The organism is Paenibacillus sp. Y280, from assembly GCF_056786335.1.
The window spans coordinates 173,015-288,357 of sequence record NZ_JBXCIW010000004.1; the positions used below are offsets into that span (position 1 = coordinate 173,015).

Consider the following 115,343-nt stretch of genomic DNA (forward strand, 5'->3'; position numbering starts at 1 on the left):
GCAACATCCGCAGTTTTATCCTTAGCACTAGCCGCAACTTTGGCGATTCCAGCAGTAGTTAGCGCTAATAGCGTCCCGCTAAATCCGCCAGATGAGAGAACAACACCACCAATTATTATGCCGCTGACTATGGGTAACCAACAGCCTCTCACAACTGTGAGCGCTACTACTTCTGGCACCACCGCTGGTTTCGTAGTTCCAGGTGGTTATGGACATGGTAAATTCTACTTCCTAAACAATGGTACAAGCACGCTAACTGTTACGATGAAACACTCATCAGGATTAGAGTATATTGCAGCAAGTGTTAAGCCGGGAGCAGCATATACGTGGAGAAGCACTACGCTTTATCCGCAAGGTATGCGCGCTGGTGATTATAACATCTCATTCCATTGTTCCACTGGTGTAAATGCAAAGTGGTCTGCATTCGCTTCCGATAGCGTTACTGAAGCTAACGGATAAAACATCAAAATCGGTTACGACTGATTATCATAAAAAGGATCCGTGGCCATTATCGGCAACTCGGATCCTTTTTTTTGTTTGTATTCGAGATTCCCTGGAAGCGTATCTGGCCACCGGGGGAGTCGGGGGATCCAGCCCACGACAAGCGATCCGAGAATTTTAAAATTTTTTTTGAAATTCGAGGGAGGACTTTCAGATCTTCTTGTAAATCTATTGTCTCCACCTTCTCGAACCGGGGAGGATGAGACTTAATCTTAGCTACGACCTCGTTACGCCGCATTCAAACAGCTTCTCTACGATATCAATTCCCTCTTTGGGGTCCCGCCAGCAAAACTCACCTTACCGTTGTAAATCCGCGTTTTGCTGGCGGGACCCCTCTTTGGATTTTTTGATCTGCTTGCTTCTCAGCTGCCCGCAAGCCGCGTCGATATCGGTACCGTGCTCTAGGCGCACGCTGCAGCTGACGCCTTGCTTCTTCAACGTATCATAAAATGCGCGTATCGTTTCGCGATCGGTTCTTTGATACTGGCTATGCTCATCAACCGGATTGTATGGGATGAGGTTGACGTTAGCTAGACTGCGCCGGTCGCCAATCAGCTCTGCAAGCTCCAGCGCATGCTCTCGCTGATCGTTAACATCCTTCAGCAAAATATATTCGAGCGTAATTCTCCGATTGGTTTTTTCCAAATAATAATCAATCGATTCCATTAATTTCTCAATCGGAATCGCACGGTTGATCTTCATAATCCGCGTTCTCAGCTCATTGTTAGGCGCATGAAGGGAAACCGCAAGGTTAACCTGCAGATCGGAATCGGCGAACTCTTCGATTTTTTTTGCGAGGCCGCTTGTCGATACCGTAATATGCCTAGCCGCTATAGCAAGACCCTTCTGGCTCTTAATAATGCTGATAAAATCGGACAGGTTCTCGAAATTATCGAACGGCTCGCCGATCCCCATGACGACAACGTGGCTCACATGCTCATCCTGCTGCTCCTGATCCAGATGAATCTGCACCTTCATAATCTGCTCGACAATCTCGCCGCCTGTTAAATCACGGCTCTTGGCAAGCAAGCCGCTGGCGCAGAAGCTGCAGCCAATGTTACAGCCAACCTGGGTGGTGACGCAAACCGACAAACCAAATTTATGTCTCATCAATACCGTCTCAATCAAATTGCCATCACTTAGCTTGAACAAAAACTTATTCGTTCCGTCCGCTGACTGCTGCCTAGTATGCTCGCTAAGCGTTTGAATGACAAAATGGTCGGACAGCAATTGAATGCACTCTTCCTTCACATCGATCATATCTGCAAATGCCGTTACCCGCTTCCGGTACAGCCAATCCCATACCTGCGATGCCCGAAATTTCGTATAGCCATGTCCAATCAGCCATTCCGTCAGCTGTTCAAACGTTAATCCATATATGGATGCTTTATTCATGTCTTACCCTCTTTTCAAAACTTCAATATGTTAAGCCGCTCTGCCTAACCAGCCGAAACAAACAATCTGCTTATTATTGTCCCAAAATTGCCTCATTAAAACAAGGGGAGATAGGCAGTTATTTAGCCAATACGCTCATGATTAGGTGTTATCCAAGCAAAAAGCCTTCAAAACCGCCTAGATGAGCGGCTTTGAAGGCTATGTATTTCTACAGGCTCTGCTTCTCCAAGTTCAGCTCGAGCCGTACCGTTAAATCGTTTTCAGTCTCCAATACGACCGTATGCGGATTACCCCGTCATGTATGGTACGAAAATGATTGGCCAGGTCATCACCCTCCAGTCCCAGAAGGCTTTGGCCTTTACTGCTAAGGAATATACGATGCTGGCCGCACTGCCAAACTAGAAAAAAAATAGCGGCGCTTCTCTCCAGCAGGAGAGGAGCGCCGCTCAACATTCGATGCGGTTATTGCAGGTCTCGGATACCTGTGTTCGCTTTTACTAAAATCTCATCGTATTTCGCATCATCCCGCTTGGAGGACAATAGCGTTCCAATTATCGCGCCCAGGAAGCCTAGTGGGATCGAGATAATGCCTGGATTGGCCAGATCGAAAAGCGGGTCGCCTACAAAGATCGCTTTCCCAGCTACTGGGTTCCATACGTTCGGGCTGACCGCCACCAAAATAATCGCACTGAGCAGTCCTGTCAACATACCGGTAACCGCACCCGCTGTGTTGAATCTTCTCCAGAAGACGGTGAAGATAAGGACCGGCAGGTTCGCGCTCGCTGCAACGGCAAACGCTAATGCCACAAGGAACGCTACGTTCATTTTCTGAGCAAACAATGCGAGAATAATGGATAGGACAGCAACGCCAACGGATGCCAGTCTTGCCATGCGCACCTGTTCTTTCTCCTTTACATTACCCTTTTTAATAATGTGGCTGTAAAAGTCATGTGCAAACGCAGATGCCGCAGAGAGCACCAAGCCGGCAACGACAGCCAGGATGGTCGCGAAAGCAACCGCGGAAATAAAGGCAAACAGGAATTCGCCGCCTAGTGCTTTAGCAAGCAGCGGAGCAGCCATGTTGCCTGCTGCATTTACTTCAACAATTGCAGCCTCACCAACGAATGCTGCCGCGCCAAAGCCGAGGAACAATGTCATCACGTAGAACGCTCCGATAATCCATGTCGCTACGACAACCGATTTTCTGGCAGTAGGAGCATCTTTTACAGTGAAGAATCGAATCAAGATATGCGGCAATCCCGCAGTACCCAACACAAGCGCTATATTTAATGATATTGTATCCAAGCTGTTTTTGAATTTATTGCCTGGATTCAAGAACGCTTCCTTGAGCGGAGTAGCGGTTTTCATTTCATTAAACATATGGGCGATATTGAAATCAAATTTGGAGAAAACAATCATGGAAATGATAAACGTACCACCTACGAGCAGCACGCATTTTATAATTTGCACCCAGCTTGTTGCGGTCATACCGCCAAACACGACGTAAATCGTCATCAGCACGCCTACGATAAGCACAGCCGCTGTGTAGCTAAGGCCTGGAATCAGAAGCTTGATGAGAGCGCCCGCTCCGACCAGTTGGGCAATCATGTAGAAAATGGATATGACAATCGAGTTTAGAGCCGCGACCCCGCGAATTTTCTTGTTATTGAATCGCTCAGCTATCATGTCAGCCATTGTATACTTGCCCAAATTCCGCAGCGGCTCAGCTACGAGATATAGGACGACCAAATAAGCGACGAGAAACCCGATGCTATAAAAAAATCCATCAAATCCATATAATGCGACCATCCCGGCTATTCCAAGGAAGGAAGCAGCGGACATGTAATCGCCTGCAATAGCTAGTCCATTCTGCCAGCCGGTCAAACCGCCGCCAGCCGTGTAAAACTCACTTGCTGTATTCGTTTTTTTGGAAGCAAAATAAGTGATGACCAGCGTACCAAGCACGATGACCAAAAACAACAGGAATGCTGTATTCATAGATCAGCCGCCTTCTTTCCCCTTATGATGAACTTCACTCTTGATCTGGTCACACATGTTGTCAAACTCGACCGACTTCCTGCTATAGAGAGAACATAAGACCCAAGTCATAATAAACTGGGCAAATGCGAACACCCAGGCCCAAGAAATCGGCCCCACAGCAGCATTATTCAATACTTTGGAATAAGACGTTAAGACGGGAAGGGTGATATAAAACGCGAGAAAAAAAACAGTGATTGGTACGATGAACCTTTTCTTCTTAGCCATCAGCGTAACGAACAGCTGAGATCGGGCGATGTCGCTGTAATTGATTTTGCCCTTCTGCAAAAGAATCCCTCCCTGATTAAGGAAATTATGTTTTTGTAAGCACTTTAATTATATCGCGACTCTTGAATCTGAACATTAGTTTGGCGCGAAATGTCGAAATTCATACCCTAAATACAAAAAAACAGTCCTGAAAGGACTGTTTAACCGATTTGATGTTACTTTCCCTGCAATAACAGAAGCATATCTTTGATCTCATTTCGGGAAACTGGAATTTTTATCTGCTCGGGAAGCTTAAGAACAGCGTTATATGCGCCGTTTGCCCAAGGCTCGATCTCCTGAATAAAATTCAAGTTCAACAAATAGCTGCGATGCGGTCTGAAAAATGCCGCTCCCAGCCGTTGTCCCAGCTCATGCAGTGTTTGCTTCGATGTATAACAACGACCGTCTGCTGTATAAATACGGGTGAATTTCTCCTCTTTCACTGCATAAACGATAATATCCGTATCGAGCACCATGATTCGATCATAAGCCTCAACGAGGAGCTTGCTATGTAAAAAGCGAATGCTCTCCTTCATTGGAACAGCAGCATTTTCACTTGATTCGTTCACCACTTGCTTTTTCGTACCCGATTTCCGCTCGCGGATCCGATCTAAAGTCTGCCGCAGCCGCTCTTCCCCATAAGGCTTGAGCAAATAATCCATCGCGCCGATCTCGAAAGCCTCCAGAGCATATTGATCGCTTGCTGTTGTAAAAATAACGAAAGGGCGGAAATCCAAGTCGTGGAGGAGACGTGCCGTTTGAAAGCCGTCTATACCCGGCATTTCGATATCTAGAAATAGAGCATCCGGCTTGAAGTCCCTCACGAGCTTAACCGTCTCCATCCCGCTGGATGCGTTTGGAAATAGCTCAATATCCTGCTCCTTGGAAAGTAAGTCAATGAGCTTTTCCTTTGCCAAATGCTCATCTGCCGCGATTAGGACCCGAAGCTTCATGCTGCATACCCTCCGTTATCTCATTTGACCCATTAAGGCATTCGAACTTGAGGCATTAGTCGTTAGTATTTCCGATATGGTCACAATACATGATCATTCAGATGGTGGAAGAACGAAATCTTAGGGCATCCGTTGTGGATGCCCTATCGTCTCTTGCTATTATAATTTGCGCTCGAAGGTAAACTTAGCACGATCGCCCCTAAAAATTTCATGCGAATATTCTACCGGTTTATTGCCCGTCGAGTAAGTGACTGTATTCAGAAGAAGGCTTGGAGCCCCAATAGGAGCGCTCAAATGCTTGCTAATGGCTTCATCAATCAAGATGGGCTCAATTGATTCCACGCAATGGGACAGCTGAATAGAAAATTTCTCTCTCATTAGCGCGTACAATGAACCAGAACATTCTTCCTTCGTAAGTCCCGGTGTCACCTTCCAAGGAATATAGGTGATTGAGAATAATAAGGGGAGCCCATCTGCATATCGTATTCTTTCCAGCCGAAACACAGGATCATTTTCCGCAATTTCCAATTTTTTCGTTAATCGCTTGTCTGCAGAAACAACGGTAAGATCAACAACTTCCGTATCGATTTGTTGACCGCGTCCCTTCAAATGCTCATTGAAGCTGCGGTAGGGGGCAACGGACTGCTCTATTTTGGGCAAAGAAACAAAAGTTCCCTTCCCTTGAATTTGATAAATATGACCTTCTAATTTAAGCTGGCTTAATGCCTGCCTTATAGTTGTGCGACTTACGCCGAACTTCTCGCATAAATCAGATTCTGTAGGAAACTGCTCCCCAGGTGTATACTTCCCCTCGTCAATCATATCAAGCAGTTTTTCCTTAACTATATAATAAAGCGCAATGCCGTCCTTCTTCATGATTACTATTAACCTCCGGAAGTAAAATTACATCTATCATCATACCATGTCATTTGTCATTACAACAATATAAGGCCTTATAGAATGCAAAGGTACCGTTTTCATTTTCACTAAAATTATAAATGTTATGATAGTTGACACATTTTTTGAATCATACTATACTCGGTTTATGAAAGCGGTAAATATTCAAACATTTGTATTCAAATTTGTTACTATAACAATATGAATTACAGAAATTGATATCTAAACGTCCATTCTTCTCTTAGGTAAAACCGAGGTAAATACAGGAAATTGAAACTACTCTCATCAAATTTGTTACTACAACCAAATGAATTAATATAATTCGTATTCTATTGAGAGGGGGGATACTTGCAGTTAAGCCATAATCTTTAGTTCATCTTTATCTATTTAGGGGACTCATAACTTGCGGAGGTGTACGAATGAAGAAGAAATGGAAAGCGTTGATGGTTGCTACATTGTGTTTGGTACTGCTGGCTGGCTGCAGCGGCGCACCTAAAACGTCGACAAATGCTGAAAGCGGCAACAAAGGCAATAACGGAGAGACTGCGGCAGCAAACGAATTGGATTGGAGCAAAACAGACGATCCCTCGTTGAAAGGCCAAGAAATCAATGTGCTTTGGGCTGTATCTAAAGGTGCTGACAGCCCGCGCGTCGGCATGGTAAAGAAATTCACAGATAAAACAGGCATCAAAGTCAATATTATCGGCGTAGATTACAACTCCTTGTACTCCAAAATTACCGTTTCCGCAATGTCGAACTCAGCCGATCTCGATGTTGTGGAAATGGACACCATCTGGGCTGGTCAATTTCTAGAAGGGAACTTGGCTGAAGACTTAACGGATATTATCCCACAAGATGTACAAAGCCAATTCACGCCATCGTCCCTAAGCTCCGTAACCTATAATGGACGGCTAGCTGCGATCCCTTGGTATTCAGGAACAAAGCATTTCTACTGGAACAAAGAGCTTTTGGCTAACGCCGGCATTACTCAAGCTCCAAAAACGTATGATGAATTCCGCGAAGCTTCGAAGAAGCTTACAGGCAACGGCATCTATGCATCCGGTTGGTCTTGGAAGCAATCCGAATCTCTCATTACCGATTATGTGAGCTTGACCTACGCATTTGGCGGCAAGTTCTTTGATGAAAACGGCAAGCCCTCCTTCAATAAAGGCGGTGCACTTGATGCGCTTCAATATATGGTCGATATTCTTAACACAGACAAGACCGTAGATCCTGCAAGCTTGCAATGGTCGGAGGAAGATGTAACGCGTGCATTCTCAGCTGGCAAGCTCGCTATGATCAGCTCATGGGAAGGCCGTTATCCGGATTTGAACGACCCTACCAAATCCAGCGTAGTGGACAAGACGGATGTTGGTTTAATGCCTGGTCAAGGCGATGTTGTTTCCGCAGCAGTTACGGGCTCTGAGGGTCTGGCTATCATGAAGAGCAGCAAGCACAAACAAGCGGCTCTTGCTTTCCTGAAATGGATTGGAGAAAGAGAATATCAATTGGATGAATACGTAATTGAAGGCCAATACCCCGTTCTGCAAAGCTTGTACACAGATCCTGAGCTTCTAGCGGCTGATAAGACAGGCACAATCAAGAAAATTTCCGAGCAGTACAACTACGGGCATGACCGTCCGAACGCTCCTGGTTACGTTCACTGGTCCGACCTTCTGTCTGCTGAGCTTCACCAAGCGCTCTTAGGACAAAAAACACCAGAAGAAGCTTTAAACGCAGCTACAGAAAAAATCGAGAAAGCCATTGCTGAATCGACAAAATGATAAACGGAATTCGCGGGTTAGCTCTCTAAAGAGAGCTAGCCCGCAAAATTCTTTAGAGGGAGGATCTATGAATAAAACCATCGGCAGCAACAAAAGACTTCTAAACCACGACCGCAAAAATATGCTATTGGCGCTTTTATTCATTTTGCCTACTGCTTATTTATTAATAAAAACGTTTGTTGTACCTGTATACGATACGATTATCTGGAGCTTCTACCATTACAATTTAATGGATGGTTCCACTCCTTATTATGTTGGTTTTAAAAACTATTTGGACGTTCTAAAAAGCGCGGATTTCCAAATTTCGATGAACCGCACCTTTGTTTTCACTGTGCTGTCCGTTTCGCTAGAGCTGTTTTTCGGCTTTGTCAGCGCCTTGCTGCTGAACCAGACATTTAGGGGCAGATCGTTTTTCAGAGCGATCATTATTATCCCTTGGGCGCTGCTTACTCTCGTTAACGGTTTGACTTGGCAGTGGATTTTAAACCCAGGTTATGGCGGCTTGACGGTTATATTGCATAAATTGCATATTCTTGCCCCGGGTGTAAATCCGGTATGGCTGGCCGACCCAAGTCATCTCGTTTATTTCGTCGTGCTTGCGGACGCTTGGAAGATGACGCCTTTTATAACGATCATTCTACTAGCAGGCTTACAATCCATTTCCTCGGATTTATATGAAGCTTCCATGCTCGACGGGGCTAACTTTTGGAAAAAAGTATTTCATATTACGCTTCCGCAGCTCGCGCCTTCCATTATGATGGCTCTCGTCCTGCGGACAATGGGCGCTTTTAAAGTTTACGATGTTCTAACGGTCTTTACCGGAGATGCGACAACCTCCGTCTCTTATTTAACCTTTAATAACGCGTTTCGATATTTCTTTCTCGGGAAGGCATCTGCCATGGCGTGGATGACTGCAATCGTCATTCTGTTACTGGCTATCCTCTATGTTCGTTTGCTTAACAAAAAAGAATAATACTTCACGGAGGTGAAAACATGCACTCGAAAAAAAATAAATGGAATCAGATGTTCAAAGCGGCCAGCACCGATCTATTCCCGCCCTTCTATTTATGGATAGGCGTCATTTTGCTCGCGATTTTCACTTTAGTTCCTTTTATATACCTGTTCTTATCCTCATTGTCTTTAGAAGTCGAGCTCATTAACGGTCATTTGATCCCGCATTCGCCGACGTTGAAAAACTATATCGGCCTGCTCTCGGGAAGCAATGCCGTCGTGTTCCTCAGTGCATTAAAAAACAGCGTGGTCGTATCCGTACTGGTCACTGTAATCTCGATATTTGTCGGTGTATTTGCGGCGTACGCGTTCTCCCGAATTAAATTCCCATTTCGCAAAACGGGATTGTTTGTCATTCTTGCGGTGCAAATCATGCCTTCAATTAGTATTATTACACCGCTATACATCCTGATGAGGGACGGTATCACGCTCGATATTCCTTTTACAAGCATCGTATTGCTTCAAACGCCGCCCCTGCTCGATTCAGTATGGGCTCTGATCTTCTCCTATACATCTTTCAGCTTGCCCTACGTGGTTTGGCTTCTGGCTGGTTATTTCCAAACGATTCCGAAGGAGCTGGAGGAAGCCTCCTATGTGGATGGCTGCAGCCGAATTCGGACGATGTTTCGCATTATTTTGCCATTATCGATGCCCGGAATCGCGGCTACTGCTATTTTCGCCTTTTTGAACGCATGGGATGAATTTCTGTTTGCGAATGCTTTCACCCAAACCTACGCTTCCAAAACGCTTCCAGTCATGGTGGCTGAGTTTGTCGGGAAGCACAGTATCGATTGGGGCTCCATGACAGCGGGCGGGTTTTTGGCTTCATTGCCTCCGGTAATTATCTCTCTCTTCCTATATAAGTACATTATTGGAGGAGTAATGGCTGGCGGTGTAAAAGAATGACAACGAACACATATATGCTTGGTGTTGATGGCGGCGGCTCTAAAACGTATGCGGTTATCGTAAACGGCAATGGCGATAAAATCAGCAGCGGAATATCTGGAGCAAGCAACCATCAAAGCATAGGGATAGACAAAGCTATCGCCCATATTAATGAGTCGATTAATCAAGCACTCCAAGCTGCCGACCTGTCTCATTCGGATATTGCCTTTACACAATACGGTCTCGCAGGACTAGACCGGCAACAAGATTACTACATCGTCCGGCCCGCTTTATCCCTTATTCCATTCGCAAATTGGGACATGGTATCCGACACTTTCGAAGGTCTGCGGACGGGTAGCGCAAGCAACACAGGTGTTGTGCTTATCTGCGGCACCGGATCGAATGCAGCAGGCAGAAATGATGCCGGCGAAACGGTGCAGGTCGGAGGCATCGGCTATTTGTACGGAGATAATCTTGGAGCAAATTATATGGCAACAACGATGTTCCGGGCGGCAGTCAGATCCTGGGAGGGCCGTGAAATCCCTTCGATTTTGCCTGAGAAACTGCTCCAATACTTCGGATTCCCTACGATGGGTGATCTCATTAATGACTTCCTGGACCGGGACATCCAACATATTCGCGAAGGCAGATTGACCATATCTTTGCATGAAGCGGCCGCCGAGGGAGATACGCTGGCTATTCACCTGTTGAAGGAAGCAGGAAATGAGCTGGGAATTACGGCAAATACCGTTATTCGCAGGCTCGGTGGCTTTAAAGGGAAAACGGTCCCGATCGTTCTCATTGGAAGTGTCCTTCAGAAGGGCCGCAGTCCCTACCTTCTAAATGAATTGCGCAAAGTCTTGGATATGGAGAACCCAAGCGTTGAATTGATTATTCCGGAAATCGCACCGGTATACGGCTCGATATTGCTGGCTATGGACCATCTACAGATTTCGGTTACAGATGATACGCTTAACAAATTCAATGCATATGGAGGATATGAATGATGAGAGAACCACATTTAAAAATAGCGGTAATTGGCGGGGGGTCTTCATATACCCCAGAGTTAATCGAAGGCTTTATCAAGCGTTACGAAGAATTGCCTGTAAAAGATTTGTACTTGGTAGATATTGAGGCAGGCCGGGAGAAGCTCGAAATCGTTGGCAGCCTTGCCAAGCGGATGCTTGAAAAAGCGAATGTACCGATTAACCTTCACCTCACGTTTGACCGTCGCGAAGCCATTCGGGATGCCGACTTCGTAACGACTCAAATGCGGGTGGGCTTGCTGGAAGCACGCGGCCGTGATGAGCGGATTCCGCTTAGATATAATTGTATTGGCCAGGAAACGACTGGCGCAGGCGGATTCGCTAAAGGCTTGCGCACCATCCCCGTCATTCTGGATATATGCAAGGACATCGAGGAGCTTGCGCCTAATGCGCTCTTAGTCAACTTCACGAATCCAGCCGGCATGGTTACCGAAGCTGTGCTGAAGTACTCCAATGTACGAACAATGGGCCTATGCAATCTGCCGATCGAAACCAAAATGCAAATCGCCAGCTTGATGGGCGTAGATGTATCCAGCATTGATATTGAAATGGTCGGCATTAACCATCTGAACTGGACGACAAAAATTTTAGTCGATGGCGTGGACAGAACCGACGACATTTTGTTCCAAGCTTCCGGCGACTCCAAATTTACGATGCAAAATATACCTGGCTTCTCCTGGAGTCCAGAATTTATTCAATCGTTAGGCGCTCTTCCTTGCGGCTACCACCGCTATTTCTATATGAAGGAACAAATGCTTAAGAAACAGCTGGAGGAAGTCAATACGAAAGGGACTCGGGCTGAGATCGTGAAGCAAGTGGAAAACGAGCTGTTCGAGCTGTACAAAGATCCTAACCTTGCCGTGAAGCCAAAGCAATTGGAACTGCGCGGCGGCGCTTATTACTCAGATTCTGCACTTAATTTGATCTCTTCCATCTACAACAACAAGAAGGACTGCCAGATTGTAAATGTAAGAAACAACAGAACCATTCCTTGCTTGCCTGATGATGCTTCTATTGAGGTAAACTGTGTGATTGGCTCGGATGGCGCAAAACCCATTCAGCTCACTACACCGATGAATCCAAAAATACGCGGCCTTCTGCAAATCGTAAAGGCTTATGAAGAGCTTGCCATTGAGGCAGCTGTTAAAGGCGACTACAATGCAGCTTTGCAAGCATTGACTATCCATCCTTTGGTTGGGTCAGCAGATCTTGCGAAGCCTATGCTTGATGATATTCTTGCAGAGAACCGCGAATTTTTGCCGCAATTCCACAAATAATACATGAAAAGGGCGCCGCTCCTGTCGATCGTACATGACAAGAGCGTGCGCCCTTTCTAAATCATAGGTTAAGCATTACATTTGCCTCTTAAGCGATTGCTTCCTCCCAGTAGAGGATCGCACGCTCATTTGCTCTCGATACTTGGTCACGGTTCTACGTGAGATCAGCAGCCCCTCGCTTGCAAGAAGCGAGGCGAGTTGTTGGTCCGATAATGGCGAGTCCGGCTTCTCCGCTGCTATATGTTCACGAATTCGCTCCTTCATATACATTGGCGATACCAGTGTTCCGTCAGCATGCTTGATCGAGGACCCAAAAAAATACTTGAGCGCATAAAGCCCCCACGGCGTGCGAATATACTTATAGTTGATAGCTCGGCTGACCGTTGATTCATGCATGTGCAGCGCATCGGCTACTTGCTTCATGGTCATGGGCCGAATATGGGAGACGCCATGGCTGCAAAACGCTGCCTGCAGCTCAAAAATAACGGCGGCGGTTTTCAGCAGCGTAACCTTTCTGCGCTCGATGTTGCTCGTTAGCTCTCTCGCTGCCTGCCAGTTTTTTTTCAAATAGCGCTGGACATCCTTTGAGGCATTCTGCTCCATTATGCTCAAATAGGATGGATTGATGGTGATGTGCGGCAAACAGGATTGATCGAGGTACACCTCATATTTGCCTTCCAATTGCCTAAGATGTAGATCTGGATTTATATATTGCGGCTTTTCCCTACCGTACAATGCCCCTGGCTTTGGATTAAGCGAGCTGATCTTCGCTATGGCTGCCTTAATGTCCGAAAGCTCTGTTCCGTATTTCTCCGCCAGCTGCCGCAGCTTCCCTTGCGCGATGGTCGGCAAGTCATGCAAGACAAGGTTAATCACTAACGAATCTCGCTCCTGCTGATGCTGTAATTGGAGAATCAGGCACTCCGCTAACGTCGATGCTCCCACACCGTGCGGCTCAAAGCTTTGAATGATGCCGACAGCCTCGCTTACCTGCTTGAAAGCAGCGCCATTTAGCGCAGCAATCTCCTCTTTGGCATACAGGAGATAGCCCTTGTCATCCAAATTTCCGATAATCCATTTGCACAACGTCATTGTTGCGCGATCAAGCTTCAAATAGGCGAGCTGCTCAAGCAATACCGATTCTAAGGTCGTCTCGCTTGAATGCTCGACATTTAGCCACCAATCTGGATCGGTGCTGCCTATATGGCGGTTAAGGGAGACTTCCTTCGCCGGCTGCAGCTCAATAAAGGGATTATCCAGCGCTTGCTGCTTCATGAATTCATTTAATTCCAAGGAGGACATCTGAAGGATTTCCATAGACTGCCGCATTTGCGGTGTAAGCTGCAGCTTCTGCTGCTGTTGAGCAGCCAATGAGATTTCCATGCACATTCCCCCTTAGATCTTATGTAAACGTTTACTTAATATTATATTCGTTTTTTCTTCTCTATTTCCATCATAAAATAAACCCTGCTCTCTACTAGAAGAAAGCAGGGGTGGATTATAGTGAATAATTGCTTTAAAGCCCCAGCACGCCCCGCTCCTCTTCGGTGAACATCCTCGAGCGAGTCAGAAACCGCCGGCCTTCCGGCCCTTCCAGCGAGAACATCCCGCCTCTGCCGGGCACCACGTCAATAATGAGCTGCGTGTTCTTCCAATAATCGTATTGCGAATTGCTCATATAGAATGGGGCATCGCCTATGTCCCCAAGCCATACATCGCTGTCGCCAATCAGAAACTCCCCTCGCGCGTAGCACATCGGAGAGCTGCCGTCGCAGCAGCCGCCTGATTGATGGAACATGACCGGGCCATGCTTGGCCTTTACCCATTCAATGAGCGCAAGGGCGGCATCGGTAGCGACAACCTTGCTCACTTCTGTCGTCATCGCAGCACACGCTTAGAAGAAGCCCAACGCGTCGGGGCTGTAGCTGACGAGCAAATTTTTGGTTTGCTGATAATGGGAAAGCATCATCTTGTGATTCTCGCGCCCGATGCCCGACGTCTTATAGCCGCCGAACGCCGCATGGGCAGGATATGCATGGTAGCAGTTCGTCCATACGCGTCCGGCTTGAATGCCGCGCCCCATCCGGTAGGCCGTATTCATGTCGCGCGTCCATACGCCGGAGCCAAGTCCATAGAGCGTGTCATTGGCAATGGCGAGCGCCTCCTCCTGATCCTTGAACGTCGTGACGGAGAGGACCGGTCCAAAGATCTCCTCTTGGAAAATTCTCATCTGATTATGCCCCTTCAGCACGGTTGGCTGAATATAGTTGCCCTCGGAAATATCCCCTTCGAGCGCAGCGCGGTTTCCGCCAATGAGGCATTCAGCGCCTTCCTGTGCGCCGATGTTGATATAGCTCATAATTTTCTCCACCTGCTCGGTAGAGGCCTGCGCTCCAATCATCGTGTCCGTATCGAGAGGATTGCCTTGCTTAATGGATGCAACCCGCTTCAAGGCTCTTTCCATAAACTGATCATAGATCGATTCCTGAATGAGCGCGCGGGATGGACTGGTACAGACCTCTCCTTGATTGAGCGCGAACATCGCGAAACCCTCGAGCGTTTTATTGAAGAAGGCGTCATCACGAGCGACTACATCCTCGAAGAAAATGTTAGGCGACTTGCCGCCCAGCTCCAAGGTAACCGGAATCAGGTTCTGCGAAGCATACTGCATAATTAAGCGGCCCGTCGTCGTCTCGCCGGTAAAGGCGATTTTGGAAATACGGCTGCTCGAGGCAAGCGGCTTCCCTGCTTCAAGCCCAAAGCCGTTTACGATGTTCAGCACGCCCGGCGGCAGCAAATCTTGGATAAGCTCTATCAGCACCAAGATGGATGCCGGTGTCTGCTCAGCAGGCTTCAGGACGATCGCATTGCCTGCCGCAAGCGCCGGAGCGAGCTTCCATGTCGCCATGAGCAGCGGAAAGTTCCACGGTATAATCAGGCCGACGACGCCCAGCGGCTCATTGAAATGGTAAGCAACCATATTGTCATCCAATTGGCTGAGCGAGCCCTCCTGCGCGCGAATGCTTCCCGCAAAATAGCGGAAATGATCGATAACCAGCGGCAGATCTGCTGCCAGCGTCTCCCGAACCGGCTTGCCGTTATCCCAGGTATCGGCAACCGCCAGCATCTCTAAATTGGCTTCTATCCGGTCAGCAATTTTGTTCAAAATAACGGCACGCTCCGCAACTGACATGCGTCCCCATGCATCCTTGGCAGCATGCGCTGCATCTAGTGCCAGCTCGATATCCTCTGACGTCGAGCGCGGCACCTCGCAAAAAACACGGTTATTTACAGGCGACGGATTTTCGAAGTACTGGCCTTTAACAGGCGCAGTCCACTGTCCGCCGATAAAGTTTTCATACCGTTTTTTAAATGTAAGCTTTGATCCGTTTTGTCCAGGTTGTGCATAAATCATGTAGCTCAGCCTCCTTAAAATGGATTACATTAATTATATAAGCAAGAATCGTGCCAACTTACGGAATGGCGGCAAATCAGTCTTTTGTGTAAGCGCTTCACCAATGCTGTTCCGCTTTGATACATGAGAAGTGTTTCATTTCGGAACATTCTGTCTTCTTGCTCTCCATTAATAAAAGCAACTATGGTATGATCGGGTTAGGATACCGATTGCGCCTGGAGGTGTATATTTTGCTATCAGTGGAAAATAAATTTTTATCCGAAGCGGCGGCGCTGTCTTGGAAGCGCTGTCACGAATTAGGTTTAAAGCCTACCGACCCCATTGACGATGACATCTTAACCGGAAGCCGCATACAGCCCATACTCAAGCAAAACGAGCAAACGATTCATTACACGGAGCAAGTATTCGAGCATTTGCATGCAGGCATCAAGCAATCCGGCCAAATGGCGCTGCTTATCGATCCGCAGGGAACGATCATTCATACGGCTGGAGATGCCGATTTCTCTCGCCGGGCGGTAGCCGTTCAACTGCAGGTAGGAGCCAATTGGGCGGAGAGACGAAAAGGCACCAACGCAATCGGCGTCGCCATCGCGGAGAAGAAGCCGGTGCGCATACATGCCGAAGAGCATTTTTTCAGCTCCAATCACTTCTTGACCTGCGCTTCTGCTCCCATCTTCAACGCAATCGGCGAGCTGATCGGCATCATTAATATTAGCGGCAAGCAGGAGCATTACCATGTCTATACGTTCTCTCTTGCCTGTATGGCCGCCTTCTCCATCCAAAACAAAATATTGCTGGAGGAGTCGAAGAAGGAGCAACTCCTTACATTAAGAGAGCTGGACTACTCCTCACAAAATCATCCTTTGCCGCTGCTCTCCATCAGCCGGGATAACCGTATTCTGCGCACTAATCAAGCAGCCCTCCGCATTGTAGGAAGCGGCGCAATCGGCCAAGAGCTAGGGAAGCTGGACGGCTTCTCGGTGGAAACCGTTCATAATGAGCATCAGAGGCTGTGGCAGTCCGTCTCTATTCGGAAGCAGGAGGATGGCGAGCGGCGTTTGTATACGTTTAGAGATATTGTCGGTACATGTCCGGCGATCATACAGAAAAAGGAGCTCGCCCAGAAGGCGGCGGCAACCGATTTCCCTGTCCTATTGCTCGGCGAGAGCGGAGCCGGGAAGGAATTGTTCGCGCAATCGATTCATACCGCAAGCAATCGATCGTCGGAGCCGTTCATTGCCCTTAATTGCAGCGCGATCCCGGACAGCCTCATTGAGAGCGAATTATTCGGCTATGCTCGCGGCGCTTTCACGGGCGCGAACAAGGATGGCAACGCCGGGAAGTTCGAGGCCGCGCATAAAGGCACAATATTTCTAGATGAGATAGGCGACATGCCTCTTCGCGCACAGGCTGCTTTGCTTAGAGTGCTTCAGGAGAGCATGATTACGCCGGTAGGCAGCACGAAGAGCAAAAGGGTCGATATTAGAGTCATTGCGGCGACGAATAAGGACTTGGCTGCGGAGGTAAAGGCCGGCCGGTTCCGCACCGATCTCTATTATCGGCTGAAGGGGATACACATTACGCTGCCGGCATTGCGGGAAAGAAGCGATATTTTGACATTGGCCGCACATTTGCTCCAGAAGCATGCTTCGCCATGCCCCTTCCTAACGGAAGCAGCGCAGCAGAAGCTGTCAGCCTATAGCTGGCCAGGCAACATCAGAGAGCTTAACGGCATTCTTATGCAGGCGGTCTTCCTAGCGGACGGACAGGCGATTGACGCTGTGCATTTATCGTTCGATGAGCAGGGCGAAGCTTCACAGGCCGGAGCTGGCAAGGATCAACCGCTCACCCTAAAAGATGCAGAAATAACAGCAATCAAGCAGGCGCTAAAGGCCTCGGAGTGGAATCTAAGCAAGGCGGCGGGGCAATTGAAGATCGGAAGAACAACTTTATATCGCAAAATCGAGGAGTACGGCATCACGATGTTTTAGCGCGAAAGCGCTTCGCTTTCCATGATGAATCTGAAATTCAAATAGAGGGATACGCTCTCTGGTGTCCCTCTTACTCCGAATGCTTAGCTTGACGTCAACTGTCAGCCTTTAATCAATCCTTTATTTTTTAGCTTGTACTCAACCCGAACCTTTATCTTGAGATCAGGATAAGCTCGCTTCCACACTTTCCATTCCCCGAGGTTGTCGACACTTCGAGAGCGGAAGCGCAGTCCGAAGCCAGCCGGGTCCAGATTGGCCCTGCGCATCTTATTTAGGAAAGCCTCCACTTTTTTCGTTATCACTTTCGAAACAGCAGCTTCGTATTTTTTGTCTGGTTCCTCCCCAAGTTTATTCAACTCCTCAATGATCCCTTCCATTTTAATATTCATATGGATTTCCTTAGGCATTCCATTTTTTTTCAAAATGGTGAATTTGCTGGATAAGCTAATCAAGTCCGTAACAAAATCCATACCTTCGGCTTGTATATGCAAAATCTGATTCGTAAAGTTATAGGAAACCATATTATTGATCATCGTCTCTTCAGGAGACAACACCAATTTGGCTCTCAAAGACTGCCCCTTCTCGATTACAGCGGCATTTTGAATAAAAAAATCATTGTCCTTTGGGCTGATAATAGGTAAAACAGGGTCCAGTCCTTTTTCCGTTGTTTTACGGTAAAAGTCAGCGAGCTTGACCGTAGTGATGAAGCTGGAATTCGTACCCGTTCTATCGAATGCCAGAAAAATATTGTTGGCAGGAAACCGCTCTGAAGGGGGCTGAAGGTCTAGAATGGTTTTCGCGTCGGGATGGCCAATCGTAACGTATGCTATTTTTTGAATGTCGCGCCTGCGAATGGTCCAATCTACGATGGGCTTAAGATTGCTTCTGGCTAATGACTCACCGAATACGATCGCCTTTGCCTGCCCGAACTCCAGCTCCAAGCCGACGTTCGCCTTGATTTTAGAAACAGCAATGGCAATCGTATCCGCCTCGGCGGATTTGACGACGACCCCTTTTTGCTTTTTCTGTGACTCCGGGCTTGGATCGGATAATTTCAGTGAAACGACAAATTTATTTCCCTCCTTAGCCTTATCAATCCCTATGGCCACGACAAAGAAACGTTTATCGATATCCCGAAATCCGCAGCCTGACAATACGAAGCAAAGACAAGACAGACAGAGCAGCAAACGACACTTAGCCGACTTCAATGCTTTTTTTCTCCTTTTTCTTCAGTATGACGGCGAGGAGCATGATGGACACCAGCAGTACTTCCAGAAAGACACGGCTGCTTAACCAGTAAACGCCTATTTGATATACAGCTTGATCGTTCGTGAACATGCGCAGAACGAATGGCATAGAGGCAAACACTAGACAAATCATCACTTTGTGCTTAACGCCTACCTTTTTTCCAAGCTGCTCTTTTAACATGCTGCCAATCAAGTCAAACGTAACTTTCCAGTGCACAATGACGTTGATTACGCCAGTCATAATATAAATAAACAAAAAGATAAAAAAGACACGCTCGATAACGCCCATTTGCATGCTTAACGAATCGGTCGACGAAATGAATGGATGGTTAAAGCTCGCAACCCCTTCCGTCCCCAGAAGGCCAATCGGTATAAAAAAAGCAAGCAGCATCAGCAGCAACATGCCAAACGGCACCAGCCATAGATGCTTCCCCTTAAAAGGGGGGTTGAAGTCTTTGTTGAAAATAGTCATGTCGGTATATCCGGTGAAGCAATACGTCGTAACGCCAAAGGATAGTAGAGTTGGCATGGTTACCTTCTGCATACAAATCTCAATCACGCCATCCCAATTGAATTGGGTGTCCATGATGGAACGAACGAATACAAACAGCAGCATCGCTACAATAAAATAAAAAAATATTTCTAAACCATAAAGAACGGCAACACTTTCAAATAGAATGACAATGATAAATACAGAAATATATAGAAGCAGCAGCAGAAAATAAGGGAAATTCGGATTTATGAATATTTGGGTGATATCCGCTATTCCGGATAGCATTAAGACCCCTGATGAATACCAAGCCGGAATATATAGGAGCAAAACGGCATACTGTGCCCACTTGGGGAAATACGATTTCAAAATTTCGGCCAAGTTGAGTTGAGGGAAGTGCCGAAGCGTACGGCTAAACAAATAAAACATCGTGAAGCCGAATGGCAATGCGAGCAAAATCGCGAATATAGCTCCATGATACCTGTCCTCCGTCAAAATGCCTGGCAGGAACAAGATGACGTTCGATATGGCATTAATGAATAGCAAATAATAAAAATACCGATTCATTTGCACTTCCCCCTTCTTCGCTATTTCTTTCCGGTGAGTACCTGCATATAGGGATTGCCTTGCGTGCGGAGATGGGCGAGATAAAATACGAGCACGACAATGCCAGCCACTATTCCGCTCAGCCCAAACAAGACAGCGAGTACAACAAACGGATATTTCAATACCCTCACAGCCATTGACATGCTGGTATTAGGTATAATGTAATTTCCAATCGCAACCGCCGCTACGATAATGACCATAATATTGCTGACCAAACGGGCTTCAGCAGAAGCTTGACCAAGGATCAGACCGCCAACCGTCGTGCCGGCCGGTCCAATAACTTTCGGCAAACGAATGCTCGCTTGCGATAGCATCTCCATCATCAGCATCATAATAAGCACCTCGATAAACGTCGGATAAGGTACCATTAATCGGCTTCCGGCAATCGTCAAGGCAAGCTCAATTCGTAAAAACTCGGGATTAAAGGACGTAATGGCAATATATAGCCCTGGCAAAAGAACGCTGATCGCCATTCCAAAATAACGGATCAGCAGCAGAAAATAACGGATGGGACGCATGTAATATAAATCATCCATAGCTGACATGAAATCAAAGAAAGAAATAGGAGCGATGAAAGCCAGAGGTGTACCTTGAACGAGCAAGACCACTTTTCCTTCCAGCAGGCTTTTGACTACTCGATCTGGACGCTCGCTCATCAGCACTGCAGGGAACACGGTCCACTTTTCTTCTGTCAGCATTTTTTGGAATTGGTCGATCCGCTCGATTCCATTGCTAATCCGCTGCAGCCTGTTGCGAAATTTAAGCAGTTGCTCCTCGTTTACACTTTGCTCGTCAAAGAGAAGGGCAACAGGAATCTTCATCCGCTTTCCGACCTGTGTCTCTTCGGATACAAGCGAGTTTTGGAGATAGCGCTGCCGGATCATGTCGATATTAATCGAGATGTTCTCGGTGAACGAGCTTGTTGGGCCGAGCAGGACAGTCTCCAGCTCAGATTCCGATACCGAAACTTTATCGAAACGTTTGGCATCATACAGAAATAATGCACCCTCCATGCAAATGGCAACGGAGCCGTTCCACATTTCTACCACTGCCTGCTGGGCGCTCTCTGACTCCGTGCAGTTCGGAATAGATTTAAGAAAAGCTTGATATTGCAAGATCCCTTCCAATCGAAAAAAAGGATCAATCACGTTTTGATTCATATCTTGCGGATCGCACAAGCCGTCAAAATATAACAAAATAGCCTTTCGCCCATCCACTAGCAGCTCTTTGGAGATGAAGCTATTCGTTTGACCGATTGCTTCTTCTATTTTTTTGGCCATTTCGTCCGCAGTATAACCCGCTATGCCTGTACCCATATAAACTCTCCTTTTATTGGTATTAGCGGATAGATTTCTGAATAAGTTGCCCGAATAAGCTGTCGATTATTCCCTTCTTGCCATATTTGCTCTATTCCATAGCAAAAAAACAGGGCTGTCCCCAAAATCCATAAAAGGATTTGAGAACAGCCCCGCAATCTATTTGATTCAACAGCCAAAATTCCGTTATGTACACCAAGATAAAAAAAGGAGTGACTAATCCCATTTCGGCTTCGTTTTTATTTTTGCCCTGAATATACGTTTTGACTTTTTTTTGTTCCCCAAAATTCGTTTAATCCCGTAGATCATCAGCTTATATCGCATCTCATCATCGTAGCCTAATTTTCTAAGCTCTCTAAAGAAAAAACCATTCAGTATGGTCATCATCTCCCTCAAAGCCTGCGAACGAGCCTACCCGGCTATGTTCAATCGAAAGTGCCCAGTACATGGTTGAACAGCAAGGAAAATAATTCCCGTACCGATCGAATGCCCATCTTTCACCATTCAAGCCTTCAAAATCCGGACGATCGGAAAATATAAACTCAAACCGAGAAGAATGCAACCTAATACGTTCCATAAAATTAGAAACATTGTACACGTCTCCTTTGAAATCTTATTTTCATCTGTAGAGGAATAGACAGTCTATTATTATAGTCTTTTATACCTATTCAACATGATACCGTTAGACTTATCCTCATTATATATGATTCTAAAGTCCTGCGATAGATGAATAAGTTCACTAGAAAAGAAGATTTATGGTCATTTTGTGACATTATTTTCAAGTTTATATGACTTTAGTCACACATATGATAGAATAGATTATAAATATATTTACCCATGCGAGGGACAACTAGTGGATACTCAATTACTCAAAAAAATAAATCTAGTCTCGACTATGTTCGTCGTCATAGCAACCGCCGCAACCTTGCTCCATACGGCTGTGTTTTCGATTGGACTGTGCTTGATCGCATGCGCCTATATTGCCGTTCTCCTGATTCGTGACTACATCTTGAAGCTTGACTTGCAAAGCGTGAAAGGCACTCTATTTTTATTTTTTCAACTCGCATTAGCATTCCTTATAGCGATTATGTCGGAAGACTTTTTTGCACAAGTCTATATCTTAATTCTCATAGGCGAATTCACCTTTCATCACTCTAGAAACCATTCGATTCTCTTTACGACTTTGAGCTATTTTTCCTTCGTGCTAAGCCTTAGGATTTTTCAGCAGCCCCCACTCTATGAAAAAATTTTCGATTTTATGCCTCGGGTCATCGAATACTATGCCATTTTCGGGATAAGCTTACTCGCCAAAATTGCTTTTCAACAAAAAAACCAATTAGCGAAAGACAATGAACAGCTGCGGATCGCTTCGATTGAATTGGAGCGGAAAGCAAAGCTGCAAGAACGAACGAGAATTGCACGCGAGATTCATGACTCGGTAGGACATACGCTAACCTCAGCCTTCGCGGGGCTGCAAACAGCATCACATGCGATCCAAAAAAATCGTTATGACATTGCGCAAGAGATGATCGACCGAACCAAAGAAAATATTCTCAGCGGCCTGGATGATGTTCGAAGCTCCGTCCATCTGCTGCGCGAAAACATTCCTGGTCATCAGTTCTTACCTGAGCTCACGGGGCTGATCGAGGAAACGAACAATCAAGCCAACGTGCAAATTACATATGAAATAGATGCGTCGATGCCTGAACTGTCACCCTTGATAGAGTTAACCATTTATCGTGCCTTGCAAGAGGGCCTTACCAATGGCATTCGGCATGGTGCAAGCACCAAATTCCACTTCTCATTGACCCAGCATAGGGAGCATATCGAATTTAGGCTGACTGATAATGGCAAGCCGCCTCTTCAAATCGTTCCCGGTTTTGGCCTGAACGCCATGCTGGAGAGAGTAAAGGATGTTCGAGGCGAGCTGTCGATTACGAAGAATCGTCCAGCCAGCGGTGTAACCTTGGCGATCACGATACCTATGCAAGTGAAAACAAACGAAAGGAGTGAGTAGATTGTCGAAAACAACCATTCTAGTTGCAGACGATCAGCCCTTAATCCGCGATGGTTTGGCAGCTATTCTAAATATGGAAGACAACTATAGCGTAGTAGCTAAATCAGGTGACGGCTTGGATACGATAGCGCAGGTACGATTGCATCGCCCTCAGCTTGTGTTGATGGACATCCATATGCCAAAGCAGGACGGCTTGGAAACCACCAAACAAATCCGAACGGAATTTCCGGATACGAAGGTGCTGATTTTGACAACCTTCGAGCAGGAAGAGTACATCTGGGAAGCGATACGTCATGGGGCTAGTGGATTTTTGGTCAAAGGGATTGAGACCGGGAAGCTTCTTTCTACGATACAGGACTGTCTAGATGGGCGGATCAATTATCCGCTCAGTATTCAGCTGCGGCTTGCTCAGGCGATCCAATCATCAGAGCAGCATGAAAAATCATCACAAGAAATAAGGGAGCTGCCACTGCTTGATCAACCACAGGAGCAAAAGCTGGATCTTCTGACCGTACAGGAACGAAACATTGTAAAAATGCTGAAGCAAGGGAAGTCTAACCAGACGATTGCCTCTGAGCTTTTCTTGACCAAGGGTACCGTAAAAAATTATCTTAGTACCATTTACAAGAAGCTGAACGTCTCCAGTCGAGCAAAAACTATCGCTTATCTTCACGAAAATGATCACTAATTTCTCAAATAACCCCTATTATCTCATGCAAAGTATGCGAGTGCTTGCGATTGCAACGAACAGGGGCTGTCCTGGAATCCATTAAAGATTCCGAGAGCAGCCCCAATGTTAAACCTATTCAATGATTTTCTTGGATACGAGTGTGAAATAAAGAAAAAACACACCGCAAACGATTCCTATAAAGCCATACCCGCCAAAAACATCATATTGGGATGAGAAATATCCGAAGCCCAATCCAGTAATGATGAGAACCGCATTTTCCCCTAAAGATTGAAAGGAGCCCATCGTCGCCCTCATGGAGGAATCGATCCGGTGATGCAAGTAACCTGCAGCCAGCGGCTCGATCATCCCGGCAAGCAAGCAGATGATGAACATGGCAGAAAGTCCGCTGAAATCTTTTATTACCGACAAGTAGATGAAGCTTACAGCTAAAACCGCAGTTACTCCTGCCAATAAAAAACGGTAATTAAATTTATTCTTCAGCCTATATGCCAGCATACTGCCCGGAAGTCTGACAACAAATAGCGCTGCCGAGAACAAGCCGAAATAAATAACCGGAATTCCCAATCTGTCCAAATAAGTCTGCCAGAACTCATCGATGAAATTGATCGCCGCGCCTGTCACCATGCCCGATAGAACAACGAGCAGCACGCCTTTGTTATCTCTAAAGAAGCGCAAAGATGCTGTCATATACACCTTTATCGGAATCTGCTCATCCTCATCCTCCTGCTTGCCTCCAGCTCCAGCAGGCTCAATGAGCATAAGGGTGAAGCACAGGGAAACAAGCATACTGACGAAGGATATCCAATAATTAAACGAATACCCAAAGCGGCCTGCCAAGAAACTCCCGCACAGAGCAGCAATCATGATCGAGGAAATATCGAGCGCATTCATGCGGCCCACATATTTTTCGAACGATTGCGCCTTCCCCTCGGACGCCAAAGAATCGTAGAGCAGCGCGCTCTCCGCACCGCTGCTTGCAGAGCTGCCAATCGCCGCCAGAAAAACAACAAGCGCGAAATGCCAAAACTCCGTTGCATACACCAAGATAAGAAATTCAAAGCAGCCTAATAGGGCTGACAATACGATCATATGCTTCCGACCCCACTTGTCGGCCATAATTCCTGTGGGGATCTCGAGCAATACAATCGTCACTGCAAAAATAATTTCCGTGAAGACGACCATTTGAATGGTCATGCCTCTCTCTTCCCAAAACAATCTCTCGATGACATAAGCAGGAATCAAATTGTAAAAAAACCGGATCGCGTAAAGCTTCCAAACATTCGGCATATAGCCCATGGTGCTGCTGCTCCTCTCATTTATGGTTGAAGGCTTCTCAACCGACAAATGGAGGGGCACGTGATCGATTTGGGGTTAAGGCTTAGCTGGGAGCCCTTGCATTGGCATGTGTCATTGCTTCTTCCCCTTTGACCGTTTAGTTTTTCACTCATTCTTGGTTATAATTAACCCTATTATATCGCAATTCGAGGAAATCATCTCTTATTTCATGCGCATGAACGAGTTGTTCAGCGTCATTGCTCCAGCTTGTTCAAAAAAGCAAGAACGGCTGTTTTCAACTGCTCCAGTCCTGGCTGTTTTTTGGATGCTGCCTCTTTTTTGTATTATACTTTGTACTATAACTAATTGTACTGGAGTTGAGAAAAACAATGAAAACGGAGATTATATCCCGATTTATCACTTATGCACAGGTTGAAACTCAGTCTGATGAGAGCGTCGATACCTGCCCCTCTACGCCCGGACAGCTGGAGCTAGGCCGTATGCTGGTAGAAGAATTGAAAGCAATCGGCATGCAGGAGGTTGCGATGGATGCGAATGGCTATGTCATGGCAACTCTTCCGGCCAATACGGATAAGGAAATCCCGACCATTGGCTTCCTTGCCCATGTCGATACCGCTACCGATTTCACCGGTGCTGGGGTAAAGCCTCAAATTATTGAGCAATACGACGGGCAGGACATCATCTTGAACGTAGCGCAGCATATCGTGCTGTCGCCGAGCGATTTTCCGGAGCTGGCCGGCTATAAAGGCCATACGCTAATTACAACAGACGGCACGACTCTGCTTGGCGCAGACGATAAAGCCGGCATTGCCGAGATCATGACAGCTATGGCCTATCTCATTCAACACCCCGAGCTGAAGCACGGCAGACTGAGAGTTGCCTTCACTCCGGATGAAGAGATCGGCCGAGGCCCGCATAAGTTTGATGTCGCCGCCTTTGACGCTGTTTATGCTTATACGATGGACGGAGGTCCGCTTGGCGAGCTGCAGTACGAGAGCTTTAACGCGGCAGGCGCCGTCATTACGTGCAAAGGCAAAAACGTTCACCCCGGCACAGCCAAAGGCAAAATGGTCAACTCCGCCAAAATCGCTATGGAGCTTCAAGCGAAGCTGCCCGTGAATGAGGCGCCTGAGCATACCGAGGGCTACGAAGGCTTCTACCACCTGAGCTCCATTCAAGGCGACGTTGAGCAGACGCAGCTTCGTTATTTGATTCGCGACCATGATCGCAGCAAATTTGCCGAGAGAAAGCAAGAGCTGACTCGCATCGTCGATGAGCTGAAGGCGAAATACGGGGAAGAGCGCTTGGAGCTTGTCATCAAAGACCAATATTTCAATATGGGCGAGAAAATCGAGCCTGTGAAAGAAGTCGTCGACATTGCCGAGCAAGCGATGAAAAATCTCGGCATCAATCCGATTATTCAACCGATTCGCGGCGGTACGGACGGCTCCCAGCTATCCTATATGGGACTTCCGACACCAAATATATTTACAGGCGGAGAAAATTATCATGGCCGCTATGAATATGTTTCGGTTGATAATATGGTACTCGCGGTTAAGACGATCATCGAAATCGTCAAGCTTTATGAGCAAAAAGCTTAAGCGCAAATAAGGCATTCAGTATGCCCATATTTAACAGCTCAGGCTGCCGCATTCGATTGCGGCAGCCTTTTTTGCCATCGCGCTCCCTCCCTTCTCACCTTGGCGAAAATGTCGATGTCACAAATTAATCGGCTTCCTCGTTATATGTGCAAATCGCTGCAAGGAGCTGGTTCATATGAAAACATTGACATGCATTGTTGTCGGAGGCGGCTATGCTGGAATCAATACTGTCAAAGCTATACGTGAAGCTTTAGGGGAAAGCGCGCATGCGCAAAACCTCCGCATCATCCTCATCGACAAGCAGACCTACCATCTGCGCAAAGTATTGCTATTCAAGCCCGCTGCTGCCGAGGCTGACATCACCATGCCGCTGGCGAGCCTATTTAATGAAGGCGTTCAATTTGTTCAAGGTACCGTAACGGCTGTTAAAGGCAAAGAGCAGCTGCTGCTGTACCTAGACGAAGCAGGCAATGAGGCCATCTTGAGCTATGACCTTCTCGTCATGGCGGCAGGCAGCATCGTTAGACAGACCGCTCCCGAGCAAGGCGGCATCGCTTTGACTGGCCTGGAAGCAGCAGCGTTGATCCGTGCAGCTTGGCTCACGAACCTGCGGCAAGCCGCACATGAGACAAATGCGGAAGAGAGGCAGCGATTGCTTACTGTTGCCGTTGCGGGGGCGGGAATTAGCGGCATTGAAACCTCCGCCGAGCTGGCTCATGCCGTCCGTGCAGAAGCCGCAAGGCTCGCCATGGATGCCAATGACGTAAAGATCTACCTGTTGAACGCACAATCTCGGCTATTCCAGGAAGGACCATCCAAGATGGGACGCAAGCTGGAGCATGCTTTAAGAGACCTTGGCGTTACGGTCGTTCACGGGCAGAAGGTTCTGCGCGAGAATGAGGGGCAGCTAGCTATGTCCGGTGGCGGTGTAATTCCAGTCGGGCTATGTGTATGGGCGCTTGGACTGCAGCCGAACCCGATGCTTCGCAGCATGGGCCTGCCGATTACTGAGGAGGGCCAGATTATTGTGGATGCTTCCTACCGCGTGGCGGGTGCGCCAGGCGTATACAGCATCGGAGATTGCGCGCGTATCGGAGATCGGGCCAGCGGCCAAGCGGATCGAATGACATGCAAGGAAGCGTCCGCTCAAGCTGCAAGGCTAGGCAAAATCATACTCGCAGATTTGGAAGGAAAGCCTGCTCCCGCACATAAGAGCTATATGGATGTTTATTGTATTGGACTGGGGCCTGAGCAAGGCATGGTATGGACTAGACAATGGGGACTGGATATTATTTTGACTGGTAAGCTAGGCTGGAAAATCCGAAAATTCACTTGGGATATAGCGAGTCTGTTAAAATAGGGGTATCGGCAAGCTAAAGGGAGAGGAGTGGGCGCTATGATAGAAGATCTCTATGAAAAACATAAGGGGCTATTGTTCCGGCTTGCCTACCAGCTGACTGGATCAGCCGCCGATGCGGAGGATATCGTGCAGGACGTGTTCGTGAAGGCGCATGGCGCCGGTCTCGATCAAATGGCGCATCCGAAAGCGTACCTGTGCAAAATGACGACCAACCGCTGCCTCGATATGCTCAGATCCGCCCGCAAAAGGCGAGAGCTCTATATCGGGCCATGGCTTCCGGAGCCCATTCCGACCCCAAGCGAGGATATTCTCGAATTAGTCGTACACAGAGACTTGCTGTCGTATGCCATGCTCGTGCTGCTGGAGCGGCTGTCTCCGGCAGAGCGGGCAGTGTTTGTTCTGCGCGAAGCTCTCTGCTTTGAATACGCCGATATTGCCGGGCTGGTTGGCAAAAGCGAAGCGAATTGCCGCAAGCTGATCAGCCGGGCTAGAGGGAAAATGGGAATGGCCGATGATGTGTCCGTGCCTGTCGAAGAGGCTTCTGAGGAGTGGATAGGCCGCTTCCTCACCGCGCTCGAGCAGGGCAATGCAGGCGCCGTGCTTTCTTTGCTCTCGGAGGATGTTATGCTCCTATCCGACGGAGGCGGCAAAGTACTCGCCGCTATTCATCCCATCACCACGCGCGAGCGCGTTGCCCGGTTCCTATTCGGCTTAATTCGCAAAGCCGCTCAAGACGAAATGGACTTCCAAGTGGAGGTTGTCTCCTTAAATGGCCAAACTGGCTTTGCGATCCGTACGGGAGGACAAATCGATACAATCGGGCTCCTGCATATCGAGCAGGAAGCCATTCGCCATATTTACTTCGTTAGAAATCCGGATAAGCTGACGTATATCAAGCCGAATACGGATAGCCCTAATCATTAGGAAAGCGTCTCCCGAAACTTCCCCGGCGGGAGCCCTTTCCATTTCTTGAAAGCATTCTGGAAGGCGCTTGGTTCTGAGAATTGAAGCAGATAGGCGATTTCGGCAACGGTAATCATAGGATTCATCAAATATCGCACAGCAAGCCAAGCAACCATAGACCTGAATAGAAAAATAGCGGTACAGGAAAAGCCCCCTGTACCGCTATTTTTTCACTTCCAACATTCCATTCAAAGCGAGCTATCTTCCCAGCTAGCATACTGCTTTTGGGACAGCCTCTGATTTATTATCGATTACCATAATGATACTGGTTTTGTGGAAAGTACTGTTGTTGATGCTGGGGCATGACATTCGGCTGGTTAGCCATATTGGGATGTACCGTGTTGGGATGTACCATATTAGGAAGCGGCATGTTGGGCAGCGGCATATTGCTCTGCTGCTTATTGCTCTGCTTCTTATGTGCTGCTTCTACCTGTGCTCCTGCCACACATTCATCTGTAGGCCCAATAATGATCGTTTGATTATTTAGCGGCTTAAGCGTTTCCCTCAATAATTCAGGATCCAAGCAATACGTATGGGCAAGGACTTCTATTGGCGTTTTGGTAAGAATATCTGAACCGAAAATATACTCTGGATATGGAGCATCAAAGATAGCGAGCAAGTGAGTGTCATCGATTAGCGCCACTTCCCAATGCCACCAGCCCTGCGGAATATTGGCCACTTGTCCTGGCGTGATCGTAATATTGGTGAGTTGGTTGTTAAAAGGATTGATTAAGGTGACCGTCGCTTTTCCCGAAATACAATAAACGAGCTCTGCTGCATTTTGATGATAATGCGGTTCAACGACACGTCCTTTACTCAAATAAATATCAAGCATAGAAACGTTGCCCAGCGTATTTAGATTGTCACGGCCCAAACGGTTAATAAAATTTTCATTGTTTCTAGTCATTAAACGGTTCTGATTGATATCAAAAAAATACTGTAGACCTGGTTTCGTATACTCCACGTAAGGATCAGTCAATTGTAACAACTCCAATTCCATCGTAATCAATACTTTAAGGTATGCGATGGAAGCTGATGCGTGACAGATGACTATTTTTTACGCCCTATTCCGTGTGAAATTCACTCTAATGAGACTGCTCAACCTTGGCATAGGCCTCACGATCAACAAACAGATGTGAGTTCGAATGAAGCTGAAGAACGCTCGCAGGCAGCGTGTTCACGACTGGTCCTTTGACGGCTTCAAACACAGCATCCGCCTTTTTCGATCCGTTCGCAATCAATGTCGCGTTTTTCGCGTCTAGAATATGCTTGATCCCAAGCGTAATCCCTTTCGACAACACACGCTGTTCTTTAAAATATTTTTGTCCGACCGTGCTGGTCACAGCGTCCAGCTCCGATACATGGGAGTATGACTCAAAGGATACACCTGGCTCATTAAATCCAAGATGCCCGTTCACTCCTATACCTAGCAATATGTAGTCGAGGCCCCCATGCTGCTTAATGACCGCATCGATTTTGTCGCACTCGGCTTGAAGGTCTTCTTCCTTGGCATTGAACGCATGCACCTGCGAATCTTGAATGCCTGCCGGGCTATAAAATTGATTGTAGAGGAAATGAATGCAGCTGCCTTCATCCTCGCGGCCAAGCCCTGCCCATTCATCGAGTCCGACGAAGGTAGCTTTGCTAAAGTCCACTCGTTTGTCCTTTGCCGCTTGCACAAGCAATCGAAATATTTCTCTTGGCGTATCGCCGCCAGGGAAGCAGAGGAGGGAATCCGGCTTAGCATGGACGGCTTGGATAATCTGTTCGGCAGCCTGCTGAGACATTTCCTCGTAATCTTTGGACACAACAATATTCATGTTTCATCCGCTCCTTATCCGCTTTAAAATGAAGCAAAAAGTGATTAATTCACTTCTTGCAGCTTTTGAAAAGCAAAGGCGACAGCGCCGAGCCCGCCAGCATCCGTGCCAAGAACCGCCAGCTCGATATCCGCATGATTAGGCGTAAAGTTTAATACGTTCTTTTTAATTTCGCCCATTACGATAGGCATCGATTCCGAAACTCCGCCGCCAATGATGATCTTCTCGGGATTGATTAAGCTGCATACATTGGCGATGGCAACCGATACTTGTCGGATAAATTTTTCAATAATAGCTGCTGCTTTAGGATCCTGGTTGGCGTACTGCTTAAACAGCTCTTCAGGAGCAATCCCATGCCTCGAGAGACCTGTGCCGGAGTTCTTATTCTCGAACGTCCCGAACTGTCCAGGCTGATTGGTTAATCCGTTCTCGACATCTTCCATGTCTATGAAATATCCGATCTCGCCCGAGGAGAAGTTATGCCCTTCGAGCAGCTGCCCGTTATAAATAATGGCCGAGCCAACCCCCGTACCAAAGGCGATAAAGAACATATTTTGGGACATGACCCCTGATCCTAGCCACCGCTCCCCAAGTGCTGCGCACCGAACATCGTTATTGATAAATACAGGGAAGCTGAATTGCTGCTGCATGATGTCCTTCAGCGGTACATTCTGCCACCCTAAAGCCGGGGCATCAATCACTTCACCCGTTGTCGTGTTCGTCATCCCAGGGACACCGACGCCCATTGCAATGATTAATTGCTGATTCACGCCTGATTTTAAAATCGCCAGATTAATGGTAGCTATAATTTCATCGATATCCGCTATCGTCTTAATCTTTTCTTTAAATACGACTTCTCCATCCAAATCCGTAATGACGATAAAAATCTTCGTTCCTCCAATGTCCACCCCAACGCCGTATGCCGATTTCGGGTTAAAGCCGAGTTGAATGCCTCGACGTCCACCCTCTTTTGTGGAGCTGCCAAAGCCTTTTTCAATCACGACTTCTTTATTTAATAGATCATCGACGATAGCTGATACAGTAGAACGTGCAATACCTAGTTTTTTCGAAATTTCAGCTCTGCTGATGGGCTGCTCGGCACGAATCAGCTGCACGACCTGCAGAAAATTAGAGCTCATTGTTAGTTGGGAAATTGTATTGTTATCCATATGACATTCCTTTCAAATACAGGCTTGTTTGTTCGTGTAAAAAACAAACTACTTTTTAATGATAATGCAAACGATTTCATATTTCAACCTCGTTTTTGATATAGATTTCGCGGGGGGAGGGGTATGCAGATTAGGCGTTGAATATAAAAAAAGCCCGCAACGGCCTATGTTGTAAGCGCCATTCGAGCTTGATTTATCTACGGGTCATCTTCATTTGCACCATGAAGATTTATATTTTTTTAACAAACTCGGATTTTAGTTTCATAGCTCCAAAGGTATCGATTTTGCAATCAATATCATGATCGCCATCAATTAATCGGATATTTTTTACTTTCGTGCCTATTTTGATAACCAATGAGCTGCCCTTTACTTTAAGGTCTTTAATGACGGTTACCGAGTCACCATCGTTCAAAATATTTCCGTTGGCATCTTTAACGATCTTTTTGTCTACATTATTTTCACTTTCTGCTTGCAAGCTCCACTCATGGCTGCATTCCGGGCATATCAAGAGACTTCCGTCCTCGTACGTATATTCGGAGCCACATTCCGGGCAATTGGGTAAGCTAGACATGATCTCATGTCCTCCATTCATTATTGTTCATTTATAATTCAGTCACAAGTATATCACTTGTGGTCGACTCCGTCCTGCTTCCGTCCCAGTGTCTGCCCCGCTAATCCAAAGAAAAACAGGTCAATCAGCTGATCCAGGCTCCGATTGATAGGCTCTTGATTCGCCGTATCCCAGTACCGCCCCAGCTCATTTTTATACATTGTGAAGTACAGCATAGCCGTTTCTTCTGTCTGGTCTCTATGAATATACCCTTCCTGCTTCCCCATCGCGACAAACTTCATAAAAAACGGCATAACTTTCCGTTCGTTATAGCTTTCCATCATTTGCGCCAATCCACTGAGCTCTGTAGACGGAGCTTTCGAAAACTCATCGGTTAACACTTTTAAATTTTTGGCCTCCGAGAGCATGATCTTCTTTGTTTTCTCCGGAAAGGAGAGCGCTGAACCCAAAATATTCTCGTACTTCTCCAGCTGCTTGTCCATCCAATCCAAAAGCATATCGGAATATAGCTGCTCTTTCGTTCCAAAGTAGTTATAAATGGTAGCAGGCGAGACATTCGCCATTTGAGCGATCTCATTTACGCTGACCTTCTGAAATCCGTGCTTGAAAAATAGCTGCAAGGAGACGCTGTATATTTGCTCGATTTTTTTCTGTTTCCTTCGCTCGTAGCCGTTCATTTTCTCCACCTCACTTGAAGTGTAGCTTAAGTTTTAGAGTAACTCAACAAGATCAGTATAAATCTATTGAAAACGCCTTTTCGAGAAGTTATAATGATTTTGTAGTTAATTGGTCCATTCAGTACAAAACTTTAGTTTCACAGAAATTGATCTTCGCACACATTAATGGTTATGGGAGTGTAATGAAATGAATCCGATTCGAATTCCTTCGTTCTTGCATGATGTGTTTGGCGAGAAACAGTGTTTGGGTTCCATTCTAGCCATCCTGTTTTTTGGCGCTCTGCTGACTGCTGCAATTTATGTGAGCTTCCCTGAGCTTACGGACCATTTGCCGCTGTGGCGCAGCGCCCTGGCATTGTTATTGATGTTCGATATTTTCTCCGGCTGTCTCGCAAATTTCACGGCTTCAACCAGCAATTTCTACGCGGCACGGGCAAAGAATCGCATCGTGTTTATAGCGATACATGTTCATATCGTGCTTGTTGCCCTTTTATTAGATGTCGATGTTTGGTATTCAATCATGGTGTGGGCTTATACCATTATAGGAGCATTTGTCGTGAACGCTCTTATCGGCAGCCATTCACAGCTATTTGTTGCAGGCCTGCTTACTTCTGTAGGCGTTGGCTGTTTACCTTTGCTTCCTGACATTCAGCCCTATATGTTGATCACTTGTATGTTGTTTATGCTGAAGGTGCTGTTCAGCTTCGCTGTTGATCATTATGGCAAAGCCATAAACAACAAACATGAAGCAGCATGAGCATTTCTACGCACAACGTATCCAGGCTGACAAGGGCAGACAAACCTTTATTCGTAGCACTCATGAGCCGTGCTTTTGCCCATGATCCCTTATTTCTGCATCTATTTGGCGATTTAGAAGTAGATCACAAGGCTAGAGGCAGCGTGAAGGCATTTGTTTCCTTTATGTTTGATAAAAGCTTTTTGCTGAATGAAGAGGTATGGGGTTATTTTGAAGAAAAACGATTGCTTGGGGCCTACGTGGTAGAGAAGCCGCATACCAGCAAGCTTCAGCCTATCAAAGTCTTGGGACTAATCTGGCAGCTGATTCCTTTATTTTTTCAATTGTCCGGCAAAACGCTGCATCTCCTTAATTCCTATATGCGAGTGACTAGATCCGTCGCTCCATCCGTGACGCATCACTACCTCATTATGATTGGCGTTGAGCCCCAGGCTCAGGGCAAAGGAATCGGCAAAGAACTGCTGTCTCATCTGCTGAGCGCGGTAGATACGGATAAGAAATCGCAGGGTATTGCGCTGGATACGGAAAACAAACAAAATATAGATTTGTATCGAAGGTTTGGATTTATTTTAAGCAGCGAAACGCAAATTAGCGATTTACCTGTGTATGGCATGTTCTATTTGAAAAAATAGCATGATTCCAAACGACGAAAAACAGGGTATCCGGCTAGGTACCCTGTTCGAGCTTGTCGAACTTCTGAACGAGGACATTTATCATATATGTATGAAGAACGATATGAAACCCCAGCCTATTAGGCAATATCATATCTTGGTTACTTTTCTTTTAGTTACTATATAATATTTCAGCTCTTACGAAAGACTATGTTTTCAGCTATACTTTCACTTGAACGAAGTGAGATAAGACGAACCACATCCCTATATGCGACAAAACCTTCAAGCCGGATTAATCAATCACTAAGGAGGACTTATTTCAATCATGAGAACAATTAAATTAGGAACCAGCACATTAGAGGTGCCTGTCGTTGCTGTCGGCTGTATGCGAATTAATTCGCTGGACAAGACCGAGGCTGAGCAATTTGTTCAAACCGCGCTGGACGAAGGGGCGAACTTCTTCGATCATGCGGACATATACGGCGGGGGAGCTTGCGAGGAAATATTTGCAGATGCCATCTACATGAATGAGAGCATTCGCGAGAAAATCATCCTGCAATCCAAGTGCGGCATTCGTCAAGGAATGTTCGACTTTTCCAAAGAGCATATTTTAGATTCTGTAGACAAAATTTTGAAACGACTTAGAACCGACTATTTGGATATTCTGCTTTTGCATCGTCCGGATACGCTGGTAGAACCGGAAGAGGTAGCAGAAGCGTTCGATCTTCTTGAAAGCTCAGGCAAAGTGCGCCATTTCGGCGTTTCCAATCAAACTCCAATGCAGATCCAGCTGCTGAAGAAATCGGTGAAGCAGCCGCTTGTTGCAAACCAGCTGCAGCTCAGCATCACCAATGCCAACATGATTTCCAACGGCTTTAACGTAAATATGGAAAATGACTCTGCTATTAACCGCGATGGCAACATTCTCGATTATTGCAGACTGAACGACATCACGATTCAGCCATGGTCGCCATTCCAATACGGATTTTTTGAGGGCGTATTCCTCGGAAACGACAAGTTCCCGGAATTGAATCAACAAATCGATGAAATTGCAAGCAAATATGAAGTTAGCAACACTACAATTGCTATCGCTTGGCTCTTGCGCCATCCCGCGAACATGCAGCCAGTCATCGGCACGATGAATATCGACCGGTTAAAGGATTGCATCAAGGCAAGCGATGTGCATCTGACACGCGAAGAATGGTATGCGATCTTCCGCGCGGCTGGCAATGTTCTGCCTTAACACAAAAAAATGGTTGGACCGGATGCAAGATGCATTCGGACCAACCATTTCACTTTTCTGCTTATTACGCTTTATTGGAAGAACCAAACTCGCGCATTTTGCCCGCAACTGTTGCTTTGATTGCGTCACGGCCTGGTGCCAAAAATTTACGTGGATCGTATACTTCTGAATCAGAAGTCAAGATTTCACGAGCAACTTTTGTAAATGAGATTTGGTTTTCTGTGTTTACGTTGATTTTTGCAGTTCCCAGCGAGATTGATCTCTTAATATCAGCTGTAGGAATGCCTGTACCACCGTGCAATACCAATGGAAGCTTAATTGTTTGGCAAATTTCTTCCATTTCTTTGAAGCCTAGGTTTGGCTCGCCTTTGTAAGGTCCGTGAACGGAACCAAGTGCTGGAGCAAGGCAGTCAATACCAGTAAGCTCAACTAGCTGTTTACACTCTTGTGGATCTGCATAGATAACGCCATCAGCGATAACATCATCCTCTTGTCCGCCAACTGTTCCAAGCTCAGCTTCAACGGAAACGCCGCGCTCATGCGCGTATGCAACGACTTGTTGCGTCGTTTTTACGTTCTCTTCGAATGGGGAGTGGGAAGCATCTATCATAACAGAAGTGAATCCTGCATCAATGGCTGCTTTACATTTTTCGAAGCTTGAACCGTGATCAAGGTGAATAGCAACCGGAACCGTGATTTTCATTTCTTCGATAAGAGATTTCACGATTGCAGTTACAACTGTGAAGCCTCCCATGTAACGAGCTGCACCTTCAGAAACGCCAAGAATAACTGGTGATTGCTCTTCTTGAGCAGCACCCAAGATTGCTTGTGTCCACTCCAGGTTGTTGATGTTGAATTGACCAACAGCGTAACCTTCTTTTAAACCTTTGTTCAACATGTCTTTCATCGAAACCAATGCCATTTTTAAATCCTCCTTCAAAATAATTGCAAGTTAATGACTAGACCTTTCAATCATACCCAATTCATCTGCAATTTAAAATTGCGTTCATAAGCTGCAGTTGTATTGGCACGAACGGAATGGGTTTGGCCTCGTTCACGTTCCTCTTATAAGTCGTCTACATTTTATCACAAATTTCATTATAAGACACCTATAGCAGGCTGATTACTTTTTGTCACTTCTTCGATTATATCATATTCATAACCCTATTATGGCCTCCGCTTTATTTGCTATTCCATTCAAAGTCAACTTATCTATTCTTTTTTCTGAGCAGCCCTAACTCCTCTAGGTTGAATTTTTTCTGTTTTACCTTCTATTTTTCAAGTTTTTTGTCGAACTATAACTTTCGTTAGATTCCTTTTTCGAGTTTCACTATCCTAAGGAATGCAAAGGCCGATGGTTCAATACGATCTATTAAAGGGGCGAGCTTAATGTTAGTACTAGGAAGAAAACCAGGAGAATACATCGTCAACGCTCAAGCGATGCTCGCACAAGCCAACCAACAGCCGCAAGGCGTATTGCAGTTGCTCCGTTAATCGGAACAATGAGAAAGGAGACTCTAGGCACTCTAGAGTCTCCTTCTTTTTATTCTTTACTAGAGAATCAACATATGGAACACTACTGATTCATAGGGTTATCAACTTTCTTAAGTTCAACTGCAATATTCTGAACCCCGCCTTCTTCGGCTACCGTGAAATTGGTACTCACTGAATGTGGTTTTCCGGAAGCATCTCGATATCCAATGACTCGATACTGCCCAGATGGCGCATAGAGATTAAATTGGTTACCTATCACTTCTACATGGACAAGTATAGATGTTTGGGCATTATACAGCGTAATGGAGCCGCCTTCTATTGGAACCGAGTCACCGGTTAACCTGCCACTGACATTTAATTCAGGCAATTTCAGATTATCGGGTGTCGTCATCTCGCCCTGAACCGTAATCGAAAAACTTTGCGATAAAATATATGCTTTACCCTTCACGTTTACGTTAACAATCTGATATTTCCCATTCGGTACGTCCAAGTTTATTTCGCCAGCAGTCCATTGCGTATAGGTTACTGGGCTTTCGGGCTTATCCTGGGAACGAAGATTCATGTTACCTTCTTCAATTCGGCGCCCCTTGGCATCCGATAAGGTAAATAAAGGAAGTGTATCACGTTTTCCTTGTATAACCATCCAGCTGTTTATATTTTGCTGAACGCTCAATTCATAAGGCGTATAGCCGTGTTCATTCATTTTATAAGGATCAGCACCGGCTCTTAGCAGAGATTGAACAATGCTATAGTTCTGAGCGCGGACTGCTCGATACAGGGAGTTGTCGATTCCTGGATCTGCTCCATGCTTCAGCAACGTATCAACAATAGCAGGGGAAGGATATAGATTCCTTGAGGGAGTTCCCTCCGATGAAATTCCGATAATACCTGAGGCTGACTCTAGCAGCGTTCCGGTTCTATCCTTTTGATTGGGATCTAGACCCGCCGTAAGCAGCAGATCCAGCAATTCGGCATTCTGATGCAGAATCACCGTAGAGCCTAAATCCTGACCGTTCCCCTTCATTTGGGCTCCGCCATTTATCAAGGCGCGAGCAGCTTCTGTTCTGTTATTAATAATTGAGTAGTCTAATGGCGTATTAAATAAGTATTCAATGATTAATTTACCGTTCGGATCGGCCCCTCGCTTAAGCAGGTTTGCAATGGCGATTGCATCGCCCTTTCTCGCTGCCTCGAACAAGCTCCGCTGCAGAGCCTTCCTAGCATCATCGGTCAATCCGAAAATTAATTGGTTGTTTGTAGAATCGTACATCACGTCCTTGCCGAGTACAATTCCGATGAACCGCGCCGGTACATAGATACGCCCATCCCTTATAATTGGCGGCTGTGTTAATCGAAGCTCCCGATTCCCAATGTAAATTCTGGATTGATCTACTTCTGCTTTGAACGAAGTACCCCCATGATTTACCGTAATACGCTTCTTCTCAAATTTCGAACTGATATTCAGCGCATCAAATATATTTTTTGCATGCAGCATTTTGCTTCCTTTAACTTCAATCGGCTTAACAGAAAGCTTAATCTCGTCACCATCAACAATCACCTTAATGGGCGTCTTCCCAGCAGCTATGGCTGAGGCACCAAAATCGATCAACGAGAAGGACATCAATACTATCATTAGCAATAAAACATTTCTATTAAACCTTATCATTTTTCTACCCCTCCCTACTTTTACCATTATATCATCCCAATTAATTTTACCCATAAATTATCTAATCCAGAAGCTGCAGCTCCCTTACTTTGGAGATCGCTTGTACTCTTCTCTTTACTTGCAGCTTGATGAGCGCCTGTCTTTAAAAGCGCTAATGCTTGAACATATGCTGTAGAAGCTTTAGCCTTTCTTCCTGCTTTCAGGTTAAGCCGCGCCAATTGTTCCATTTCCGCCTGATCGGTTATAAACTCGCTGCCCAAATTAAGATGATGGACGACCTCAAACAGATGATCTTCCGTTTCTTCCGAATGAAAAAAATGAACCATTAATAAACCGATTTTTAAAAGGAAGCCCGCCCGTCTGTAAGCATCGATGGGGATTGATTAATAAGCTGGAATGTCTGTCGACCCGATTGGAGCTGAATGAGAATATTGTCGAGATTTACATTTTGCCGGATTAAACCTTTTAGATGCTGCTTCTGCTAATTCCAAAGAGAATGAAGTAGAAAAATAGAGGCAACTTTATTATAACTAAGCTTCAATATCAAAAAAAAAGACAGAACCCGTGGTCCCGTCTTTCTGTGATCGGTTAAAACGATTTCCTTATTAAGGATAGATTGAAAATGAGTTATCCATCGTTATCCGCGCGCCGCGGCGTCGGCATAGAAAATAACCGTAAAGAAATGTACCGCTTCGGAACCTGAATTGCGATACCAATGCGGCCTGTTCGCATGGAAATGAACAGCGCTGCCTGCCGGCACCTCGTAGGATTCCTCGTCGTGCATAAGCTCCAGTACACCCTGATGAACGAAAATATATTCCTCTACCCCGTCGTTATGCGGCTCGGAGCCGTGCACGCAGCCCGGTTCGATTGTGACCATGTAGGACTCGAGCTTCGTTCGCAAGCTATATGGGAACATCGGGTAAGCGCGGTAAGCACCGTCGTCTTCCGAGAACAGCTCCAGATTGCCGGGCGTTGCTACCGTCACCTCCGAATCCACGTCTTCGATAAGTGTCGTAAATGAGATTCCAAGCCCGTTGACGATGCGCCACAGCACCGAGATTGTCGGATTCGAATCCCCGCGTTCAATCTGCCCGATCATTGCCTTGCTCACACCGGTCATTTCGGCCATGTTATCCAGGCTTAAACCGCGCGATTTCCGAATGGCCAGCAGATTTTTCCCGACCTTTTTGTGAATCTGTTCCATCTCTCGCAGCCTCTCTCTAAACCGTCATCCAGCCAAAGTTAAGCGTATTATAACAGATTCGAACTTATCTCGCTATAAGTCGACTTTTCTTTGAGATTAGAGAGCATATCGTCGGTCATCCGATCCAAATCGTAATCAGCACGGAAATCCCATTCTTCGCGCGCAGCCGATGCGTCTATTGCATCCGGCCAACCGTCCGCGATAGATTGCCGCAGAGGGTCAATGTCGTAATCCAGCTCGAAGGCTGGCAGATGCCTGCGGATGCTGGCTGCAATCCCTTCGGGATCAACACTCATTGCCGTCACGTTAAAGGCGTTTCGATGCTTAAGCCGGGATGCATCCGCCTCCATCAGCTTAATCACCGCATTGATTGCATCTGGCATATACATGAGGTCTAGGAAAGTCCCTTTATCGATATACGAAGTGAAGCGGCCGGTCTTCACCGCGCTTACGTACATGTCGACCGCATAATCGGTCGTCCCGCCTCCCGGAGGAGCGGCGTGGGAGATCAGTCCGGGAAAGCGAAGCCCCCTCGTATCCACCTTATATTTGTGGAAATAGTAATCGCACAGCAGCTCGCCGGCCACTTTGTTGATGCCGTACATCGTCGCAGGGCGCTGCATCGTAACTTGCGGCGTACCGAATCTCGGCGTCTCCATGCCGAAGGCCGCGATTGAGCTCGGCGTGAATAGCCGGCAATTAAGCTCTCTTGCCGCCTCCAGCGCGTTCAGCAGCCCTCCCATATTCAACTGCCACGCATGCATCGGCAATGCTTCTGCCGTCGCGGACAGCAAAGCCGCTAGATGGATAACCGTATCGGCCTGATGCGATTTCACCGTATTGTAAAAGGCCTTGCCATCGGTTACGTCCAAAGTCTGGAACGGTCCGGACTGCGCCGCTTCACTGGAACACTCCCGGATGTCCGTCGTCATTACCGCATCATGGCCATAGATCTGACGCAGCCGAACCGCTAATTCGCTGCCAATCTGTCCAAACGCGCCGGTAATAAGAATACGCCTCATATCGTTTCCTCCTAAAGAATGATGCCGAACTCGCGGCCCGCCGATTCATATATAGACAACGCACGGTCCAACATTTCTTTCGTATGATCGGCAGTAGGCATATTGCGAATGCGTCCCGCTCCCTTTGGTACGGTCGGGAATACGACTGCTTTGGCGTATACGCCTTCTTCATACAGCTTCGCGCTGAAGCGCTGGGTCAGCTGCTCGTCGCCGATCATGCAAGGCGTGATTGGCGTCACCGTATGGCCAACCGTAAACCTAAGCTTCTTCAGGCCATTTTGCAAATATGCCGCGTTGTTCCAAAGCTTCTCCTGCAGCTCTTTGCTGTCTTGGATAATACCGATCGCCGCAATGCATGCCGCAATCGTGCCCGGCGGCTGCGACGTTGAGAAGAGGAATGGACGGCTGCGCGCTTTAAGCCAATCGACGACTTCCTGCGTTCCCGCCACGTAACCGCCTACCACTCCAACTGCTTTCGACAAGGTGCCGATTTGAAAATCGATATGGTCGGAAAGACCGAAATGCTTCACGGTACCCGCTCCTCCGCCGAGCACTCCCGTACCATGCGCATCGTCCACGTAGGTGATCAGATCGTAGGCTTCTGCAATCTTTACGATTTCAGGCAGGTTCGCAATATCGCCATCCATTGAGAACACACCATCCGTAATGACCATAATTTTATCAAATACACCCGACTCCCTTGCTTCCTGTGCCTTGCTCCGCAAATCGTTCATATCGGAATGACCGTACCGGATTACCTTCGCTTTCGTTAACCGGCAGCCGTCAATAATGGAAGCGTGGTTGAGCTCATCTGACAGAATGGCATCCCCTGCGCCCATGATCGCTGAAATCGCTGCCATATTGCAGTTGAAGCCAGACTGATAAGCAACAGCAGCTTCAGTTCCCTTAAACGCGGCCAGCTTTTCCTCCAGTTCGTCATGCAGCGATAATGTCCCGTTAATCGTCCGTACGGCTCCGCTTCCGACCCCGTACTGTATCGTGGCCTTGACCGCAGCGTCCACCAATCTCCCGTCAGTCGCAAGTCCCAAATAATTGTTGGACGAGAGATTCACAAGCTCCTTGCCTTTCAGCCGAATAATGGGACCGTTCGGGCCTTCCAGCGTGTCAATCGTCGGATACAACCCCCGGTGATGAAGCTCGTCAAGTTCTTGACGTAGAGTTGAAGATAATCTTTGGTTTCTCATCCGTATTCCACCTCGTATCAGTTAGGTTTAAGTTTATATAATGCCATTGTTATCATAGTGTACAAAAGTACACGATAGTGTATGTATGTTATAATATAAAAAAATACGCTATAGCGCAATACATAATTGACAAGATTTTCAGATTTTTATTCACTGGTTGTCCTTAACGTAAAAAAACCCCCTGCCGAGTCAATGGCAGGGGTATCTAAGGTATTGTATTTCAGACTTGCTGATTAGAGCGTGGTATCATCAGCAAGCGGCGTTTCCATTATTTCCTTAACCTCTTTGAGGTCATGGGTCTTGCCTAATGCCCACATCAGCTTCGGCACAATCGCTTCTGTATTCATATCCTTCGACGAAATAATCTGTTCTTTGGCAACTTTTCGCCCAACTTCATAAAGCGTCAGATCGCCGCCCTCTTTCAGACATTGTGTCGTTATTACTACAGCGACTCCAGCCTCTACAAGCTCAATGATTTTCGGAAGCAGACTCCGCCCTTCGGTAGGAACCCCGCCTAAACCAAAGCCTTCGACAATGACACCTTTATAGTGCTGCTTCAGGTAGTCGAATAGCTCAGGCTTCGTACCTGGATGCAGCTTTAACAAAAAAACATCCGGACATAGCGATGTGTCCAGCTGTATCTCTTTATTGGGCACAGGTGAAACAGATGCATGGTACTTGATTTCATCGCCAGCAAAGACAGCAACATATGGATGATTAATGCTTTCGAAGGCATCGTAGCTTCGCGTTTTCACTTTCACCGCTCTTGTCCCGTTAATCACCTTGCCATCAAAAACAACGAACACGCCTCCAATGTCCTCACACGCAAACTTGGCGGCGTTACGCATATTATCGATGGCATCCGTATGCGCATTGTGGATAGGAACCTGCGAGCCTGTAATAACAACTGGTTTACTTATATTCTGCAGCATATAGGAAAGCGCCGCCGATGTATAACTCATCGTATCCGTTCCGTGTGTAATAACAAATCCATCGTAGTCGTAATAATGGTTATACACAGCTTTCGCGATGATGACCCAAGATTCAGGCTGCATGTTGGTGCTGTCTATATCCATAAGCACTTTATTGTCGACTCTATACATGTGATTTTGTTCTGGCAAATAGCTGATCAAATCATCAGCGGTCATCCCCGGAGCCAATCCATCCTCTCCATGCACAGAAGCGATGGTTCCACCTGTAGCTAGCAACAGTATCTTTTTCATAAAATATTCCTTTCAAGTAGCTTCAGTTTCCTGAAGCCTCTGATTCTGCTACCTTTTTTACATTTTCCAAAAAATTAACAACGACCTTCTCATTTGCAAATATCATAAATAATTTCGCATACCACTTCAATGCGTTATTGGTTGCTGTGTATCTAAGCTTTGTTCTATGATCATTTACTCGCTGCAATTCATATAAAGCTGTAATCTCAAAGCAGTTTGCCAGCGTGAATCCAATCTTCACTTTCTTATCGCTTGGATGATTTGAATATTCTAAAGTATGGACATCATATTCCTCGATCCGTTTGCCTTGTTTATACTTTTGACGATATATACTGCCGACAACCTCCTTAGTAAGGCTGACTGGTTTATTCTCCACCACTTGAGGAATAATTTTTTGCATCTGCTCTAACGAACCATCTAGATACGACCACACTTGTTCAATGGGAGCGTTTATCTCGATTTCTCTGGTCCATTGCTTCATTTTAATAGCCCCCTTCTTTAATATCCTTTTTATCTATTCTACATGATTGCTGAAAAATTGTAGAATACAACATTACAATCGCGCCTTCTGTTATTAGCATTTAATCGGCATGTGTATTTTTACTTCCTATCATGGAATATTATCTCAAGAAGATCTATTGTTGAAAAGGGGATCGATGTATGGATGCAGGTTTATGGTTGGAGTATGGCTGGGTTTTATTCGTGTTGATTGCACTTGAGGGGATCCTCGCAGCCGATAATGCATTGGTCATTTCGATTATGGTCAAGCACTTACCGCCAGTAGAAAGGAAAAAAGCACTCTTTTACGGTCTCGCGGGAGCTTTCTTGTTTCGGTTCGGATCATTATTTATTATTTCATATTTGGCAGATGTATGGTACGTGCAGGCCATCGGTGCCGTTTACCTCATATTTATATCGCTAAACCATATATTAAAGCGTTTGATCGCCAAGCAAAAGGAGCATAAGAAAAGAACGGAGAAGAAGCCGGAAAATTTCTGGGTGACGGTCTTGAAGGTGGAGTTGGCTGACTTGGCATTCGCAATTGATGCCATATTGGCTGCGGTGGCTTTGGCCGTCGCATTGCCGCCAACCGGCTTGCCTCAGATCGGCGGGCTTGACGGAGGACAATTTCTACTCATTCTCGCAGGGGGCATAATAGGTTTGGTCATCATGCGTTTTGCCGCATCCTACTTCGGCAAGTTACTTACGAAGAAGCCTGGCCTTGAAACGGCTGCGTTTATGATTGTAGGCTGGGTAGGCGTGAAGCTGGCCGTCTATACGCTCTCTCATCCCGACGTCGGGGTACTGTCTGAATATTTCCCGAAGAGCGGAATCTGGAAAACGATATTCTGGAGCGTCATGATCGCTATCGCAGTTGGCGGCTGGTTCCTCTCCAAGGAACAGAAACCATCTGAATCAGACTTATGAAATCCATCCATGCTCTTGCGCTTTTTCAGTCGCTTGCTGCCTGGTCTCTACCCCCAGCTTTTGAATGGCAATAGACAAATAATTCCGAACGGTTCCATCCGTTAGAAATAATTGCTTAGCGATTTCCCTGGTCGACAGTCCCAGCTTAGACAAGCGCAATACAGCCGTTTCCCGTTCGGTCAGCGGGTTTTCTTCCTTCAGGAAAAGAACCGCTGCCAGGTCAGTGCTAATCACTCGCTCACCAGCCATTACCTTGCGTATGGAATGGATTAAAAACTCAATCGGTTCATCTTTTAACAAGTAGCCCTCTACCTTTACATCCATTGCTTTTTGCAAAAAACCGGGGCGTGCAAATGTCGTTACGATGATGATTTTCGAGGAACGTCCTTCTTGCCTGAGTCTCTCTGCAATTTCAAGTCCGGAAAGGAACGGGATCTCGATGTCGAGCAAGCACACGTCCGGCCCATATTGCGCAATAGCCTCCCATGCCGCCAGTCCATTCTCTGCTTCCGCTACAACTTCAATGTCCTCCTCCATGGATAACAAAGCCGATAACGTCCCACGAAGCAATTTTTGATCTTCTGCAATGACTACACGTATCACCTTGCTACCCCCTTCCGCTGCTCGTTAGTGGAACCTTAAACGTTATGACCGTTCCTTTGCCTTGACTTGCCGATATATGAATATCTCCCTGCAGCATAGCCATTCTTTCCTTCATCGACTGCAGACCGTTCCCTTCGCCCTGTCTCAAGCTGCCATTCCCGTTATCGCTCACTTGAATACAGTAATATTCAGACTCTATGTATGGTGTAATCGTACACTGATTGGCTTCGCTATGTTTAATAATATTGGTAATCGCTTCTCTCACAGAAAGTGCCACCATCGTTTCGGCAACGTTGGATAAGGGATTCATTGCCCCATCATCCTTCGCAACCAATGCAATGCCGGCCTTTTGTAAAATAGCTTTGGATAGTTCCATTTCCTGCTTAAGGGAAACAAATTTCATGTCGGTGACAAGCTCCCTCACTTGCTTTAACGCATATCTTGAGGTGTCCAAAATATCCTGCAGCTCATGCTTCGCCTTGTCCGGGTTATTTTCCACCAATCGCATCGTTAGCTCGCTTTTCAGTTTAATCATGGTCAGCGTCTGACCAAGCGTGTCATGAAGATCCCTGGCAATCCGGTTTCGTTCCTCCTCTTGAATATACCGTTCAAGCTGAGCATTGGCGATTGCGAGCTTTTCTTTCAAGATATTCGACTTTTCTCTCGAAAAAACAACGATCGATGCTGCCAACTGGGCAATCATAATGGGGAAATACATCGTTGTAAAAACAGCAAATGGACTGCCCTCATTTATCCAACCGTATAGAACAAACATAGCTGCGATTCCAGCCATGCCCGTGATCATAATCGCCTTCCGATTGGCTCTTCCAAGTAGATCAGCAAACACAAATCCGTACATCAGGATCCAAATGTCGGCTTTAATTGCAAGCACTACAAGCAGTGCGCACCCAACGAGACTTGCCATGAGCAGACGCCAGTCCCGATACCACAATCCTGCATAATGGGAAATGATCAACAACGGGAAGAGTATAGCCTTCAAGGCTAGATTGACGGAGCCATTTTCGATAAAGACTTGATAAATTAAAAAGGAAACCGCAAAAGCATCAATAATAAGGTATTTTTCGATCTGATCTGCGGGATACCATTTTTTTAGCATCGTTCATACACACCTTATCTATTTATCAATCAGACTATGATTTTCCTATAAGACCTGAAGTGAATCTTCGCGCTGATTCCATTGGACCGTACTTGAATCGCTTCAGCCATATGGAAGCAAAAAAGATTTGAAATAAACAAATCGACATCCAAATCAATAAAATCGTTACCGAATTCACCTTGCCGCCTAAACCGAAGCCCCAGCCATAAAAAATGACAGAAGAAATGACATTCTGCATCGCATAGCAGCTGAGTGACATTTTGCCTACCTGTTCAAGCTTGTTCCACAGCCATAGCCTCTCATTTGCTTCTACCAGCTTAGCGATTAACCCGATATATCCGAGAGATAGGATCGGCGCAAATAAATAGCGCACTGGCAAATCAAAGTAGCCGCCGGGCACAAAAATAAGCAAATTAAGCGGAATGCCAACGCATAATCCGATGTAGAGAAGCTTCTTCCGTTTCTTCTTGCCACTCTCCTCAGGAGCAAAAAATCCAGACCTCATCATTCGTATGCCTAGCAGGAATAGAAAAATGTTCATGGGGATTACAAAAAATGCCTCTAACCGCAGCGCGAAAAAATGAGTAAGCCTGAAAACAACCTGTTGAAGCCAGCTGCCGTCCTTATATAATAACACCGTTTCTTTCATATCACCTAAGGACATATGAGCGCCTATTGCGCCGAGATAGATTCCTAAACACAGAATTAGCAGCATAATAGCCCCATGCACGCCGCCGATGATCATCATCGCTCTGTGAATGGCGCGGTCTCCGCCTTTTATAATAAAAGCAGCAAGGATTGCCGTTATCCCGTAGCTCATCAAAATATCATATTCCATCACTAGAGTGAAATGAATAAATCCCTCTGCCATAAGAATAATCGACGTCCATATATAAACCCCAGGCCATGCGTTCCCTCTTCTTAATGCCTGCTGGTACTTCATCTCAAGTCCGATCCCGAACATAATCGTGAGCAAGCCAAGCAGCTTCCCATTAACCAAGAACAGGACAAAAACTCTTACAAATTCCTGGAAGGATGTCCACCACTCCATTCGGTTAAACGTGAATACATAATTCAAGTCTCCCATATGAGCAAAGATCCAAATATTCGTTCCAAGTGTCCCCAAAATAGCAAAGCCCCTTAAAATATCCAACAAACGCAATCTGCTGCCATTCTCTTTCATAACGTCCATCATCCCTTCCGCTCTGTTCTTATCTTTATTTTAGCGCTGAACGGAAACAGGCGATATTCACAGCAGTCAGTTGCTTTGTATGACAGTGTCATATGAAGAGTTGGATGAAAATGACGAAAACCCCTTCTTGTGAGAAGGGGAAAGTTGTCGGTTAAGACTTCAGGGCTGCTCCCTGTTCGCTATTTGCTCTTGGGCGAGACGGATCATTTCCCGAACCATGGAACCGCCAATTTTGCCACCGACATGACCTACTGATTCCGTAGTTAGATGGCCGTTGTTTCCTGGCTGCAGAGGTACGCCAAGCTCCTTCGCCACTTCGTATTTGACGTCGTCCGGTTGATTCGGATTAACGGCATATCCTTCGCGTTTCATTACATCTGCTTTGAAAGCTTGCATCCCCTGTTCGACCCCTGGCACCGCATATTGCCTTCTTCTTCTTCTTGCCATCATGAAGCACTCCTTCGATGTCTTTTTCCCTAACATGCCCAGAAGCACAAATTTCATTCTGGCAGCTCCTTTCTGCCGGATGTGAGGCGCACCCCAACACGCAAAATTCGCTCGGTCAAACGGGACCCTTCCTTTTGACAGATAGCAATGCCTTCAATCCGAATATTTTTGTGACGGGCGCCTTTCGCTCTTCCGATAAGCTTTCGGAGTCATGCCGCTCCATTTTTTAAATACCTTGTTGAAATAGCTCTGATCGTTAAAGTTCAACCAAGCGGCGATATCAGAAATCGGATAATCGGTCAGCGTGAGCAGCCGCTTCGCTTCCTCAATCCGTTCGCGTTGGACGTACTCGGAAATGGTAAGTCCAACCTCCTTCTTAAACAGGCTCGACAAGTAGTTTGGACTGAGATTCGTGCACTCAGCTAGCCGTTCAAGAGTAATGTCGCCGTATAAATGGTTGGCGATCTCGTGAAGACTATCCTGTATCGCGGGTGAATAGTGACCACGGCGAACCTCAGACACCCGATCGACGAAGTCGAACAGCACTTCGGTCATGATCGCGGCAATCGCTTGCAGCGTATCCTTCTCCTCCAGCTTCTGAATATAGAAATCACTCAGTGTAAACGCATCCTCCTCGTGCATGCCTCCTTCAATTGCAGCGCGGCAGACCAGTGCGATTCCCGTAATCATCAGGTTCTTCTCGCTGCGAAGCCTGCTCCTCTTAGCCAGCACGCCAAACTCGTCCTCGGCAATAATGGATTCCGTGACGAATGTTCTTATTCTCTCCCGCTCTCCGCTCCGCACATAGTGCAGCATGACACGCTCATGAGACAGGTTAGCATGCAGCATACCGCTGCGACGTCTTCGCGACAGCTCGGCATCCGGCTCTTTCTTCTCCACAACCGGTTCCGGCATCGGCATGCCATCCGCTAGAAGACTAGTCGACGAATCGAGGAGATGCCTCTGAATCACATAGAAAATCATACGGCTTAAAGCGGAGGTGCGCTCAGGAGGGAGTATCGGAATCTCATCATACAATAGGAGAAGCTGCCTCTGGTTACCCATTGGGAGGGAACTCATTGTCTCGTTCCATTCTCCCCCTTGCGGCTTTTCATGCATGTACGGTCCTACGACGAGCGTACCGGCAAGCTGGTTTTCGTCAAGCGCATTCACAAAAAAATAGTGCAGCTTGGAACGGGTAAAATGAACCGGCTGCTCCTCAGCATACAGCGCATAAGCGTAGCCCGCTACCTGCTCGCGAATGGATGCAAAATAAGGGTTGGAGTGAAGCGAACGATCGGCGTATTCCGCTTCAATTGTCCGGCCCGGATGTATGATAAATACAGGTATTCCAATAACATCATAGAGAAGACGTCCAAAGATGACCAGTTCGGGGAGCTTATTCATGGAACCTCCATAGGGTATGATTAGGGTTAAAAAGTAGATGATAAAAAAGTACTACAAATCATTGATAAATACAATTTTAAACGATGAAAGCGCACTACAATAAGTATGCAGAGATCATCTGCTATTACACTCGAAAGGGTTGAACCCATATGTTGGATAATAAAATAGCGGTCATCACTGGAGCAGGAAGCGGCATCGGCCGGGCTAGCAGCTTAAAAATGGCAGGCCACGGCGCAAAAATCGTCGTTGTCGATTTTAATCAGGAATCCGGCCAAGAGACGGTTCGACTTATTCAGGAGCAAGGCGGAGAAGCCCTCTTCGTGCAGGCCGACGTATCAAAAAGCGAGGATGTTCAGCGCTATGTAAAAGCGGCCGTTGATGCTTACGGACGTATCGATATTTTCTTCAACAATGCCGGCGTCGTACAGAAGTTCGCGAAGCTCGCGGACATTGACGAGAACGAGTTCGACCGGATTATGAACGTAAACGTCCGGGGCGTTTTTCTCGGTATGAAATATGTTTTAAAGGTGATGGAGGAGCAAGAAAGCGGAACGATCATTAATACCGCTTCGACGGCTGGGGTAAAAAGTGAGCACAGCGCTTCCGCTTATTCCGCCAGCAAGCATGCGGTTGTCGGTCTGACGAAGGGCGCGGCGATCGAGTATGTGAAGAAAGGCATCCGTATCAACGGGATTTGTCCTGGTGGCGTGGAAACAGCTCTGACGAAGAGCGTAGAACAGTCTTTCAAGTCGGGGGGATACGTGCCAGAGGAAGTCGGCAATATGCGTATGGGCCGTTATGCTAAGCCGGACGAGCTTGCGGAAATCGTTACGTTCCTCGCTTCCGATCGCTCCAGCTACATGACAGGCTCTATCGTACTAGTCGACGGCGGGCTGACGCTTTAAACGGATTAGATCGAAACGCTTCGATACTATGATGAAATTGATTTAATTTATCGCTCAATAAAAGCAGCGGCAGTCTAAGACTTTATTATCAAGTCCTAGTCCGCCGCTGTTTCACTTTCAGGGCCAAAATCCTTCATGTAAATATTGCTCAATAGTAAGCATTAACAAAGCCAATGGTCAACTTATAAGGTATCGTTATCTCAAACCTTTCCTTTACCATCACTTGTGATACGGTTCACCATAATATACCTAAACACAAAGTACAGTTTGACCATAAGGTATACTTTGTTATATAAGATAAACCCACTTCTTAATAGAAGTGGGTTTTGATTCGAGGTTACGTCGATTATGCTTCTTATGACAGCTATACTGAATTTTTCTTGATCCAACGATCAATGCAAATCATCCAATAAGATAGTTTTATCCGCCACCCGTGGACATCTTTAAACCGTCTTCACAGCTGATAGCGTCATATTTCCATACAGCTATTTAATAATCTTACCCTGATCTATATATATTCTGATTGTTTGTTCTGTCCAGCTTTGCAATTCCACTAACATTTCATCAACACTCGTTTTATTTTGGTTCACTAGCTTCAATAGTTCATCAGCTTTCATATAAAATTCAGCCCAAAATTCGACTGGAATGTTGCTCTGATCTACAATATCAAGTTTAGGCTTTAACTTATACAATGAAGAAATATCATGACCGTTAAAGGTTTCTAATGTCCTCGCAGGGAGACCCGGGAGCTGTCTAGATCTTATTTTACTTATTTCTGATCCGTTTAAATATTTGAATACCTGCATAACCATTTCTTTATTTTCTGTACTATTATTAACGGCGAAAATTTCGTTAAAACTCATCCCGCTTGCTTGATTAGGATTAGATGTAGAGATAGGTTCTGAAACCAATCCCCATTCAATGTCGGTCTGCTTCAGCTGAGTCATGAAATTAGGGCTCCTATATGCAATCGCCGCCTTGCCTGATAAGAATATATCTCCATTAACTAATTCGTTTCGAGACATTTCCAGCTTATTGTCGTCACTATTAACTTGATATATTACTCCATCTTTAAATGGTTTTGTTGCAAATTCAAAAGTAGATTTCCATTCTTTTGTATTTAAACTAATTTCTAATTTTTTTGCTTGCATTATAGAAAGATTGGAGGCTCGGCCCACAACATTAAATATAAAATCGGACTCGCTCAACCAAGGATCTAAACCATATATGTCTCTTGATTCAGAAAATCCAGAAGAAAGCTGCAAAACCTCTTGCCATGTCATGCCATCTCTCGGATAATCTATTCCTTTGTCCTCAAATAACTTTTTATTATAGAAGAGTGCCCTTGAGTTCAAAAAAGGAGCTAGTCCGTATAAGTTCCCATTCCCTATTTCCTTCAATGATTCCACTATAATGGGATTTATCTCCGAGAATTTAAAATCCTCATCAGACTCTAAATCTAACGTAGCAAGTTTTCCGTCTTCAATCAGTTTGCTAAATAAACTCAAATTATCAATAACCATTATATCAGGTTGTTTTTGGTTTATAAGCTCCTCTGTTTCATTAATATTCAATCCTTTTGTTGGTAACACCACAATATTCAAACCAGGAAACTGAGATCGAATATAATCACCATAAAATTGAAAGAACGAAGATTCATCAAAATATAAAACTGTAATAATGATATCTTCAATATTTTTTTTTGGTTCATTTTTATTACTACATGCAATTAACAAACAAAAGCAAGAAATCAAAACCACAATATTAACTAATATTCGCTTCACAATCACTGCCTCCAATATAGTTGATTCTAATCGGGTAGTAACATACAATGCCCGTTTCATATTCCCTTCACTTTTTACAAGAAATCTTATTTCCATTGTCGCATCAAAACCAGGAACCATCCCTTTTTTGCGTATATTTTGAACTTTTAAATCATCCAAGTAAAAAAGAATCTCGTTATATTCATTTAAACTTTTAAATAATCTATAGTTGAATAAACTCAAAACAAAATCATTCCAGCTAGATATTTTTGTTATTGCTGAAAATGAAAACTTTTCATAATCTTACAATTATAGCAGTTTAGAGATATAAATAGGTATAAATTTTTTTAGAGTCGAACATCAACTGTACGAAAAAAGATCCTGAGTAAAGTTACTATGGCGCAAATGAACTTCACGGTTATACACAGCAGCTGGCGTATGCTTCTGTAGAGAATGATGCGGCAAGTAGTGGTTGTGGAGATGAATATAGCTGCTGACGCCTTTTCGAGTCTCACGCGGGCTGTTATACTCGCTCAAATAGATTTCATTATACTTCAGACTACGCCAAAAACGCTCGATTGCGATGTTGTCTGTTGCACGACCTTTTCCATCCATACTGATGCGAACATTGTTCTCCCATTTCGCGCATATATCGCCGCACGGTGTTCTCATGAATCGAATCGTTCTCACGATTCATAATGGAAGCGATCGTTCGATAGCCCATGAACGGATGCTTCGTATAAAGCTCATCAATCCGGTGTTTGAGGCGTATTCCTCTGGAAATGGAGGTAGCGGCTTGTAATACAGACTGGAGCGGTTTAGGCTTAGAAGATCCGCTTGTATGAGAATGGAATGTTCAGGGCAGTCCCATTCCCATAAGTCTATTCGTTCGTCGCGAGACAGGTTAGAGGCCAGATTTTTTTTTGAGCCACGACAATTGGGTGGTCAATCTGCCAACCTCCCCGTTGAGTTCGTCGATTTGCTGCTCGTACTCCTGTTTCATTTTCGTGATGCCTTTACGATCATCGACAAACAATTGCGATAGGTTTTGGACGGCTTCTGATTTCCACCGGTTGAGGACATTTGTATGGATACCCTCCTCAGTTGCGATCTGCGATACCGTCTTTTCTTCCTTCAGAATTTCCAGCACTAAGCGTGCTTTCTCTTCAGGGCTGAACTTTCTTCTGCTTGTCGTCATACAACTAAGAAACTCCTTTTTTGCTGTCTAGATTATATGTAGCATTATAGTTGGCCCTGGCAAGGCACACCTATTTTGGAGACGCTTATTGCTCAGAGTTCCCCTAATCGAGTGTATCCTTGTTTCCACTGCTTTTATTCCATAGGTATTCGCGATACCTATCGATGGTCTCACAGCGTCCTTTATCCGTGGCAAGTCGGAAATTTAATTTTAGTCGAGTTCCTAGCGCCAAAACGTTATTATGAATATAATAACTTAATCCTTGCAAAAAATTGTCATGTTGAGACTTGTAGAATTGCGCTACATTTCCTCAATTTTACTTGCCGATCAACGCATGTTATGTCAAATGGACAGGCGTATGCTTGGATTACCGTCCGTACTTTCGCGAAAACATTGCAAGAAGAAGGGACTATCCTTTACGAGCAAGAATGAACTGGCGATTGAGATGATACAGGCTCCATGCGAGCTGCCAATTCTAAACGATTAAAATTGTTTATTTTCAGGAGGGTATGGCATGAATGTTGCAAGAAAGCGGTTCATCAACTTCATAGCGTTGTCAATCAGCATACTATTGTCTACGAATAATTTAGCCACGGCACTTCCGCACCCCGGCGGCTACTATTCAGAGCAACAAATCTCCGACTCAATAGCTAAATTGGAAAACAAAGATCCTATTATTCTGGCTGCATACAAAGACTTAATCCACTATGCAGATTCCAAACAACAGGAAATGCCCAGCGCGATTGAGGACTTTAACGTTCCCGGATTTTACGTCGATCCGGTGAGACAGTCTAAAGCCGCAGCTATCTTGAGAAACGACGGAAATGCAGCCTACTCGTCAGCATTGGCATACAAATATACAGGAAATAAAAAGTATGCAGAAAAAACAATATCCATCCTCAACAACTGGGCGTCCGTGAATGTTAGTGCCAGCGGGGTAGACGGCGAACTGGTGATGGTAAATGGTGGAGCTTCCTTCGTTCTGGCTGCAGAGTTAATTGAAGGATATCCCGGATGGACTGCTTCTTCCAAGAAAAAGTTCAGGGCGTGGGTATTAAACGCTTATCTCAATGAAGGTGCTAATAAGATAAAAACCGCTAAAAATAACTGGGGGGATTGGGGTATCTATGGTGCTTTGCTGGGGTATCACTACCTCGACGATGAAGCTAACTTCATAAAAGAGATTGAGCGACTCAAACAGAAGATCGATTCATCTATCGCGCCAAATGGTTCGATGCCAGAAGAAACAAAGCGAGGGGAAAACGGGATCTGGTATACTTATTTTGCTCTGGCGCCGATGACCGCTTCTGCTCATATCGTACAGAACGCAACGGGCTTGGACCTCTACAATTGGAAATCCCCTAGTGGCAAAACCATTAAGAGCGCCCTGGACTACTTGCTATTTTACACGAAAAACCCTTCGAAGTGGCCGCACCACAAGAATCCGAGTACACCTGCTAAGAATGATCGGTGGCCACATAATTTATTCGAAGCCATGTCCGTTAAATATTCAAATGCAAGTTACGAAAAGTTTGCCGAACAAAAGAGACCGATAAAAGTATTGGGACATATTGCATGGTCCTTTCCCACGCTTATATCCGCCACTACCGGCAATAACGTCTTGAAGCAGCACCACTTCAATCATGATCAGCTTGGCAAAGCACCGAAAGGGTGGACCGTCAAAAAAAACTGGAATGCCAGTGTGACCGTAACCGATGTGATCGATAAAGCAAACAAAAGCATTGCGATTTTGGACGCAAATTCAAAAGGCAATAGCAGAGTCGGACTTAACTTTTTAAACCAATACAATAAAGTCGAACTGCATTGGAGTATGATGTATACGAAATCCTTCGACTTTACAAGTTTCATTATTTCGGGAAATTCTATTAAGGCGATTCAGCTTGTACTGACTTCTAATGGCCTTTGCTACAGAAGCAGCGAAGGAAAGGATATTTTGCTGACGTCCCATTCCCCCAAGAAGTGGCACAAAATAAAAGTTATCGCTTATAGCGCAACTAATACATTCGATGTATATGTGGATGATGCCCAGGTTGCAAGTAAAATCCCGTTCAAAAGCCGCGTCTCATCTTTATCCAGCTTTGAGATTGCCGGCGGATGGGAAACCATCGGTACCGTATATGTAGATGACGTGCTCATACGAAACTAATACAATTCTCATGACCTTGAAATGAAGCCGCAGCAGACTTAGCTGCGGCTCTATTCTTTGTAAATACTATTTAAATCCATATAGCTTATCCTCCAGTCGCTCTACCTGTTTCTTTAGATCCTGAACCTTAAAGAGAGCAATAAAGAATAACGATGTGATAATGATGCCAAGCATCGCTCCGTATGAGTCAATTCGAACGTCAAACCATTGCGCGGCACGCCCATCTACAAACTTTTGCCTAAACTCATCCAAATAAGCAAGCACGACACATACTGGGGTTGATATTAAAAACGAAAGCCATACCTTTCGGGTAATAACATTCAACAATCCGCAGAGGAACAAGCCAACGAATAAATAGAGAATAAAATGGGCTGCTTTTCGGACTAAGTGATTAATCGTAAGTCTCCAAAAGGTATCCTCCCGATTCACAACGAAATGTGTCGACACGGTCTCTTCAATATACGACGCAATTGCTGAACTCTTATCCTGAGATTCCTTGCCGCTTTGTTCAGTAAAATAACGTGTTATACCTATGAATCCAATTAGCACGATAAACACAACACTTATAACAATCCACCGAACTTTTTTCGATTCACTCAACTCTTCCACTCCTCTCAATCCTCGTCAATATTCACTTTCAGAATTCGACATGATCTAGTATAATAGTACCAGAGTTTTATCGAAAATTATATCCCGTTTTCTCCAGAGTTGATCCAAAGTGCTTATTGCCCCGAAAATTGAAGTTAATTTTTATAGCTATTTCCATAAAAATATACTATTCTTGAAGAAGTGCATGATTGTTTCTGTTAGTCTTTAGCCACTTGAAAGGACACTTTTATGATAATGATTAAAAGTAAGATTATTTTAACTTTCATTACGTTGATTACTTCTGTAGTCATTAGTTATTTGTCTCTTAAACAACCCTTTTTATCTCTTTTAATCATACTTTTCGTGATCTACCTCCTCTCTGCGGAGTACTTCACTGATGAGTCGAAGATTAAAGCGATAATTCCAGGGTTTTTGGTTATTATTCTTTTTCAGGATACACTCTTAAGAACAATTAACATGTTTTCAACCCTTCTAGGCTCTTTAGTGTCATATGTTGATGAACTTTTTTTGCTCATATGGTTTACCTCCCTTATCCTTAATTCTCTTCGCGGTAAAATAATACGTTGCAAAAGCATATTGTATACCTTACTCGGGCTACTTGCGCTAGGCTTTATATCATGTATGATTCAGGATGTCCCTCTAAAAACCGCTTTATTTGGCGCGTTTCTGTTTATGAAAGGACTTATGTATTTGTTCGTATTTGCAAATCTTCAGTATTCGGAGAATGATATAAAACGGCTAATTAGAGTTGTCAAGCTCTTGGCCTTTACCGTATTGATTTTTGCTGTAGTGGACCTATTGTTTTGGCAAAGTTTCAGGCAACTGGTGCACAGGAGTCTTGAGCATGAATTTAGAATCGGAATTTTGTCGGTTCAATCGCTATTTATTCATCCCGGAATCTTCGGTTGGTTTACCGTCTTCATTGCAGCATACTGCGTCGCTGCTGGAAAGATTATGAAAGAAAATAAATATTATTATGTCTCAGGTCTTTTTATGTTATTTGCATTGTTGTCCTTTCGATTTAAAGCTATGTTAGCCATTCTAGTCATTTGGCTTATTATTTATTTACTTGATGGTGTAAAAAAGGCACTCGGTTTCTCAATTCCTTTAACTATACTTTTCATTATCGGATGGCTTATAGGCGGTCAATATGTCGTCGAATTAACTAAACTAACAATTGAAAGATACATCGCAGTCGACATGTACGAATCAGCTAGAGCAGCATTATATAAAGTATCCTTTATGATCGGACAAACTGAATTTCCTATTGGGGTTGGTTTTGGCAGATATGGGAGCTTTATTGCTCGTTCAGACTATTCCCCGGTTTACTATGAGTATGGTATGGATAAGATATGGGGGCTTCGCCCGGAAAACCCTGTCTTTGCAACTGATACTTACTGGCCTAGTGTTATAGGAGAAACCGGATTCCTTGGTCTGATTATTATGGCATCACTCTTTGTCATAATAACCAAAGAGCTCTTCATTGGATACAGAAGTCAAAAGTCTCCGATTTTTAAAACTTTCATCCTTTTTTCAGGATTAATTTTTGTACATGCAATTCTTGAATCCCTTGGTGAACCTATCTTTAATAGTGCACCACAAAATGTTTTTATATTTATTACAACAGGGATCGCACTTTCGGTACTGCACAAATCTAAAGAAGAAATTCTCGTCATACAATATACACCAGATCAGCGAGTTTGAGAGCGGCCAAGAGAGAAAGTTACAGCAGTTTCAACTACGCTGTTATAGTCGAGCTGGCTTTGACGCCCACAGGGCTTAGTTTCGAACATCCAACGATGAACGACTTAATAGACTTCTCACTGGAATGCACGATGATCATTCGGAGTATTTTCATTTTATCTTAGACACAAATACGCACATAACCGCTCTCAGTGTCTGCGCCCATACAATATCCAGTTTTCCATAGCTTAACACGACTGGCTCTGACCCGAGAGAGTGAGTTGCTACTCCTGCCGGTATAGCGGCTGGCTGTCTACGTATTTCTGTGACATATTTTCTAATATGTAAGCGTCAAATAGCCCTCATCTTGAAAACAAGATGAAGGCTATTGCTTTGGATGTTTATTCTTTTTTAAATACGCGTCAAGTTAGCAACAGCGATGACGACGACGACGACCATGGAAACAACTTGTTCAGCGTATCCGAATCTTTAGGATCGGCTAGCTGGGGTAGCTGTTCGAAGAGATACTGAAGAAACTTGAACGGGTTCAAACCATTCTCTTTCGCCGTTTCAATGATGCTGTAGATAGTCGCGCTTGCCTTGGCACCGCGGGGGGTGTGGTGGGGCTGGCTTATTAGCAAACAGCCAATTCTTTCGTCCTATGACGAACGGATTAATTGTGTGTTCGTTCCGATTGTTGTCTATTTCAAGCCGGCCATCATTCAAGAATGCCGTCAGCTTCTCCTACTGATTTATACTGTATTTGATCGCCTCTCCGAGCTTGCTCTTCGGCAGTATGCACGAGCGCTGCTGCTTCAGCCAAGCCAAATAAGCATCCAAGACTGGGAGACTCCGCTCCTGACGGATGGTGTTGCGCCCATCTGCTGTCGCCTTGGTCAGGTCGCGCTCAATCGCGAATAGCTGGTTGCAGAAAGCAAGTCCTTGCTGGGCAGCGGACGCCGTCTTGTCCTGCACAGGTGGTAATGCTTTTAATACCTCGTCGAACTTACGGTGTGCATAGACCCAGCATCCGACTTGGGTTATGTCCTTGACCTTGTGGTAGCCGAGATAGCCATCCACGTGCAAGTAGCCACTGATTCCTTGGAGGAAATTCCTCGGATGCTCATCGCCGCACGTCGGCCGGTAGTCGTAGAGAACGATCGGCATATCTGTGCGATGCAAACATCTGAACAAGAATGAAGGTCGTCCATTTAACTGGAGGAGCCAGAGATGACACAACTAGCTTCTTCATTTAAGCGTAAAGCTGACGATGATCGATTTGACTGGCTTTGCATCAATGGGTAGCCTTGACGCCACTTGCATGAAACGCCTTGATACGCGCTTCCCATTTCATTCAAATCTCCTCTCTGCCAATAGAAAAATCCTCCTCTGATTGGATACTGAGGAGGATTATCTCATAGCGATTGCTCAATTCGAAAGCGGGGGGAGTTTGACACTTACTCAACTTTCACTTTTCCCCTATATTCCAAGCGTTTTTTTGATATACATTGCGGGTATTTCAGCATCTCGCACTACACTTGGAATCTTCCCTTGTAGGTACTCATTTAATTTATCTCTCTTTTCCCAGCAACGTTGGCTCATTTCAATGATAACTTCAGGCGTGATTTCGTTTATATCTACTACATAGTCGCTCAAATTAAGCATTTCCATTATACCTCTGGTTTTGTGTTCGTAGTTAATCGCTACTGTAGGAATTCCAGCGGACAATGCAAAAATATTCGAATGCATGCGAGTACCGATAAACATATCTAACTTTGAGTACAGATACTTCAGTTCTCTCGGATGAAAGTCATAGTCAATTAACTCTGCAAAGTCAGCGTTTATTCCATCCAAAATCTCTCTGCTAATAATTCGATCATCATTAAAGGAGTTTGGTCCCAGGACCTGTGGCAAAAAAACTACCTTTGCATTATATTGCTTATGTAAATACTCTGAGACAGACTGCAGGCTTCGGATATATTTCATCCGATATAATTGTTTATCCACTACCTCCGGAAAATTCCAATCCCGTGCAGTAATTCCTATGAGCGGTCCGTCATGGTTAGCTCTCAGTCGACTAACAATATCACCAATAAGCGAAGTTTCTTTCATCGCCATACAAAAGGCTGAATCCGGTACTAACTCCACAATATCCTTCTTAACACCTATCTTGTCCAGCCATTTTTGAGATATAGTTTCACGTATAAATATACGCTGCACACCATTCAATACATTCTTCGTGAATACCTGCATTGCTTTGTTATAAAAAGGCCCAATGGATTGAGCGTAGATTATCAGTGGCTTGTTATTATCAGCTGCCGCCTTAATTTGAACAAGGTGTTGCAACAGTGCAACACTAAAACCATGAGATAATAAGAATCCCCCGCCACAACTAACAACCATATCCGCCCACTCATAGTCTTTGTCAACTATAGTGGCCTGTTTAGACAATAATTTTAATAGCTTTAATGCTGAACTAAGCTTTGAGATTTTCGATACCTTAGGATCAATAGAAACATTATAAACAGCCTCATTTACTATAACATCATAAGCTTTTTGATCTTCAGCTGGAAACCTGCTTTTAATTCTAATTTCTATATTAGGATTTTGCTTTCTTATTGAATCTATCATAGAAAGCAATATACCTGCATCACCCTTATTTCTTGAGGAATGAGCATTAATAATCAGGATGTTCAAATCCATCACCGTCTTTCAATCATCTTTTTTCCCGTATGAATAACCCGTATAGTAACATGCTCTCTCAGAACGATCAGAACTAAAAGGAAGACAATAGCACTTATTGAAAACCCTAAACCAAGTAATCCCATTTTACCCATATTAGAGTAATCGTCATTCCAGTACCAATGGGGAACAAGCAACTTTCCAGCCATAATTATAGATGTAATAAATGTGGCAGCTAGTATCTTTAAGAAGCTAGTCCTTATATTAGCTGACCAAAAACCATTCATTTTTTTCTGCAATTTATAAAACATGACAATTGAAACCAATGATAATGATAAGCTTGAAGCAATCCCAATCCCAGAAAGCCCTATCCATCTTACGAGTACGACAGAGAGTATCATATTTAGTATCATACCAACAATCATTATTATTGTCGGAGTTTTGGTATCTTTAAAACAGTAGAAAGTACGAGTCAGTATATCTCTAATTGCAATTCCGATTAGTCCTAATGCGTACATTCCAAATACTCCTGCTGTCATAAAAGTAGCACGATTATTAAACTTTCCTCTCTCGAATAACACTTCGATGATTTCCGTACTGTATGACAGGAAGAAAACTGTCATAGGTGCAAGAACAATGCAAAGAACAATGATGCTTTTTTGGGTGATTTTTATCAGTTCAAAATGATTTTCCTGGTTTACCAGCCTTGCTACCTTAGGGAAAGTAATAGTAATAACCACAGCTATAAAGATACCTGTTGCCAATCCCCTAAGTCTAAAAGCATACATTAATGCTGAGATACTCCCATCTTCCAATGTTGAGGCCATCGCTCGATCAACAATTGCATTTAGTTGACTAAATCCAGTACTTATGAGTAGGGGGATAAGTAGCAACAAGAATTCTTTCGTTGAGACATCGAATACTTTAATGGTTGGTCGTAGATTATACTCAAACTTTTTTAACATAAAAAGTAACAGTGCCAATTGGACAAAAAAGGAAGTTAACGTGATATACGCTACTCCAATAATGCCGAGACTATCTGCAAAAAACAACATATATACGATGACCAATATGTTGGTTGGTAATATACTGATAGCTGGTAAAACAAAACTATTAAAGCTATTAAGCATAGAAGTGTATAACTGAATGACGATACAAACAAATACTAAGGGAGTCATTATCTTTATCATTGTAATGGACAGTTCTTTGGCGTACGGGTCAATTCCCGGGGCTATTAGGTTAACCAGCAGATCCCCTTTGATAAAACTAACTAGACAGATAAGCATCGTTACCACTAAACATATAGAGATTACTCTGTTGGCAAATGCTTGCGCATCTGCTCTGTTTAATTCTAACTTTGAAACGTAAATGGGAATAAAAACTCCCGCAAAACTTAAAGCAAAGGTAATACTCAAAGTACTAGGTGTTAGTGCAACGTAAAACGCATCAGCTTCAAACGATGTTCCAAAAAAGTACGCAATCTGTGTCTCTTTAATAAAACCCAATATTTTACTAAACATACTAATGATAAATAGCGCAAGACTTGCAGTTAATAGTTTCTTCATAATACCTCTGGAGTTTAATATCTCTTCTTATTTTCAAAACCTTTATCATTAATGGTTATAAAATTATGAATTAAATTAACGATATTATCATTTCCACTTATAAACGTTTTAAAAACTCGAGAATTAATGTTTCTAATGGCATTCTCAAGCTCCTCTACAACATTTAACCCGATAATTAGATTTTGCTCAGCAAACAGCCCGATAATTTCTGTTTGATGGTCATCTACATGCTCCTTGTGCTGCTTTAATCTTGGAACAGCTATTATCTTCTTACCCTTCTTCAATCCGCCCACAATCGTTCCCGTACCGCCGTGCGTAATTAACAGATCGCACTTATCCAAAAGCTCCTCGAAGTAATCAAAGTCCGTAAATTGTTCCGTTTTAAGATGCTTTGGTTTGTAGTCGGAGTAACCAACTTGAGCAAATACTTCATCTGCGATTACACCGTTTTCAATGAGTCGATCAATTTCCTGCAACAACCGGTTAAATTGGAAATCCTGTGTCCCTAGACTTACGAGTATCAATAAATACTCCCCCCATAAATCGCTTTTGGATAGAACTTCTTCATACTCTCCCATTGCACGATAAACATATCCGAAAATCTATATAGAGCTCGTCCGGTGATTGTCGGGCTGTGCATCTTAGCGAAACTTTCAATGAAGATTAACTTTTTTCTCATCAATTTAGCGATTAAGCATACAGGGATCGAGCATAGCGCGCCGGTTGAAATCACAACATCCGGCTTTTCTTTGATCATGAAACTGAGCGATTTAAAGGTATTGATGACGAATAACGGTAAGAAACTGAGCTTCTTTCTATTATTTAGATGCAATAGGTAGCCCTTTTCCTTTTTCAACAACTCCCGAGTCATCAAAGTATTCTCAGTAATGAAGAAGTAGTCGTGCCCCTTGTACAACTTCTCCAGCTGTCTCATTTGCGTTAAGTGTCCCCCGACGGAACATGCAAGTGCAATTTTCAATTCTACGATGCCTCCCCTATAATTCGAGATACAACTTTTGTAGTTGATCGACAACAAGTTCAAGATCATGCTTTGCTACTAAACGTCTGCTATTCTGACCTAAGTTGCTTCTCAATTCTGCGTTGTTTGCCAGTTGCTCGAGCGAATTCGCTAACGCATCAACATCTCCCGGCTCCATAATGTAACCATTTGTACCTGGTTGAACAATTTCTGGAATACCTCCGACATTGGTGCTGATTATTGGCAAGGAGTATGCCATAGCTTCCAGGATGGAAATTGGTAATCCCTCAGCATATGAGGGCAATACGTAGATATCGGCATCTCTTAGAAACTGTTTCTTCTGTTCTCCATCAATCCAGCCGTGCACGAATATACAATGATTTAGCCTCCGCTCGATCACGATAGAACGCAGCTTTTCGATTTCGTTATTACCGCAAACATGTAACATCAGCCGATCTTGCGTAAATTGGGGCAATCGTGATATAGCCTCCACTAGATCGTAAATTCCTTTTCTCTGGCCAATCTCGCCAAGAAACAAAACGTTTACTTTTTCCCGAGTCGTCCCGGTTGTATCTGCCCCTGAAGAATCTGGAATTTCAATCGGATTGGGCAATACATGCACCGATACATTATCTGAATAACGGTGAACTAGATCCTTCATCTGTTCAGACAAAACTATGATAGCGTCGGCTCGGTTAAGTGTTTTTCTTACAATCCATGCGTTAATTTTATTTTTTTCTCTAAACTGTTCAAAGCTGGAGCCGTGTATGTGAAATACCAAATTCTTCCTAGAGAGCTTGGCCAAATATGTGTAAACTGTCTTTCGATAAAAGCTTCCGTGTGCCGCCGAATGGAGATGGATTATTGGATAGGGGACCGCTTTGCCAATAAAATAGATCATCGCAAATACCGAAAATAAGATTCTTAGCAGCGGACTAACCTTATCAATATAAGAAGGATACCGGGCTGTCACAATCTGCGGACACCAGCGCGCGACCCCATTCTGAAGCGAGATTATGACCGAGTTTATCCCCCCTTTAACAGACTTGGCATTTCCAACTACAAGTACCTTCATATGACACCTCATTTGCGCTATTTCATATCTATACTATCTGCCAATACACTCATAAATAATATTGTTAAGTGACTGATTGACATAGCAGTTCCTGCCATCTAAGACGATGGCCTTTCGCATAAGCTCCGCAAACCTCTCAACCTTATACTCTTTGATTTCCTTCCACTCCGTGAAAATATAACAAACATCCGCATCGGTGACCGTCTCGTCAATCGTGTTACAATACGTTAAATTGTCCACATTGCTAACACCCATTTGGTCCATAGCTTTTTTAAAGTTTTCTACCCCAACCGGGTCATAAACCTTTACGTTAGCCCCATCTTCCAAAAATATTGGAATATTAACCAGCGAGGGTGCTTCGCGCAAATCGTCAGTACCTGGTTTAAAGGTAAGCCCCAGTACGGCAACTGTCAGTCCTTCATAGTTGTCGTAGTACTTCCTAGTCTTTTTCACCAATCTTAACTTCTGTTGTTCATTTACTTCGATTGCCGCTTTTATCGTCTTTAGCTCATAATCATTCATGCTCGCCAGCCAATGTAAAGCTTTCGTATCTTTCGGGAAGCAGCTACCTCCGTAGCCGATACCCGCATTTAGAAATTTATCACCTATTCGAGGATCAAATCCCATCCCTTGTGCTACATCCGTGACATTAGCACCAACAATTTCGCATAGGTTAGCAATTTCATTGATGTATGATATTTTAAGGGCCAAAAAATCGTTTGAAGCATACTTAACCATTTCGGCGCTTCTTCGGTCGGTTACCAAGAGGGGAGCGTTAAAGTTTTGGTACAACTCTCTCATAACCTGTTCAGTCCTTTGACTGTCTGCACCAATTACAATTCTGCTTGGAAACAATGTATCTCGAACCGCTGTTCCTTGCGCCAGAAACTCCGGATTCGAGACAACTTCAATTTTGGCATCTGTATTTTTGTGCTCGTTCATCATTCTTTCGATTTTATCATTCGTACCGATAGGGACCGTTGATTTGAGAACCACAACACAATCATGCACAACAGATTGCGCAATCTCCTTTGCAACTGCGTACAAATATGATAAGTTTGCGGAGCCGTCCTTCTTCTCTGGCGTTCCTACTCCTATAAAAATCACGTCCGCGTTTACATACGCATTCTGATATTGCGTCGTATATTGAATCCTTGATGCATTTTTCCGCATTAACTCTTCCAAATCTTGCTCATAGATCGGGGAGATTCCCGATTCCAGCAAGGCCATTTTTTTCGAATCGATGTCTACGCAAATGACTTCATGTCCTTTTTCCGCCAAACAAACAGCGGTGACAAGACCTACATATCCGGTCCCCGCAACTGCTATTCTCATATCTTACTTCTCTCCTTATCCATAGAATTGATCTGCCATTCTAGCAAGCTTTTCAAAAATATCCTCATTCTCTACTTTTCTAGCAAACAATGCGGAAGTACCCAATATTGATTTAAAGCGTTCTTCACTCAGATATATAGGATGTCGGTTATTTGGCTCGAAATGAAGATACCTTAGATTGTGATTGACAACCTTACTTGCGATCGGTGAATTAATCAATATCGTTTGAAAGATCATCTCGTCCGGGATATAAGAATATTTAAAAAAAGAATAATATTCATCCCATTGGTCAAGTATATATTCTGCGGCCTCACGGTTAATGTTGATCCATTGACTGCCGCCATGTACGACAAACGGTCTATTCACATAACGCCTGTAGATGCCTAGTAACTTCTGAACATACAAAGAGCCCCTTGATAACAGAGAATCGGCCGAATTAAACAGATAATATCGATTGATTCGATTAATCCCGCCCGTTGGCCATCCTTCCCATGGAAGTTGGTTGTATTCCAAATAATTTTTTGATGGGTCCAAGATCTCCATGTACCTACGAGGCAAAATAGTAGGGACATCTTCTCCGCTAACGAACATTATGTAGTCGCAATCGGTTACGTGTACGACATGCTTGATAAGCCGATACATCGCCTGAACCATCGTACGCCCGCCCCAATGTATGCGCACTCTATCGGTAATAAATGTTACACCATCAATGAACCAGTATTCTTCCAGATTGCATTTTGCATCTAAATGAATAAATATCTCCGTAATGGGACTTCTTAAACGTTTAACAATCTTGTACAGCAACATAGGTTTCTTATGTGCTAATATACAAATCGCGTACTTCACATTCAGAATCACCATCCACTTATATGACTTCTTCTTCGCAACACATAAACCAGCGGCAAAAAGATAATTAGGTGATATTTCATGCAGTAGGATGCAAATTTTAATCGGAAAGGTAAAAAACGAATAGGGTACTGGGTTAACGCTTCAACTACAACAGAGTTAGTCGTAATCCCAATTATTCGTTTTACACGTATAAGAAGTCCGTCAGCAGAATTATCCCTGGATTCTTTAATGATGCAAACGCGAGTTCTGCCAATAAATGTTCTTATTAGCCTATCCTTAGAATTTCCCATATCTAATTCATTGAGCCTATTGTTTAAATAGAGAAAGAGTACACACTCTTTCTCAAAACGATCTTTCCTAAACGACTGCGTTAGGGAGACTCTATTAAAATAATAGTAGTAGAATGATTGATTGACTACGCTCACTCTCCCAGCAAGCAATAGGATGTCCAAATGGAAGACAATATCTTCCGAGATATATTCTCTTTCAGATAGAAATTGGATTCCGTTTTGTACGAGCAATGAGCGCCTGTACAGATTCTTCCAGACGCACATTTCTAAACATATATCCGATTTATCCTCTGCCTGGGACCCCAGCATGCTGACCAATATCTCATCGATAACCGCTTTACCTTCATACAACAGTTTACGGAGAATGATAGGGTGTTCTTCTGTACGCCCATTCTCCGTTACTCGGTAAAAACCTGACATCACAATATCGGAATCATGCGTAACAGCACTTTTATATAGTGTTTCGAACATTTCAGCTCGGACCCAATCATCCGAGTCGACAAATCCTATATAGTCCCCCGTTGCGTGCTGCAATCCTGTATTTCTTGCGCTAGATAGCCCCGCGTTTTCTTGATGGAGCACTTTTACTCGATCGTCCATTCTTCCATACTCATCTGCAAACATGCCGCTTTGATCCGTGGATCCATCATTTATCAGCAGAATCTCAATATTCTCGAGGGTTTGTCTCAGTAATGATTCCACGCAGCGGGTTAAATACGGTTGTACGTTATAGATAGGAACTATCACACTAACCAACGGTTTCATAGTATTTTCCTTACGGCAATTAATCTGCTTTACGCTTCAACTTAGCGCCACGCTGGTTGACAAATTTCTTACCATCAAGAAAATAATCGAACGCAGCAAAATACTTTTTATAATCATTCTTTCTGACCTTGTTCAGTACCACGCCCATAATATTGGCGTTTACTTTTTCCAATTGCTCCTTAGCCGGTCGCAAAGAATCTAAAGACGTTTCTCCCATCTCAACTACCAATAGTGTGGCATCTACCCGTGATGCAATTAATGACGCATCAACAACAGAGTTCAATGCCGGCGTATCAAAGATAACAAAATCATATTGACTCCGGGTTGTTCGGATAAGATCCTCAAAGCGAGCACTGCACAGAGTAGCTATCGGATTCGATCTTGATTCACCGCTATGCAGATACATTAAATTATTGATATTCGTCATACACTGAGCATCTTCAAGATTTGCGTTCCCGGTTAAATAATCCGAAAGTCCCAGCAAAGAATTATCACCCAATCTTTTACCGACACTCGGTTTGCGAGTATCTCCATCAATAAGGAGTACCTTCCAACCTGAACCCGCCATTGTAATTGCCAAGCTGATTGCAATAGAGGTTTTACCAACCTTTGGTTTGCAACTCGTAATGGCAAGCGTTTTAGTTTGGTCATCCTTACCACCACTCAAGTGAATATTCGCCGAGAGCATGGCGAACGCATCCTGAACGGCTCTATTCTCTAGATTATAGACATTGAATGTTTTAGTCTGCACGAACATCCCTACCCTCTCAACTAATGTTATGGTCAGGAATAATGCCAATTACTTTTAAATCCATATGGCCTTGGATATCGTCAGCTGATCGAATCGTGTTATCGAATAGTTCGCGCACATATATGATTCCAATCACTGCGAAAATCCCCGCAAAGAAACTACTAATTATCAGCTTCAAATGATTTGGTACTATTGGGTATGCAATTGTTGCCTCATCAAGTATGCCTACCGAGCTTGCATTCATCAAGCTGCTAATTTCGTTCGTAAAAGAACGGCTGACTGCATTTGCAATTTTTGTTGCTTGGACGGCATCTGGCCATGTAACACCGATCGACAGGATGTTAGATTCATCTTTTAAGTCAACAGAAAGCACACTTTCAATCCCCTGAGCATTAATCCCATTAGCATTAAGTTCTTCCATAGCAGGTTCAAGCACTTTTCGAGTCAGTAAAATGTGGCTATAGTCGGTTATGAGCTGACGGCTAACCGCAATATCTTGAAGATTAATCGATTCGCCCGTCAACACCGATTGACTCCGGTTCATGATATACAAGGAAGTTTCCGTATGATATACAGTCGTTGCAGTCATAAAGCTGAACACAGCAGTCAATGAGGAACTAAGAATAGCCGCAAGGACAATCCACCACATTTTCCGTTTTATAGCCTGATAGAGTCGATATATACTCATTTGTTTAACTCCTCTTCTCGCTATTTCCGCACTATTTTATCGTTTATTTTTATGCCGCCCAAAATTTCTATAACTTCTTTTGTCTCTAATCCTCTAACTACCTCTACCGTACTCACTTCATTGCCATTCATAATATCTACGAATGTTTTTCCATTCTCAACTTTAATATAGCTTTTCGGAATAACGATTGTATCTTTCTTCTCTAGCTCCAACTTGGCTTGCTCTGTCTCTCCGAATTTAAGATTTGGCATCTTACCCTTAAAAGAAAGGAATACATTACTTGCATTTGCTGCGTTGTTTCCGGGAATGTTAGCAATTACTTCAAGCTGCTCACCAGGCTTCGGCGTATGCACTTCAACATCATATTTCGTGTTACCGATTGTGAGTACGGCACTCGTAGCGCTAGTTACATACTTAGCATCTACTGCCGTAAGCTGCAATACAAGCATTTTCGGATCGGCAATCTTCGCTAGCAATTGCCCCCCGTTCACTAACTCCGTAATGGACACATTTTCTATTTGAGAGACAACCCCGTCTACCGGTGAGTATAGCTTACTGTTAGCTAAACTTTTCTCTAACTGAGCAAGCGAGAGCTCCGCGCTCTTCTTATCCAGCTCCGCCATCCTTCTCTCGAAGAAGCTGTTCTTGTTTGCCGCATCCAACTGAAGCTTAAGCTGCTCCAATCTTACCTTAGCCTGAGAGATTTCCTCGCCGAACTGATCCAGCTTTTCCACATTCGACTTTTCAATTTCATCAAGCGACAGCTGTGCTGCATCGATAGAAATTTGCACGCTGTCCATGACCTCTGCTTCGGATCCTAACTGGGTATAGGGAAACTGCGCGACTTCCAAGTCCACTTTAGCCAGCTGTTTATCTTTTTCGAGATTGCTTAAATTCAGCTTGGATTGCTCCAATCTAGTTCTTGCAGAAACGATCGCTTCCGCTTCCTCTACCGCCTTCTTGTTGGCAATGAGCTGGTCCAGTGTTTCCTGCTGCGATTGAATAGTCGCTTTGGCTGAAGCAATATTGTTATCAATCTGCTCGAGTCGGAGCTGTAGCTTTTGTACGTTTGTCTCCCTGGTTTTCTCGGTCAATTCTTTCTGTGCGATTAACTGTTCATGCGCGAGCTGTGCTTTCTTAAGTGCCATCTGGTTCTTTACCGATTGATTCCCTTGTGCCTGTAGCAAGGAAATCAGTTCCATTTGTACTAGCTCGATGCTCTTCTGAATACCTGCTTCACTCGAATCGTTGAGAAGAGATAGCCTGAGATTGACTTTCTCCACGACGATTTGTTGAAACACAATTTGATTCTCGATTTCGGCAGGCGTTATTTCAGCAAATAAATCGCCCTTCTTAACCACGTCATTCAACTTAAAATTTAGTTGCGAGAGAGGCCCGGATATATTAGTGAAATAAAGACTAGTCGTTTTTGTTGGAACAATTTGCCCAATTCCTATCAACTCCGTTTTAATACTTCCCTTACCAACCACACCATTAAACGTAGCAGCAAATTCAACTGAATCCACTGTGGTTACAACCGGTTGATTTAAATCTAACGTACAGGAGGACAACACAAGGGGCAGTACAACGGAAATAATCACCAATAAATGCCTACTTTTCTTTTCACGCTTCCGCCTTTTTTTATCCACTCTACTAATCAAGCAAATAACACCTCTCTAAAAAAATAGTATCGGGCTTACACTCACATTGCGCCGCTTCTATGATTCACAACCATACGGATTGTCTTAAGAATAATCAGAACATCCAACCACAATGACCACTTATCGATATAGTCCGTATCTAGTTTGACTACTTGATCAAAATCCGTTATGTTGCTTCGACCGCTTACTTGCCACATTCCTGTAAGACCCGGTTTAAAACTAAGCCGACGGCGATGATATGTTTCGTATTTGCCTACCTCGTCTTCCGTTGGTGGTCTTGTACCCACCAGACTCATATCACCTTTTAGCACGTTGAGGAATTGCGGCAACTCATCGAGACTTGTTTTGCGAAGGATGCGCCCCACGCGTGTAATCCTTGGATCATCTTTCATTTTGAACATAAAGCCGCCGTCCACTTGGTTCTCTTTCATTAGCTTTTGTTTGCGCTCCTCAGCATCTGCGTACATGGATCTGAACTTATAGATTTTAAACTTTCTACCGTTCAGCCCCACTCGTACTTGAGAGAACACCGCTGGTCCCTTCGACTCAAGCTTAATGAGTGGAATAATTATAGTAGATATAACTCCTGTAATGAGGAGACCAACAATTGCCCCTGCAATATCGATCAAGCGTTTAATGAATAAGTTGACACGATTAATAGTGACGGAATGGAAGGTCAGAACGGGGAAGGTTCCGATGCTTGACAGATGAGTACGCGATATTTGGAGGTTATAGAAGTCTATAACCATTCTAACCGTGATTCCCATTTGCTCGCATTTCAGTATGTATGGTTCGATTTTCCCAACATGATTTCTCGGTAAAGCGAAGATCACTTCATCGATGACTTTACTCTTCACAATCTCTTCTAGCTCTGACAAGTAACCAAGGTGATAGCCGCGCTTAAGCTGCTTTTCTGGGTATGCTTGTATGTAGCCAATAACATCTAGTTGGACATTCGTTTTGGTTAGAAACCTTCTTAGTTTTTTGGAAAGTCCTGGCGTGCTGACAATTAGAACTCTTGGTCTGTTTTGAGTACCATAACTCTTAGCGAGCCTAGTATTGATCAACCTCACAGCACCTAACAGTACAGTAGACAAACATACAAAAATAGTGATTAGAAGCCTGCTGATATGAGTTTCTTTAATAAAAAAGAATAAAGCCCCTAGTAGCATTACTGATGCAATAGAAGAAAAAATAACGCTTCTAACGATACGATCTGAATACGTAAAGGTCGTACTATCATACATTCGCTGTACATGCATAGAGAATAGCCATACAGTGGCAAAGATGTATAATATCCACACGTATTCGCCCATTGCCATCAACTTGGTAAATTGACCTGCAATGACATAAGAAATCAAAAACGAAATGACTAAAGTTGGCACGTCTGTAAAAAACTGACGCAAATTTACTGAAGCAAGCAAATTCGATCTGTGCATCTTGTCCTACCTACCCATTCTTTTTGAATAAGTCTAATGTACCATATGCCTCGTCATGTATCTACTATTTTTTTGCTAATTCGGTAATCCTTCAGCACTAGACACTTCTTCCTCATAATCTAATATTTTTTGGAAACTATTCTTGTTTATTCTTGCCAGCTCTATTATAATATCACCAAGACTATAGTCATCAAGACCTATCTAGGATACAGGTCATTTAATTGAATAGGAGGTGAAAACAAATGTCCAAGAAAACATGGGAAAAACCAGAAGTTAAAGCTCTGGAAGTCGCAAAGACTGCATATGGCAACGATCTTAAAATCAACCCTGACGCCGTCATCACGGTCGGTAAGTACACGTTCTATTCCTTCTCGTAATCTTAATTGACAGTTCAAGAATCAAGCAAAAAAGAAATCCAAACTTCGTTCGCGAATTTGCGATTTCTTTTTTGTTTGGTATAAATCCTAAGGTGGAGATCAGTGAAATGCAGCTACAATCCGTAAGACTAACCGATACCATCGCCGTCGATGAAGACATCCTTGCTACCGAAATTGACGGTGAAATCAGCATGCTCCATATCGACTCCGGCAACTACTTCACGCTTGACGGCGTGAGTTCCGATATCTGGCACCTGGCAAAGAGCCAGATCTCCGTGCAATCCATCGTGTATCGCCTGCTCGAGATGTACGACGTGGATGAGCCGACGTGCATCGCGCAGACGATCGAGTTCGTCAACACCCTGGCTCATCTTAAGCTCATTCGGATCGTTGCTTAGCGAGTTGCGCAGTATGGCAGTTCATTAAATAGATAATAGAGTGGAGAGACATGCGATGAAGAAAGTAAAAAAAGCGATTATCCCGGCCGCCGGACTTGGTACGCGCTTCCTACCAGCTACCAAGGCAATGCCCAAGGAAATGCTGCCCATTATTAACAAGCCGACCATTCAGTACATTGTAGAAGAAGCCATTGAGGCCGGCATTGAAGACATCATTATCGTGACGGGCAGAGGTAAGCGAGCCATTGAGGACCATTTCGACAACTCATTCGAGCTTGAAGGGAAACTGCTAGAGTCCGGTAAACTTAAGTTGCTAGAGGAAGTACAGCGTTCGTCCCAAGTAGATATTCACTATATCCGTCAGAAGGAAGCCCGTGGGCTAGGCCATGCAGTCTGGTGTGCAAGACGCTTCATCGGTAACGAACCTTTCGCCGTACTTCTTGGTGATGATATTGTAAGCAGTGATGTCCCTTGCACGCGCCAACTCATCGATGAATACGAGAAAAGCGGCAGCTCGGTCATCGGCGTACAAAGCGTCCCCCACAATCAAACGAATCGCTACGGCATTATTGACCCATCCGAGCAAAACGGGCGGCTATATAAGGTTAACCGCTTTGTCGAGAAGCCTCCGATTGGTATGGCTCCTTCTAACCTGGCCATTATGGGGCGTTATGTATTCACACCGCAAATCTTTGACTTCCTGGAGAAGCAGGAAATCGGCGCCGGCGGTGAGATTCAACTGACAGATGCTATTCAGAAGCTGAATGAGCTCGAGAATGTTTATGCCTACGACTTCCAAGGCACACGCTACGACGTAGGCGAGCGGATCGGATTCGTTCTAACAACGCTTGATTTTGCGCTTAACACACCGGACCTGCGCGAACCACTTCTTGAAGCAATGCAGAAACATCTCGACCGGTTGCTGGTAAAGTAACCTCACTAACACCGAGCATTAGGGGGGAGCTATGTTAACCAAACTGAAACAACTCGCCTCTTGGCATAATTACAGCTGGCTCGCGAAGCAGGTCGATCGCCACAAGGGTCCCCTGCTTCTCGTTATTTTGCTCCATGTCTTGGTTTCGCTGAGCGGCGTCGCCGTCGCGGCGGTGTCGAAGTTGCTCATCGACGCTTTCATGGTACATGATAAGTCGCTGACGGCATGGCTGACCGCCCTCTTCGCGCTACTGCTTATTGCTCAGACCGTGACAAATCCCTATCTGACGTATCAGACCGGCAAGCTACGTGAGACGCTGAGCCACGGGATTCAGCTGCGATTCATGGAGCGGTATTACCGTACCGATTGGAAGGCGCTGAACGGCTACCCCAACGGTGACATCCAGACCCGACTCATCAGTGATGTCGGCAGCATTGTGGATGGATGGACCAATACCGTCCCCACCATTATCGCCATGATTTTTCAGCTCGTCGCGGCATTCGCCACCTTATGGTACTTCGATCCCGCGCTGGCCGTCTATGCGTTCTTGCTCGGACCGGTGTCCATCCTATTCAGCTGGCTAATCGGACGCAAGCTGAAGCGCATGCAGCTCCAGGTCCAGGCGGCCGAGAGCCGCTATCGCTCTTACCTGACCGAGAGCGTCCGCCATATTCTCATTATTAAGACCTTCGAGAATCAGCGGCAAAACCTCGAGCAGGTCCAATCGCTCCAGCAGCAGAAGCTGTTCTGGGTTCTGAAGCGCAATTTGTTCAATGCCTTGGTCAATACGGTCATCACCCTCGGTTATCGCGCCGGATTTTTCATTGCCTTTATCATCGGTGCCTCTCGGCTTGCACTCGGCACCGTCACCTTCGGCACATTTACCGCGTTCCTTCAGTTGGTTGCCTATGTCCAAGGACCGCTAGAGGGGCTGTCACGAACTCTGCCAATGATCATCTCGACACTGGCATCAGCCGAGCGCCTGCGCGAGATAGAGCAGTTGCCTGACGAAGACGTCCGTTTGTCGGAAGGCCGCTCTCCGGCTAGGACAATTGCTCCCATTGCATCGGTCATCTTTGACCGCGTCTCGTACGGCTATGATACTGATCAACCGGTGCTGCAGGATATCTCATTCACCGTCCAATCGGGTGAGATCATCTCAATTGTCGGCACCTCTGGAGAAGGCAAGACGACGCTGCTGCGGCTGTTGCTCGCACTGCTTCAACCGCAGGAGGGTCGGGCATATATTCGGACCACGGACGGCGAAGTGTTGCCGATTCGCGCCGATTCGCGCTCTTATTTCTCCTATGTGCCACAAGGAAACACTCTCTTCTCTGGCAGTATCCGGGACAACCTCCTAATCGGCCACCCAACAGCCACCGAGGACGAGTTGCGCGAGGCCACCTTCAATGCATGCGCGCTCGACTTCATCGAGAAGTTGCCGCTCGGCTTCGACACCGTCATCGGGGAGAACGGCATCGGCTTATCCGAAGGCCAAGCGCAGCGCATCGCCATCGCTCGTGCCCTACTGCGACCGGCTCCCATCCTTCTGCTGGACGAAGCGACATCGGCGCTCGACCTCGACACGGAGATGGAAGTGCTTCAGCGGATCAAGCGGCTGTCACCGCAGCGGACTTGCATCGCGATTACGCATCGTCTATCCGTCATTGACATTTGCGATCGTGTCTACCGGATCCGGGAGCAGCGGCTGCTCCAGCTTAGCCAACACGAATAAAAGGACTGTCCAGCCATCATGTTGTGGCTGGACAGTCCTTTTGTTTTTTCATAATACCTCTAGCATTTGGCGAATTTGTTCATCGGTCGTAAACCCTTGTAGCGGGCGCCGAATACGGAACACACGAATCTGCGCAGCCAGCCGGACGCATTGGACAAAATGCCACTCTCTTAAGCCCATTACATCAACCAGATCATACCAATACGTATTGTTGATGAGGCGGCTAATCTTATCCGCCCCTCGCAGCTCCTCTACCTCGACCACTGAGCAATCTTCCGGCACCAGCTCGAATAAAGCGTGAAGCTTGCGATTGCTGGTCACGAATTGCTCCGGCGGTATCGGGATATTGAACTTGTCCCGCACGCCCGGTATACGCTCGAATGCCTCGACACCTCCGAAAATTCGAGTGGCCGTATCCCGCCATAGCCGCTGGATCGGGAAGCCCGGGTAAATTGTCGCGCCCTCCGCATTCTCCAGCTCCAACGCCGCGATATCGTCCGCGAGGAAGGCATAACCATGCTTATTGAGCGTAGCCGTCACCGTTGACTTGCCTGCGCCGGACTGACCGGTCACGATGATTCCCTTGCCATCGACCAGCAGGGCGCTTCCATGAATCGGCAGCTTGCCCCGCTGCAGCAACAGCGCACCGATGCACGTCCCTGAGAAGAAGCTGCTAAACGCATAATCCGTGCTGCGCTCATCTTTCTCTACGACAACTTCTCTCCCGTCCTGTATTAAGTAAGAAGCGATTTCTTTAATTCGATAGGCGAATGAGCCTGGTCGATCGACAACGAATGAATTCTCCCCGGACGGACCCGGAAATGTCACCGGAACGTGACCCTCTCGGACGATAACATCGGCACGGCCGATTCCAGGCAAGTAACCGCCAAGCGGAAAACTAGACTCGATCTGCATGCCGAATGCATGGTAACGATAGGTTTCCATAACTGACACAAGCTCTCCTCTTTCCTGACTTGCGCCGCTGGCTCTTCAGCGCGGCTTTATTGGAAATTTCTGATGAAAAGTGCGTAGAAACTTACCGACAATGACAGCAAGCAGCACGTGATGAGCCACCTGTACATCCTTAACCGCTCCCTCGTACGGGATTTCCCCCAGCACGCGGCGGACCTTGTCCATGTCCAGATAGCGGTCCGCATGTTCCAACTCGACCACACGCTCCAACTCCTGCCGGATTTCAGGCCATTCCGCTTGGAGACGATACAGCCAATCCGCGCTTTGTACGCCTTTGGTCTTCATATTGTTGCGAATCGGGTCAGGCAGTATTCCTGCCATCGCCCGACGGAGCAAGTAGCGCTCGTTGCCATGACGGACGTATTGATCCGAGGGGATTGAGAGACAGAACTCCACGATGCGCCGATCCCGCGAAGCATCACGGATTATTATGCCGGTCTCGAGCGACAGCTTCGTCTCGATCGCCCCGATATGGCTGAGATTCAGCGGGCTCACCCGGATCAGCTTCTCTTCCTCATAGCTCCGGAACTGCGTCGTCAACAGATTAGCTCCCATGCGGTCCAACCGTTCCTCTACGCCCCATTTGTCGATTAGCGTTCGATTCACAATGACATTGTCAAATCGATCGAATGCCGGCTGACGCCGGCGTGCTCGCCGGTCCCGCAGACGATACGGAATTGCCGTGCGAATGGCAAATTTAAATGCCTGCCGCACCGGACGCCGGAACAACCGAGCTAGCCCGTGAATCTCCCGATATCCAGCGATCCATCGGCCCGAACGAAAAAGAGACAGGAAATGCGCGACAAATTCACCGTAAGATATGGTGCCGTTGCCCACCTGTCCATTCAGCATGATGCGGCATCCGTCCGCGGCCGCCTTGTGCAGGATAGGGCGGTACCAGGACATATTACGAAACACCTTGTACGGCGATCCGAACACCTGAAGCAGATTATCCATATCGACCCAGGCATTGTGCTCGGCATAGTCGCAATATGTAATATTTATATTGGGGTAAGCCTCCCCGATCAACCGAATCTCTCCGGACTCGTCATAAATATCGGCCCGGCTCTCGGGCTCGTCCCGGAAATCCCTAACCGGAATCGAGCTGTATGCCTGCAGCCGCTTCTCGTCGGTCGCCAACTGCCCTGCCGCCACGCACCCGATCGATCCCGAATCCATACCGCCGCTCAGCATGATGCCGACCTCGCCTGCGCTGCGCAGCCGACAGTTGACGGCTTCGCGGAACAGGTCGAGAAAAGCCGCAACATACTCCTCGTCCGTTCGAAAACGAATAGGTGGATGCGCGAGCGGATCCCAATACCTGACCGTGCGGAAGCCGCTCGCTCCCCATACACCGTAGTGTGCAGGAAGCATCTGCCGGATATCCCGATAGATCGTCTCGCCGGCCTCGGTCTCATGATGAATGCTGTCTATCGCAAGAAAGTCTGCCAGCCATTTCTCATTGAGCTCCACCTCGGGGCAGACGGTCCCGAGCAGCGGCTGCTCGACGGTACAAAAACCGATTAGCGGTCCCTGCACATAATAGTACAAGGCTCGCGTGCCTACGGCATCGCGCGCGAAGTATAGCTCCTGCCGCTCACGATCCCAGATCGCGAACGCATAATCGCCGAGAAGCCGCTTGGGACAATCATGCCCCCACCGCTCGTACGCAAGCATAATAAGCTCGCTGTCCGTCATCTCCGCTTGCCGCTCGTCCGGTACGCCGAATTCGCGGAACAGCTCGCTGCGATTGTCGATAATGGCATCCGCCGTAATCAGATATCGATCCTTCACGCGTCGCGGGAGCACCTCTCTGACCGACTCCGGTGAATGATACGTGTGGCCGCAGCCAAAAAACGCATGCACCTCCGTCTCTGTCTCGACTCGATCAAAAGGATAGACTTTGAGCTTTGCCATCGCGGCCGCTCCTATATCCTCCAATGCGGAAATGTCCTCCCACGCCACTACTCCAAATATGGCTCCCACTGCGCTTGCCCTCCTATCCAGTATCTATACGACCGTCTACTCCCGGCCGCTCAGGCTGGCAAACTGTGCGACCGGACGGAAATTAGGGCTCTCGTCGCCCCCTGTCAAAATCAACCTGCCGCAGCGCAGCCAGGCATGCGCGATCATTTGATTGGCATCGTCCTTGCCGACTCCCAAGTACAGCGTCGTCGGCACACGCAGAATTCGAAGCAGCAGCTGCGCCGTGAGCGCCTTGACCAGACACTTGCTTTCCCAAGGCGTAAACCGGCTCACCCGCTCGACGATCCAGCCGACCTTGGCCGCCTGCGACATCTGCGCGCGCTCTACATCCTCGGGCGTACTCCCGCTCTTACGTCCCATGATTTGCGCCAATCGGCGAAAGGGTACGACGAGAATTGCAAACCGGAACGTGCCCATCAGGATGTAGGAAGCAACGACCAACAGCTTCATCTTCCATGGCAGCCTGGCAACCACTCGAAGACGGTGCCACAGGCCTCTGTTCAATAATTTACCGATCTGCGGTATTACCCCCACCACCATCCGAATCATACTATTACTCAATTATTCTACTAGTATACCATTCCCAGTACGAGACGACTACGGCGACTCGTAGCTTGTCGAAAATTATTGCCACTTCTTTATAAGAAAGCTATAATGAATGTTAGAACTGCTACTATTTTACCATATTTTTATAATGATAGTATTAAAGAACTAATATGGAGATCCTGCTATGACGACAAGGCTGACTGCAACGATTGGCGAATTTATTTGGGTCGTGGATTGTCAATCGGATTCTGCCGCCGCATTGTTTAGCTCGACCTTCCCGGATTTGGACACCGACTCGCCGGGCGACAATCCGTGCTTGACCATTATGTTACAGGACAGCTAGACCGGGCAACGCCTGGGGAACGGCTGGCGGTAAAATTTAAACTGGGGAAGATAGGTCCATGACTACACTGGGTCTATCTGCCTCTGACGTTCTATTATTTGACTTCAGGAGGCATCCGCGCATGATGAACCGCCACCAAGAATCCGTCATTCAGCTCCTCGGCCGGCTACTGACTCCCAATCTCGAGTCAGATCCCGTCGATACCCCGGATTTTCAGTCTGCCGACGAGCTTGACGCGACGATGGACTCTGCCATTCGCCAAGGCGTGGGGGCAGTCTTATTCCAACAGCTGAATCGGCTTCGGCAGGTGCAATCCGGCGGTAATCAAGAGAGCTGGAACCATCTCAAGAAACGCTTCGTCAACGAAACTCTCCGCAATCTGTGGATGCTGCGACAAGCTAAGGTTTTGCTCGAATTGCTCGAGCAGGAGATGCTTGACCCCATTGTCCTCAAAGGAATTGCGATTGGCAGGCTCTACCCCCAGCCGGAGCATCGGTTGATGGCCGACCTCGATATTTTCGTACGGCCGGAGCATTGGGACCTCGCTAGAGCAATCCTGGCTCGAGAAGGCTACGTCCAGACCGAACCGGACGACTATAATGCGCTGCATATTGAATACCAGAAGACCGATGGCTTGACCGTTGAGCTTCATCGTAATCTAATTCATACCGATTACTTCGGCGATCGCAACCAGCATGTCTGGTACAGAGCCGTCTGGGAGCGGACGCGCCGCGTCGATCTGAAAGGCATAACCTTCACGGCCCTTTCGGCTGAGGACGAGCTTATCAACCAGGTAATGCATTTCGCCTCGCACTTCATCTATCATGGCATCAAGCTCCGGCACCTGTTCGAGATGGCGCTTATTATGAAGTCGCATCCCGAGATGGACTGGCCTTATATTGTCCGTATGCTGGACACGACAGGCTTTCTTCCCTTCGGCAGCCTATTGCTACGGGTATGCGCACTGTATTTCGGGACCGAGCCGGGAGATGGAATTCCTCTTGTAGATGCAATCGAAACCAAGAGGTTTATGCAGGATATGCTTGGACACTTTGCGGAAGAACAAGCGGAAGGCGACTTCGCGAGCTGGGTCCGTGTCGGCGCTTCCTTGCGGCCGGACTATAATACGGCGGGCAAGCAGCCTCGCATTTGGCTGCTCGTCGCCAAGGTCCAGTATCGGACGCATGGCATTAAGTTGCTTGCACTCCTCCACGGCTTGCGCCGCAACGTGGTTGTAGCCAATAAGAAAGTCGACGTCATCCGCAGATACGGCTTGGTTGTTCGGTAATAAATCTCCTCCTCTATCCCTCATGCATCGGCATCTGCATCTTTAAAAAGGATCTCCGAGCTTCTGTAACGACACATTTAAAAGGCACCTTTTAGGTGCCTTAAACAAACTACTGTTCACGCTGCTAGCTTTTTTATTTCCAAAAGCTTCTTAATTTACCCGCTTTCTCACCCGGGAAGCCCATGAATAAAACGATCGGCGTCATTACGACCTATATCTCCGATTACATCTTCCCTTCCATTATCCGCGGCATTGAACGCCGATTAAACGAAGATAACTATTCCTTGCTGTTATCCAGTACCAATAATGATATAGCGCAGGAAAAAAAGCGCTCGAAATGATGCTGTCCTACGGCGTGGATGGACTCATTATCGAGCCTACCCGAAGAAATGTATACAACCCCAATATTGCTTACTACCTGTCGTTCAAGGAGCAGGACGTTCCTTTCGCGATGATCAATGCCTACTATGAAGAGTTGGAGGTTCCTTCCTTCTGTCTGGATGACGTGCAATCCAGCTATCTCGCAACCCGGGAGCTGATCGCCAAAGGACATACCCAGATCGGCAATTGCGAAAATGGATGATTTGCAGGGCAAGTATAGAATGAAAGGATATATTATATTAAGGCTCTTGGGGAAGCCAAACTACGGTTCCATCCCGAGCATGTGCTTTCCTTCGATACGGAGACGAATATTTAGAAAACTCCCGTTGACCAAATTTTACCTGGAACCTATAATTGTGATAATTATACATGAAGGTGAGTGATTCTCATGCAAATGCTTAACTCCAATACGTCCATCAATACGGTGCGGAAGGGATAAATCTAAATGATTTGATCCCTTCCGTGGTAAATCTAATTCACGGAGGGAAAGTAAATGTCTTTTAGTTACTATGGAGAACTATGTACAGAGGTCTATGACCTTACTAAGAAAATCGGTCAATCTTTTGGCGGTGATATAGAATATTACCGTGACAGACTTAAACATTGTAAGGGTCGTATTCTTGAAGCAATGGTCGGGTCTGGACGTGTAATCATTCCGCTTCTCGAATCAGGTCTTAATGTAGATGGAATTGACTATTCTCCTGAAATGTTGGCTTCTTGCCGTCAACGTTGTGAGGAACGAAACTTAGTCGTCAATTTGTATGAATCAAATCTCCAAGAACTTTCTTTGCCCGATAAATATGAAGCTATTATTATTCCAGGTGGTTCTTTCTTGTTAATTGAAAAACGAGAGGAGTCACTAAACGCTTTGAAGTGCCTTTACAACCATCTTCAGCCAGGTGGGCGTCTAATTCTTGATCTTTTCCTACCTGACAATAACTTTGAGTGTGGTCAGTTTGGTGGAACGTCAACATTCAACTTACCGAATGGAGACATCATCACAATGGAAGGCAAGCTTGTTGAAGCAGATTTATACAATCAATACAAAGTTTCATATCTAAAATACGAAAAATGGCGTAACGGTACACTTATCCAGACCGAATTACAACGTTTTGCATTACGTTGGTATGGTATCGAAGAATTTAAACTCGTATTAGAAAGCATCGGCTTTTCGGATGTGGTTGTATCAGCTGATTTCGAATACGGCAAAGCACCAACAAATGGGAAGCAGAAATTTGTTTATGAAGCGATACGACAGTAAATAGACCACAGGGGTTCTTGGTTTTAAGCCAAGGCCTCTGTTTTTTTCCTACCTTAAAAACGAAACGAAGCCATTTTCAAAGTTATATCATATCCATGATCCAGTACCAAGACCCCTTTTTCGAGGGGTCATTTTCATTTTCAGGAGGGACGTAGAATGCGAATCATCAAATCACAACAGGACTTTGTGTTTTCCGCAAGCAAAAGTCCCCCTTCAGATACCGCATCGTTTTGTGACCACAAAAAGCTCACAGATGCCCGTTTGCGCCATCTTTGCCGCCTAACGTGGCCCATCCCAAACCCATGCCCAGCAAAGCGCCTTTCCAAGCCCGCTGCAGGATTTTCCGAAAAAACTTGCCGTTACTTGTGGTACGGTTCACCGTAATGTATCTAAACACAAAGTGCTGCTTGACCACAAAATATACATCAGCGTATAAAGAAAAACCAATCCTGACAATCGAGTGGTTTCATTAATTAGAGCTTCACTTTATTTCACTATCGTATTCTATAGTTTTCGTGCCTTGATTACAAAGGTTACAGGAAGCATCTTTGCTTTTTTTGCAAAATCGCCGTTACTCGATAGCATAATTTCATCATCAGATTCTTCAATCATTTGCTCAATGACAAATCCCTCTTTCGCCAACGCATTCACATAGGTTGATAGTTTGCGGTCCGATAATGTTAGCGTACTTTCGCCAAGAGTTACCGAATACCAAGATTCATCGAAATAACATTTTTTAAAAACAAGCCTATCATTGTCTGCAGCAACACATTTGTGTATCGGGTGAGACCAGCTGAAAATAAATACCCCGTCTTTTTTTAGGTAACAAGCAATGCGGCGAAAAGTCCCCTCAAGGTCGGTTGTCCAGCCTATGGCATAAATCGAATAAACAAAGTCAAAATAATCCTCTGGTATGCCACATTCTTCTTCCATGGGAGAACAGATTAATGTCGCTGAAAGACCGCTCGCCGTCAAATGCTGCTTTGTCTTTTCGATTTGGTTTTCCGATAAATCCGTCCCCCATAGTTCAGATGCTTTGCGTTCCCCCAGATATTGCAAGGATTGACCGCTTCCACAGCCTATTTCTAGTATCTTTTTTCCCGAGACATCGCCAAAAAGCTGGCACTTTTCTTCCGAGACAAATGCTCCATAGAACGGAAGTGCGGTTGCTCCTAAAACATCATTTCCTTTTGTATCCCAAAATACTCTATTTGTTTCATGAATACTACGCTGATCCATGTCGACCGAGATGGCGCTAACCTCACCACCGCCTATCATGTTAGTTCTATGAACAGAACTCTTGTCCATGCCGTCGTCCTCCCAAAATAAGATTAACTAAATATAACCAAATATTCCAACCCATCATATCGCACGTATGTTCTTATGTAAATGCATTCTATTACGAATTATTAGATACGTTAGTCGAAAGATATTTCATTTCCATTTTAGACCACTGGATGTTACAAAAATCGGTGGCTTAAGATTTAGAAACGCTTTTATTCTAAGCGGTTAAAATTCAAGGTAAGACGGTATTTTTGCAGTCTAACCATATGCTAAAAAATAAAACAGGGGCACTCTACTGAGTGCCCACGGGTTAAGCAAATTGAAACCCCTTAGGAAAATGGAGGTTCCCACAGCTTCTTTTTCCATCCGAAGTTGTTCCCGGTCACTTGCAAATGGTCATCCAAGGTTATATCTATACCGAAAGGAAGCTTTTCACCATGCCGAAAACGGACGTCTCGCAGTTCTACCTTGTAACCGTTCTGAATTTTTTGACATGAAATATGCACACGATGCGCAAATGCAAGAAAGCTGCGGACGCCGTCACTGCCCATGACCGCTTGAACGACATCGTTCCGCTCCCCCTTTTGGAATATCGTTTCTTCCCTTAGAAGGGTTCCGCTGATTGAGCCTGCAATATACGTTTGATCGGTTTCGTGAACGTATCCCCATTTATGGGGCAGCCACCTGGGAATTAAGAAGGAATGCCCTTCGACTCCATAACGCCCTCGAACAACTTGCAGCATCAAGCGTTGAAGCACAATACGGTATCCAATAAAGAGAAAAGTTAGAACAAATAAAAGAGGGAATACAACCTGTGCCGCCATGACGCCAAACAGCCATAACAACAAACCCGCTAAATGAAGCCCAAAAATGACAGGGTCAAAAATGGGGATGGCATCGCCATGAAACCATTTCCTTGAGATCGGCCGGAAACATTGCACGCCGTACGCATTGAATAAATCGAGGAAAACATGAAGCACGACACCGGCCATTGTCCAGAGGAACAGCAGGAGCATATAATCCCAAGCATGAAAAAGATACGCAATCAAAGGAGTAAGTAAAACCGGCCAACCGACTAGCATCGGCAATGAATGGCTGAACCCCCTATGATGCAATAAGTATGACTCATATCCGCGTATACGAATGACAGAATCGAAATCGGGAGCATTCGAGCCGACGATAGCTGCCGCAAATAATCCGTAAACAACTGATGAATGGCTGCCGATGGCAGGATCGGATAAAACCATTGCCAGTCCGCCTAAAGTCACGCCGAGAAGAAGATGGCTTGCGGTATCCATATCAATCACCTCATCACTGAAATTTAGGTCATAAGCTTCTGTTCAGCTCTATCCGTTAATGGGAAATCCGGTGTTATAGAAGGACGGCCCATGGAAATATAGTGCAAGCCAGATCGTTACAGTTTACGGCCATCGCCACAGTGTCTAACATATTTCTAGCATCAAAAACGTACGGCGACCTCATCGTCTTCCTCAATCTGACCCAGTCCAAGTGGCCGAACTGATGCCAATCGGTTGCAATCACCACGCAATCGCTACTGGCAGCTGCCGCATACATATCTGTGACTATCGAGTAATTCAGCAATCCCTCAAGCTCCGCATCACGGATCATGTCCTCAAGCCCCGGCTCCCAGATCGGCATAAAGCTGGATTTTAGCAGCATGATTTTATCATCATTTACATCTATGCACACCACCTGGTGTCCAAAACTAGCCAAGGCTGCCCCGGTGACCAACCCGACATATTCCCGTTCCAATGACTGCAATTTTCAAGCGGATTCACCTTCTCCCTGAATGCGTTGGCTTCCTGCCGCCTCCGGATTTTGCTCCGCTTTCACAATCTGCTGACAGCGAGTGTAAATCGACGCCATTGCATGATCCCAAGTGCGGGATTGAGCATGTTCCCTCGCCTCCGTACGGAACAATTGCCATTTGCCTTGTTCGTCGAACCAATCGACCAAAGCCGCAAGAAAGCTCTCCACATTTCCAGCTTGAGCGTGCAAGCCGGTTATTCCATGCTGGACGATCTCCGTCACTCCTCCTTTGTCGGCTACTATAGCAGGGAGACCGGAGGCCGCCGCCTCCAACACAACGTTGCCGAAGGTTTCCGTGGCAGAGGGAAAAACAAATAAATCGGAGGATGCATACAATTCGGCAAGCTCTTCCCCGCTCCGATAGCCGGTAAAGGTGACATTCTGCGGGGCTTCCATTCGAGCTTGTTCCATCATCGGACCATCGCCAACGACAAGCCAATGCACTTGACCTCGTATTCGGTCCGGTAACCGATGCATTAATTGAAGCAAAACATCCAAATCTTTCTCCGGAGCCAGTCGACCAACGAATAGCAGAAGATAACGTTCCTTGATCCCGTAAAACTCGCGAACACGATCGGAGCGCTTCGCGGGCGTGAACCTGTCGCAGTCAACCCCCCGTGACCATAGCTCCAGATTAATCAATCCCTTGGATTGCAATAGATTAATCGTCTCCTGCGAAGGAGCGAAGATGGCACGGCAGTTACGATGAAACCATTTCATATACGACCAGTACCAGGAATGCGCAAACGGAAACCAATAAGACGCGAGATACTGGTCGAAATGGGTATGATACGAGGCAACTATGGGGATATGAAGCTTCTGGGCGGCATATGCACCGGCAAGACCTACATTAAATGGAGTGGCAATATGAACAATGTCGGGTTTGAATTGAGCAAGTTCATTGCGTATACGCAGCAAGTTTGGAATAACGAATCGATGTTCCGGATAAGCCCAGAAGGGGACACTGGCCAGCCGGCACACCAGATCCTCATAGACAGGCTCTGGCTCTGTGGGTACGAACAGCTTGCAGTCAACACCATGCATGGACAGATACTCGGTCCAGCGCTCCAAGGTAAGCGCGACGCCATTGACTTGGGGGACAAACGTGTCTGAAAAAACAGCAATCCTCATCAATTCACTCCCTTTTTCAGATCTATCCCCAAAGTAACACGTTTTCATTATCGCTAATTCATCGCAAAGTAATTTTTATGAAAATTTCGCTCTTTTCGGATTAAAATTTCTTTAATAAAACAAAAAAGGCACCTCTTTCGAGATGCATCCTAATCAACTATAAAATTTTTATTTAAAATAAAAATCGCCGTCCGATTCCCGATAGGAATCTTGAACGGCGACAGTTTTAGAGTCATCACTTAAGTGGCATTTCTTTCGGGTAAAAGCCGATATCACTTTGCAAGGCTAGTCGGCCAATTCCACCAGCAGCTTGCCAAGCCGGTCAAGGTTCTGTTCATTAGCTTCTATGCAGATCGGCTTGGCTTGTTCAAACTCCTCTTTCTCCTTAAAAAGTTGACGGAAGGTGACCCTGGTGCGGCCATCGAAGCCCTCGAAGGTAGCCGTTACCCGAAATTCGTGAACGTTTAGATGATCAATCACGACCCGCTCCGTCGGCACGATCTCAACAAAGACATTATGGTTAGGATAATCCACGCCATCCGGTCCATGCATGGTGAATAACCACATGCCTCCCGGTCTCATATCGCACTCGTGAAACGTGTTCGTAAAGCCTTCCGGCCCCCACCACCTTGCTAACAAATCGGGAGTTGTCCAGGCCCGAAACACAAGCTCCCGCGGGACATCGTACTCGCGCGAAGCAATAAGTTCATTTTCACCTATAGTCATGCTCCTATCTCCCCTTCTACTACCTTGCCCAGTGTGTCCAACATGATGTTTGTACCGTGTTCTCGTATTTCTGGCGTATCATGTCCATCAAAGAATGCACCTTGTTCCGTGAAAATCAGCTTCGTACCGCCCTCCACCTTGATAAGCTCGACCGTTGTGATCGAGACGGAGATGCGTATGTCGCCCGAATCCAGGGTGTACGTATAGACAATGCGCTGCTCTGGAACAAGCTCCTGGTAGCTGGCGTCGAAGGTAAAGATCGGCCCTTCCGGCGGCCCCCCTCTGCTATACTCGCGCCCGCCAACCTGGAAATCGAAGATGTCTGGCTTCGAAAACCACTTGGCTTTGGCAATCGGGTTGGCCCATGCGTGATAAACCCGCTCCGGTGAAGCGGCATAAGTCCGCTCGACGACGAAGGTTCCATGCTTGACGAATCGTTCGTTCATTGATTTTCCTCCTTATGTTTCGGTATTCCGTTCTCCTCGGCAAGAAAGTCTCCCAACAGGTCCAAATGCCGCTCCCAACTCGTTTGCCGCTCAATGATTGGTTTCTCAAATCTCATCTTCATCGCTTGCAGAAGGCTCGTGAAATCTTCAACCGTTAAATCCGCCTTGCCCTGCATAAGCTTGGATACATGACTGAGCTGCTCCAATAGTTTCTGCTGCAGTTGGATCTGTTCTTTGATTTGGTTTATTTGAAGGGTGACGATCTCAAGCGGACTGATCCTCCCGCCAATTAACGCCGACTTAATCTCCTCGAGAGATAACCCCAGCTCTTTAAGCGATAATATCTGGTGCAATCGCGACAAGTCTAATTCATTGTACAGCCTGTGGCCGGATTCCGTTTGTCCCGACGGAGAGAACAACCCGATTTGATCATAAAACCGCAAGGTTCGTACGGTAATTCCCGTCAGCTTGGCGAGATCTCCGACCTTCCAATGTTTCTTCATGAACCATCTCCACTCTTTGGCGCTAGCTTATGTACCGGTAGCTCTATTGTAAAACATTACGTTACGTAAGGTGCAAGCGAAATCGTTAAAATACCATCACTCTTTTTCCAACATAATGTTACAACACGTTACTACATGAAGATCTCGATTTTTGTTTTAAATACTTCAAATCATTCCAAGCTATTTAGCTTCCAGCACGTCATCGTTTATCGTTCGTAAAACGCTAGAAAGTCAGCACGATCAAGCCTTTTCCTCTTCTTACCTTGTCACCTTTTCGAATGAAACAACCTTGCTTCAGGGTTGACATTCGAGCAAAGATTTTTGTCTAAATATTTTTATGTATCTGGTTTACAACTCGACAGAAGTTCTATTGCAAGCTTGATATAATCTAGTTAACTCTTAATACTAGGTTGGGGGGAATGGAAGAATGGAAGCTATTTTATTGTTCATCTGGAATCTAATGATGGTAATCAAACGGGAAAATGCAAATCAGAACGATAAAGGTAATCCAGCCTGTCTTGGCATAATCTATTCGTTTGAAGCGTACTTGATTGATAAGCAATCCATAACCGTCCTGCCGGATTGGCAAAAGAATAATGAGCCTCTGCAGCCATTCATCCCTATACAAAAAAGCCCGCAACGCAACCCGCGTACCGATTGGCAGATTTGGTGCGAAAATAATAAAATGTTGTTCCAGAGCACCGCTTAGCGTTAACGTAAAGTTAGATCGCTCTAATTGTTGCATAATACCACATAGACTGTGAATTTCCAGTGGTGTGCCTTGGTTAACCCATTTACAATTGAAAGGAATGAAAAAAAATGAAACCAATTTTGTTCTTTTTCTGGAATCTTATAATGGGAGTCAAACGAGTCCATATCAAACAGCTTCATAAGCAAACAACATGTCCCGTTTTAATCTATCCGTTTGAAGTGCATATGATGGGGAAACAAACGGTGGCCGTCTTGCCGAGTAGGCAGAATCAGCATTGCATTAAGGCTGCAGCAACCGCTCCCTATGCAGAAAGACCCTCAAAATAACCCCCTGGCCGAATGGCAGATTAGGTGCGAGAACAATAAGATGTTGTTCCAAAATTCCGCTTGAGGAGCCATATGCAGCAAAATATCTGTAGAACGAAATTGAGGAGCACCCGTCTGGGTGCTCCTTTATATTTTATTGAGGCTCACCGTATCAACTCTAGGGCGAAATGATTTGGATACCTCTTTGGGTGCCCTTTCTATTGCATTGGACTTAGACGGCTTCAATTCATCTCCCTTTACAAAAAGCTTACACTAAGAGAAATCAATCTATGGTAATCTACAGATGCAGAAAAAATACAACAAGTTTTGACACCGGTGTCAAATGAATTTGAACTTCAGATTGTTTAAGGAGATAGATGATGGATAAAAAATATACGATCCGAGATATCGCCAATCTTTCAGGATTTTCTTTTAAAACGGTATCTCGTGTCATTAATAATGAACCCAATGTGAAATCGGCTACGAAGCAGAAGGTTATGAAAGTGATCGACGAAACTAATTTTAAACCAAACCTCTTTGCCAAAAATTTAAACAGTAAAACCGTGAAAAACATACTTGTCTCGGTACGTAAAACACCAGGACAGAACACGACACAGTGGTTTGATATTTTCATGGCGCACGCGAATCAGATCGCTAGAAGTCATCAATATACGATCATTCAAGAAGTCATTTACGACGACAATGAGTTAAGCGGATCCATGCTGGAGCAGTTCGGCGGTTTTATCGATGTACTGGTTTTATTTTATGTCGAGAAGCACGACAAACGAATTGAGATCGCGAGGCGTAATCAAATTCCTTTTATCTCTTTTGAGAAAAATAACGAAATCCCAATTTCAATCTCAAATAACAACCGAAAAGGTGTCGAAGATGTCGCCGAATATTTATTCGAGAAACAGTTAACGCGGATTTGTTTTCTGCTGGGAGGTGAATTCGAGGTGAATATTGAACGGGCAGACGCCTTATCGGATGCGTATACCCGTCATCAAATCCCTCTTGCCGACCTAGAAATCGTATACCATATGAATGCTTTGGAGAAAATCAAGCAACTTGTCGAATATAAAATCCAAGAGCATGAACTTCCTCAAGTATTTTTTGTTTCCGGCGATGAGAAAGCAATAGCGGTTTATCACGCTCTTAACCGCCACGGCATATCCATTCCAGCAGATGTTTCCGTCATCGGATTTGATAACATTCCAATGTCCAGCTACTATTCACCGCCGCTAACCACGATGGGACAAGACTTTGAGAGGTTGGCTCATGAAATGTTTGTGGTTATTGCCAAAATATTTAATGGCGAAGAAAACATTCAATCCATTGAAGTAGATCCCCAGCTGATCATCCGAGAAAGCGTCCGAATCTAACCTAGATGGGCCGAAGGAACATTCCGTGTGTTTTTACACACGTTTAAATATTAAGCAATATTGACAACGGTGTCATAAAATAGGGAGCGATAATGATGAGCATAAAATTTTGGTTCAAAAGCACGATGATTGCAATGACGATTGTATGTTTACTGACAGCTTGTGGTAAGCCGGCCGAATCCGATAACGCGAACAAAACCCAACCAAGCGACACTAGTAATCAAGCTCCTGTCGAAGTGGAATTTATGTCTAATGCGTCGGGCGGAACGTTGGAAGCTTATAAATCCATTGTCGATAAGTTTAATACCGAACAAAACGGCGTCTCCGTTAAATTAACGAGCGTCAGTGACGGGTACGAAAATTTGCTCAATGTCAAAATGGCAAACAACGATTTGCCGGATTTATGGTCGACGCACGGTTGGTCGGTTCGCAAATACAGTGAATATCTGCTTCCGCTCAACGATCAGCCATGGGCTTCTGGACTAGTAGACGAAATTAAGCCAACGATTACGGACGATCAAGGCAACTTCTTCGTTTTGCCCTTGAATGTCGACTTGAGCGGCATGCTATATAATGAGCAGGTATTGGCTGACTTAAACATACCCGTGCCGGAAACGTGGGATCAATTCCTGGCCGCATGCGAGAAGATCAAACAAGCCCATTTAACGCCCATTCATATCGGTGGCAAAGAAGCCGGTGATGTAGCTGGATTCATCAATCGGGTCTCCTTGTCGTTATTAATCGGAAATAGTGAATACAAGTATGGAGAAGAACTGACCAGCGGAAATTTCGACTGGAGCAACTTCCGTAAGGTTTCGGAATTTATTCTTAATCTCAAAAATAAAGGCTATTTGAACGTTGATCATTTGACAGCAGACAAGCAAGGTACATTTACAGGAATGGCACAAAATAAAGTCGCTTTCGCCTTCCAATCCAATCTGTCCATCGTTGAGATCTTGAAGCTGAATCCAGAAGCGAAAATCTCCTTGATGCGTTTGCCCGTTGCTCGTACGCAGGATCAGCCTTTTCTAATTAGCGGTGAACGCGATGCCGTAGGGGTATGGAAAGACTCCAAGCATCAAAAAGAAGCGTTACAATTCCTCGAGTACTTGGCTAAACCGGAAAATGTTCTCGCCGTCGCCCAAAGCTACTCCTTACCTGCCGGTATCAAAGGTGTGAAGGTGGACCTAGGACCACTGCAAGCCGTATTTTCCAAATATTCCAATGTTAAAGTTTTAAACCATTTCGACCGCGACTATTTGCCTAATGGAATGTGGAATACGTTGAAATCGGTTGGTCCTTCCTTGTTGGCTGGAGAAATGAATCCGGATCAAGTGTCGAAAGCAATGAAAGATGATTACGATCGCCTCCGCAATGCCGCGAAATAACAAGCATACCAGGGTGCAATGGGTGTTCGCAAATCATATATGCGAACCCCCGCGCGCCTGACTTTAGGGAGGATGCCTAAATGACATTAAAGCGATACTATCGGAGGTTTATCCGTAACAACTTATTCCTCCTTTGCATTCCCGCACTTGTTTTATTTGCTGTGTTTCAGTTTTATCCGCTCTTTCACGGCATAAAAATTTCGTTGACCGATTGGAACGGCTATTCTCCGAAGTATCATTTCGTTGGATTAGACAACTATACCCACCTGTTCACAGATGAAAAAATCAAGAAAGCTCTCATGAACACCTTCATTTATGGGTTCGGCACAACGATTATTCAGAACGTCTGGGGGCTGTTATACGCACTGCTGCTCAACCTAAACTTCGCCGGACGAAATCTGGTTCGGACTGTCGTATATATGCCTGTGCTTATCTCTGGCCTCATTATGGGATATATTTGGTATTTCCTCGTTCAGTACGACGGCGGCGCTTTGAACGAATTGCTGCTGCTGGTTGGCGCCGAGCCCGTCGATTGGCTTGCAGATGGCGACCGTGCCGTTCATATTATCGTGTGGGTGACCAGCCTTCAGTATGTCGGTCAAGCGATGATTATCTATCTGGCCGGATTAAAGATTATTCCCCACATGTACTACGAAGCGGCCGAAATCGACGGTGCTAGTGTGTTGAGCCGCTTTTTCCGAATTACGTTACCGTTATTAATGCCAGCCATCATTACGAGTGTGACATTGAAGCTGATCGCGGGCTTGCAGCTATTCGATAAAATCATGGCGCTAACTAGCGGGGGACCCGGCTTCAGCACTCATTCTATCTCAACTATGATCAGCTATTTGTATCATGGCAATCAGAATGCCGGTTATGCGGCAGCTCTCGGCGTAGGACTATTCGTGTTGGTTATCGTTCTGACTTTGGTAACGAATCGGTTCCTATACAAAAAAGAAGTGGAGTTTTAAGCTATGAAAAATCGAATTCTCCCGTTCATTGGCTTGCTTATTATGGCGGTCCATCTCGTTCCGTTGTATATCACTGTCACTGTAGCGCTCAAGCATAAATCGGATTTAAGTTCCCGATGGATGTTGCCTAACTATTTATCGTTTGATAATTTCCTAACGGCGATCGAGGAAGCGAGCTTGCTTCGAGCATTCTCGAATACCATGATCATGACCGTGGCAACCGTCGTACTCGTCGTGCTCTTCAGTTCCATGGCCGGGTATCCGTTGTCACGCATCAAGTCCAAGGCGAGCAGATTGATTATGAACGTGATCTTGGCGGTCATGATGATTCCTTCGCTCAGTATTATCGTACCCTTGTACAGCGTATTGCACAGCATGGGCGGGATCAATTCCTACTGGGGCATGATTCTTGTATTGACGACAAACAATTTGCCGATGGGTATTTTCCTTTACGCGAATTTCATCAATACTATACCAAAGGAGCTGGACGAAGCCGCAGTCGTCGATGGATGCAACCGATACAGCGCCTTCTATCGCGTAATCCTGCCCCAACTCAAGCCAGTAACAGCAACGGTCATTATATTGAAAGGGCTCGGCGCTTGGAATAACTACGGGTATGCCCTGTTTTTCCTTCAAGACGAGGAGAAGCAGACGATAACACTGGCCATCTCCAAGTTTTTCTCGGAGTTTATGTACAATATGAATGCCGCTTCGGCTGCCGCACTTTTAGCTGTTATTCCGGTCATTTTGGTGTTTGTGTTCTTACAGAAGTTTTTCATATCCGGTTTAACAGACGGAGCTGTGAAATAAATGATTAATCACGCAGACAAGGAGAATCTTTATGAGCTTTGAAACATTCGTTTCCGATCTAGAAAGACGATGGCATCAAGATATGAGCAATAGACCGGAGGAATGGATCATTTCGAAGAGTCTATCTAGCAAAATAACGCAGGACGGGCAAATGAATGACTTTTACGGTGCTACCTCTGTTATCGCATTGTCCGATTCTGATCGCCAAAAATGCCAGATTGCTCAGGAGCGGCTGCTTGAAGTGTTGGAACATCGATTAGTTAATCTTGTACCCGAGACGTTCCATTTGACGATCCATGCTTTCAGCAATGTCAATAACACACCTATTGGCATACAGGTCATTCAGGAAAATTTGGCGCAGCTTGAAGAAGCTATCGAGTCGGAATTTCGGAGCATAGCCGCACAATACAGCGGGCAGCGCATTCGAATGCGCGCACTTGGAGCAAGCACCAGCGGCAAAGATGCCGTCAGTATTAAATATGTTCCAGCATCCGAGTGTGATTACAACATATTAATCGATTTATACAACCGGATGGAGAAGATCTTTCCTGAACGCAAGTCTTATGTGCCGCACGTATCGCTTGGTTACTTCAAACTGAAGAAGTTTGAACAGAAAGAAATCGCCTTGTTATATGATACACTCGAACTTATGTGCAAGGAGCTGGACTTGGATATCGTTCTAGACGTCGATCATTTCGTCTATCAACGTCATTTTCATATGAACGACTTTCGGGATATTTTTATGGTGAAGGAATACCGTTAGAATTGGAATGGTGAAGGAATAAACCTAGCATCTTAAGAATAGACCCTTCTGTGTTGTCGCAGAAGGGTCTTGTTTTCGTCAATTTTTCTTTGAGCCAGAACGATAATAATAAAAGTGAGCCACTTTAGTCCAAGCAGATAGACCTTGAATTAAGGCTTTTCTGCTTTTTAAAAAATATTCCTATTTAACTAATTTTATATTTGCTTTAGCTAATTCCTTTTTCACATTTGTCCAATGTTCTAAATGACCCTCTAGATTTTGAATTAATAAATCAATCGTTTCTAAAAAATCTGTACGTTCTTCAATTCTCATCATATTTAATTCTCTTAAAGTACTACCAGCTAAATGGCGTTCTCCAGGAAACTGCAAAAACAATTTCTGTAGCTTGGTATGAATAGGCAACTTGAAATACAATGCATCTTTATCATTATTGTTTGCCACAAATGCCTTACCTACAGCTACCGGATTGAATTTATTCTCTGACTGTTTCTTTCTCGCTGCCCTATCAATAATTAAATCATTATAATCATTTAATAGTTTATCATTGGAGGTTACCAAATACCTAGATTTTGTAGCAGGATCAATCTCATCGTCAGGTGCTGTAAATAGTTCTTTTATTTTTTTTACATCTGAAACCATTATCTCTTCATTTGCAACTTTAAGAGCAAGCTTATCTCTAAAATGTAGCGGTACATCAATCAATGGTGTGACTTGCTCTTCTGAGAGCTGATTCTTTACACTTCCTTTACTGCTAACGATCAGCTTTTTTACTTCTTCATTAAAATTTAAAAGTTCTAATTTCTTCGACACGTATTGTGTTGTTTTACCGAGTTTCATAGAAACGTGGACTAATGACTTTTTTTCTACTTGAATAAGTTTGTGAAAAGCCTCGGCCTCCTCCATTGGTGTGAAACTTTCTCTTTGAATGTTTTCCGCTAATTGTTCCAAATAAATTGTTTCTTCATCTTCATTTTCAGAAATAATAGCAGGTATCTCGGTCATGTTTAGAATTACACATGCTTTAAATCGTCTGTTACCAAATATAATTAAATATCTTCCGTTATTCTGTAGTTTCACTTTAATTGGAGTTAGCAATCCCAATTTACTAATATTCTCACTAAGTTCTTGCAAAGCAGTTTCATCAAAATGACTTCTTGGCTGGTGAATATCCTCATCTATTAATTCAATAGGCACTGATTGTACTCTCAAGATTAATTCCACCCTTCACTAAGAAAAAACTTTACATGCCGAAATCCCAAGTGATCTGCCCATCATTTGATTTTTTCCTTGGTAAGCTTTCACCCTTAGCTTTTAAAGCGTTTGCTCGTCTTAAATGGCCTTCACCTAAGCTTTTAGATCTAATAAATAATTTATGATAATCATCAGCATCCACCGGCAATATATATCCGTCTGATGTATAACCAATATCCGCTAAGTCTTTATTCCCTTTCTTAATTGAGTAAATACGATAGCGTAATTTCGCTTTATCGTTGTTATTCTCCAATTTAATTTCTAGTTCATCAGCAAAATCTCTAAGATGCATTCCTCTTACTCTATCTCTCATGCTGTACATAATTGTTTCTAACTTTTTGGCTAAATGATTACCCCAAGTAAATGCCACAATAATCCCTCCATTATTGGATTGTTTTAATCCCTCGAATATGGTGTGAATTTTTAATCTGTGGCAGAGGGTATTTACTATATTCTACACAAAAATACAAATAGTTTCAATTGTCTGTATATTCATTTCTAAATCTACAATAAAATCTTATAAACTTTTCAATCAACCACCAAACAAAAAATGGACTTCCTCACGGAAGCCCCCTCTAAATTTATAACCAACTAAATAATCTAGCTATGGCAAGTCCAGCAGATGAAGTTCTTACGACATGACCAAACATTGACCAAATCTTCTTAGCTCTGTCAAGATTATTACTTTTTATTGCTTCTTGTAATTGATTGGAATCACTTAATACATCTTTTTTATCCTGCGTCTCAGGTAAGTCTTCAATGAATTTCATTAGATCAGTTATCAATACCTGAGATTTCACAAGTGTTTCTTAAGTTACTCCATTTGTTCTTTACCATCACTTGTGATAAGGCTCACCGTATCACTCTAACAGCGAAACAACTGAATGCTAATTTATTCCGGTAGACTTTCTAGAAGAACATGACAATTTTTATTGGCTGGGTATTTAGAAACGGTCCTCCAAAGTCTTTTAGACTTTGGAGGACCGTTTTTATCAGATAATTATGTGAAAAATCTTCTGAACAAATTCGGGTATTCATCGGGAGGTATTGGCTCGTTGTTTGGCCCTTTACGAATATGATATTTTCCATCAAACAAAGATGGTTCATTTCTACTCTCAATTTGAAATATAAGTACTGATTTGTCATAGTAATTAATCAGTTTTATATTTCTTGATATCTGGTTTTTATCGGCTTCCGAAATAGGCATTAGAGAAATTTTTTGTATGATGTATTGAAAGTAACCATCAAGTCCATTTTTATATTTTGAAGCTTCACCTTGAACGCCCGTAATATCAAACTTATTAAATTTTATTGAGCTTGTACTATAAACTGATTCAATCCTATCAGCTGCAACCTGGTCATCAGCAATTCCAATAATGACGTAACCTACTGTATTTGGCCCTACGTTTGCCATTGCTGTTAATGTTAGAATCACTTTTTGAAAGAGCGCTTCATCAAACTCGAAATCTCCCCCCAACCTATGAAATCCTTGCTTAAAATCATATAAGGATTGCTCCGTAAAAGACTGAGTCAAAATATTTTCGAATTGAGTTATCCAAGAATCTATTGCTGGGTCTCTTCTTTCTTTCTTGACAAAAACACTTCTAATGATGCCTGCTACTGCAGCCACATTACTTTGACGTTCTCTTGCGCTCCAACGTCCACCCCCGCCTCCTAAATTCATGTTCCTACTACCCATGTTATTCAAAAGTTCAATTAATCCCCTATAATTAGCAATTGTTAAAGACTCTAAAATCAATAGTTCATACAATGCTAGAAATAATATTTGAAAATATCTAGGAAGTCGTGGTCCTGCATCTTCAAAAAGTAATCTATTAAAGGTTTGACCTGAGTGATTCAAAATTTTTCTTAACTCATCATATACATGTAAGAACTGTTGACCCAAGACCTCTGGCGTGACTTTAAGAACTGCTGATTCAATTTCCTGGAATCTACTATCTCCTTCTCCTTCCCCTGATGAAAGTCCATAGTACTCATCAAGAATCTCCGAACTTGAAGGTGGTTTTATACTTAACGCCATATATGCCAATATGTCAGCAATCACTTCCTCATCACGTGATTGCCTAACGTACTCTCTTGTTAATATGCCCTCAGCCACCCAGAAAACACTATCAACGTTAATTCCATAAGGTAAGTCTCGGCTTGTAATACTTATATTTTTCATTCCATTAAGCAAGAGTGTATCGTGTGCAGAAACATCACCACGAACCTTGCTTGATATATGCCTAACAAGTTGTGCAAAATGACCTGTTGCTCCAGCTTGTCTTAATTCTTGTTTAGATAGATGCTTACCGTTCGAATTAATTCTTCGAAAAATCTCATCAATCTTGTCTATCCCTTCAAAGGAATAGATAGATAATGGTAAATTATAACCAGCTATTTGGGTGCACACTTTCCTATCCATTTTGGGGAATTTCTGAATTAGATCACCGCTGTCTAATAATAGCTTTGTTTTTGCCATTGTTTCCAGATCAAAATACTCACCTTCTAAATCAAACTCACCTTCAATAAAAGAAATCAATGCATTTAATCGCTGCATACCGTCTATTATTTCAAAGTTTTTTTGATCATGAAAGTTAACCTCAGCTACTAATATAAGCGGTATAGGGAAGCCACTACGAATAGAATCAATAAATGCTTTCTTTTCTTCAATACTCCAAACTAATTTTCTTTGATATCTTCGATTTACTAAAAAACGCTCGCCAATAAAATAATCATAGATCCTCTGTATACTTTCACCACGTATAGCCAAATCCTGCATTAATCTATCCATACCTCGCGCCTTCCTCCCGTCTCTAAACCAATGACAAACAAGTATTCTATAAAAATTCTATAAAATACCTATTTATCCTTCTCTATTTTTCTCTGAAATAAATATTCACCCTATTTGTGATAAGGCTCAGCATATCACTCTAACGGCAAATCAAATTGAGGGTACATCTTGGCGGCCCCCCTCTTCCATGCAATCATCCATTTTATATATGATTGTTTCATAGCTATTCGCCCATAATGCTGAAGAATCTTTCTCGATGTGAAGATCGTCCCTTCCAGTGCGATAGAGCATATTTTTCCTATCTTTGAGAAATTCGTCTGCTTGGGTTTCCTTGTCAAACTGAACGAGCACAGGATCCTCTGACAAATTAACGATAATCAAAAACTTGATGCCTTTGTGCTGCCTTATGTAGGATAACACCATTTTTTCCGAGTTCCGTATGAACTCTAATTCGCCCGCCCAAAATGCCGGCTGATTTGTTCGAAGATGGATCAGGAATTTATATTGCTCGAATATCCTTGTATCAAACGAATCCCAGTTGAGTTTATACTCATCGAATAAGGACGTCCATGTTTCCATCGTATTCTCATTAAATTCCTGTCCCATCATGATGAGGGGAACGCCTTCGAGCGTAAGTAAGATTGAAGCAGCAGGTCCTGCATGCTCCACACCCAAATACTCCCTGACTCTGGACTGTTCTTTCTCCTCAAGCCAATTCATTCTCAGAGAATTTTTAGGAAAGCTGTACTTGTAAGAGTTATAAATCGTTATAAAATCAGTCTGTGTAATCGTTCTGTCGATCATCTGACGAATAAGAATACGAGGATTCCCGTTATAGGTTAAATCACAGGCTTCAATATGATGATATTCATCGTATGACTGAGAGATCAGGATGAGATCCCCTTTTACTTCCAGCAGGGCTTGCTTGATCTCTGTGAGGAAATCATAGGGAGTAATGTCCGAATCATCCAATCGAATTCCGTCAAAATCAAACTCGGTAATCCAGTATTTCATAGCCTCAATTACATATTTCCTCATGTCGCGGTTGCTAAATTGCAAACCAGCAAAATATTCGCGAAGGGGCACATCATAGTAGATCTCATGTTGTTCATTATGTGTAAAATATTCCGGATGACTTTCTGTCAGAATATGATCCCTACTCGTGCGGTTCAAGACCCAATCCAATATGACCCTGATCCCGTTTGCATGAGCTTTGCGCATAAATAACAATAAATCATCTTTGGTTCCGAATTCTGGATCTATCGAATAAAAATCTTTTACCGCATAGGGGTCACCGTATTTACCAATCCTACGTTCATGTCCCACTTCGTTAAACGGCATCAGCCACAGCGTATTGATTCCCATTTCTTTAAAATAGCCGATCTTATCAGCCAGTCCTCGGAAACCGGTTTCTGTATACGCACGGAGATGAAGCTCATAAATGACCGATTTTTTAATCCATTCAGGACTAGAAAGGGCTGTAAAGTTCTCATACATGTATCCTGGGTGATTTTTTGAAATCTCATTTGTTCTGATCAGTACATCACCATATTCAGTTACAGTAATCGCAGAGTTATTCTGCCCATCTTCCGATACACTCGGATTCAACGGGTCTAAAATCCACGCTTCCCCATTCACCACAAATTTATAGAGATGTCTTCCCTTAAGAATAGGTAATTCAATCTCCCAACCTGTCGCATCCTCCATTCTGTTCATGTAGTTTCTATCGCCATTCCAATTATTAAAGGTCCCTGCTAGAGCAACGCTATTAACAGGAGTATCCGTATAATAAACAAATCGTACACCCTTAGATCCCTTTGTTGGAAATTTAGTCAGCATGGTATGATATCACCTCGAAGATTATTTATTCTCTTCTCCTATCGTATCTGTATTGAAACAGGCTTCCAATATCCGATACCACTCCATAATGATGCTATTCTGTTGTGATCATCCGTCCCATACCATGAATGGTTTCGTTAGCTCTGGCTATGATGGTGTCTTTAAAGCTTTTAGGGGAACAATGATGGACTCGTTTAAACAACTTATAGAAGTGTGATATGTTCGGCAAGCCAACCTGCTCAGCAATCTGTGCAATGCTAAGATCTTCGGTTAGAAGCAGGCGTTCTGCATGTTTGATTCTGCGATGAATGACATAGTCAGTGAAAGTAATGCCCATAGTCTGTTTAAAATATTTAAGGAAATAGGTATAACTGAAACTGACGAGAAGACAAGCCTGCTCAACCGTTATTTTATCGGATAAATGAGCTTCCACATAATCGAAAACTAACTTTAGCTTGGCATAGTTCATCGATCGGTTGTGTTCTAACATTCCCTCATTGTCATGACGTAATAATAAAAAAAGACATTTCTTTACCAAATAGTTAATGGCCATCTCATAGCCTCTCTGCCTCTGTTCATGTTCCTGTTGCAATTCTATTACCGTGCTGTAGAATTGTTGCCGCAATTCCGAATTCTCCCTAAATAATGTGTTTAACTTTACTAAAGGCAGCAATGACTCCTGGAACAAATAAAGGAAAGGAAGCATGTTAGAATCAAAGAATGCCTCCAGCTCGAATTGGAGCACTACATAATCAACCACTTCGTTTTGCTTTCTCTGATCAAGATGGGGTTCGCAAGAACCCAAAATCAACACATCCCCCGCTCGCAAGTGATAAACTTCAGCTGGTGTGTGGATTTCCATTCTTCCAGATCGTACAGCAATAATCTCTATCTGCGGATGGAAATGCCACCCATGCTGACAGATGATCCTACTGTGAAAGCTACGCACTTGAATACGAAGTAGCGGGTCGTTATAAAGAATTGGCTCTTTAAATAATTCCATAAGATAGACACCTCGTCGCTTCGGAAGCAATTTTCCGCACCCTGAAAGAGATTAATGCCAAAAAATTCGCCCTATTTGTGATAAGGTTCAGCATATCTTTCTAAAGGCGAAATTCTTTAAGCAAAAAGGATCTGGAAGCTTACTTTCAGATCCTTTTTCCATATTGAGGCTTTGAATTCCTTTATTTTCACATCAAACACTAATAAATTTTTCAGGGGTAACTAATTATTATTTCGTTTGTTAACTTCAATCGCAATGAACTCCGGCAAATAATTGGGAGTACAGCCCTTTGATACCATTTCATCTTTATAAAGACCCGTTTTCTCACCAAGTTCAATACAACGTGCTCGATTCTTTTGATCATAAACGCCTATCCAGCCTGCTGTGAAATTCATAGCCCATTGAACTTCCGGTTCTTCCTGCGCCATATTAGCTTCAATTGCAGATAGTAAGTCTTCTGTGTTATCAGGAGGTGTTTGTCCAGTCCATCTCAATCGCCCTTTATAATACCAGAAGGCTCGCCTTTGAAGAGCAGAAGGACTATTTTCCCATAACTCCATCAATGCAATTTTCTTCTTGTCTTTGGTGAGCTGATTAGCCATTAACCAATCCATTAAGTTATTTCGCTCTTCAAATGTGTGAATCTGCATATCCTTATCAAGCTTATTTAGCACATCTTCTGAAAGAAGTTTTTTGTCCATAATTAAGATTGCCAATAGTCTGGGCAAAAACCCTTCGGTTGACCAAAGTTCCATAGCTAGTTCGTGATCTATTTTAATGTCCTTCGCGATTTTTCGTAAGTCGCCTAGCTTAGTTTTACTATTGATCTGTGGTAGAATATTTTCTGCTTTTGAAGAGCGTTTCATTTCTGTACTTTTATTCTTATTCATTTGACACAACTCCTTTATTAAAGCACTGTTTCATAATATGTCCATGGCCCGATATATCAATAACATAATTTCGTTATAAGTCTTATTGCATACAAATGTACCATAACAACTGAAAAAGGAGTGATTCATTTCGCCGTTACTTATGGTACGGTTCACCGCGCTGTCTGTAACGGCAAGTTCTCAAAACATAAAGGACGCTCGAATTATTGAGCGTCCTTACAATCCTCTTTTATCCAACTTGTCTGACCCAATCACGAATAGAGGCTCCTATCCTTTCTATATCCTCATTTTGTAACTCACCACTATGCATAATTACATTTCTTGATCTCTCAAGAGTATTTATTAACTGCCGTACCCACTCGATTGAATGCAGATGGGGTTCAAAAATTGTCCAGTTCTGTTGAATAATCGATGTTAGATCCCCGAAATCCGTATAATTTATATAGGAGTCTCCTCTTGGGGTATGCCACCTAATTTTATTCTCCTCCTCCCTTCTTGAGTGTGCCCTGGTTCTAATTTTCTCTGAAACTGAGGCTTCCCACCAAGACTCTCCTGCTGACTCTAATAATAATTTAGATATAAAGTCTCGCACCGTATTTTCAAATGCGGCAATAACAGTATATACAGTTGCCATTCTTTTAGCTCTAGTCACAAAAACTTCATCCAGCAAGTCAACCGATAATCTTTCAGCTACTATGGGATCAAGTTCATTATAATTATGCTTTACTCTACCAGTCCGATCCAACGCTGATTCAGTAAGCAGTCCCTTGAAGACAAAAGAATATAGCTCCTTTTCCATAGGTCCCCTCCCTAATAGAGATGCTCCTTCAGACTTCTAAATATAGCATCATACACTTGAGGATCCCTTGTTTCTGGCAAGATTATTTGAATATTGTAGTGTAATTCTGGCTGTATTCCACCTCTACCAACAGCACCTCTAGGGGCAGTTCTTGGAGTTGGCTGATGTTGATCGCTTTCAACATACCCGACATCATTTTTGGCTTCGTCCTCTTGCTTTTGTTCCTTAGTTGAATTTTCAGGAGCAGAAGCAGTGAAATCTGCATACTCACACAAGCCCTTAAAAGTAATAGACATAAATCGAATTACTTCAGCTGATTTTTGACCTTGTGTTAGGGTTTTCAGTTTATTCGTTACTTCTTCTAGGGACATTAAGTGAGCACGTTTGTTAATAGCAAACAAGTCCGAGTATGCATCTTTTATTGCCTCTGCTAGAACAACCCCTGACTGAGTTTGATCAAGAAAATCATAGTAACGTTGTGTTGGGACACCGCTTTCGTCAATAAACTGTAATGCTTTTAGTACGCCAATAAATAATCTATCATTTGAGCTTGAAAACTCTAGTTGTTGGAGGAACTTTTGGGTAAATCGCTCTGGTGCCTTTGCAGAAATAATGGCATTAAAGAACGCACTCAGATTTTTAGTTGTCATTAAATAGGATTGAGGTAAAGACATATTTATGCCTCCTTATTTAACAATACATATACCAATAATAGCAAAGTCTTTGATGCGTTGGAATACTACGAATATTCTGAGTAATAAAAACTTGTCGTTACTTGTGGTACGGTTCCCCCCGATTTATCTTCACAGCTCGATAAATCTGCTCCACCAGCACCAGACGCATTAGCTGGTGCGGCAAGGTCATGCGCCCAAAGCTCAGCTTCTGCTGGGCGCGCTTAAGCACAGCGGGAGCAAGACCATTGCTCCCGCCAATAACAAAAGCCACGTGGCTGCGCCCATACGTGGCTAACTTATCGAGCTGGCCAGCGAGATCCTCGCTTGACCAGAGCTCGCCTTCAAGCGCGAGCGCGACAACATGCGCTTCAGGCTTCAGCTGCGCCAGAAGCCTCTCGCCCTCTCGCTCGCGCACAATCGCTTCCTCCGCCGGACTCATCGTCTCCGGCGCCTTCTCATCGGGCACTTCCGTGAGCGTAAGCTTCACGTAAGGCCCTAACCGCTTGGCATATTCTGCTATGCCAAGCACCAAATACTTTTCCTTCAGCTTGCCTACGGCAGCTATCTGTATATGCATTATCTAAACCACCAAAAAAGTAGCTGGCTCATCACAGAAATCGCATTTGCGCGGAGGATCCCAATCGGCAAACTGCGTCTCCTTCAAATCCACTACATCCGGTGCATCCTCATATTCATCTACAAATCGGTCTAATGCCGTTTCCATATGCTCTTTACACACACAATACATACTCTACACGCTTCCTATCCTAGTTGATTGAATTCCCGATCATCTTTCCTGCTTCTTCAGTCTGTCCAAAATATCTATACACAGCATAGCAGAAAACGCCTCTCCATGTGAAGACGACAAATTCTGCACGGCCCTGCACTTTGCACTTCGTACTACCATCACCGACTAATCCCTACGCACTATTCTCAACATACTGTTCCTTCTTCTCCCTAAAATCCAACAAAAAACCGCAACACCAAAATGGTTCCCCATTTCGACATCGCGGTTTCTACTTAAGCTTTGCTCTTTGCTCTTACTCTTTACTCCCTACTCCTCATCCTTCTTCTCACCCAGCTTAAAATGAGTCTTCTTTAGTTCCCCGTCCCGGTAGTAGCTAATCTCAATCTCATCGCCAATCTTCTTCTGGGTGTACAAATATTTACGCAGCTCCATCGTGCTGCCGATCGACTGGCGATCCAGCTTAACGATTACGTCATTGAACAGCAGGCCCGCATCCTTAGCGGGACCAACCGCTTCAAGCACAATAACGCCGTCATATACCTCATCCGGCAGCTTCAAAGGCGCCCCGCCGCCTTCTATGACGCTATCTTCATCCGCACCTTCCGCCTCAGGAAGCAAGCCTTCCTCACCAGCATCGTCTTGCGAATCCTCAAAGCCCTTCTGCTCCCAATACTGCTCCAAGTCCATTGTATAGACACCAAGATAAGGACGCGGCACATGTCCTTGCTTAATCAAGCTCTCGACGATTGGCATAGCCAGGTTAATCGGAATCGCAAATCCGATGCCTTCAACGCCGAGATCCGCAATTTTCATGCTGTTGATCCCAACTACGCGTCCGTTCAAATCAATCAACGGCCCGCCGCTGTTGCCCTGGTTGATGGAAGCATCGATTTGAATAACCTCTTGCTCCCAGTCGTACACGCCGTCCTGATTAAGCGATACCGGTACGATTTGTTTCGTCTTGCTCACACTGCCCGTCGTAACGGACTCCCCGAGCCCTAACGGATTGCCGATCGCAATAATATATTCAGCAGGGCGAAGCGTCGACGAGTCGCCGATTTCCGCAACGACATCTATGCCTTTGGCATCGATCTCAAGCACGGCCAGGTCTGTAATCTGATCCTTGCCGACTATGCGAGCATCGCGGGCCTCGCCGTTCATCAGTATAACCTTCACCTCTTGCGCTTGATCGATGACATGATAATTCGTAACGATGACGGCTTTGCCATCATTTTTGCTTATAATGACGCCAGAACCTGCACCCGCTTCACGCAGCGTGCCTTTATCTTTCGAGTCGTCCGGCAGCGCTTCACCGTTGCCGATTCCGAGTGAAAATTTCTGCAAATTAATGATGCTTACGACGGCTGGCCTTACCTTCGCAGACGCCTGTATAGGTCGCTCAAGCGGATCAATAGCTTGAACACCGCCTGCTGTCGCTACAGATGCTCCGCCGCTGCCAATACCGCCGCCACCGCCAAAAAAAACACCGAATAACAGCGTTGCGGCAATCGCGCTCGTTATTGAGGATACGAATGCAATGCGGACATTGGACCACTTGCGCCCGCCGCTTTTATATGGAAAAGCAAAGTTTTCTTTCCTGCTCTCGCGAGCAGCGCGTTTGGAAACTTTGGTTGAATAAAAATCGTCGTCGAATAAGCTCATTACGATCGCTCCTCTCGATGTCTCTCGGACATCAAGACTATTTTTTTTCAATATAGGAATGTTTTCGAAAGAAATGACTAAAATAATAATAGATTCGGACGACGCGTACACGAAATCTTAAAAACATTTTGTAGAACCGTCCCGCCAAAGGAGAGTTGCTCATATGAAAGCCAAAACCCCCGCAGCTTGGGAACATGTACAGCTTGCTGCAAAGCTGGCAGATTTGAAGGATGACCACTATCGTACCGTTCTTACCTTAAGCGCAATGCTAGAGATATTCATAGAGAAGGGCATCATTACGAGAGAAGAGCTCAGCTCCAAAGCAGACGCGCTCGACGCGCAGCTGGAATCGCTTATTTCCGCTTCACTTCATCCCATGGCGTAGGTCTGTCATGGTATGTAGCACGCAGCGGATGTTCTTCCTTCTTATAAAATATTCCGTTATCCTCTAATATAGTATTCACAGTCAGCATCGCTAAATCCATTAAGTTATGATCAAGACTCAAATGAGCCAAATAGACACGTTTCGTTCGGTCCGTCATGAGCTCAAGCAAGGCTTCGCCTGCCGCTACATTCGATAAGTGACCTACATCGCTTAAAATACGACGCTTCGTATTCCATGGGTAACGTCCCATTCGAAGCATCTCGGTATCGTGGTTCGCTTCCAGCACAAGTACATCTGAATCAATGATCTGACGCTTGACCTTCTCGCTTATATACCCAAGATCGGTTGCAAGACTAAGCTTCTCGCCATCCTCTACGAAGCTGTAGCCTACCGGCTCCGCCGCATCATGCGAGATTGGATAGGATTGCACCATCATCGACCCGCAGGCGATCTCCTCGCATGTCTCCATTATGACACGATTCTCTGCGGCAATGGTACCGACATGTCTTTCCATTGCAGCCCATGTTGCCTCATTCGCATAAATGGGCAAGTTATACTTTCTTGCGAAAGCGCCCAAGCCTTTAATATGATCGGAATGCTCATGCGTAACAAACAACGCGTCCAATTGATGGCCCGTTATTCCCCGCTCGCGCATTAGCTCATCCAGCTTCTTCGCGCTCATTCCCGCATCAACAATGACCGTCTTCTCGTTCCCCTGTACAATTGTCGCATTCCCGGTCGAGCCGCTCCCAAGTACTGTAAATCGAAGTCCCATAATCGCTCTTTCCTGTCCCTTCTCCCGCTCCCGTTAACGTAAACCGTTCGCTGCCGCTTCCCCTTGCTCTTCATCCGTTGCAACCTCGCCGCTTATCGCGTGTACATAAAGCAAATGGCCATTTTCAAGCATGACCCGCCATGATGGCACCGATACTTGCTTCTCCGAATCGAAGATTTGACCTTTATAGCCAAGCTGAATATCAGAGATGACTGCCCCATCCGGCAAATAGGTTTCAATTAAGCTCGCCATTACCTTCGCGGCCGGCAGCACCTGCTTTGCTTCTCCCGTTCCGAGCAGCTCTACGCGGTCCTGCAAAAAGGAGGTTATTTTTTGATTGCTAATATACAGCGTCAGCTTCACATCGAACATCGGACGACCATCGACTACGCGATATAAGACGAATTTGTCCACGCTGCTGTTCAGCAGATCGAATGCATATTGATCAAGCTCGGGAATTTTGTCCCCTAAAGTCTTTACTAGCTGTGTCTTCGAATAAATAATCGTACTATCTACAGGCTTGTCCAGTATGACAGGCTCCGCATTTTTGCGGCTGTCAGAGTGAAGCAAGTATGTTAAGTCCCCAAGCTCCGGCGTTTCCAGCGGCAGATTGGCTTCAAGCGAAATACGCTTCTGCTGCATAAGCAGCACCTTATCCTGCGGCAGCTCTGCCGAATTTACATTAATGTTCAGCTGCTCCCGGATATCCAGCCACAGCTGGTAGCCCAACAAAATATTGAGCAGCAAAAACGAAATAATAAGCACGTTTTTCGCCCGACCCCAATCCACTCGCCTTCACCCCCAACCGTTTGTACTATCGCATATCGCCGGCATTTCCAGTGAGCAGCTGCATCGTTCCTCCGGCAGCCCAGCTGACAGCACCCGCGCCGCCTTCTGCCGTTGCACCTAAATCATCCTTCGTGCTGCCATCCGCCCCTTGCTCTTCGGCATCAACCTGCTTAGATGGCTCAAATCCGATCGGATATGCCTCTACCAGCACCTCTTCTGTGCCATCGTTGAGACGAACAGCCCACACCGGTATAAACCGCAGTCGCTTATCATCCACAGGCGCTGCTTGCAGCGCTGGGAATAAAGCTTTTACGTCATCACGCTTTCTGTAATTTTCGAGATTGTTTTGCAGTTCCTCGCCGCCTTGCAGCCACCGAACATTACGTGATTCCGATTGCGAGCCAATCGTAATAAGCGATCTTGCATATTCCGTTACGACACCTTGCTGCAGCGTCAGCTTCATATACCCATAGCGGAACGGCGGCGTCTCAATGACAGGATACTGCTCCACGTACTGTTTAAATCGGATATACTTTCCTTCCTCTCCCGGCATCGCAACGAACCGGTGAACGCCATCCCAGCCGCCATGCTGGTTCACAAAATCTACCGAAGCATACACGTTGTCGCTGAGCAGATTTTCCGTAATTTGCGGCGCGCTTGGATCGGTATAGCTAATCCACTTGCCATTTTGCTCCACCTGCAAGCCCCGCTTGCCATCGGTGTAGATTTGTGAGCCGCTTCGATCCTCGATTGCTCTTGTCGTGCTTGGATCGAACAAGCTTCGCTGCATCAAATCAGGCGAATAAGTCTCATAAGCAAATACCATTTCCTTTGACTGAATTGGTGCAGCCGGGAGATAGAGACCGTCCGCCGTCATCGTATACTTGGGCTGGAATTGCCCGAAGCCTACGTAATCCTGCACGTCGCGTACCGTAAGATCCGCGCGAACCGACTCATAGACCATTTGGCCGTCCGCACTGAAGAAGAAGGTTCGCACTTCCTCTGAGCCTGTCGTCTTAAAAATCCATATCCGATCAATCGTCTCGTTCAAGAACAGCAGATCGCCCTCAAGCTTAAGCAGCTTTTGCAGCAGCTCAACCGGAATGCCGTTATCGAACCGCAGCTCGATGCCGATATCGTTCTTCCGGATCTCCTCCCAGTTCAGCACGTCCGAAGGGTTTCGCTGGAAGCCCTTAAATTCTCTACCCTGAATGCGCTGATTAAGAATCATGTCATAGAACTGGGTACCCGGATAAATCACAGTATGCTTGTTGCTGCCCAGATGAATGACGAGCTCTTCTGGAAAAATAACGCTCTCCACGCTCGTCGCCGGCCCCATCGGCTCTGCGTTGAATAATTCCTGGTCGCTTCTTACCGTAGCGCCTAGGCCAGGCATGCTGTAGGCAAGCAGATAGCTTTGCAGGAGGCTGAGTGCCACTAGCACGATCAGCGTTGTCGTTTTTATTTTTTCCTTCATGAAGGCTCACCCCCTTCCTGCAGCAGCGGGAGGGTGAATGTAACCGCAGTTCCTTCATTGAGCTCGGAAGAGAGAGAAATCGTACCGCCATGCGCCTTCACAATTTCCCGGGCAATTGAAAGTCCGAGCCCCGTACCGCCCATATTGCGCGAGCGTGCCTTGTCCACACGATAGAAGCGGTCAAAAATACGAGTAAGATCCTTTTTCGGAATACCGATCCCGGTATCCTTCACGCTAATCGCCATGAATGCCGAATCCGCCGGCTGCTTCGCCGTTAACTCAATCTTTCCACCGTCCAGTGTGTATTTGATCGCATTGGAAAATAAATTATCAAGCACCTGATCGATTTGATCGCGGTCAAGCCATGCGAACTCAAGCCCGCGGTCCACCCGTACCTCCGCTTTAATCGACTTCTGCCGAAGCTGGAAGGAGAAGCGGTCAGCCACCTCGTCGAGCATATCATGCACGTTGGTCTGCCTTCGCCGAAGCGGCGCTTGGTTGGAATCGAGACGAGACAAATGCAGCAAATCGGTTACGAGCCTAATCATGCGCTCGGTCTCATTGCGGATGACGCCGACGAAGCGCTCGGATAGCTCACGCTCTTCAAGCGCACCATCGTTAAGCGCCTCTGCATAGCTCTTGATTGTCGTAAGCGGTGTCCGCAGCTCATGCGAAACGTTCGCAACGAACTGGCGGCGCGACTGCTCCAGCTTCTCCTGCTCTGTTACATCCTGCAGCACCGCAATCGTACCCGTTGTCCCTTTATCTCGACGATGAATAGGCGTAAAAGTTGCACGCAGCAGCCCTTCGTTGCCCTCGCCAAGCTCCTGCTCATCGAAATTACGCTCAATAAGCATCGTTTGACCGCGCCCTTGCTGCAGCTCAGACAATCTCTCCTCGGACAAATCAAACAGCTCGGACAGTGCGCAGCCTTCGCAGGTGCGTACGTCCAGCAGTTCGAGCGCCCTACGGTTCCATACGATCACCTTGCCGTTCTCATCCGCTGCAACCACGCCATCGCTCATGTTGGAGAGGATCGAAGCAAGCTTCTCATTCTCCTCTTCATTGACCGATAACGCTTCCTTGAGCCGAATCGTCATGTCGTTGAACGCCTTGCTCAGGCTGCCGATCTCATCATCGCCAAGCACCGGCACCTGAAGATCAAATTTCCCTTGCGCAACCGCCTCTGCTTGCTTGGTCAAACCTTGAATCGGACTTGTGATGGTGTGGGCGAGCAATACGCCAAGCACCCCTGTAAGGCCAAGCGCAATTAACGTCCCCGAGAAAAAGATTTGGTTGACCCGGTTCACCGTCTTGTACAGCTCGTTCATGGACGCTACGACATACACCACGCCAACGACCTTGTTGTCGTTTATCGTTACCGGCTGCGCAATCATCTTCATGCGCGTATTATCCTCATCTATAATTTCTTGCTCGTTATCGGTAATATTTTGAAGCGCCCTGCTCACGGCAAGCGATTTGTTCTTCTTCCCGATATACGACTGATTGCCCTGTACGGAGGTCGCTACCACCTTGGCGTTCGAATCCAGCACCTGTACCTCAGCACCGGTAATACTGAACAGATTTTGAACGACAAGGCTGAGATCCTCTGTCGTGCTCTCCGGAGAATCGCCTTCGGTATCAGGCTTTGCCGCTAAGCTCGGAGCTGCGAATTTGGACAAAATATCTGCCTGCTCCTTCAAATTGTTCGTGAAGCTGTCGATTAACGAATTTTTGACGGTGCTTATAAAATAAACGCCGATGAGCTGCATCGCCACCAGGATGAGCAGCAAATAAATAATGACCAGCTTAACCTGAATCGTACGGAAGAAGCTCTTTCCCTTCATCCTTAACCGAGGCCTCCAGACTTGGAGTTGCGCATCATGTAGCCAAGACCCCGCCGGGTCATAATGTACTCGGGACGACTCGGATCATCCTCGATTTTCTCGCGCAGCCTGCGAATCGTCACGTCGACCGTTCGCACATCCCCGAAATATTCGAATCCCCATACGGCTTGCAGCAAATGCTCGCGCGTCATTACCTTGCCGCTATTGCGAGCCATATAGTAAACGAGCTCATACTCGCGATGAGTCAGATCAAGCGGCTCGCCATCCTTATAAACCACATACATATCCGTATCAATAAATAAGTTAAACAGCTTAAAGCCTTGCTGTTCTTGCTCGGCTGGCGCTTCGGCAGCGCCGGCATTGTCTTCACCGGAGCCTGCCGGCTTCTGCTGCCTGCGCAAATGAGCCTTCACCCGTGCCAGCAGCTCCCTTGTGCTGAACGGCTTCGTCACATAATCATCCGCGCCAAGCTCAAGCCCCAGCACCTTATCAATTTCCGTATCTTTGGCCGTTAGCATAATAATCGGCATTTGCAGCTTGGCTCGCACCTCGCGGCATACATCCATGCCATCCTTCACAGGCAGCATCAAGTCTAGCAATATCAGATCCGGCAGCTCCTCGAATGCAAGCCTCACCGCTTCTCCGCCATCGAACGCGCAGATCACCTGATGCCCTTCCTTCTCCAAGTTAAACTTTATAATATCTGCTATCGGCTGTTCGTCATCGACCACTAATATTTTTCCGTGCATCGCTACACCCGCCCGTCGCTTGTCCTTTTTTTGATTACCTTCTATTTTAACACACGTTATCCATTAGTTCACAATGAAACTTCCCTCATGTTAGCAAGGTTTTTCCTGCAGCACTTTGCTCATCCCCTAATAAAAAGGCTATGTTTATGCTCAGTGTTGATTCTGAAAATAAAATTAACCGCATTCCCTTAGAACGCGGTTAATTCTGATGACAGAGGTCATTATTTATTAAGCATGTTGTATTCAATCCATTTATCTATTTCAGTTTCATTAAAAAATTTTTGATTACCGATGTCGATAAATGGAATGAACTTATATGTATCGTAAGTTTGAAGTCCCTCTTTTTGTTCAATTTGACTCTTAATAAGAGAATCAAATTCGTCTAAGGAAATTCCCATGTATTGTGCAGCCTCGTCAGTAGTCATTAGTGCTTTCGTCTGAGTAGTGGTATTAAGAGGTTGTTCTAAATGTTCATTGTTTTTTAGCTCATTAGTTACTATCCAAGCTGATAAAACAAGACATCCTCCGAGAATAATAATTGAAATTGGCAACAAGATATTTTCTTTTTTCACTATATTCTCCTCCAAATCAAAAAATATACAATATATGTCAGCAAGAAAAAGCCGACCGCTGAAGCTTCCTGTTCGTTTCATTAACGGAAAATATACAAGAAAGAACTAACATATTTTTCTTATTCTCCATTGTGTTCTCATATTCCTTGTTGTCTATATAACGGAACCAAGCCAGGTAATGTTCCAAATATTTGGTGGCAACACCATTAAAGCGGTCTATCCATTTCTTCAAACGTCTGTGGTAGCTGTTTACGTTTTGAATATGGTACACACCTTTCACACGTTGTTTTCCGTCGGACTTGAAACGGTAATGAACCAAACCTTTTGAATTCGCATAGGACTGAATAGTACGAATTCGTCCACGTCCAAGTACACCAAAGTACCTCATTTTCTGACGGTCACGAGCAACTAATGCGCAGACTTGATCATTACTTATACCACGATATCTGGCTTTACCGCCACGTTTTTGTAGCTTGCGTTCGAATATGTTTCTCTTGCTCTTTTCAGAGTACAAGAAATTAGGGTAACATTCTTGACCCGGAGATGATTTACCCATGAATTTGAATGAACTGAAAAGGCTAAAAAAAAAGAGAATCGCTTCGCAGTGCGCGAAAGTGATTCTCTTTGGTTGAAATGGGGTATAAAATTATAAGTACTTTAACGGATTTTGCATTGCGCCGTTTTTATGCACTTCAAAATGCAAATGAACGCCAGTCGAGTTGCCCGTGCTGCCCATAATGCCGATTGTATCGCCTTTTTCGACAATGTCGCCTACGCTCGATTTGTAAGAGCTTAAGTGACCATAGACTGTCTTATAGCCGTTCTTATGGTTAACAATAATCGCTTTGCCAAGACCCGGCTTCGTGCCGACGAACTCAACTACGCCTGTGTCTGCTGCATGAATGTTCTTGTTTCCTGTGAGATCGATGCCGCTATGCATCCGTCCCCAGCGCTTTCCGAACTTGCTTGTCAGTCTGGAGCCCGATACAGGCATCGCGAAGTTTCCTGATCCTTCGCCCAAAACAACCTTAGTGCCTCGCTCCACGATTTTCGGCTTCGCTTCCTTAATGACTTCCTTCGAAAGCAGCTCTTCGGTCACGACGTAACCGTTCTGCTTCACGATGCGATAAGTCATTCGCTTAGAGCCTGCTGATCCTAGTGAGAGAGTCTTCGACTCGCCAACGCGCATACTCGCATTTTTCTTCACTTCAACCGGCGGCTCGATCGTCTCGACCTCTACTAAATTCTCAACCGTCTTAACCGTTAGCTCTGGCTGGAGCACCGTCAAATCGAGAACATCGCCGATTGTAATTTTGTCGTCCTTAATCCAAGCATTGTTCTTATAAATAACCTCAGGTGAAATATCGAACTTCTGCGCGATACAGCCGACGCAGTCGCCTTCTTGCACCGTATATTTCGTTGGTTTAATGCTGCCCTGAACGAGCATTTTGTATATCGCTTCCGCTTCCATGATCTGCTGCGGATCGGTATCAATCGACTCCGTCATGACGGCCTCGATAAACTCGACCTCCGTTATCTCGCGGCCAGGCACCTTGGATGCAGCTTTTGTCTCTTCCTCTGGTACAGCCGCTGCTCTTGAATCGAATGAGAGCGATTTAACTTCCTTTGAATCCTTCTTCGAAGCAACAAGCTTAGGCGCAAACTTGCTTTGTACGCGAAGCAATATCGCATCTGCCGTCTGCTGGTCTTTCACGATACCGATTACTTTACCGTCAACCTTCACCTCAACGCCAACCGCGTGAGCAGTGAACATTCCTTCAAGCTTGTCCAACGTAACATCCGTTTCAGGCGTTCCTTTGAATGCGCTATCTGCCTCGTATGTAATCGTTCCTGTATCCAGCACCATATTAATGCCAGGATTAGCTTGCTGAGCTTCCTCAGTTTCTAACAAAACAAGCTGCTCCACTTGATCTGGATCACTTACGGTCCCAACAGGTGCTCCATTCATATATACGTTATAAAATTCGACTGTGTTTGCTTGGACATATTGGATTCCGCTGAATCCGGCTACTGTGAGGAGTACGAGCGCCCCGCCCGCTAGCTGTACCGGCTTCTTGCGCCATAAAGACGTGTTTGCCTTGCCGCTTGCGGATTGTTGCTGTGTCTTGCCATTCAAGTGTTGCGATCGGTCATGCCGAAAGTACTGTATTGCTTGATTCCATACCTTCTGAATCCGACCTTGGTCCCTGAAAACGGTCATGATTTTCTCCTTTTCGCGCTAATGCTACTTTTTTCCGGCTTCCGACATCAAAAAATACAAAAAAGACGAATTATCCTGTCGGATCAC

The 115,343-nt window shown here is 45.1% G+C and carries 108 protein-coding genes and 4 pseudogenes (1 of these 112 cut by a window edge); 34 read left to right on the plus strand and 78 right to left on the minus strand.

The features are described 5' to 3' along the window. On the plus strand, positions 1-459 hold the 3' portion of the coding sequence (locus AC1TPC_RS06970) for a hypothetical protein (protein WP_482066142.1). The gene continues 12 nt to the left of window position 1, outside the view; 459 of the gene's 471 nt are visible here — the last part of the coding sequence; the start codon falls outside the window, past its left edge; its stop codon occupies positions 457-459. Positions 460-798: 339 nt separating this feature from the next. Here AC1TPC_RS06970 and rlmN read toward each other — a convergent pair whose 3' ends face one another. From rlmN to AC1TPC_RS06995, 5 genes are all read right to left on the minus strand, one after another. Then, on the minus strand, positions 799-1,896 hold the full coding sequence (gene rlmN / locus AC1TPC_RS06975) for a dual-specificity RNA methyltransferase RlmN (RefSeq protein ID WP_482066143.1): 1,098 nt from the start codon (positions 1,894-1,896) through the stop codon (positions 799-801). A 462-nt stretch (positions 1,897-2,358) separates the two neighbouring features. After that, positions 2,359-3,894: a solute symporter family protein gene (locus AC1TPC_RS06980; protein ID WP_482066144.1), complete on the minus strand. Its 1,536-nt coding sequence runs from the start codon at positions 3,892-3,894 to the stop codon at positions 2,359-2,361. Positions 3,895-3,897: 3 nt separating this feature from the next. After that, complete coding sequence (locus AC1TPC_RS06985) at positions 3,898-4,221, minus strand: DUF485 domain-containing protein (RefSeq protein ID WP_482066145.1); 324 nt, start codon at positions 4,219-4,221, stop codon at positions 3,898-3,900. 155 nt (positions 4,222-4,376) lie between these two features. Continuing rightward, positions 4,377-5,153 carry a LytR/AlgR family response regulator transcription factor gene (locus tag AC1TPC_RS06990; RefSeq protein WP_482066146.1) on the minus strand — a complete coding sequence of 259 codons (777 nt, stop codon included), beginning with the start codon at positions 5,151-5,153 and terminating at the stop codon, positions 4,377-4,379. A 159-nt stretch (positions 5,154-5,312) separates the two neighbouring features. Next, complete coding sequence (locus tag AC1TPC_RS06995) at positions 5,313-6,029, minus strand: GntR family transcriptional regulator (RefSeq protein ID WP_482066147.1); 717 nt, start codon at positions 6,027-6,029, stop codon at positions 5,313-5,315. Positions 6,030-6,469: 440 nt separating this feature from the next. Between AC1TPC_RS06995 and AC1TPC_RS07000 the strand changes: the two genes are divergently transcribed. From AC1TPC_RS07000 to AC1TPC_RS07020, 5 genes are all read left to right on the plus strand, one after another. Continuing rightward, positions 6,470-7,834 (plus strand): ABC transporter substrate-binding protein, encoded by a 1,365-nt coding sequence (locus AC1TPC_RS07000; RefSeq protein ID WP_482066148.1) that lies wholly within the window; start codon positions 6,470-6,472, stop codon positions 7,832-7,834. A gap of 67 nt (positions 7,835-7,901) precedes the next feature. After that, complete coding sequence (locus AC1TPC_RS07005) at positions 7,902-8,807, plus strand: carbohydrate ABC transporter permease (RefSeq protein ID WP_482066149.1); 906 nt, start codon at positions 7,902-7,904, stop codon at positions 8,805-8,807. Between the two features lie 20 nt (positions 8,808-8,827). Beyond that, positions 8,828-9,751, plus strand: coding sequence for a carbohydrate ABC transporter permease (locus AC1TPC_RS07010; RefSeq protein WP_482066150.1), 924 nt, complete (start codon positions 8,828-8,830; stop codon positions 9,749-9,751). Continuing rightward, a complete protein-coding gene (locus AC1TPC_RS07015) occupies positions 9,748-10,737 on the plus strand; it encodes an N-acetylglucosamine kinase (RefSeq protein WP_482066151.1) in 990 nt (329 codons plus the stop codon). Before AC1TPC_RS07010 ends, AC1TPC_RS07015 begins: the two co-directional genes overlap by 4 nt. Further along, entirely contained in the window at positions 10,737-12,053 is a 1,317-nt protein-coding gene (locus tag AC1TPC_RS07020) for a 6-phospho-beta-glucosidase (protein WP_482066294.1), read from the plus strand. Before AC1TPC_RS07015 ends, AC1TPC_RS07020 begins: the two co-directional genes overlap by 1 nt. Positions 12,054-12,128: 75 nt before the next feature. Here the strand turns inward: AC1TPC_RS07020 and rpoN are convergent, their stop codons facing one another. From rpoN to adh, 3 genes are all read right to left on the minus strand, one after another. Then, positions 12,129-13,436 carry an RNA polymerase factor sigma-54 gene (gene rpoN, locus AC1TPC_RS07025; protein WP_482066152.1) on the minus strand — a complete coding sequence of 436 codons (1,308 nt, stop codon included), beginning with the start codon at positions 13,434-13,436 and terminating at the stop codon, positions 12,129-12,131. A gap of 133 nt (positions 13,437-13,569) precedes the next feature. After that, positions 13,570-13,935: a DUF779 domain-containing protein gene (locus tag AC1TPC_RS07030; RefSeq protein WP_482066153.1), complete on the minus strand. Its 366-nt coding sequence runs from the start codon at positions 13,933-13,935 to the stop codon at positions 13,570-13,572. Positions 13,936-13,947: 12 nt separating this feature from the next. After that, positions 13,948-15,468, minus strand: a complete 1,521-nt coding sequence (gene adh, locus AC1TPC_RS07035; RefSeq protein WP_482066154.1) for an aldehyde dehydrogenase — start codon at positions 15,466-15,468, stop codon at positions 13,948-13,950. 239 nt (positions 15,469-15,707) lie between these two features. Here adh and AC1TPC_RS07040 point away from each other — a divergent pair, with 239 nt between their 5' ends. Further along, positions 15,708-17,459, plus strand: a complete 1,752-nt coding sequence (locus AC1TPC_RS07040) for a sigma-54-dependent Fis family transcriptional regulator (protein ID WP_482066295.1) — start codon at positions 15,708-15,710, stop codon at positions 17,457-17,459. Between the two features lie 101 nt (positions 17,460-17,560). On the opposite strand, the gene AC1TPC_RS07045 is transcribed toward AC1TPC_RS07040, so the two are convergent. From AC1TPC_RS07045 to AC1TPC_RS07055, 3 genes are read right to left on the minus strand one after another with little or no spacing between them, the layout of a single operon-like run. Further along, positions 17,561-18,667, minus strand: a complete 1,107-nt coding sequence (locus AC1TPC_RS07045) for a Ger(x)C family spore germination protein (protein WP_482066155.1) — start codon at positions 18,665-18,667, stop codon at positions 17,561-17,563. Further along, positions 18,654-19,763, minus strand: a complete 1,110-nt coding sequence (locus AC1TPC_RS07050; RefSeq protein WP_482066156.1) for a GerAB/ArcD/ProY family transporter — start codon at positions 19,761-19,763, stop codon at positions 18,654-18,656. The genes AC1TPC_RS07045 and AC1TPC_RS07050 overlap by 14 nt, the downstream gene beginning before the upstream one ends. Before the next feature lie 20 nt (positions 19,764-19,783). Beyond that, positions 19,784-21,118: a spore germination protein gene (locus tag AC1TPC_RS07055; RefSeq protein WP_482066157.1), complete on the minus strand. Its 1,335-nt coding sequence runs from the start codon at positions 21,116-21,118 to the stop codon at positions 19,784-19,786. Positions 21,119-21,971: 853 nt separating this feature from the next. Between AC1TPC_RS07055 and AC1TPC_RS07060 the strand changes: the two genes are divergently transcribed. Together AC1TPC_RS07060 and AC1TPC_RS07065 are read left to right on the plus strand one after the other, a co-directional pair. Further along, positions 21,972-23,135 (plus strand): sensor histidine kinase, encoded by a 1,164-nt coding sequence (locus tag AC1TPC_RS07060; RefSeq protein WP_482066158.1) that lies wholly within the window; start codon positions 21,972-21,974, stop codon positions 23,133-23,135. Position 23,136: 1 nt separating this feature from the next. After that, positions 23,137-23,823 (plus strand): response regulator, encoded by a 687-nt coding sequence (locus tag AC1TPC_RS07065; RefSeq protein WP_482066159.1) that lies wholly within the window; start codon positions 23,137-23,139, stop codon positions 23,821-23,823. Positions 23,824-23,937: 114 nt separating this feature from the next. Here the strand turns inward: AC1TPC_RS07065 and AC1TPC_RS07070 are convergent, their stop codons facing one another. Continuing rightward, positions 23,938-25,122: an MFS transporter gene (locus tag AC1TPC_RS07070; RefSeq protein WP_482066160.1), complete on the minus strand. Its 1,185-nt coding sequence runs from the start codon at positions 25,120-25,122 to the stop codon at positions 23,938-23,940. 368 nt (positions 25,123-25,490) lie between these two features. On the opposite strand from AC1TPC_RS07070, the gene pepT reads away from it, so the two are divergent. From pepT to AC1TPC_RS07085, 3 genes are all read left to right on the plus strand, one after another. Then, positions 25,491-26,723, plus strand: coding sequence for a peptidase T (gene pepT, locus AC1TPC_RS07075; protein ID WP_482066161.1), 1,233 nt, complete (start codon positions 25,491-25,493; stop codon positions 26,721-26,723). Between the two features lie 175 nt (positions 26,724-26,898). Next, on the plus strand, positions 26,899-28,083 hold the full coding sequence (locus AC1TPC_RS07080; RefSeq protein ID WP_482066162.1) for an NAD(P)/FAD-dependent oxidoreductase: 1,185 nt from the start codon (positions 26,899-26,901) through the stop codon (positions 28,081-28,083). 39 nt (positions 28,084-28,122) lie between these two features. Continuing rightward, the gene (locus AC1TPC_RS07085; protein WP_482066296.1) at positions 28,123-29,007 is read left to right on the plus strand and encodes an RNA polymerase sigma-70 factor; all 885 of its coding nucleotides are present in this window, start codon (positions 28,123-28,125) and stop codon (positions 29,005-29,007) included. Here the strand turns inward: AC1TPC_RS07085 and AC1TPC_RS07090 are convergent. The 6 genes from AC1TPC_RS07090 to AC1TPC_RS07115 form a co-directional block, all read right to left on the minus strand. After that, positions 29,004-29,162: a helix-turn-helix domain-containing protein gene (locus tag AC1TPC_RS07090; RefSeq protein WP_482066163.1), complete on the minus strand. Its 159-nt coding sequence runs from the start codon at positions 29,160-29,162 to the stop codon at positions 29,004-29,006. The two genes, AC1TPC_RS07085 and AC1TPC_RS07090, sit on opposite strands and share 4 nt — an antisense overlap. Before the next feature lie 128 nt (positions 29,163-29,290). Beyond that, positions 29,291-30,025, minus strand: coding sequence for a cupin domain-containing protein (locus AC1TPC_RS07095; RefSeq protein ID WP_482066164.1), 735 nt, complete (start codon positions 30,023-30,025; stop codon positions 29,291-29,293). 106 nt (positions 30,026-30,131) lie between these two features. Continuing rightward, positions 30,132-30,866 (minus strand): glucosamine-6-phosphate deaminase, encoded by a 735-nt coding sequence (locus AC1TPC_RS07100; RefSeq protein WP_482066165.1) that lies wholly within the window; start codon positions 30,864-30,866, stop codon positions 30,132-30,134. A 44-nt stretch (positions 30,867-30,910) separates the two neighbouring features. Continuing rightward, positions 30,911-32,035, minus strand: a complete 1,125-nt coding sequence (locus AC1TPC_RS07105) for an ROK family transcriptional regulator (protein ID WP_482066166.1) — start codon at positions 32,033-32,035, stop codon at positions 30,911-30,913. Positions 32,036-32,264: 229 nt separating this feature from the next. Further along, positions 32,265-32,606 (minus strand): zinc ribbon domain-containing protein YjdM, encoded by a 342-nt coding sequence (locus tag AC1TPC_RS07110; protein WP_482066167.1) that lies wholly within the window; start codon positions 32,604-32,606, stop codon positions 32,265-32,267. Positions 32,607-32,659: 53 nt separating this feature from the next. Continuing rightward, positions 32,660-33,283: a TetR/AcrR family transcriptional regulator gene (locus AC1TPC_RS07115; protein WP_482066168.1), complete on the minus strand. Its 624-nt coding sequence runs from the start codon at positions 33,281-33,283 to the stop codon at positions 32,660-32,662. A 187-nt stretch (positions 33,284-33,470) separates the two neighbouring features. Between AC1TPC_RS07115 and AC1TPC_RS07120 the strand changes: the two genes are divergently transcribed. From AC1TPC_RS07120 to AC1TPC_RS07130, 3 genes are all read left to right on the plus strand, one after another. Then, on the plus strand, positions 33,471-34,040 hold the full coding sequence (locus tag AC1TPC_RS07120) for a hypothetical protein (protein ID WP_482066169.1): 570 nt from the start codon (positions 33,471-33,473) through the stop codon (positions 34,038-34,040). Continuing rightward, positions 34,037-34,672: a GNAT family N-acetyltransferase gene (locus tag AC1TPC_RS07125; RefSeq protein ID WP_482066170.1), complete on the plus strand. Its 636-nt coding sequence runs from the start codon at positions 34,037-34,039 to the stop codon at positions 34,670-34,672. The genes AC1TPC_RS07120 and AC1TPC_RS07125 overlap by 4 nt, the downstream gene beginning before the upstream one ends. 304 nt (positions 34,673-34,976) lie before the next feature. Further along, complete coding sequence (locus AC1TPC_RS07130) at positions 34,977-35,894, plus strand: aldo/keto reductase (RefSeq protein ID WP_482066171.1); 918 nt, start codon at positions 34,977-34,979, stop codon at positions 35,892-35,894. Positions 35,895-35,958: 64 nt separating this feature from the next. On the opposite strand, the gene AC1TPC_RS07135 is transcribed toward AC1TPC_RS07130, so the two are convergent. The 8 genes from AC1TPC_RS07135 to AC1TPC_RS07170 all read right to left on the minus strand — a co-directional run bounded on the left by AC1TPC_RS07135 (position 35,959) and on the right by AC1TPC_RS07170 (position 44,192). Then, positions 35,959-36,816, minus strand: coding sequence for a class II fructose-bisphosphate aldolase (locus tag AC1TPC_RS07135; protein ID WP_482066172.1), 858 nt, complete (start codon positions 36,814-36,816; stop codon positions 35,959-35,961). Positions 36,817-37,470: 654 nt separating this feature from the next. Further along, the gene (locus tag AC1TPC_RS07140; RefSeq protein ID WP_482066173.1) at positions 37,471-39,054 is read right to left on the minus strand and encodes a stalk domain-containing protein; all 1,584 of its coding nucleotides are present in this window, start codon (positions 39,052-39,054) and stop codon (positions 37,471-37,473) included. 26 nt (positions 39,055-39,080) lie between these two features. Continuing rightward, positions 39,081-39,380, minus strand: a complete 300-nt coding sequence (locus AC1TPC_RS07145; protein WP_482066174.1) for a hypothetical protein — start codon at positions 39,378-39,380, stop codon at positions 39,081-39,083. Positions 39,381-39,691: 311 nt separating this feature from the next. Then, positions 39,692-40,261, minus strand: coding sequence for a helix-turn-helix domain-containing protein (locus AC1TPC_RS07150; protein WP_482066175.1), 570 nt, complete (start codon positions 40,259-40,261; stop codon positions 39,692-39,694). Between the two features lie 47 nt (positions 40,262-40,308). Continuing rightward, positions 40,309-41,283: an NAD-dependent epimerase/dehydratase family protein gene (locus tag AC1TPC_RS07155; protein ID WP_482066176.1), complete on the minus strand. Its 975-nt coding sequence runs from the start codon at positions 41,281-41,283 to the stop codon at positions 40,309-40,311. Between the two features lie 11 nt (positions 41,284-41,294). Next, positions 41,295-42,488 (minus strand): glycine C-acetyltransferase, encoded by a 1,194-nt coding sequence (locus AC1TPC_RS07160; RefSeq protein WP_482066177.1) that lies wholly within the window; start codon positions 42,486-42,488, stop codon positions 41,295-41,297. Between the two features lie 233 nt (positions 42,489-42,721). Continuing rightward, positions 42,722-43,711: an asparaginase gene (locus AC1TPC_RS07165; RefSeq protein ID WP_482066178.1), complete on the minus strand. Its 990-nt coding sequence runs from the start codon at positions 43,709-43,711 to the stop codon at positions 42,722-42,724. A 22-nt stretch (positions 43,712-43,733) separates the two neighbouring features. Continuing rightward, entirely contained in the window at positions 43,734-44,192 is a 459-nt protein-coding gene (locus AC1TPC_RS07170) for an SRPBCC family protein (RefSeq protein WP_482066179.1), read from the minus strand. A 179-nt stretch (positions 44,193-44,371) separates the two neighbouring features. On the opposite strand from AC1TPC_RS07170, the gene AC1TPC_RS07175 reads away from it, so the two are divergent. Next, positions 44,372-45,139: a TerC family protein gene (locus AC1TPC_RS07175; RefSeq protein ID WP_482066180.1), complete on the plus strand. Its 768-nt coding sequence runs from the start codon at positions 44,372-44,374 to the stop codon at positions 45,137-45,139. Here AC1TPC_RS07175 and AC1TPC_RS07180 read toward each other — a convergent pair. From AC1TPC_RS07180 to AC1TPC_RS07200, 5 genes are all read right to left on the minus strand, one after another. Further along, the gene (locus tag AC1TPC_RS07180; RefSeq protein ID WP_482066181.1) at positions 45,134-45,742 is read right to left on the minus strand and encodes a response regulator; all 609 of its coding nucleotides are present in this window, start codon (positions 45,740-45,742) and stop codon (positions 45,134-45,136) included. The two genes, AC1TPC_RS07175 and AC1TPC_RS07180, sit on opposite strands and share 6 nt — an antisense overlap. A 4-nt stretch (positions 45,743-45,746) precedes the next feature. Further along, on the minus strand, positions 45,747-46,859 hold the full coding sequence (locus AC1TPC_RS07185) for a sensor histidine kinase (protein WP_482066182.1): 1,113 nt from the start codon (positions 46,857-46,859) through the stop codon (positions 45,747-45,749). A gap of 34 nt (positions 46,860-46,893) precedes the next feature. Then, complete coding sequence (locus AC1TPC_RS07190; protein ID WP_482066297.1) at positions 46,894-48,042, minus strand: DUF418 domain-containing protein; 1,149 nt, start codon at positions 48,040-48,042, stop codon at positions 46,894-46,896. A 168-nt stretch (positions 48,043-48,210) separates the two neighbouring features. Beyond that, entirely contained in the window at positions 48,211-48,498 is a 288-nt protein-coding gene (locus AC1TPC_RS07195) for an alpha/beta-type small acid-soluble spore protein (protein WP_482066298.1), read from the minus strand. A 153-nt stretch (positions 48,499-48,651) separates the two neighbouring features. Continuing rightward, positions 48,652-49,905 carry a helix-turn-helix domain-containing protein gene (locus AC1TPC_RS07200; protein ID WP_482066183.1) on the minus strand — a complete coding sequence of 418 codons (1,254 nt, stop codon included), beginning with the start codon at positions 49,903-49,905 and terminating at the stop codon, positions 48,652-48,654. Positions 49,906-50,054: 149 nt separating this feature from the next. On the opposite strand from AC1TPC_RS07200, the gene AC1TPC_RS07205 reads away from it, so the two are divergent. Next, complete coding sequence (locus AC1TPC_RS07205; protein WP_482066184.1) at positions 50,055-50,810, plus strand: SDR family NAD(P)-dependent oxidoreductase; 756 nt, start codon at positions 50,055-50,057, stop codon at positions 50,808-50,810. 485 nt (positions 50,811-51,295) lie between these two features. On the opposite strand, the gene AC1TPC_RS07210 is transcribed toward AC1TPC_RS07205, so the two are convergent. Then, positions 51,296-52,753 (minus strand): extracellular solute-binding protein, encoded by a 1,458-nt coding sequence (locus tag AC1TPC_RS07210; protein WP_482066185.1) that lies wholly within the window; start codon positions 52,751-52,753, stop codon positions 51,296-51,298. 180 nt (positions 52,754-52,933) lie between these two features. Next, positions 52,934-53,771 (minus strand): annotated as a pseudogene (locus tag AC1TPC_RS07215) (transposase). Positions 53,772-54,285: 514 nt separating this feature from the next. Here AC1TPC_RS07215 and AC1TPC_RS07220 point away from each other — a divergent pair. After that, the gene (locus tag AC1TPC_RS07220) at positions 54,286-55,938 is read left to right on the plus strand and encodes an alginate lyase family protein (RefSeq protein WP_482066186.1); all 1,653 of its coding nucleotides are present in this window, start codon (positions 54,286-54,288) and stop codon (positions 55,936-55,938) included. Between the two features lie 66 nt (positions 55,939-56,004). Here AC1TPC_RS07220 and AC1TPC_RS07225 read toward each other — a convergent pair whose 3' ends face one another. Then, positions 56,005-56,538, minus strand: a complete 534-nt coding sequence (locus AC1TPC_RS07225) for a VanZ family protein (protein ID WP_482066187.1) — start codon at positions 56,536-56,538, stop codon at positions 56,005-56,007. 630 nt (positions 56,539-57,168) lie between these two features. On the opposite strand from AC1TPC_RS07225, the gene AC1TPC_RS07230 reads away from it, so the two are divergent. Next, entirely contained in the window at positions 57,169-58,251 is a 1,083-nt protein-coding gene (locus tag AC1TPC_RS07230; protein WP_482066188.1) for a hypothetical protein, read from the plus strand. A 401-nt stretch (positions 58,252-58,652) separates the two neighbouring features. On the opposite strand, the pseudogene tnpC reads toward AC1TPC_RS07230, so the two are convergent. The 13 genes and pseudogenes from tnpC to AC1TPC_RS07295 all read right to left on the minus strand — a co-directional run. Then, a pseudogene (tnpC, locus tag AC1TPC_RS07235) lies at positions 58,653-59,406 on the minus strand (IS66 family transposase); the annotation flags it as partial. Positions 59,407-59,709: 303 nt separating this feature from the next. Beyond that, positions 59,710-60,933 (minus strand): polysaccharide pyruvyl transferase family protein, encoded by a 1,224-nt coding sequence (locus AC1TPC_RS07240; protein WP_482066299.1) that lies wholly within the window; start codon positions 60,931-60,933, stop codon positions 59,710-59,712. Continuing rightward, positions 60,933-62,477, minus strand: a complete 1,545-nt coding sequence (gene murJ / locus AC1TPC_RS07245) for a murein biosynthesis integral membrane protein MurJ (protein WP_482066189.1) — start codon at positions 62,475-62,477, stop codon at positions 60,933-60,935. Before murJ ends, AC1TPC_RS07240 begins: the two co-directional genes overlap by 1 nt. Before the next feature lie 14 nt (positions 62,478-62,491). After that, positions 62,492-63,001: a PssE/Cps14G family polysaccharide biosynthesis glycosyltransferase gene (gene pssE / locus AC1TPC_RS07250; RefSeq protein WP_482066190.1), complete on the minus strand. Its 510-nt coding sequence runs from the start codon at positions 62,999-63,001 to the stop codon at positions 62,492-62,494. Further along, the gene (pssD, locus tag AC1TPC_RS07255) at positions 62,998-63,456 is read right to left on the minus strand and encodes a PssD/Cps14F family polysaccharide biosynthesis glycosyltransferase (RefSeq protein ID WP_482066191.1); all 459 of its coding nucleotides are present in this window, start codon (positions 63,454-63,456) and stop codon (positions 62,998-63,000) included. Before pssD ends, pssE begins: the two co-directional genes overlap by 4 nt. A gap of 16 nt (positions 63,457-63,472) precedes the next feature. Further along, positions 63,473-64,531 (minus strand): glycosyltransferase family 4 protein, encoded by a 1,059-nt coding sequence (locus AC1TPC_RS07260; RefSeq protein ID WP_482066192.1) that lies wholly within the window; start codon positions 64,529-64,531, stop codon positions 63,473-63,475. Positions 64,532-64,564: 33 nt separating this feature from the next. Then, a complete protein-coding gene (locus AC1TPC_RS07265) occupies positions 64,565-65,866 on the minus strand; it encodes a UDP-glucose dehydrogenase family protein (protein WP_482066193.1) in 1,302 nt (433 codons plus the stop codon). A 15-nt stretch (positions 65,867-65,881) separates the two neighbouring features. Next, on the minus strand, positions 65,882-66,727 hold the full coding sequence (locus AC1TPC_RS07270) for a beta-1,6-N-acetylglucosaminyltransferase (protein ID WP_482066194.1): 846 nt from the start codon (positions 66,725-66,727) through the stop codon (positions 65,882-65,884). After that, positions 66,721-67,770, minus strand: a complete 1,050-nt coding sequence (locus AC1TPC_RS07275; RefSeq protein ID WP_482066195.1) for a glycosyltransferase — start codon at positions 67,768-67,770, stop codon at positions 66,721-66,723. The genes AC1TPC_RS07270 and AC1TPC_RS07275 overlap by 7 nt, the downstream gene beginning before the upstream one ends. Before the next feature lie 19 nt (positions 67,771-67,789). Continuing rightward, positions 67,790-68,527, minus strand: a complete 738-nt coding sequence (locus tag AC1TPC_RS07280) for a CpsD/CapB family tyrosine-protein kinase (protein WP_482066196.1) — start codon at positions 68,525-68,527, stop codon at positions 67,790-67,792. Positions 68,528-68,537: 10 nt separating this feature from the next. Next, positions 68,538-69,209 carry a YveK family protein gene (locus AC1TPC_RS07285; RefSeq protein WP_482066197.1) on the minus strand — a complete coding sequence of 224 codons (672 nt, stop codon included), beginning with the start codon at positions 69,207-69,209 and terminating at the stop codon, positions 68,538-68,540. A 20-nt stretch (positions 69,210-69,229) separates the two neighbouring features. Next, positions 69,230-70,810, minus strand: coding sequence for a hypothetical protein (locus AC1TPC_RS07290; RefSeq protein ID WP_482066198.1), 1,581 nt, complete (start codon positions 70,808-70,810; stop codon positions 69,230-69,232). A gap of 101 nt (positions 70,811-70,911) precedes the next feature. Continuing rightward, positions 70,912-72,309 (minus strand): sugar transferase, encoded by a 1,398-nt coding sequence (locus AC1TPC_RS07295; RefSeq protein ID WP_482066199.1) that lies wholly within the window; start codon positions 72,307-72,309, stop codon positions 70,912-70,914. A 242-nt stretch (positions 72,310-72,551) separates the two neighbouring features. On the opposite strand from AC1TPC_RS07295, the gene AC1TPC_RS07300 reads away from it, so the two are divergent. From AC1TPC_RS07300 to AC1TPC_RS07315, 4 genes are all read left to right on the plus strand, one after another. Further along, positions 72,552-72,686, plus strand: coding sequence for a hypothetical protein (locus AC1TPC_RS07300; RefSeq protein WP_482066200.1), 135 nt, complete (start codon positions 72,552-72,554; stop codon positions 72,684-72,686). 107 nt (positions 72,687-72,793) lie between these two features. After that, a complete protein-coding gene (locus AC1TPC_RS07305; RefSeq protein ID WP_482066201.1) occupies positions 72,794-73,084 on the plus strand; it encodes a PqqD family peptide modification chaperone in 291 nt (96 codons plus the stop codon). A gap of 55 nt (positions 73,085-73,139) precedes the next feature. Then, positions 73,140-74,018, plus strand: coding sequence for a UTP--glucose-1-phosphate uridylyltransferase GalU (galU, locus tag AC1TPC_RS07310; protein ID WP_482066202.1), 879 nt, complete (start codon positions 73,140-73,142; stop codon positions 74,016-74,018). A gap of 31 nt (positions 74,019-74,049) precedes the next feature. Beyond that, positions 74,050-75,753 (plus strand): ABC transporter ATP-binding protein, encoded by a 1,704-nt coding sequence (locus tag AC1TPC_RS07315; RefSeq protein ID WP_482066203.1) that lies wholly within the window; start codon positions 74,050-74,052, stop codon positions 75,751-75,753. 48 nt (positions 75,754-75,801) lie between these two features. On the opposite strand, the gene AC1TPC_RS07320 is transcribed toward AC1TPC_RS07315, so the two are convergent. From AC1TPC_RS07320 to AC1TPC_RS07330, 3 genes are read right to left on the minus strand one after another with little or no spacing between them, the layout of a single operon-like run. Then, the gene (locus tag AC1TPC_RS07320; protein ID WP_482066300.1) at positions 75,802-76,698 is read right to left on the minus strand and encodes a hypothetical protein; all 897 of its coding nucleotides are present in this window, start codon (positions 76,696-76,698) and stop codon (positions 75,802-75,804) included. A gap of 45 nt (positions 76,699-76,743) precedes the next feature. Continuing rightward, a complete protein-coding gene (locus AC1TPC_RS07325) occupies positions 76,744-78,711 on the minus strand; it encodes an asparagine synthase-related protein (protein WP_482066204.1) in 1,968 nt (655 codons plus the stop codon). 36 nt (positions 78,712-78,747) lie between these two features. Beyond that, positions 78,748-79,161 (minus strand): lasso peptide biosynthesis B2 protein, encoded by a 414-nt coding sequence (locus tag AC1TPC_RS07330; protein WP_482066205.1) that lies wholly within the window; start codon positions 79,159-79,161, stop codon positions 78,748-78,750. Between the two features lie 280 nt (positions 79,162-79,441). Here AC1TPC_RS07330 and AC1TPC_RS07335 point away from each other — a divergent pair, with 280 nt between their 5' ends. From AC1TPC_RS07335 to AC1TPC_RS07350, 4 genes and pseudogenes are all read left to right on the plus strand, one after another. Further along, positions 79,442-79,600 carry a hypothetical protein gene (locus AC1TPC_RS07335; RefSeq protein ID WP_482066206.1) on the plus strand — a complete coding sequence of 53 codons (159 nt, stop codon included), beginning with the start codon at positions 79,442-79,444 and terminating at the stop codon, positions 79,598-79,600. 241 nt (positions 79,601-79,841) lie between these two features. Beyond that, positions 79,842-80,888 (plus strand): nucleotidyltransferase domain-containing protein, encoded by a 1,047-nt coding sequence (locus AC1TPC_RS07340; RefSeq protein WP_482066207.1) that lies wholly within the window; start codon positions 79,842-79,844, stop codon positions 80,886-80,888. Between the two features lie 173 nt (positions 80,889-81,061). Further along, positions 81,062-81,576: pseudogene (locus AC1TPC_RS07345) on the plus strand (type 1 periplasmic-binding domain-containing protein); the annotation flags it as partial. 186 nt (positions 81,577-81,762) lie between these two features. Beyond that, a complete protein-coding gene (locus tag AC1TPC_RS07350; protein WP_482066208.1) occupies positions 81,763-82,530 on the plus strand; it encodes a class I SAM-dependent methyltransferase in 768 nt (255 codons plus the stop codon). A gap of 247 nt (positions 82,531-82,777) precedes the next feature. Here AC1TPC_RS07350 and AC1TPC_RS07355 read toward each other — a convergent pair whose 3' ends face one another. The 8 genes from AC1TPC_RS07355 to AC1TPC_RS07390 form a co-directional block, all read right to left on the minus strand. Beyond that, the gene (locus tag AC1TPC_RS07355) at positions 82,778-82,927 is read right to left on the minus strand and encodes a hypothetical protein (RefSeq protein WP_482066209.1); all 150 of its coding nucleotides are present in this window, start codon (positions 82,925-82,927) and stop codon (positions 82,778-82,780) included. Between the two features lie 107 nt (positions 82,928-83,034). Beyond that, positions 83,035-83,838: a class I SAM-dependent methyltransferase gene (locus AC1TPC_RS07360; protein ID WP_482066210.1), complete on the minus strand. Its 804-nt coding sequence runs from the start codon at positions 83,836-83,838 to the stop codon at positions 83,035-83,037. A 305-nt stretch (positions 83,839-84,143) separates the two neighbouring features. Further along, complete coding sequence (locus AC1TPC_RS07365) at positions 84,144-85,112, minus strand: metal-dependent hydrolase (RefSeq protein WP_482066211.1); 969 nt, start codon at positions 85,110-85,112, stop codon at positions 84,144-84,146. Between the two features lie 73 nt (positions 85,113-85,185). Further along, positions 85,186-85,596 carry a UDP binding domain-containing protein gene (locus AC1TPC_RS07370; protein ID WP_482066212.1) on the minus strand — a complete coding sequence of 137 codons (411 nt, stop codon included), beginning with the start codon at positions 85,594-85,596 and terminating at the stop codon, positions 85,186-85,188. Between the two features lie 3 nt (positions 85,597-85,599). After that, the gene (locus tag AC1TPC_RS07375; protein ID WP_482066213.1) at positions 85,600-86,775 is read right to left on the minus strand and encodes a glycosyltransferase family 4 protein; all 1,176 of its coding nucleotides are present in this window, start codon (positions 86,773-86,775) and stop codon (positions 85,600-85,602) included. Positions 86,776-87,060: 285 nt separating this feature from the next. Further along, positions 87,061-87,501, minus strand: coding sequence for an SRPBCC family protein (locus tag AC1TPC_RS07380; RefSeq protein WP_482066214.1), 441 nt, complete (start codon positions 87,499-87,501; stop codon positions 87,061-87,063). Continuing rightward, positions 87,498-87,947: an SRPBCC family protein gene (locus AC1TPC_RS07385; protein ID WP_482066215.1), complete on the minus strand. Its 450-nt coding sequence runs from the start codon at positions 87,945-87,947 to the stop codon at positions 87,498-87,500. Before AC1TPC_RS07385 ends, AC1TPC_RS07380 begins: the two co-directional genes overlap by 4 nt. Continuing rightward, on the minus strand, positions 87,944-88,450 hold the full coding sequence (locus AC1TPC_RS07390; RefSeq protein ID WP_482066216.1) for a MerR family transcriptional regulator: 507 nt from the start codon (positions 88,448-88,450) through the stop codon (positions 87,944-87,946). Before AC1TPC_RS07390 ends, AC1TPC_RS07385 begins: the two co-directional genes overlap by 4 nt. Positions 88,451-88,877: 427 nt before the next feature. On the opposite strand from AC1TPC_RS07390, the gene AC1TPC_RS07395 reads away from it, so the two are divergent. The 6 genes from AC1TPC_RS07395 (at position 88,878) to AC1TPC_RS07420 (ending at position 94,781) form a co-directional block, all read left to right on the plus strand. Then, positions 88,878-89,159, plus strand: coding sequence for a hypothetical protein (locus AC1TPC_RS07395; RefSeq protein ID WP_482066217.1), 282 nt, complete (start codon positions 88,878-88,880; stop codon positions 89,157-89,159). Between the two features lie 685 nt (positions 89,160-89,844). Then, the gene (locus AC1TPC_RS07400) at positions 89,845-90,849 is read left to right on the plus strand and encodes a LacI family DNA-binding transcriptional regulator (protein ID WP_482066218.1); all 1,005 of its coding nucleotides are present in this window, start codon (positions 89,845-89,847) and stop codon (positions 90,847-90,849) included. A 92-nt stretch (positions 90,850-90,941) separates the two neighbouring features. Next, positions 90,942-92,237 (plus strand): ABC transporter substrate-binding protein, encoded by a 1,296-nt coding sequence (locus AC1TPC_RS07405; protein ID WP_482066219.1) that lies wholly within the window; start codon positions 90,942-90,944, stop codon positions 92,235-92,237. Between the two features lie 80 nt (positions 92,238-92,317). Beyond that, entirely contained in the window at positions 92,318-93,208 is an 891-nt protein-coding gene (locus AC1TPC_RS07410; RefSeq protein WP_482066220.1) for a carbohydrate ABC transporter permease, read from the plus strand. A 3-nt stretch (positions 93,209-93,211) separates the two neighbouring features. Further along, a complete protein-coding gene (locus AC1TPC_RS07415) occupies positions 93,212-94,018 on the plus strand; it encodes a carbohydrate ABC transporter permease (RefSeq protein WP_482066221.1) in 807 nt (268 codons plus the stop codon). A gap of 31 nt (positions 94,019-94,049) precedes the next feature. Continuing rightward, complete coding sequence (locus tag AC1TPC_RS07420; protein ID WP_482066222.1) at positions 94,050-94,781, plus strand: hypothetical protein; 732 nt, start codon at positions 94,050-94,052, stop codon at positions 94,779-94,781. Positions 94,782-94,961: 180 nt separating this feature from the next. Here AC1TPC_RS07420 and AC1TPC_RS07425 read toward each other — a convergent pair whose 3' ends face one another. The 12 genes from AC1TPC_RS07425 to AC1TPC_RS07480 form a co-directional block, all read right to left on the minus strand. Continuing rightward, positions 94,962-95,990 carry a ParB/RepB/Spo0J family partition protein gene (locus AC1TPC_RS07425; RefSeq protein ID WP_482066223.1) on the minus strand — a complete coding sequence of 343 codons (1,029 nt, stop codon included), beginning with the start codon at positions 95,988-95,990 and terminating at the stop codon, positions 94,962-94,964. A gap of 31 nt (positions 95,991-96,021) precedes the next feature. After that, positions 96,022-96,402 carry a hypothetical protein gene (locus AC1TPC_RS07430; protein ID WP_482066224.1) on the minus strand — a complete coding sequence of 127 codons (381 nt, stop codon included), beginning with the start codon at positions 96,400-96,402 and terminating at the stop codon, positions 96,022-96,024. A gap of 211 nt (positions 96,403-96,613) precedes the next feature. After that, positions 96,614-96,802: a hypothetical protein gene (locus AC1TPC_RS07435; protein WP_482066225.1), complete on the minus strand. Its 189-nt coding sequence runs from the start codon at positions 96,800-96,802 to the stop codon at positions 96,614-96,616. Between the two features lie 230 nt (positions 96,803-97,032). Beyond that, positions 97,033-98,826: a GmrSD restriction endonuclease domain-containing protein gene (locus AC1TPC_RS07440; RefSeq protein ID WP_482066226.1), complete on the minus strand. Its 1,794-nt coding sequence runs from the start codon at positions 98,824-98,826 to the stop codon at positions 97,033-97,035. Between the two features lie 150 nt (positions 98,827-98,976). Beyond that, on the minus strand, positions 98,977-100,665 hold the full coding sequence (locus AC1TPC_RS07445; protein WP_482066227.1) for an alpha-amylase family glycosyl hydrolase: 1,689 nt from the start codon (positions 100,663-100,665) through the stop codon (positions 98,977-98,979). A 94-nt stretch (positions 100,666-100,759) separates the two neighbouring features. Further along, entirely contained in the window at positions 100,760-101,668 is a 909-nt protein-coding gene (locus tag AC1TPC_RS07450) for an AraC family transcriptional regulator (protein ID WP_482066228.1), read from the minus strand. A 221-nt stretch (positions 101,669-101,889) separates the two neighbouring features. Further along, positions 101,890-102,558, minus strand: a complete 669-nt coding sequence (locus AC1TPC_RS07455; protein ID WP_482066229.1) for a DNA alkylation repair protein — start codon at positions 102,556-102,558, stop codon at positions 101,890-101,892. 229 nt (positions 102,559-102,787) lie between these two features. Beyond that, positions 102,788-103,357 carry a Swt1 family HEPN domain-containing protein gene (locus tag AC1TPC_RS07460; RefSeq protein ID WP_482066230.1) on the minus strand — a complete coding sequence of 190 codons (570 nt, stop codon included), beginning with the start codon at positions 103,355-103,357 and terminating at the stop codon, positions 102,788-102,790. An 11-nt stretch (positions 103,358-103,368) separates the two neighbouring features. Next, complete coding sequence (locus AC1TPC_RS07465) at positions 103,369-104,031, minus strand: DUF5343 domain-containing protein (RefSeq protein ID WP_482066231.1); 663 nt, start codon at positions 104,029-104,031, stop codon at positions 103,369-103,371. A 97-nt stretch (positions 104,032-104,128) separates the two neighbouring features. Then, a complete protein-coding gene (rlmH, locus tag AC1TPC_RS07470) occupies positions 104,129-104,608 on the minus strand; it encodes a 23S rRNA (pseudouridine(1915)-N(3))-methyltransferase RlmH (RefSeq protein WP_053373454.1) in 480 nt (159 codons plus the stop codon). 3 nt (positions 104,609-104,611) lie between these two features. Then, complete coding sequence (locus AC1TPC_RS07475; RefSeq protein ID WP_063845975.1) at positions 104,612-104,779, minus strand: CxxH/CxxC protein; 168 nt, start codon at positions 104,777-104,779, stop codon at positions 104,612-104,614. 306 nt (positions 104,780-105,085) lie between these two features. Then, positions 105,086-106,441 carry a S1C family serine protease gene (locus AC1TPC_RS07480; protein WP_482066232.1) on the minus strand — a complete coding sequence of 452 codons (1,356 nt, stop codon included), beginning with the start codon at positions 106,439-106,441 and terminating at the stop codon, positions 105,086-105,088. 163 nt (positions 106,442-106,604) lie between these two features. Here AC1TPC_RS07480 and AC1TPC_RS07485 point away from each other — a divergent pair, with 163 nt between their 5' ends. Next, positions 106,605-106,826 carry a hypothetical protein gene (locus AC1TPC_RS07485; protein WP_482066233.1) on the plus strand — a complete coding sequence of 74 codons (222 nt, stop codon included), beginning with the start codon at positions 106,605-106,607 and terminating at the stop codon, positions 106,824-106,826. On the opposite strand, the gene AC1TPC_RS07490 is transcribed toward AC1TPC_RS07485, so the two are convergent. The 8 genes and pseudogenes from AC1TPC_RS07490 to AC1TPC_RS07525 all read right to left on the minus strand — a co-directional run bounded on the left by AC1TPC_RS07490 (position 106,795) and on the right by AC1TPC_RS07525 (position 115,256). Further along, positions 106,795-107,601, minus strand: coding sequence for an MBL fold metallo-hydrolase (locus AC1TPC_RS07490; protein WP_482066234.1), 807 nt, complete (start codon positions 107,599-107,601; stop codon positions 106,795-106,797). The genes AC1TPC_RS07485 and AC1TPC_RS07490 overlap by 32 nt on opposite strands. Before the next feature lie 33 nt (positions 107,602-107,634). Next, on the minus strand, positions 107,635-108,390 hold the full coding sequence (yycI, locus tag AC1TPC_RS07495) for a two-component system regulatory protein YycI (protein WP_482066235.1): 756 nt from the start codon (positions 108,388-108,390) through the stop codon (positions 107,635-107,637). A 25-nt stretch (positions 108,391-108,415) separates the two neighbouring features. Continuing rightward, the gene (locus tag AC1TPC_RS07500; protein ID WP_482066236.1) at positions 108,416-109,867 is read right to left on the minus strand and encodes a YycH family regulatory protein; all 1,452 of its coding nucleotides are present in this window, start codon (positions 109,865-109,867) and stop codon (positions 108,416-108,418) included. Further along, positions 109,864-111,714: a cell wall metabolism sensor histidine kinase WalK gene (gene walK / locus AC1TPC_RS07505; protein ID WP_482066237.1), complete on the minus strand. Its 1,851-nt coding sequence runs from the start codon at positions 111,712-111,714 to the stop codon at positions 109,864-109,866. The genes AC1TPC_RS07500 and walK overlap by 4 nt, the downstream gene beginning before the upstream one ends. A 2-nt stretch (positions 111,715-111,716) precedes the next feature. Next, on the minus strand, positions 111,717-112,463 hold the full coding sequence (gene yycF / locus AC1TPC_RS07510; RefSeq protein ID WP_482066238.1) for a response regulator YycF: 747 nt from the start codon (positions 112,461-112,463) through the stop codon (positions 111,717-111,719). A gap of 221 nt (positions 112,464-112,684) precedes the next feature. After that, positions 112,685-113,035, minus strand: coding sequence for a MerR family transcriptional regulator (locus AC1TPC_RS07515; protein WP_482066239.1), 351 nt, complete (start codon positions 113,033-113,035; stop codon positions 112,685-112,687). Positions 113,036-113,143: 108 nt separating this feature from the next. Then, positions 113,144-113,552: pseudogene (locus AC1TPC_RS07520) on the minus strand (IS1595 family transposase); the annotation flags it as partial. A gap of 129 nt (positions 113,553-113,681) precedes the next feature. Continuing rightward, the gene (locus tag AC1TPC_RS07525) at positions 113,682-115,256 is read right to left on the minus strand and encodes a LysM peptidoglycan-binding domain-containing M23 family metallopeptidase (protein ID WP_482066240.1); all 1,575 of its coding nucleotides are present in this window, start codon (positions 115,254-115,256) and stop codon (positions 113,682-113,684) included. Positions 115,257-115,343: the final 87 nt, after the last annotated feature.

Coding starts and splice junctions, on each gene's coding strand:
- rlmN (WP_482066143.1), bottom strand. CDS start 1,896: ATGAATAAAGCATCCATATATGGATTAACGTTTGAACAGCTGACGGAA.
- AC1TPC_RS06980 (WP_482066144.1), bottom strand. CDS start 3,894: ATGAATACAGCATTCCTGTTGTTTTTGGTCATCGTGCTTGGTACGCTG.
- AC1TPC_RS06990 (WP_482066146.1), bottom strand. CDS start 5,153: ATGAAGCTTCGGGTCCTAATCGCGGCAGATGAGCATTTGGCAAAGGAA.
- AC1TPC_RS06995 (WP_482066147.1), bottom strand. CDS start 6,029: ATGAAGAAGGACGGCATTGCGCTTTATTATATAGTTAAGGAAAAACTG.
- AC1TPC_RS07000 (WP_482066148.1), top strand. CDS start 6,470: ATGAAGAAGAAATGGAAAGCGTTGATGGTTGCTACATTGTGTTTGGTA.
- AC1TPC_RS07005 (WP_482066149.1), top strand. CDS start 7,902: ATGAATAAAACCATCGGCAGCAACAAAAGACTTCTAAACCACGACCGC.
- AC1TPC_RS07010 (WP_482066150.1), top strand. CDS start 8,828: ATGCACTCGAAAAAAAATAAATGGAATCAGATGTTCAAAGCGGCCAGC.
- AC1TPC_RS07015 (WP_482066151.1), top strand. CDS start 9,748: ATGACAACGAACACATATATGCTTGGTGTTGATGGCGGCGGCTCTAAA.
- AC1TPC_RS07020 (WP_482066294.1), top strand. CDS start 10,737: ATGAGAGAACCACATTTAAAAATAGCGGTAATTGGCGGGGGGTCTTCA.
- rpoN (WP_482066152.1), bottom strand. CDS start 13,436: ATGGAAATCTCATTGGCTGCTCAACAGCAGCAGAAGCTGCAGCTTACA.
- AC1TPC_RS07030 (WP_482066153.1), bottom strand. CDS start 13,935: ATGACGACAGAAGTGAGCAAGGTTGTCGCTACCGATGCCGCCCTTGCG.
- adh (WP_482066154.1), bottom strand. CDS start 15,468: ATGATTTATGCACAACCTGGACAAAACGGATCAAAGCTTACATTTAAA.
- AC1TPC_RS07050 (WP_482066156.1), bottom strand. CDS start 19,763: ATGAATCGGTATTTTTATTATTTGCTATTCATTAATGCCATATCGAAC.
- AC1TPC_RS07055 (WP_482066157.1), bottom strand. CDS start 21,118: ATGGGTACAGGCATAGCGGGTTATACTGCGGACGAAATGGCCAAAAAA.
- AC1TPC_RS07070 (WP_482066160.1), bottom strand. CDS start 25,122: ATGGGCTATATGCCGAATGTTTGGAAGCTTTACGCGATCCGGTTTTTT.
- pepT (WP_482066161.1), top strand. CDS start 25,491: ATGAAAACGGAGATTATATCCCGATTTATCACTTATGCACAGGTTGAA.
- AC1TPC_RS07080 (WP_482066162.1), top strand. CDS start 26,899: ATGAAAACATTGACATGCATTGTTGTCGGAGGCGGCTATGCTGGAATC.
- AC1TPC_RS07090 (WP_482066163.1), bottom strand. CDS start 29,162: ATGGTTGCTTGGCTTGCTGTGCGATATTTGATGAATCCTATGATTACC.
- AC1TPC_RS07100 (WP_482066165.1), bottom strand. CDS start 30,866: ATGAATATTGTTGTGTCCAAAGATTACGAGGAAATGTCTCAGCAGGCT.
- AC1TPC_RS07105 (WP_482066166.1), bottom strand. CDS start 32,035: ATGGATAACAATACAATTTCCCAACTAACAATGAGCTCTAATTTTCTG.
- AC1TPC_RS07110 (WP_482066167.1), bottom strand. CDS start 32,606: ATGTCTAGCTTACCCAATTGCCCGGAATGTGGCTCCGAATATACGTAC.
- AC1TPC_RS07115 (WP_482066168.1), bottom strand. CDS start 33,283: ATGAACGGCTACGAGCGAAGGAAACAGAAAAAAATCGAGCAAATATAC.
- AC1TPC_RS07120 (WP_482066169.1), top strand. CDS start 33,471: ATGAATCCGATTCGAATTCCTTCGTTCTTGCATGATGTGTTTGGCGAG.
- AC1TPC_RS07125 (WP_482066170.1), top strand. CDS start 34,037: ATGAGCATTTCTACGCACAACGTATCCAGGCTGACAAGGGCAGACAAA.
- AC1TPC_RS07130 (WP_482066171.1), top strand. CDS start 34,977: ATGAGAACAATTAAATTAGGAACCAGCACATTAGAGGTGCCTGTCGTT.
- AC1TPC_RS07135 (WP_482066172.1), bottom strand. CDS start 36,816: ATGGCATTGGTTTCGATGAAAGACATGTTGAACAAAGGTTTAAAAGAA.
- AC1TPC_RS07140 (WP_482066173.1), bottom strand. CDS start 39,054: ATGATAAGGTTTAATAGAAATGTTTTATTGCTAATGATAGTATTGATG.
- AC1TPC_RS07145 (WP_482066174.1), bottom strand. CDS start 39,380: ATGGTTCATTTTTTTCATTCGGAAGAAACGGAAGATCATCTGTTTGAG.
- AC1TPC_RS07150 (WP_482066175.1), bottom strand. CDS start 40,261: ATGGAACAGATTCACAAAAAGGTCGGGAAAAATCTGCTGGCCATTCGG.
- AC1TPC_RS07155 (WP_482066176.1), bottom strand. CDS start 41,283: ATGAGGCGTATTCTTATTACCGGCGCGTTTGGACAGATTGGCAGCGAA.
- AC1TPC_RS07160 (WP_482066177.1), bottom strand. CDS start 42,488: ATGAGAAACCAAAGATTATCTTCAACTCTACGTCAAGAACTTGACGAG.
- AC1TPC_RS07165 (WP_482066178.1), bottom strand. CDS start 43,711: ATGAAAAAGATACTGTTGCTAGCTACAGGTGGAACCATCGCTTCTGTG.
- AC1TPC_RS07170 (WP_482066179.1), bottom strand. CDS start 44,192: ATGAAGCAATGGACCAGAGAAATCGAGATAAACGCTCCCATTGAACAA.
- AC1TPC_RS07175 (WP_482066180.1), top strand. CDS start 44,372: ATGGATGCAGGTTTATGGTTGGAGTATGGCTGGGTTTTATTCGTGTTG.
- AC1TPC_RS07185 (WP_482066182.1), bottom strand. CDS start 46,859: ATGCTAAAAAAATGGTATCCCGCAGATCAGATCGAAAAATACCTTATT.
- AC1TPC_RS07190 (WP_482066297.1), bottom strand. CDS start 48,042: ATGAAAGAGAATGGCAGCAGATTGCGTTTGTTGGATATTTTAAGGGGC.
- AC1TPC_RS07195 (WP_482066298.1), bottom strand. CDS start 48,498: ATGGCAAGAAGAAGAAGAAGGCAATATGCGGTGCCAGGGGTCGAACAG.
- AC1TPC_RS07200 (WP_482066183.1), bottom strand. CDS start 49,905: ATGAATAAGCTCCCCGAACTGGTCATCTTTGGACGTCTTCTCTATGAT.
- AC1TPC_RS07205 (WP_482066184.1), top strand. CDS start 50,055: ATGTTGGATAATAAAATAGCGGTCATCACTGGAGCAGGAAGCGGCATC.
- AC1TPC_RS07220 (WP_482066186.1), top strand. CDS start 54,286: ATGAATGTTGCAAGAAAGCGGTTCATCAACTTCATAGCGTTGTCAATC.
- AC1TPC_RS07230 (WP_482066188.1), top strand. CDS start 57,169: ATGATTCAGGATGTCCCTCTAAAAACCGCTTTATTTGGCGCGTTTCTG.
- AC1TPC_RS07240 (WP_482066299.1), bottom strand. CDS start 60,933: ATGGATTTGAACATCCTGATTATTAATGCTCATTCCTCAAGAAATAAG.
- murJ (WP_482066189.1), bottom strand. CDS start 62,477: ATGAAGAAACTATTAACTGCAAGTCTTGCGCTATTTATCATTAGTATG.
- AC1TPC_RS07260 (WP_482066192.1), bottom strand. CDS start 64,531: ATGAAGGTACTTGTAGTTGGAAATGCCAAGTCTGTTAAAGGGGGGATA.
- AC1TPC_RS07265 (WP_482066193.1), bottom strand. CDS start 65,866: ATGAGAATAGCAGTTGCGGGGACCGGATATGTAGGTCTTGTCACCGCT.
- AC1TPC_RS07270 (WP_482066194.1), bottom strand. CDS start 66,727: ATGGTGATTCTGAATGTGAAGTACGCGATTTGTATATTAGCACATAAG.
- AC1TPC_RS07275 (WP_482066195.1), bottom strand. CDS start 67,770: ATGAAACCGTTGGTTAGTGTGATAGTTCCTATCTATAACGTACAACCG.
- AC1TPC_RS07280 (WP_482066196.1), bottom strand. CDS start 68,527: ATGTTCGTGCAGACTAAAACATTCAATGTCTATAATCTAGAGAATAGA.
- AC1TPC_RS07285 (WP_482066197.1), bottom strand. CDS start 69,209: ATGAGTATATATCGACTCTATCAGGCTATAAAACGGAAAATGTGGTGG.
- AC1TPC_RS07295 (WP_482066199.1), bottom strand. CDS start 72,309: ATGCACAGATCGAATTTGCTTGCTTCAGTAAATTTGCGTCAGTTTTTT.
- AC1TPC_RS07300 (WP_482066200.1), top strand. CDS start 72,552: ATGTCCAAGAAAACATGGGAAAAACCAGAAGTTAAAGCTCTGGAAGTC.
- AC1TPC_RS07305 (WP_482066201.1), top strand. CDS start 72,794: ATGCAGCTACAATCCGTAAGACTAACCGATACCATCGCCGTCGATGAA.
- galU (WP_482066202.1), top strand. CDS start 73,140: ATGAAGAAAGTAAAAAAAGCGATTATCCCGGCCGCCGGACTTGGTACG.
- AC1TPC_RS07315 (WP_482066203.1), top strand. CDS start 74,050: ATGTTAACCAAACTGAAACAACTCGCCTCTTGGCATAATTACAGCTGG.
- AC1TPC_RS07320 (WP_482066300.1), bottom strand. CDS start 76,698: ATGGAAACCTATCGTTACCATGCATTCGGCATGCAGATCGAGTCTAGT.
- AC1TPC_RS07330 (WP_482066205.1), bottom strand. CDS start 79,161: ATGAAGCTGTTGGTCGTTGCTTCCTACATCCTGATGGGCACGTTCCGG.
- AC1TPC_RS07335 (WP_482066206.1), top strand. CDS start 79,442: ATGACGACAAGGCTGACTGCAACGATTGGCGAATTTATTTGGGTCGTG.
- AC1TPC_RS07340 (WP_482066207.1), top strand. CDS start 79,842: ATGGACTCTGCCATTCGCCAAGGCGTGGGGGCAGTCTTATTCCAACAG.
- AC1TPC_RS07350 (WP_482066208.1), top strand. CDS start 81,763: ATGTCTTTTAGTTACTATGGAGAACTATGTACAGAGGTCTATGACCTT.
- AC1TPC_RS07360 (WP_482066210.1), bottom strand. CDS start 83,838: ATGGACAAGAGTTCTGTTCATAGAACTAACATGATAGGCGGTGGTGAG.
- AC1TPC_RS07365 (WP_482066211.1), bottom strand. CDS start 85,112: ATGGATACCGCAAGCCATCTTCTTCTCGGCGTGACTTTAGGCGGACTG.
- AC1TPC_RS07375 (WP_482066213.1), bottom strand. CDS start 86,775: ATGAGGATTGCTGTTTTTTCAGACACGTTTGTCCCCCAAGTCAATGGC.
- AC1TPC_RS07380 (WP_482066214.1), bottom strand. CDS start 87,501: ATGACTATAGGTGAAAATGAACTTATTGCTTCGCGCGAGTACGATGTC.
- AC1TPC_RS07385 (WP_482066215.1), bottom strand. CDS start 87,947: ATGAACGAACGATTCGTCAAGCATGGAACCTTCGTCGTCGAGCGGACT.
- AC1TPC_RS07390 (WP_482066216.1), bottom strand. CDS start 88,450: ATGAAGAAACATTGGAAGGTCGGAGATCTCGCCAAGCTGACGGGAATT.
- AC1TPC_RS07395 (WP_482066217.1), top strand. CDS start 88,878: ATGGAAGCTATTTTATTGTTCATCTGGAATCTAATGATGGTAATCAAA.
- AC1TPC_RS07400 (WP_482066218.1), top strand. CDS start 89,845: ATGATGGATAAAAAATATACGATCCGAGATATCGCCAATCTTTCAGGA.
- AC1TPC_RS07405 (WP_482066219.1), top strand. CDS start 90,942: ATGATGAGCATAAAATTTTGGTTCAAAAGCACGATGATTGCAATGACG.
- AC1TPC_RS07410 (WP_482066220.1), top strand. CDS start 92,318: ATGACATTAAAGCGATACTATCGGAGGTTTATCCGTAACAACTTATTC.
- AC1TPC_RS07415 (WP_482066221.1), top strand. CDS start 93,212: ATGAAAAATCGAATTCTCCCGTTCATTGGCTTGCTTATTATGGCGGTC.
- AC1TPC_RS07420 (WP_482066222.1), top strand. CDS start 94,050: ATGAGCTTTGAAACATTCGTTTCCGATCTAGAAAGACGATGGCATCAA.
- AC1TPC_RS07435 (WP_482066225.1), bottom strand. CDS start 96,802: ATGAAATTCATTGAAGACTTACCTGAGACGCAGGATAAAAAAGATGTA.
- AC1TPC_RS07440 (WP_482066226.1), bottom strand. CDS start 98,826: ATGGATAGATTAATGCAGGATTTGGCTATACGTGGTGAAAGTATACAG.
- AC1TPC_RS07445 (WP_482066227.1), bottom strand. CDS start 100,665: ATGCTGACTAAATTTCCAACAAAGGGATCTAAGGGTGTACGATTTGTT.
- AC1TPC_RS07450 (WP_482066228.1), bottom strand. CDS start 101,668: ATGGAATTATTTAAAGAGCCAATTCTTTATAACGACCCGCTACTTCGT.
- AC1TPC_RS07455 (WP_482066229.1), bottom strand. CDS start 102,558: ATGAATAAGAATAAAAGTACAGAAATGAAACGCTCTTCAAAAGCAGAA.
- AC1TPC_RS07460 (WP_482066230.1), bottom strand. CDS start 103,357: ATGGAAAAGGAGCTATATTCTTTTGTCTTCAAGGGACTGCTTACTGAA.
- AC1TPC_RS07465 (WP_482066231.1), bottom strand. CDS start 104,031: ATGTCTTTACCTCAATCCTATTTAATGACAACTAAAAATCTGAGTGCG.
- rlmH (WP_053373454.1), bottom strand. CDS start 104,608: ATGCATATACAGATAGCTGCCGTAGGCAAGCTGAAGGAAAAGTATTTG.
- AC1TPC_RS07475 (WP_063845975.1), bottom strand. CDS start 104,779: ATGTATTGTGTGTGTAAAGAGCATATGGAAACGGCATTAGACCGATTT.
- AC1TPC_RS07480 (WP_482066232.1), bottom strand. CDS start 106,441: ATGAGCTTATTCGACGACGATTTTTATTCAACCAAAGTTTCCAAACGC.
- AC1TPC_RS07485 (WP_482066233.1), top strand. CDS start 106,605: ATGAAAGCCAAAACCCCCGCAGCTTGGGAACATGTACAGCTTGCTGCA.
- AC1TPC_RS07490 (WP_482066234.1), bottom strand. CDS start 107,601: ATGGGACTTCGATTTACAGTACTTGGGAGCGGCTCGACCGGGAATGCG.
- AC1TPC_RS07500 (WP_482066236.1), bottom strand. CDS start 109,867: ATGAAGGAAAAAATAAAAACGACAACGCTGATCGTGCTAGTGGCACTC.
- walK (WP_482066237.1), bottom strand. CDS start 111,714: ATGAAGGGAAAGAGCTTCTTCCGTACGATTCAGGTTAAGCTGGTCATT.
- yycF (WP_482066238.1), bottom strand. CDS start 112,463: ATGCACGGAAAAATATTAGTGGTCGATGACGAACAGCCGATAGCAGAT.
- AC1TPC_RS07525 (WP_482066240.1), bottom strand. CDS start 115,256: ATGACCGTTTTCAGGGACCAAGGTCGGATTCAGAAGGTATGGAATCAA.